Source organism: Pseudomonas sp. E141, from assembly GCF_052659885.1.
Genome location: NZ_CP084024.1, coordinates 2,690,003 through 2,805,345, shown reverse-complemented (window position 1 = coordinate 2,805,345; position 115,343 = coordinate 2,690,003). Strand labels below are relative to the sequence as shown.

At 61.5% G+C, this 115,343-nt stretch carries 96 protein-coding genes and 2 pseudogenes (2 of these 98 running past the window's edge); 45 read left to right on the top strand and 53 right to left on the bottom strand.

The features are described 5' to 3' along the window. From GKKCFE_RS12510 to GKKCFE_RS12450, 13 genes and pseudogenes are all read right to left on the bottom strand, one after another. A protein-coding gene (locus tag GKKCFE_RS12510) for a tetratricopeptide repeat protein (protein ID WP_445577923.1) crosses the window boundary here: on the bottom strand, positions 1-1,307 show its 5' portion. The gene continues 430 nt to the left of window position 1, outside the view; only the first 1,307 of its 1,737 coding nucleotides appear in the window; the start codon lies at positions 1,305-1,307; its stop codon lies beyond the left edge, outside the window. Then, a complete protein-coding gene (locus GKKCFE_RS12505; RefSeq protein WP_076384461.1) occupies positions 1,304-2,383 on the bottom strand; it encodes a vWA domain-containing protein in 1,080 nt (359 codons plus the stop codon). Before GKKCFE_RS12505 ends, GKKCFE_RS12510 begins: the two co-directional genes overlap by 4 nt. After that, complete coding sequence (locus GKKCFE_RS12500) at positions 2,376-2,870, bottom strand: DUF4381 domain-containing protein (RefSeq protein WP_047225797.1); 495 nt, start codon at positions 2,868-2,870, stop codon at positions 2,376-2,378. The genes GKKCFE_RS12505 and GKKCFE_RS12500 overlap by 8 nt, the downstream gene beginning before the upstream one ends. Next, positions 2,867-3,811, bottom strand: coding sequence for a DUF58 domain-containing protein (locus GKKCFE_RS12495; protein ID WP_047225798.1), 945 nt, complete (start codon positions 3,809-3,811; stop codon positions 2,867-2,869). Before GKKCFE_RS12495 ends, GKKCFE_RS12500 begins: the two co-directional genes overlap by 4 nt. A gap of 10 nt (positions 3,812-3,821) precedes the next feature. Then, positions 3,822-4,781, bottom strand: coding sequence for an AAA family ATPase (locus GKKCFE_RS12490; protein ID WP_047225799.1), 960 nt, complete (start codon positions 4,779-4,781; stop codon positions 3,822-3,824). Positions 4,782-4,989: 208 nt separating this feature from the next. Beyond that, the gene (locus GKKCFE_RS12485) at positions 4,990-6,723 is read right to left on the bottom strand and encodes an ATP-binding cassette domain-containing protein (protein WP_445577922.1); all 1,734 of its coding nucleotides are present in this window, start codon (positions 6,721-6,723) and stop codon (positions 4,990-4,992) included. A 35-nt stretch (positions 6,724-6,758) separates the two neighbouring features. Continuing rightward, positions 6,759-7,889: pseudogene (locus GKKCFE_RS12480) on the bottom strand (YcaO-like family protein). A gap of 619 nt (positions 7,890-8,508) precedes the next feature. Continuing rightward, complete coding sequence (locus tag GKKCFE_RS12475; protein WP_047225801.1) at positions 8,509-9,486, bottom strand: 2-hydroxyacid dehydrogenase; 978 nt, start codon at positions 9,484-9,486, stop codon at positions 8,509-8,511. 12 nt (positions 9,487-9,498) lie between these two features. Beyond that, entirely contained in the window at positions 9,499-10,797 is a 1,299-nt protein-coding gene (locus tag GKKCFE_RS12470) for an MFS transporter (protein WP_047225802.1), read from the bottom strand. Positions 10,798-10,853: 56 nt separating this feature from the next. After that, on the bottom strand, positions 10,854-11,864 hold the full coding sequence (locus GKKCFE_RS12465; RefSeq protein ID WP_047225803.1) for a sugar kinase: 1,011 nt from the start codon (positions 11,862-11,864) through the stop codon (positions 10,854-10,856). Continuing rightward, positions 11,857-12,639: an AP endonuclease gene (locus GKKCFE_RS12460; RefSeq protein WP_445577921.1), complete on the bottom strand. Its 783-nt coding sequence runs from the start codon at positions 12,637-12,639 to the stop codon at positions 11,857-11,859. The genes GKKCFE_RS12465 and GKKCFE_RS12460 overlap by 8 nt, the downstream gene beginning before the upstream one ends. Before the next feature lie 150 nt (positions 12,640-12,789). Beyond that, on the bottom strand, positions 12,790-13,815 hold the full coding sequence (locus GKKCFE_RS12455; RefSeq protein WP_339488078.1) for a LacI family DNA-binding transcriptional regulator: 1,026 nt from the start codon (positions 13,813-13,815) through the stop codon (positions 12,790-12,792). 273 nt (positions 13,816-14,088) lie between these two features. After that, complete coding sequence (locus tag GKKCFE_RS12450) at positions 14,089-14,442, bottom strand: hypothetical protein (RefSeq protein WP_107322371.1); 354 nt, start codon at positions 14,440-14,442, stop codon at positions 14,089-14,091. A 467-nt stretch (positions 14,443-14,909) separates the two neighbouring features. Here GKKCFE_RS12450 and GKKCFE_RS12445 point away from each other — a divergent pair, with 467 nt between their 5' ends. Continuing rightward, positions 14,910-19,778, top strand: a complete 4,869-nt coding sequence (locus GKKCFE_RS12445; protein ID WP_445577920.1) for an NAD-glutamate dehydrogenase — start codon at positions 14,910-14,912, stop codon at positions 19,776-19,778. 191 nt (positions 19,779-19,969) lie between these two features. On the opposite strand, the gene GKKCFE_RS12440 is transcribed toward GKKCFE_RS12445, so the two are convergent. From GKKCFE_RS12440 to pdxR, 3 genes are all read right to left on the bottom strand, one after another. Further along, entirely contained in the window at positions 19,970-20,374 is a 405-nt protein-coding gene (locus tag GKKCFE_RS12440; protein ID WP_339488073.1) for a cupin domain-containing protein, read from the bottom strand. A gap of 139 nt (positions 20,375-20,513) precedes the next feature. Continuing rightward, positions 20,514-20,795, bottom strand: a complete 282-nt coding sequence (locus tag GKKCFE_RS12435; RefSeq protein WP_047225809.1) for an antibiotic biosynthesis monooxygenase family protein — start codon at positions 20,793-20,795, stop codon at positions 20,514-20,516. Between the two features lie 123 nt (positions 20,796-20,918). Further along, positions 20,919-22,352, bottom strand: coding sequence for a MocR-like pyridoxine biosynthesis transcription factor PdxR (gene pdxR / locus GKKCFE_RS12430; protein WP_339488070.1), 1,434 nt, complete (start codon positions 22,350-22,352; stop codon positions 20,919-20,921). Positions 22,353-22,557: 205 nt separating this feature from the next. Between pdxR and GKKCFE_RS12425 the strand changes: the two genes are divergently transcribed. After that, entirely contained in the window at positions 22,558-22,998 is a 441-nt protein-coding gene (locus GKKCFE_RS12425; RefSeq protein WP_076384471.1) for a carboxymuconolactone decarboxylase family protein, read from the top strand. 25 nt (positions 22,999-23,023) lie between these two features. Here GKKCFE_RS12425 and GKKCFE_RS12420 read toward each other — a convergent pair whose 3' ends face one another. Beyond that, on the bottom strand, positions 23,024-28,636 hold the full coding sequence (locus tag GKKCFE_RS12420) for a putative Ig domain-containing protein (RefSeq protein ID WP_445577919.1): 5,613 nt from the start codon (positions 28,634-28,636) through the stop codon (positions 23,024-23,026). 393 nt (positions 28,637-29,029) lie between these two features. On the opposite strand from GKKCFE_RS12420, the gene GKKCFE_RS12415 reads away from it, so the two are divergent. The 3 genes from GKKCFE_RS12415 (at position 29,030) to hemN (ending at position 32,334) form a co-directional block, all read left to right on the top strand. Next, complete coding sequence (locus GKKCFE_RS12415; RefSeq protein WP_047225813.1) at positions 29,030-29,473, top strand: CopD family copper resistance protein; 444 nt, start codon at positions 29,030-29,032, stop codon at positions 29,471-29,473. Between the two features lie 96 nt (positions 29,474-29,569). Next, positions 29,570-30,949, top strand: a complete 1,380-nt coding sequence (locus GKKCFE_RS12410) for a coproporphyrinogen III oxidase (protein ID WP_339488064.1) — start codon at positions 29,570-29,572, stop codon at positions 30,947-30,949. Next, the gene (hemN, locus tag GKKCFE_RS12405) at positions 30,946-32,334 is read left to right on the top strand and encodes an oxygen-independent coproporphyrinogen III oxidase (RefSeq protein ID WP_339488061.1); all 1,389 of its coding nucleotides are present in this window, start codon (positions 30,946-30,948) and stop codon (positions 32,332-32,334) included. The genes GKKCFE_RS12410 and hemN overlap by 4 nt, the downstream gene beginning before the upstream one ends. A gap of 75 nt (positions 32,335-32,409) precedes the next feature. Here hemN and GKKCFE_RS12400 read toward each other — a convergent pair whose 3' ends face one another. The 6 genes and pseudogenes from GKKCFE_RS12400 to GKKCFE_RS12375 all read right to left on the bottom strand — a co-directional run bounded on the left by GKKCFE_RS12400 (position 32,410) and on the right by GKKCFE_RS12375 (position 42,419). Then, positions 32,410-35,067: an excinuclease ABC subunit UvrA gene (locus tag GKKCFE_RS12400; protein ID WP_139049985.1), complete on the bottom strand. Its 2,658-nt coding sequence runs from the start codon at positions 35,065-35,067 to the stop codon at positions 32,410-32,412. A 225-nt stretch (positions 35,068-35,292) separates the two neighbouring features. Then, complete coding sequence (locus GKKCFE_RS12395) at positions 35,293-36,279, bottom strand: phosphoribosyltransferase family protein (RefSeq protein ID WP_445577918.1); 987 nt, start codon at positions 36,277-36,279, stop codon at positions 35,293-35,295. 68 nt (positions 36,280-36,347) lie between these two features. Continuing rightward, entirely contained in the window at positions 36,348-37,463 is a 1,116-nt protein-coding gene (locus GKKCFE_RS12390) for a hypothetical protein (protein ID WP_445577917.1), read from the bottom strand. 281 nt (positions 37,464-37,744) lie between these two features. After that, positions 37,745-39,120, bottom strand: a pseudogene (locus GKKCFE_RS12385) (anthrax toxin-like adenylyl cyclase domain-containing protein). A gap of 608 nt (positions 39,121-39,728) precedes the next feature. Continuing rightward, positions 39,729-41,288 carry a GMC family oxidoreductase gene (locus GKKCFE_RS12380; RefSeq protein ID WP_445577916.1) on the bottom strand — a complete coding sequence of 520 codons (1,560 nt, stop codon included), beginning with the start codon at positions 41,286-41,288 and terminating at the stop codon, positions 39,729-39,731. 369 nt (positions 41,289-41,657) lie between these two features. Next, entirely contained in the window at positions 41,658-42,419 is a 762-nt protein-coding gene (locus GKKCFE_RS12375; protein ID WP_047225817.1) for an alpha/beta hydrolase, read from the bottom strand. Positions 42,420-42,729: 310 nt separating this feature from the next. Here GKKCFE_RS12375 and nosR point away from each other — a divergent pair, with 310 nt between their 5' ends. From nosR to GKKCFE_RS12345, 6 genes are read left to right on the top strand one after another with little or no spacing between them, the layout of a single operon-like run. Further along, positions 42,730-44,880, top strand: a complete 2,151-nt coding sequence (gene nosR, locus GKKCFE_RS12370; protein ID WP_445578036.1) for a transcriptional regulator NosR — start codon at positions 42,730-42,732, stop codon at positions 44,878-44,880. A gap of 53 nt (positions 44,881-44,933) precedes the next feature. Then, a complete protein-coding gene (nosZ, locus tag GKKCFE_RS12365; protein WP_047225819.1) occupies positions 44,934-46,853 on the top strand; it encodes a TAT-dependent nitrous-oxide reductase in 1,920 nt (639 codons plus the stop codon). 26 nt (positions 46,854-46,879) lie between these two features. After that, positions 46,880-48,199, top strand: coding sequence for a nitrous oxide reductase family maturation protein NosD (locus GKKCFE_RS12360; protein WP_445577915.1), 1,320 nt, complete (start codon positions 46,880-46,882; stop codon positions 48,197-48,199). After that, positions 48,196-49,113, top strand: coding sequence for an ABC transporter ATP-binding protein (locus tag GKKCFE_RS12355; RefSeq protein ID WP_445577914.1), 918 nt, complete (start codon positions 48,196-48,198; stop codon positions 49,111-49,113). The genes GKKCFE_RS12360 and GKKCFE_RS12355 overlap by 4 nt, the downstream gene beginning before the upstream one ends. Next, the gene (locus tag GKKCFE_RS12350) at positions 49,110-49,940 is read left to right on the top strand and encodes an ABC transporter permease (RefSeq protein ID WP_445577913.1); all 831 of its coding nucleotides are present in this window, start codon (positions 49,110-49,112) and stop codon (positions 49,938-49,940) included. The genes GKKCFE_RS12355 and GKKCFE_RS12350 overlap by 4 nt, the downstream gene beginning before the upstream one ends. A gap of 31 nt (positions 49,941-49,971) precedes the next feature. After that, on the top strand, positions 49,972-50,499 hold the full coding sequence (locus GKKCFE_RS12345; RefSeq protein WP_445577912.1) for a nitrous oxide reductase accessory protein NosL: 528 nt from the start codon (positions 49,972-49,974) through the stop codon (positions 50,497-50,499). 50 nt (positions 50,500-50,549) lie between these two features. Here the strand turns inward: GKKCFE_RS12345 and GKKCFE_RS12340 are convergent, their stop codons facing one another. The 11 genes from GKKCFE_RS12340 to GKKCFE_RS12290 form a co-directional block, all read right to left on the bottom strand. Beyond that, on the bottom strand, positions 50,550-52,043 hold the full coding sequence (locus tag GKKCFE_RS12340; protein ID WP_445577911.1) for a cytochrome D1 domain-containing protein: 1,494 nt from the start codon (positions 52,041-52,043) through the stop codon (positions 50,550-50,552). After that, positions 52,040-52,870 (bottom strand): uroporphyrinogen-III C-methyltransferase, encoded by an 831-nt coding sequence (cobA, locus tag GKKCFE_RS12335; RefSeq protein ID WP_305465914.1) that lies wholly within the window; start codon positions 52,868-52,870, stop codon positions 52,040-52,042. The genes GKKCFE_RS12340 and cobA overlap by 4 nt, the downstream gene beginning before the upstream one ends. Positions 52,871-52,907: 37 nt before the next feature. Then, the gene (nirJ, locus tag GKKCFE_RS12330) at positions 52,908-54,104 is read right to left on the bottom strand and encodes a heme d1 biosynthesis radical SAM protein NirJ (RefSeq protein WP_445577910.1); all 1,197 of its coding nucleotides are present in this window, start codon (positions 54,102-54,104) and stop codon (positions 52,908-52,910) included. A 23-nt stretch (positions 54,105-54,127) separates the two neighbouring features. Then, entirely contained in the window at positions 54,128-54,730 is a 603-nt protein-coding gene (gene ahbB, locus GKKCFE_RS12325; protein WP_445577909.1) for a siroheme decarboxylase subunit beta, read from the bottom strand. Next, positions 54,705-55,148 (bottom strand): Lrp/AsnC family transcriptional regulator, encoded by a 444-nt coding sequence (locus GKKCFE_RS12320; protein WP_047225827.1) that lies wholly within the window; start codon positions 55,146-55,148, stop codon positions 54,705-54,707. The genes ahbB (GKKCFE_RS12325) and GKKCFE_RS12320 overlap by 26 nt, the downstream gene beginning before the upstream one ends. Beyond that, positions 55,141-55,653, bottom strand: coding sequence for a siroheme decarboxylase subunit beta (ahbB, locus tag GKKCFE_RS12315; protein ID WP_076384496.1), 513 nt, complete (start codon positions 55,651-55,653; stop codon positions 55,141-55,143). Before ahbB (GKKCFE_RS12315) ends, GKKCFE_RS12320 begins: the two co-directional genes overlap by 8 nt. Beyond that, positions 55,650-56,108, bottom strand: a complete 459-nt coding sequence (locus GKKCFE_RS12310) for an Lrp/AsnC family transcriptional regulator (RefSeq protein WP_076384498.1) — start codon at positions 56,106-56,108, stop codon at positions 55,650-55,652. Before GKKCFE_RS12310 ends, ahbB (GKKCFE_RS12315) begins: the two co-directional genes overlap by 4 nt. A gap of 2 nt (positions 56,109-56,110) precedes the next feature. After that, positions 56,111-57,289 (bottom strand): cytochrome D1 domain-containing protein, encoded by a 1,179-nt coding sequence (locus GKKCFE_RS12305; protein WP_445577908.1) that lies wholly within the window; start codon positions 57,287-57,289, stop codon positions 56,111-56,113. Beyond that, on the bottom strand, positions 57,286-57,615 hold the full coding sequence (locus GKKCFE_RS12300; protein ID WP_047225831.1) for a c-type cytochrome: 330 nt from the start codon (positions 57,613-57,615) through the stop codon (positions 57,286-57,288). Before GKKCFE_RS12300 ends, GKKCFE_RS12305 begins: the two co-directional genes overlap by 4 nt. A gap of 119 nt (positions 57,616-57,734) precedes the next feature. Next, positions 57,735-58,046, bottom strand: coding sequence for a c-type cytochrome (locus GKKCFE_RS12295; RefSeq protein ID WP_047225832.1), 312 nt, complete (start codon positions 58,044-58,046; stop codon positions 57,735-57,737). 24 nt (positions 58,047-58,070) lie between these two features. Next, positions 58,071-59,750 (bottom strand): cytochrome D1 domain-containing protein, encoded by a 1,680-nt coding sequence (locus GKKCFE_RS12290; RefSeq protein ID WP_445577907.1) that lies wholly within the window; start codon positions 59,748-59,750, stop codon positions 58,071-58,073. A gap of 198 nt (positions 59,751-59,948) precedes the next feature. On the opposite strand from GKKCFE_RS12290, the gene GKKCFE_RS12285 reads away from it, so the two are divergent. The 6 genes from GKKCFE_RS12285 to GKKCFE_RS12260 all read left to right on the top strand — a co-directional run bounded on the left by GKKCFE_RS12285 (position 59,949) and on the right by GKKCFE_RS12260 (position 65,730). Next, positions 59,949-60,752 carry a CbbQ/NirQ/NorQ/GpvN family protein gene (locus tag GKKCFE_RS12285; RefSeq protein WP_445577906.1) on the top strand — a complete coding sequence of 268 codons (804 nt, stop codon included), beginning with the start codon at positions 59,949-59,951 and terminating at the stop codon, positions 60,750-60,752. Then, positions 60,736-61,323, top strand: coding sequence for a cytochrome c oxidase subunit 3 family protein (locus GKKCFE_RS12280; protein ID WP_076384506.1), 588 nt, complete (start codon positions 60,736-60,738; stop codon positions 61,321-61,323). The genes GKKCFE_RS12285 and GKKCFE_RS12280 overlap by 17 nt, the downstream gene beginning before the upstream one ends. A gap of 12 nt (positions 61,324-61,335) precedes the next feature. Next, positions 61,336-61,581 carry a cytochrome C oxidase subunit IV family protein gene (locus GKKCFE_RS12275; RefSeq protein ID WP_047225836.1) on the top strand — a complete coding sequence of 82 codons (246 nt, stop codon included), beginning with the start codon at positions 61,336-61,338 and terminating at the stop codon, positions 61,579-61,581. Positions 61,582-61,858: 277 nt separating this feature from the next. Then, a complete protein-coding gene (locus tag GKKCFE_RS12270) occupies positions 61,859-62,299 on the top strand; it encodes a c-type cytochrome (RefSeq protein WP_047225837.1) in 441 nt (146 codons plus the stop codon). 3 nt (positions 62,300-62,302) lie between these two features. Next, positions 62,303-63,730: a cbb3-type cytochrome c oxidase subunit I gene (locus tag GKKCFE_RS12265; protein ID WP_047225838.1), complete on the top strand. Its 1,428-nt coding sequence runs from the start codon at positions 62,303-62,305 to the stop codon at positions 63,728-63,730. A gap of 161 nt (positions 63,731-63,891) precedes the next feature. Beyond that, positions 63,892-65,730, top strand: a complete 1,839-nt coding sequence (locus tag GKKCFE_RS12260; protein ID WP_445577905.1) for a nitric oxide reductase activation protein NorD — start codon at positions 63,892-63,894, stop codon at positions 65,728-65,730. A 4-nt stretch (positions 65,731-65,734) separates the two neighbouring features. Here GKKCFE_RS12260 and GKKCFE_RS12255 read toward each other — a convergent pair whose 3' ends face one another. Both GKKCFE_RS12255 and GKKCFE_RS12250 read right to left on the bottom strand, forming a co-directional pair. Further along, complete coding sequence (locus GKKCFE_RS12255; RefSeq protein WP_047225840.1) at positions 65,735-65,935, bottom strand: hypothetical protein; 201 nt, start codon at positions 65,933-65,935, stop codon at positions 65,735-65,737. Then, positions 65,932-66,615, bottom strand: a complete 684-nt coding sequence (locus GKKCFE_RS12250) for a Crp/Fnr family transcriptional regulator (protein WP_047225841.1) — start codon at positions 66,613-66,615, stop codon at positions 65,932-65,934. The genes GKKCFE_RS12255 and GKKCFE_RS12250 overlap by 4 nt, the downstream gene beginning before the upstream one ends. A 577-nt stretch (positions 66,616-67,192) precedes the next feature. Between GKKCFE_RS12250 and GKKCFE_RS12245 the strand changes: the two genes are divergently transcribed. Beyond that, a complete protein-coding gene (locus tag GKKCFE_RS12245; protein WP_445577904.1) occupies positions 67,193-68,383 on the top strand; it encodes an NnrS family protein in 1,191 nt (396 codons plus the stop codon). 13 nt (positions 68,384-68,396) lie between these two features. Continuing rightward, complete coding sequence (locus tag GKKCFE_RS12240) at positions 68,397-68,837, top strand: hypothetical protein (RefSeq protein WP_139050001.1); 441 nt, start codon at positions 68,397-68,399, stop codon at positions 68,835-68,837. A 139-nt stretch (positions 68,838-68,976) separates the two neighbouring features. Here GKKCFE_RS12240 and ytfE read toward each other — a convergent pair whose 3' ends face one another. Further along, entirely contained in the window at positions 68,977-69,651 is a 675-nt protein-coding gene (ytfE, locus tag GKKCFE_RS12235) for an iron-sulfur cluster repair protein YtfE (protein WP_047225844.1), read from the bottom strand. Between the two features lie 159 nt (positions 69,652-69,810). On the opposite strand from ytfE, the gene norR reads away from it, so the two are divergent. From norR to GKKCFE_RS12195, 8 genes are all read left to right on the top strand, one after another. Beyond that, positions 69,811-71,343 (top strand): nitric oxide reductase transcriptional regulator NorR, encoded by a 1,533-nt coding sequence (norR, locus tag GKKCFE_RS12230; protein WP_047225845.1) that lies wholly within the window; start codon positions 69,811-69,813, stop codon positions 71,341-71,343. A gap of 205 nt (positions 71,344-71,548) precedes the next feature. Continuing rightward, positions 71,549-72,196 (top strand): pyridoxamine 5'-phosphate oxidase, encoded by a 648-nt coding sequence (gene pdxH / locus GKKCFE_RS12225; RefSeq protein WP_445577903.1) that lies wholly within the window; start codon positions 71,549-71,551, stop codon positions 72,194-72,196. Between the two features lie 88 nt (positions 72,197-72,284). Continuing rightward, on the top strand, positions 72,285-72,839 hold the full coding sequence (gene moaB, locus GKKCFE_RS12220) for a molybdenum cofactor biosynthesis protein B (protein WP_047225846.1): 555 nt from the start codon (positions 72,285-72,287) through the stop codon (positions 72,837-72,839). Continuing rightward, positions 72,836-74,083: a molybdopterin molybdotransferase MoeA gene (locus GKKCFE_RS12215; RefSeq protein ID WP_445577902.1), complete on the top strand. Its 1,248-nt coding sequence runs from the start codon at positions 72,836-72,838 to the stop codon at positions 74,081-74,083. The genes moaB and GKKCFE_RS12215 overlap by 4 nt, the downstream gene beginning before the upstream one ends. Before the next feature lie 81 nt (positions 74,084-74,164). Then, entirely contained in the window at positions 74,165-75,160 is a 996-nt protein-coding gene (ubiU, locus tag GKKCFE_RS12210; protein ID WP_445577901.1) for a ubiquinone anaerobic biosynthesis protein UbiU, read from the top strand. A 10-nt stretch (positions 75,161-75,170) separates the two neighbouring features. Continuing rightward, a complete protein-coding gene (locus GKKCFE_RS12205) occupies positions 75,171-76,061 on the top strand; it encodes a U32 family peptidase (protein ID WP_305465895.1) in 891 nt (296 codons plus the stop codon). Continuing rightward, the gene (gene ubiT / locus GKKCFE_RS12200; RefSeq protein ID WP_047225850.1) at positions 76,055-76,525 is read left to right on the top strand and encodes a ubiquinone anaerobic biosynthesis accessory factor UbiT; all 471 of its coding nucleotides are present in this window, start codon (positions 76,055-76,057) and stop codon (positions 76,523-76,525) included. The genes GKKCFE_RS12205 and ubiT overlap by 7 nt, the downstream gene beginning before the upstream one ends. Further along, a complete protein-coding gene (locus GKKCFE_RS12195) occupies positions 76,525-76,890 on the top strand; it encodes a putative zinc-binding protein (RefSeq protein WP_445577900.1) in 366 nt (121 codons plus the stop codon). The genes ubiT and GKKCFE_RS12195 overlap by 1 nt, the downstream gene beginning before the upstream one ends. 180 nt (positions 76,891-77,070) lie before the next feature. Here GKKCFE_RS12195 and GKKCFE_RS12190 read toward each other — a convergent pair whose 3' ends face one another. The 3 genes from GKKCFE_RS12190 to GKKCFE_RS12180 all read right to left on the bottom strand — a co-directional run bounded on the left by GKKCFE_RS12190 (position 77,071) and on the right by GKKCFE_RS12180 (position 80,544). Then, the gene (locus GKKCFE_RS12190) at positions 77,071-77,748 is read right to left on the bottom strand and encodes a Crp/Fnr family transcriptional regulator (RefSeq protein WP_047225852.1); all 678 of its coding nucleotides are present in this window, start codon (positions 77,746-77,748) and stop codon (positions 77,071-77,073) included. A 352-nt stretch (positions 77,749-78,100) separates the two neighbouring features. Beyond that, entirely contained in the window at positions 78,101-78,748 is a 648-nt protein-coding gene (gene narL, locus GKKCFE_RS12185) for a two-component system response regulator NarL (protein WP_047229176.1), read from the bottom strand. Further along, positions 78,745-80,544, bottom strand: coding sequence for a HAMP domain-containing protein (locus tag GKKCFE_RS12180; protein ID WP_445577899.1), 1,800 nt, complete (start codon positions 80,542-80,544; stop codon positions 78,745-78,747). Before GKKCFE_RS12180 ends, narL begins: the two co-directional genes overlap by 4 nt. A 311-nt stretch (positions 80,545-80,855) precedes the next feature. Here GKKCFE_RS12180 and GKKCFE_RS12175 point away from each other — a divergent pair, with 311 nt between their 5' ends. The 12 genes from GKKCFE_RS12175 to GKKCFE_RS12120 all read left to right on the top strand — a co-directional run bounded on the left by GKKCFE_RS12175 (position 80,856) and on the right by GKKCFE_RS12120 (position 97,335). After that, positions 80,856-82,157, top strand: coding sequence for an MFS transporter (locus GKKCFE_RS12175; protein WP_047229174.1), 1,302 nt, complete (start codon positions 80,856-80,858; stop codon positions 82,155-82,157). Continuing rightward, the gene (locus tag GKKCFE_RS12170; protein ID WP_047229173.1) at positions 82,135-83,532 is read left to right on the top strand and encodes a NarK family nitrate/nitrite MFS transporter; all 1,398 of its coding nucleotides are present in this window, start codon (positions 82,135-82,137) and stop codon (positions 83,530-83,532) included. The genes GKKCFE_RS12175 and GKKCFE_RS12170 overlap by 23 nt, the downstream gene beginning before the upstream one ends. Before the next feature lie 64 nt (positions 83,533-83,596). After that, complete coding sequence (locus GKKCFE_RS12165) at positions 83,597-87,370, top strand: nitrate reductase subunit alpha (protein WP_445577898.1); 3,774 nt, start codon at positions 83,597-83,599, stop codon at positions 87,368-87,370. 1 nt (position 87,371) lies between these two features. Next, entirely contained in the window at positions 87,372-88,910 is a 1,539-nt protein-coding gene (narH, locus tag GKKCFE_RS12160; protein ID WP_076384515.1) for a nitrate reductase subunit beta, read from the top strand. A gap of 2 nt (positions 88,911-88,912) precedes the next feature. Beyond that, positions 88,913-89,668, top strand: coding sequence for a nitrate reductase molybdenum cofactor assembly chaperone (gene narJ / locus GKKCFE_RS12155; protein WP_047229170.1), 756 nt, complete (start codon positions 88,913-88,915; stop codon positions 89,666-89,668). Beyond that, positions 89,661-90,341, top strand: coding sequence for a respiratory nitrate reductase subunit gamma (gene narI / locus GKKCFE_RS12150; RefSeq protein ID WP_047229169.1), 681 nt, complete (start codon positions 89,661-89,663; stop codon positions 90,339-90,341). Before narJ ends, narI begins: the two co-directional genes overlap by 8 nt. A gap of 10 nt (positions 90,342-90,351) precedes the next feature. Continuing rightward, a complete protein-coding gene (locus tag GKKCFE_RS12145) occupies positions 90,352-91,323 on the top strand; it encodes a peptidylprolyl isomerase (RefSeq protein ID WP_076384519.1) in 972 nt (323 codons plus the stop codon). 25 nt (positions 91,324-91,348) lie between these two features. Further along, the gene (gene moaA / locus GKKCFE_RS12140; protein ID WP_160892335.1) at positions 91,349-92,341 is read left to right on the top strand and encodes a GTP 3',8-cyclase MoaA; all 993 of its coding nucleotides are present in this window, start codon (positions 91,349-91,351) and stop codon (positions 92,339-92,341) included. A gap of 347 nt (positions 92,342-92,688) precedes the next feature. After that, positions 92,689-94,704, top strand: coding sequence for a ribonucleoside triphosphate reductase (locus GKKCFE_RS12135; protein ID WP_047229166.1), 2,016 nt, complete (start codon positions 92,689-92,691; stop codon positions 94,702-94,704). Between the two features lie 31 nt (positions 94,705-94,735). Then, positions 94,736-94,897: an anaerobic ribonucleoside-triphosphate reductase gene (gene nrdD, locus GKKCFE_RS12130; protein ID WP_003182303.1), complete on the top strand. Its 162-nt coding sequence runs from the start codon at positions 94,736-94,738 to the stop codon at positions 94,895-94,897. Then, a complete protein-coding gene (locus tag GKKCFE_RS12125; RefSeq protein WP_047229165.1) occupies positions 94,894-95,589 on the top strand; it encodes an anaerobic ribonucleoside-triphosphate reductase activating protein in 696 nt (231 codons plus the stop codon). The genes nrdD and GKKCFE_RS12125 overlap by 4 nt, the downstream gene beginning before the upstream one ends. A gap of 123 nt (positions 95,590-95,712) precedes the next feature. Next, the gene (locus GKKCFE_RS12120; RefSeq protein ID WP_445577897.1) at positions 95,713-97,335 is read left to right on the top strand and encodes a methyl-accepting chemotaxis protein; all 1,623 of its coding nucleotides are present in this window, start codon (positions 95,713-95,715) and stop codon (positions 97,333-97,335) included. Between the two features lie 201 nt (positions 97,336-97,536). On the opposite strand, the gene GKKCFE_RS12115 is transcribed toward GKKCFE_RS12120, so the two are convergent. From GKKCFE_RS12115 to GKKCFE_RS12100, 4 genes are read right to left on the bottom strand one after another with little or no spacing between them, the layout of a single operon-like run. Then, positions 97,537-98,892 carry a 4Fe-4S binding protein gene (locus tag GKKCFE_RS12115; RefSeq protein ID WP_445577896.1) on the bottom strand — a complete coding sequence of 452 codons (1,356 nt, stop codon included), beginning with the start codon at positions 98,890-98,892 and terminating at the stop codon, positions 97,537-97,539. Next, positions 98,880-99,734: an FTR1 family iron permease gene (locus GKKCFE_RS12110; RefSeq protein WP_173406924.1), complete on the bottom strand. Its 855-nt coding sequence runs from the start codon at positions 99,732-99,734 to the stop codon at positions 98,880-98,882. Before GKKCFE_RS12110 ends, GKKCFE_RS12115 begins: the two co-directional genes overlap by 13 nt. A gap of 22 nt (positions 99,735-99,756) precedes the next feature. Further along, positions 99,757-100,107 (bottom strand): cupredoxin domain-containing protein, encoded by a 351-nt coding sequence (locus GKKCFE_RS12105; protein WP_107322434.1) that lies wholly within the window; start codon positions 100,105-100,107, stop codon positions 99,757-99,759. Positions 100,108-100,109: 2 nt separating this feature from the next. Beyond that, the gene (locus GKKCFE_RS12100; RefSeq protein ID WP_076384531.1) at positions 100,110-100,640 is read right to left on the bottom strand and encodes an iron transporter; all 531 of its coding nucleotides are present in this window, start codon (positions 100,638-100,640) and stop codon (positions 100,110-100,112) included. A 201-nt stretch (positions 100,641-100,841) separates the two neighbouring features. Between GKKCFE_RS12100 and GKKCFE_RS12095 the strand changes: the two genes are divergently transcribed. Beyond that, positions 100,842-101,069 (top strand): DUF3079 domain-containing protein, encoded by a 228-nt coding sequence (locus GKKCFE_RS12095; protein ID WP_445577895.1) that lies wholly within the window; start codon positions 100,842-100,844, stop codon positions 101,067-101,069. A gap of 127 nt (positions 101,070-101,196) precedes the next feature. On the opposite strand, the gene GKKCFE_RS12090 is transcribed toward GKKCFE_RS12095, so the two are convergent. From GKKCFE_RS12090 to GKKCFE_RS12080, 3 genes are all read right to left on the bottom strand, one after another. Further along, positions 101,197-102,936, bottom strand: a complete 1,740-nt coding sequence (locus GKKCFE_RS12090; RefSeq protein WP_445577894.1) for a dipeptidase — start codon at positions 102,934-102,936, stop codon at positions 101,197-101,199. Between the two features lie 228 nt (positions 102,937-103,164). After that, positions 103,165-105,165, bottom strand: coding sequence for a peptidase U32 family protein (locus tag GKKCFE_RS12085; RefSeq protein ID WP_076384537.1), 2,001 nt, complete (start codon positions 105,163-105,165; stop codon positions 103,165-103,167). Between the two features lie 117 nt (positions 105,166-105,282). Next, the gene (locus GKKCFE_RS12080) at positions 105,283-106,851 is read right to left on the bottom strand and encodes a sensor domain-containing diguanylate cyclase (protein WP_139050017.1); all 1,569 of its coding nucleotides are present in this window, start codon (positions 106,849-106,851) and stop codon (positions 105,283-105,285) included. Positions 106,852-107,072: 221 nt separating this feature from the next. Here GKKCFE_RS12080 and GKKCFE_RS12075 point away from each other — a divergent pair, with 221 nt between their 5' ends. From GKKCFE_RS12075 to GKKCFE_RS12065, 3 genes are read left to right on the top strand one after another with little or no spacing between them, the layout of a single operon-like run. Next, positions 107,073-107,639, top strand: coding sequence for a chalcone isomerase family protein (locus GKKCFE_RS12075; protein WP_419417042.1), 567 nt, complete (start codon positions 107,073-107,075; stop codon positions 107,637-107,639). Next, positions 107,636-108,175 carry a DUF3833 domain-containing protein gene (locus GKKCFE_RS12070; protein ID WP_445577893.1) on the top strand — a complete coding sequence of 180 codons (540 nt, stop codon included), beginning with the start codon at positions 107,636-107,638 and terminating at the stop codon, positions 108,173-108,175. The genes GKKCFE_RS12075 and GKKCFE_RS12070 overlap by 4 nt, the downstream gene beginning before the upstream one ends. Continuing rightward, positions 108,172-108,477 carry a DUF6482 family protein gene (locus GKKCFE_RS12065; protein WP_047229154.1) on the top strand — a complete coding sequence of 102 codons (306 nt, stop codon included), beginning with the start codon at positions 108,172-108,174 and terminating at the stop codon, positions 108,475-108,477. Before GKKCFE_RS12070 ends, GKKCFE_RS12065 begins: the two co-directional genes overlap by 4 nt. A gap of 28 nt (positions 108,478-108,505) precedes the next feature. Here GKKCFE_RS12065 and GKKCFE_RS12060 read toward each other — a convergent pair whose 3' ends face one another. Genes GKKCFE_RS12060 through GKKCFE_RS12035 form a run of 6 tightly spaced genes read right to left on the bottom strand, consistent with a single transcriptional unit; the run spans position 108,506 to position 113,471 of the window. Further along, the gene (locus tag GKKCFE_RS12060; RefSeq protein WP_047229153.1) at positions 108,506-108,994 is read right to left on the bottom strand and encodes a DUF2878 domain-containing protein; all 489 of its coding nucleotides are present in this window, start codon (positions 108,992-108,994) and stop codon (positions 108,506-108,508) included. Continuing rightward, positions 108,994-110,262: a class I SAM-dependent methyltransferase gene (locus tag GKKCFE_RS12055; RefSeq protein WP_445577892.1), complete on the bottom strand. Its 1,269-nt coding sequence runs from the start codon at positions 110,260-110,262 to the stop codon at positions 108,994-108,996. Before GKKCFE_RS12055 ends, GKKCFE_RS12060 begins: the two co-directional genes overlap by 1 nt. Continuing rightward, on the bottom strand, positions 110,234-111,049 hold the full coding sequence (locus tag GKKCFE_RS12050; RefSeq protein ID WP_339487957.1) for a DUF1365 domain-containing protein: 816 nt from the start codon (positions 111,047-111,049) through the stop codon (positions 110,234-110,236). Before GKKCFE_RS12050 ends, GKKCFE_RS12055 begins: the two co-directional genes overlap by 29 nt. Then, entirely contained in the window at positions 111,046-112,293 is a 1,248-nt protein-coding gene (locus GKKCFE_RS12045) for an NAD(P)/FAD-dependent oxidoreductase (protein ID WP_339487955.1), read from the bottom strand. Before GKKCFE_RS12045 ends, GKKCFE_RS12050 begins: the two co-directional genes overlap by 4 nt. Positions 112,294-112,296: 3 nt before the next feature. Beyond that, positions 112,297-113,052, bottom strand: a complete 756-nt coding sequence (locus tag GKKCFE_RS12040) for an SDR family NAD(P)-dependent oxidoreductase (RefSeq protein ID WP_322833976.1) — start codon at positions 113,050-113,052, stop codon at positions 112,297-112,299. Continuing rightward, positions 113,049-113,471, bottom strand: coding sequence for a nuclear transport factor 2 family protein (locus tag GKKCFE_RS12035; RefSeq protein ID WP_047229149.1), 423 nt, complete (start codon positions 113,469-113,471; stop codon positions 113,049-113,051). Before GKKCFE_RS12035 ends, GKKCFE_RS12040 begins: the two co-directional genes overlap by 4 nt. A gap of 429 nt (positions 113,472-113,900) precedes the next feature. On the opposite strand from GKKCFE_RS12035, the gene GKKCFE_RS12030 reads away from it, so the two are divergent. Together GKKCFE_RS12030 and GKKCFE_RS12025 are read left to right on the top strand one after the other, a co-directional pair. Next, positions 113,901-115,241: a flavin-containing monooxygenase gene (locus GKKCFE_RS12030; RefSeq protein WP_339487949.1), complete on the top strand. Its 1,341-nt coding sequence runs from the start codon at positions 113,901-113,903 to the stop codon at positions 115,239-115,241. After that, on the top strand, positions 115,241-115,343 hold the start of the coding sequence (locus GKKCFE_RS12025; RefSeq protein ID WP_003201555.1) for a RidA family protein. It continues 308 nt past the right edge of the window; 103 of the gene's 411 nt are visible here — the first part of the coding sequence; the start codon lies at positions 115,241-115,243; its stop codon lies beyond the right edge, outside the window. Before GKKCFE_RS12030 ends, GKKCFE_RS12025 begins: the two co-directional genes overlap by 1 nt.

Below are 115,343 nucleotides of genomic sequence, written 5' to 3'. Positions count from 1 at the left end.
AGGTCTGGTTGCAATTCCAGGGCTTGCTCGTACGCATCCAGCGCGGCGTCCAGTTCGCCGCTTTTGGCCAGGGCGTTGCCGCGATTGTAATGGGCGCGGGCGTCATTGCCTTCGGCAAAACGGCGGGCGGCTTCGCTGTAGTCTCCGGCTTCATACAGGGCCACGCCTTGCCATTGGTGGTCCTCGAAGTGGGCGGCAGCTTCGGCCGGACGCTTCTGCTTGAGCAGGTGCTGGCCCTGTTGATCGGGGCGCAGCCACAGGTCCTGGAGTTCGAAGGCATGACCGGTTTGCGGCAACATGAACACCAACGGCAGGCAGAACAGCCAGCCGCGCCGTCCGGCGCAGGCGGCCAGCAACAACAGCGGCAGGAGCAGCCAGTAGCCATGGTCCGCCCAGGTATCCAGGCGCAACGTCTGACCGTCGCTGCGCAAATGGCGAGGGCCGTCCAGCAGCCCCAGGCCACGCAGGTCGCTATCGTCCAGGCGCGCCGGGCGATAGCGGCCGTCCAGCTCATTGAGGAAGGACTTGAGGCTCGGGCTGTCCAGGCGTGGCACCAGAATCGCGCCCTGGGCATCCTTGAGGTAACTGCCATCTTCCTGGGTTACCGGGGCGCCTTCGCGTGTTCCGATGCCCAGCATCAGCAATTGCGTGGCAGATCCATCGAGGATCTGGCGGATATGCTCGCGTTCCTGTTCGTTCAACGATGAACCTATCAGCAGGATCCGACCGTGACCAAGTCCGCTCTGATCCAGCAGGGCCATGGCCTTGTTGATCGCCAGGTCGGCGCGATGGCCGTTCTGGGGCATGATCGAGGGGGTGAGTGCTTCCAGGAGGTTGGCGCTGGTGGACAGGTCGTCGGACAGCGGCACCAGCGTATGGGCACTGCCGGAATAGACGATGATTGCGGTCTGGGCATCGCTGCGGCTATGCAGCAAGTCCAGCACCTTGCGCCGGGCTTGCTCCAGACGTGTGGGCGGGACGTCGGCGGCGAGCATTTGCGGAGTCAGTTCCAGCACCACCACCAGCGGATCGGCAGGTTTTTGGCTGGTCTGTTCGACCCGTGCCCAACTGGGGCCCAGCAGCGCAAGCACCACCAATAGCCAGCCCAAGCCAAGGGCAACCCACGGGAGCTTGCTTTCGCGGCCGTTGCCGCCACTGAGCAGCACGGCATGAAACGCCGGCGGCAGAATCATTTGCCAGCGGCCCACGCGTTTCTGCCGGTGCCACAGGTGCCACAGCAGCCACCCCAACAAAGGCAGCAGCAATAGGAACCAGGGACGCAACCAGTGTGGCCAGAGAGTGATCATCGGCGTTTCCCCAGGCGCATGCGCTTGAGTCGCCGGCGCCACTCGGAATGTTCTGCCGGTTGGAACAATGGCTGGGTGAACAGACGCTGCAGAGGGTTGTCCGGCCAGCGTTCCCGGGCTACCAGCAAGACGCTCAGCAGCAGCGCAACGGCCAGGGGCCATTGGTAAAGTGCCTGGGCGGGGCGCGCCTGGGTCGGCTGTTGGGTCACCGGTTCGAGCTGGTCGAGGGTGGTCTTGATCGCCAACAGTTGTTGGCCGTCCTGGGCGCGGAAATACTGGCCGCCCGTGGTTTGGGCAATTTCCCTGAGTGTCGCTTCGTCGAGGTCCAGGCTCGGGTTGACCCCGACAAACCCTGCTGTGCCACTTTCTTCCGGATCGGCGCCAATGCCGATCGGGTAGATCTTCACGTCTTCTTCGGCGGCCAGCCGGGCGGCGGTCAGCGGGTCGATTTCCCCGCCGTTGTTGGCGCCATCGGTCACCAGGATCAGCACGCGGCTGTTTGCCGGACGTTGACGCAGGCGCTTGAGCGCCAGGCCGATGGCGTCGCCGATAGCGGTGTTCTTGCCGGCGATGCCGATGCGCGCTTCATCCAGCCACAGCCGCACGGTGCGACGGTCGAAGGTCAGCGGTGCCTGGAGGTAGGCCTGGCTGCCGAACAGGATCAGGCCGACCCGATCACCTTCGCGGCTTTCGAGAAAGTCTCCCAGTAGGTGCTGGACCAGCGCGAGGCGACTGATTTCCTCGTCTTGCCAGCGCATATCGGGAAAGTCCATGGACCCCGAGACATCCACCGCCACCAACAGGTCCCGGCCGCTGGCAGCGATGGGCAACGGCTCACCCAACCATTGCGGGCGGGCAGCGGCAATCAGCAACAGCAGCCAGAGCAGGATGAAGGGTGCCTGCTGACGCCAGGTCGGCAGATTGCTTCGGGCCCGGCGCCCCACGAGACCTTCGAGGTCGCCCAGGAAACTGACCCTGAGGGCCGGCTCGCCACTGTCGGCCGCCGGCAGCACCAGGCGCATCAGCCAGGGCAGCGGCAACAGCGCGAAAATCCACGGCCAGGCGAACTCAAACATGTTTGCGAATCCAGATTTCGACGGCTTGGGTCAGGCCGGCAATGGCTTTGTCATCGAGCTTGCATTCGGGTTTGTAGGCGCCTTCCACCAGCACCATCCAGCGGGTCAGGCCTGCCGCCGGGCAGCGGTTATCCAGGAAAGCCAGCCATTTACGTCCGTTGAGGGTGTGACTCTGGCTGTACGGGTAGTGGTTGCGACACAGGCGCTTGAGCAGCCCGTTGAGCTGTTGCAGCCAGGCGCCGGCAGGGGCGCCATCGTAGGGTTTGGGCAGTTGGGCGAGTTCCGCCAGCGCGGCCAGGCGCGCCGGGTCCAGGGGTTGCTCGGCGCGCACGGTGGAGCGCTTGGCGGGAAGGAACCGGCGCAATTGCCACAGTCCAAGCCCCAGCAACGGCAATACCACCAGCAGCAGCCACCAGCCCGGCGCGGGAGGCCAGAAGCCGATGGGTGGCGGCGTGATCAGTGGCTGAAGTTGATCGAGACTGCTCATCGGCTTTTCCCCGACCGCTTGGGGTTCAGGTATTCGCGTAGCTGTTCGACCATGTCGCCCTGGGTGCTCAGGGGCATGAGCAGAATCCGCAGCTTCTGGGCCAGCAATTCCCAGCGCTCCTGGCGCGCCTCGGCCTGGGCGCGATAGGTCTGGCGCAGTTCGAAATTCAGGGTGTCGAGTTCCAACTGCGCGCCGCGCTGGGCGAAACGCAGCAATCCGGCGGCGGGCAGGGCGTGATCCAGCGGATCCGAAAGCGGCAACAGCAACAGGTCGCAATGGCGTGACAACAGGCTTAACTGTTGTTCGGCGCTGTCGGACAGCGCGCGCTCATCGCAAATCACGATCACCAGGCTGCCAGGGCGCAATACTTCCCGGGCCCGGCGCAAGGCGTTGCCGAACGAATCGCGGTCCGCTTCGCCCTCGGTATGCAGCGATTGATTGACCCGCACCAGGCGGTTCAGCAGTTGCAGAAGGCTCTGTTTGCTGCGCCGGGGCTTGACCTCGTAATGGGTGTTATCTCCGAACACCAGCCCGCCGACCCGGTCGTTGTGCCCCAGCGCGGCCCAGCCGATCAGGCTGGCGGCCTGGGCCGCGAGCACCGACTTGAACATCAGCCCCGAGCCGAAGAACAGTCGATGGCTTTGCTCGATCATGATGAAGATCGGCCGCTCCCGCTCCTCATGAAACAGCTTGGTGTGGGGCTCCTGAGTACGAGCGGTCACGCGCCAGTCAATGGTGCGTACGTCGTCGCCGGCCTGATAGACCCGCACCTGATCGAAATCCACGCCGCGCCCGCGCAGTTTGGAGTGGTGCAGGCCGATCAGTGGGCTACGTTGGCCCGGCGTCGAGAACAACTGCACTTCGCGCACGCGATGGCGCATCTCGATCAGCTCCGAAAGGCTGACGCGGATGCCCGGTACGGGCGCCAGTGGGTTATTCATGGCTGGCTACTCAAGCGACGGCGACGACGTCGAGAATCCGCTGCACGACGCGGTCCTGGTCAATACCGGCAGCTTCGGCTTCGAACGACAGGATGATGCGATGGCGCAGCACGTCGAACAGCACGGCCTGGATGTCTTCGGGGCTGACGAAGTCGCGGCCGGCGAGCCAGGCGTGGGCACGGGCGCAGCGGTCCAGGGCAATGGAGCCTCGCGGGCTGGCGCCGTAGGCGATCCATTCGGCCATTTCCGGGTCGAACTTGGCCGGCGTACGGGTGGCCATGACCAGTTGCACCAGGTATTCCTCCACGGCGTCGGCCATGTACAACCCGAGGATCTCCTTGCGTGCGGAGAAAATAGCCTGCTGGCTCACGCGGCGCTCGGGCTTGGTTTCGCCGTGCAGCGCCTCACCTCGGGCCTGCTGCAGAATGCGACGCTCCACCGCGGCATCCGGGAAGCCGATCTTGACGTGCATCAGGAAGCGGTCGAGCTGGGCCTCGGGCAGCGGGTAGGTGCCTTCCTGCTCGATCGGGTTTTGCGTGGCCATCACCAAAAACAGGGGCGACAGCTCGTACGTGCTGCGCCCGACGCTGACCTGGCGCTCGGCCATTGCTTCGAGCAAGGCCGACTGGACCTTGGCCGGGGCACGGTTGATTTCGTCCGCCAGCACCAGGTTGTGGAAGATCGGCCCCTGCTGGAACACGAAACTGCCGGTTTCCGGGCGGTAGATTTCCGTGCCGGTAATGTCGGCGGGCAGCAGGTCGGGGGTGAACTGAATACGATGGAACTGCGCTTCAATGCCCTCGGCCAGCTCTTTGATGGCCTTGGTCTTGGCCAGCCCCGGCGCGCCTTCCACCAGCATGTGGCCGTCAGCGAGCAGGGCGATGAGCAGACGCTCGATGAGTTTTTCCTGGCCGAGGATCTGCGTTGAAAGAAAGGTTCGCAGCGCCAGCAGCGCTTCACGATGTTCCATCGGTGACTGTTCCTGGAAAGGGTGGCCCAGGCGTTCGGATAACGTCGGGGCTGGGGGCGTTACTTTAATGCATGGCGGGGGGTGGCGACTAACGGGATTTTGTTTGGTGTGCGGATTTGTGATCGGTTTGGATTCATTGTGGGATCTGAGGTGAACACCGACTCTATGAACACCCCTGATCGGCTCCCGCAGGGACTGGCGTTTAGATCTATTCCTGTATGCCTGCTAGTGCCGTGTCCTGAAAGTCATTGAGCAACAATTTGATTGCCGGTCTGTCGGCCAGCGCCTGCCAACACCCGTCGTCAACAATCGCGCCGTCGCGCAGGACGATGACCCGATCAAAGCGCTGTAGATGTTCGAAATCATGAGTGACACAAATTAGCCCGCGTTCTGCGAAGGTATCGAACAGCAAGTCCCATAGGGAGTCGGTCAACCCGGGCTCGATTGATGCACTGGGTTCATCGAACAAATTGAATCGCCCAGGCCTGTTGATCAGACGCAGCAGTGACAGACGCTTGGCTTCACCGCCAGAAATATTCGATGCGTGTTCACTGATGCTCCGTTCACAGACAATGTCCTGTAGCTGCAGTCGTCGTATTGCCTGGTCGAGGTGAGGCGACGCTTTAACGCCAAACAGAACGGACCTTTCAAAGAGACCTTCGAGAAAACAGGGCTGCTGAGGGCAGTACCTCAATGCACTCAAGTGGGCGCGAGGATTCAGTTGCGAAACGGGAGTTGCGTCGATGCTCAACTGATTTCGCGTTTCTTGATCAAGACCAGCGAGAACTTCCAACAAGGTGGATTTGCCCGCACCGCTCTGGCCGATGATCGCCACGGATTGACCTTGAGTAAATCTCAGGCTTTGCGTGATCGACAAGCGAACGTCGCCATTTTCGGTCAGTACGCACGGATCCAGAATCAGTGTCGATGCCCCTCGAAAATTGACTTCCGATTGCCGATTGCCATGGTCAAAATTTGGGAGCAAAAGCAGGCTTTGAAGTCGACGCTGATCGGCAAGAAACTGATCCAGCACACGATAGCCCTCCGTTAACGCGGCGATATTGAGTAAGTAACTGCCGGCGATGGAAAAAATGGCCACCAGTTGTCCGACACTGATACTGGGCTGGTTCGACAGTTGATCAACAACCCCCCATCCCAGTAATCCGCCCGTGGAGAGGCTGACGAACAGAATCTTGGCAGCGCTCAAGAAACCACCCGAGGTTGCCGCGGTCACCGCAGTATTGGCATAGCATTTGAAGGCCTCATTCAACGGCTGTGTGGCGGTAGACTCGGCGTTTTCCAGCTTTATTGCTTTGCCTGCATTGAGCGTGTTGTATAGGTGGGCGCTCAATTCATCTTCCTGCTCGTTGACAGCGTCAATGTGCTTCCTGCGCCATCTGATAATTTTGTGGCTGACAATCAGGTAGATAAATCCTAGACCCGTCATGCTCACAAAAGCTTCAATGCCACCCATGTAAAAAAAAGCGCCGCCAACGATCAAGAACTCCAGGCACAGCGGCAGTCCGACGGTAACAAAAAACGTCAATAGTTGTTCGTGAGCGGTAATTCCACGCTCGACCGACTTTATGAAGTGACCGATTCGCCATGAATTGAACCGGGCAAATTCCTTACGCATAAGGTTTGCCAGCCATTCAATAGATGCGGCCATGATAATTTGCTGGACAAGCTTGGATAGGAAATGGATCTGTAGCGGGCTGATAATTGCCTGCACGCACCCAGCGAGCACAAGGCCTGCCGTAAGAGTGAGCATTAGGTTGACGGTTGCATGTTTCTCGCCGTACAGGGTGTCGACGATTGCCCCCAGGAGCAAAGGTGGGGCGAGTGCGATGAGCTTGAGCACCAGGATTGTTGCAATGGTGGATGCCAGAAGAGTCGTATGTTTTTTGCAGGCAGTTCTAATGAGCGTTTGCATAGGATGCATACGACCGTCCGTTATTGTTTTATGGGTGGCTGGTTTCAACTGCTGAGTAATACATGCTGAGGTACAACGAGTTGCCCATTTCTAATGATGTTGAAGCGTTCAAGTCCAGGGATGTAAGCCTGGGTAACGATGCTGTTGTTTGGGAAGCGCGCTACAGTTCTATAAAATATTTTTTTGTCGGACTTCGATGTGGCTTTGTGCAGCGTGTCTAATTGTGTCGGGACAGTTTCATTGTAGTCGTGTGGTGGGCATTCAAGCTCAGGAAGGTTCAGGTCCCTAACAGGGGCCAAGTCGATTAAATTTTTAAGGATTTTTGAGTGCGACAATAACTTGACAGTTTTTCTGTCCATGGAATCTTCAAAGACATCATATAGACTCTCGGATTGGAATTGTTCAGTCACCGCTCTCTGAATGGCGGTGCAAATGTCCATCGAACAGCCTGAGCCAATAGCTGAGAGAGGCTGGTCTCCAGGGCCGGCTTTGGGAAAGGCAACGGCAAAGTAAACAGATAAGACATCTTTGATAATGATGATCTGCAGTTTATTGGCGGGTTCTAAGGCGGAAGGGTCGTTGAGGAGCGCCTTGTTAAGCAAGCTCGTCGACGGTTTTTATAGGTCCATCTTGGGGCCGATTCCGCATATCGCCATGAAAAAAAGAGATAAGACATGTCGTTCGATTATTTCCTGAATGCCATGCAATAAAGCTTCATTTTCGGTGCAGCCAAAAGCAATGCCTGAGTTGGATGAGTAACGTGCCAAGAATTGCATGGTAGAACGCGTGTCGTTGGAGTTGCTTCGGGCAGCAGCAGGGCAGAGTAGGGCGCTTGGAGCAATCAGGTGTTCTTTTTTATCCAGCGATGTGAGAGTGAAGCAGTCTATTGGTTCGTCGCTGTATGGCAGGCGGGTGAAGAAACCGTCGTATTTAGCTGCTTTCTGACTGGCAATACTGTCGGTGCTGTGCCATGTCGACTCATGATTAGGGGCTAGAAAAGAGCTGGCATGCTCGATGGTTTCTGCCAGCGCACCTATAAGTGCGTCCGGCCCTTTACCCGCACCTGACTCAATAAAATGATTGTCACTATCAAAAAGCTCCGCGGTTGCCACTAGCCTGGAGGGTGTCGTATAGCGGGCCTCGGCCCTAAAACCGAGCGTGTGCAGGGTGGACATGATATTGACTAGAGCTTCGGTAGATGTTAGTTCGCGTTCTGGCATAGAAACCTCTAGATTTAGGCGCCGAAAGGTGGAAACCTTTCGGCGCCTGTTCACAGGCACTTAATCGATCAATGATTTCAGTTGATCAGAGATGCAAAAAAGTTGGCTTCGGTTGTCAGAAGCCCTTTGGAAAAGCCCATTGCCTGCGGCAGAGCATCAAAGGTGTTGATTTCAGAACGCTTCCTACCCATATCATATACTCCTTTATTGATTATTCAGTGTCGCTTAGCGATCACCTAACTTGCGCGTTTTTGTGCAAGTGCATAATTAATAACACTGGGCTTTTGGATGGGCTAGGATGCAACTTCCGATGCTGGTGTAGGCCTGTTCTTGGCGATCGGTAGGACGTGCCTGAGGGAAGGTGGTTTTTTGTTGAAGTTTGCTTTTCTGGGCTATCTACTCAATGGGTTGAGTAGTTTATTCATCCCGGGATGAAGTGCCGCTAGAGTCATTGAGCAAGATTCAAAGGAGGGGTGTTGCCAGTCGGCTATCCAGTACTGGCAGAGCCGGTGGCGAGGGGAGAGATTCCCTCGCCAAAAAGCTGCGCTTGGCTTCATTCTCGTGGACGAACGAATCAACCCTCCCACGCCTCCGGATTCACCAGATTCACCGGTCGCTCTCCCGCCAACGCCATCAGGAGATTATCCACCGCACAGCGCGCCATTGCCTCCCGTGTCTCGTGGGTGGCCGAACCCATGTGCGGCGTTGCCACTACGTTATCCATTTGTAATAACGGTGAGTCCGCACTCAGGGGTTCGCGCTCGAACACATCCAGCCCCGCGCCACGGATCTGTCCGTTGCGCAGGGCGTCGATCAGAGCGGCTTCGTCCACCACCTTGCCTCGGGAGATATTGATGAAGATGCTTTCGGGACGCATCTGCGCGAACGCTTGTGCGCCGATCAGCCCTTGGGTTTCTGCCGTCAGAGGCAAAGTCAGACAAATGAAATCCGCCTGTCGCAACAGCGTCTCGAGGTTGCAATAACGGGCCCCGAAACGTTGCTCGACCGCGGGCTTGGGCGAATGGCTGTGGTAGAGCACCGGCATGCCGAAACCGAAATGCCCGCGCTGGGCCAAGGCTTCGCCGATGCGGCCCATGCCTATGATGCCGAGGGTCTTGCCATGGACATCGGTGCCGAAATGTTTGGAGCCGATGCTCTGTTGCCACTGGCCTGAGCGGATCAGGTTGGCCAACTCCACCACGCGCCGAGCCGTTGCCAGGATCAGTGCAAAACCGGTGTCCGCGGTGGTTTCGGTCAGCACGTCCGGGGTATTGGTGAGCAGGATGCGGCGTTCGGTCAGATAGTCGATGTCGTAGTTGTCGACCCCCACCGAGACGCTGGCGATGGCTTGCAGGTTCGGCGCTGAGTCCAGTAGTGGCGCATCCAGTTTCAGGCTGGCCCCCAACAGGCCATGGGCGCCAGGCAAGGCGTCGCGCAATTGGGCCAGGCCTGGCGCATCGAGGTGCTCGATGAGGGTGACCTGGGCCTGAGCTTGCAGACGGTCCATCAGTTGCGCCGAGAGCGCTTTGTACAACACTACGTGCTTTTTCATGGAGGGCTCGATTCAGGACTGTGCGGACGCCGGGTGTGGCGTCGCGGTTTGAGACACGGCGCGGTCGCTGGCGCCGGGCTTGAGGGCCAGGGTCAGTACCACCGACAACAGCAAGGCGCCACTCATTAGTAGAAAGGACATACCGGGAGAGCCGGTGGTGCCGTTGAGATAGCCCACCAGGTACGAGCCGCCGAACGAACCCAACGCGCCCATGCTGTTGATCAGTGCCATGGCACCGCCGGCGACGTTGGCCGGCAGGATCTCTGGAACGATGGCAAAAAACGGCCCGTACGGCGCGTACATGCAAGCCCCGGCAACCACCAACAAACTGTAGGACCACCAGAAATGCTCAGGCCCCAGCAAATAGGAGGCGTAAAACGCGACGGACGCGATCAGCAGCGGCGGCCAGACGAAACGTTTGCGCTTCTGCGCCTTGTCCGACGCCCAGGACACGACCAGCATGGCGACTACTGCCGCCAGGTATGGCAACGACGACAGCCAACCGGCCTCGACAATGCTCATTTGCAGGCCAGCCTTGAGGATTGACGGCAGCCACAGCACGAACCCGTAGACCCCAATGCTCCAGCAGAAAAATTGCAGTGCCAGGATGATGACTTTGGGTGAGCGGAAGGCTTCGGCATAGTTTTTCACGGCCTTGATACCGACCTGTTCAGCCGCCAGTGCGCTTTCCAGGTCTTGTTTTTCCTGGTTGCTGAGCCACTTGGCCTGGGACGGACGATCATCAGCCAGGCGCCACCAGATAAAGGCCCAGAGCACCGCCGGCAGACCTTCGATGATGAACATCCAGCGCCAGTCGAATTGTTGCACCAGATAGCCGGACACCACGGACATCCACAGCATGGTGACCGGGTTACCAAGGATCAGGAAGGTGTTGGCACGTGAGCGTTCGGCCCGGGTGAACCAGTGGCAGAGATACACCAGCATGGCCGGCATGACCGCAGCTTCGACCACGCCGAGCATGAAGCGGATCACGATTAGCCAGTAAGCATTGGAGACCACGCCCGTCAGGGTCGCCAGCGAGCCCCAGAGGATCAGGCTGACAAAAATCAGCTTCTTCACACTGTGTCTCTGCGCGTAGATCGCCCCCGGTACCTGGAAGAAAAAGTAACCAAGGAAAAACAGTGCGCCCAGCAATGAGGACAGCCCCGGGGTGATCATCAGATCCTCGGCCATGCCCGAGGCGGCGGCGAAGCCGTAGTTGGCCCGGTCCAGGTAAGCCAGGCTGTAGGTGATGAAGACGATGGGCATGATGTACCACCAGCGGCGGGTGGCGAGGTTGAGCGTTTGCATGTCGTTGACTCCTGAGCTTGTTGTTTTTGTTGCAGCAGGTGTGTTTTGTGGTGGGTCTAATCGCGAGCAGGCTCGCTCCCGCATGAGGATGCGTCGACCCTGTGGGAGCGAGCCTGCTGGCGATTGGCATCATTAAATTCAGCCAGTAACTCAATGCGCGTCGGCAATCCCTCCATGTCTCCACGGCTCTGCACTGCGCGGCTACCAATCCAGTTGGCGCGCTGTACGGCTTCGGTGATGGCGCGGCCTTCGAGTAACGCACTGATCAGGCCGACCGCGAAGCCATCGCCGGCGCCCACGGTGTCCACCACCTGGGCCACCGGCACGCCGGCAACTACGCCCTGGCCTAGCTGAGTGCGGAAATAGGCGCCATCCGCGCCGAGCTTGATCACGACGATTTCGGCACCCAGGTCCAGATAGAACGCGGCGATGTCGGCCGGGTCGTCGAAACCAGTCAGCAAGCGACCTTCGCCGAGCCCCGGCATGACCCAGTGGGCGAGGGCGGCGAGGCGATTGATTTCGTGAATCATCATCGACTCGCTAGCCCACAGGCTCGGCCGCAGGTTGGGATCGAAGGACAGGCTGCGGCCGGCCTCGCGCATCCGCATCATTAATTCAGAGGACATCTCACGGGCCGTGACCGACAAGGCCGGGACGATGCCGGTGGCGTGCAAGTGGCGGGCTTCGAGCTGCGAGGGGGCGATGGTGTCGATCGACAGATGACTGGCCGCCGAGCCGCGACGGAAATATTCGACTTGTGGGTCGCTGCCATCGTCGCTACGGGATTTGAACTGGAACCCGGTGGGGTGGGCTGGATCGACCGTCACGTGGCGACAATCCAGGCCTTCGTTTTCCAGCGTCTGCACCACGAAGCGTCCTAGGGAGTCAGCACCCACCCGGCTCAGCCACGCCACTTTGAAGCCCAGTCGCGACAGACCGATGGCCACGTTACTGTCGGCCCCGGCGACGCGCTTGTGGAACTGCTCGACATTGGCCAGGTCACCGCGCTGGTCGGCCACCAGCATCGCCATGGTTTCGCCGAAAGACAACACATCGAACTCAGGCATGGGCTGGCTCCCGGCATGATTGGCCTAGGCGGGCAAGGGTGGCGACATGTCCCGCAGTCAACTGCAGCAAATCATCGTCTTGCAGCGGATATTCGGCGGCGCGCATTACACCAGCGGGCATGTGTTTGAACAGTTGTTCCCACAGATGCAGGTCTGTCATCTCCGGAGGCACCGCGACCAGTTTGCCGTCGGCGCGCCGGGCTACGGCCTTGCAATGCACATAAGCCACATACCGCCCAAGCTGTCGGGCGGCCACAGCGGCCGATTGGTCCTGCCATTGCCAGTTGCCAATGTCGAAGGTCATACCGATGGGCAGCGCTTGCTCCTCTGTCGCAGCAAAAAAACGCTGTAATGGTTCGATCCGCCCGCCTTGCAGGGTCTGGTCGTTTTCCACCAGCAATCGCACCGGGCTGGCGGCCAGCGCATCCGCCAGGGCTGGCAGATCATGGGAGTCGGTGAAATAGCCGAGAGAGACTTTCAGCCATGCCGAGCCAAACGCCTCGGCACGTCGCAAGGCAAGTGACAGGGCGGGATTGGGCTTGGGCTGGCCGGCGAGCCACAGTTCAAGTGGAGAGGAAAAAATACTTTGCAGTCCTTTGGCCAAGGCACCGGCGGCCAGTTTAGCGGGCTGTTCAGTGGTGAGCAGTTCTTCGCGCCATTCGATCCGTGAAGCGCCAGCGGCAGCCAGCAGATCGATAAAACTGCCTTGGCCCTGTTGCCGTACCAGATCGGCACCGTAGCTGGAAAGGCTGATGGAGACGGGTGGGTTGTGCATTGTTTTTATACCTCTGAAACCGGTTTCAGTTTTGTGCAAAAAAAAGGTTGTGCTTGAGAGGGCCCTATCGCGAGCAGGCTCGCTCCCACAGGGGACTCCAGTGCGATGCAGATCCAGTGTGGGAGCGAGCCTGCTCGCGGTAGGGCTTCATCACCGACCATTTCCCCGCGTGGACCCACGCTCGATCAACCGCGCCGCAAAATCCAGGGTTCGCACCGGCCCGTTATCGCCACGCAAGCGCTTGAGCAAACATTCGAACGCGCTGGCGCCGATCTCGGCCGTCGGTTGGGCCAGGGCGGTGATGCCGCTGCCCACCAGCGGGTACCAATCCAGATCATCGAGGGCGATCAGGCCTACATCGTCGAACAAGTGGCAACCCAGTTCGCGCAGCACCGTCGTGGCGGCCAGGGCGGCAATGCCATTGGCGCAGAACAATGCTTTGGGGCTATGTCCCGGCGGGGCAAGAAAGTTCTTGATGCGCATGGTCAACTGATCACAGGTTTCCACAACGGTGCCGGCCAGGGCAGGCCGTCGTTGAATGCCGGCCTTGAAACTCTCGACCCGTTCGATCCGCGAGCTGGTGCCGTCGAATGGTTCGGTCACCAGCAACAGATCGCGGTAGCCCCGCTGTTCGAGATGATCGAGCGCCATCTCGACGGCCGCCGGATTGTCCAGGCCCACCAGGTCGCTTTCCAGTCGATCGACCTTGCGATCGACCAGCACCAGGGGCATTTCACTGCGCAGTTCCAACAATTCATCACGGTGGTGGCCGAGGGTGTTAACAATCAGCCCCTCGATGTTATAGGCGCGCAACAAGGCCAGATGCTGGCGTTCCTGCTCATCGTCGCGGTCGGTGTTACACACCACCAGGCTGTAGCCGTGGCGACGGCAGGCTGTTTCCACGCCGTGCATCACGGCAATTGAATAAGGGTTGCGGATATCGGCCACCAGCATGCCGATCAGGCGTGTGCGTCCGCGCTTGAGGCCGCGGGCCATCTGATTCGGACGGTAGCCCAGTTCGCTGATCGCTTGCTCGATGCGTTGAGCGATGGCCTCGGAAAGCAGGGCGCGATCCTCGCCAATGAAGCGCGAGACGCTGGCCTTGGAGACCCCGGCGCGTTCGGCGACATCAAGCATGGTCACGCGGCTGCGCTGGGCGGCGGAGAAAGGGTTCATCAATTGAAACCTGCTTATTTTTGTTAGTGGCTTTGAAACCGGTTTCAGAAGACCTCAGAACCCAGCGGGTCGTCAAGAGCGACGCGACATAAGAACGACCGACGGTGGTTTACCTCAGCCCAGGAAAGCGCAGGTATCGTGTCCTGACGAGTATCTGGTTCATGACGCGGACGGCAATCTTGTGCCGGCGCAGGAATAAGTTAGGCGGGGTGCCTCCAAGTTCCGTGTGGCGAGCAAGCATGCTCGTCGCAGGGAGTCAGTCGCGCTTCAGGTTCAGAGCTGGCTGATATAGGTGCCCGTCCCCTTGAGGATGTTCTGCAACGTCAATTCCACCTCCGCCAAATCCGCCGCATCGGTGTCGTGGGTAATCTCCAGCACATCATCCCCGTTCAGCACATCGGCGTCCGACGCGGCAATTTCGATTTTCAGCAGGGTCGGGCTGAGGGTCACCTTGACGCCTTCCAGTGTCGAAGGCTCACCCTCCAGGGCGATTTCCAGTTCGTCTTCGTCGGGGTAGCGGGTCATCAGGAACATTTCGCCCTGGGTGCTGTGGCAGCACAGCATGGCCATGTTGTCTTCTTCCTCGTCGCACGGGTTGGCGATCAGAAGGGCGGTGGTCATTTGCATGGTGATGGCTCCTGGCTCGATGAGCCTTGCTGGGCGCAAATAGAGTGGATTTTGCCAGCCCGAACAACTTTCTGCTGGATTACTGCAGTCACACGCAGAATATGCGCGCAATTTCACAGCGCCAGGTGCCGCTTTGCTCGCCGGGCTGCTACGGTTGTTCGATGCAAACCGGCTGTTTAGCTTGCCGTTGACCGAATATGTCGCAGCGCTGCAAGCAGGCACATTGTCGCACTCGTTAAGCTGCACGGCGGATGTACACCTGCAAAGGGCACCACGAGGGCTTTTTGCAGGTGTCCATTACATGGAAATTACATGGAAAAGGATGTGACCTGCCGGTCTTGTCCAGCTTCACCCACCTGTCGTCCTGTTTCCTCTGCCCGAGAATCAGGAACAGGATGGCCGACAGCCCTGAAAAAGGGCTGCACGCGACGCTTCCATCAATAACAAGCCCAAGCGGAGTACCACAGATGGCGTTCTTCACCGCAGCCAGCAAAGCCGACTTCCAGCACCAACTGCAAGCGGCACTGGCGCAGCACATCAGTGAACAGGCACTGCCACAAGTGGCGCTGTTCGCTGAACAATTCTTCGGCATCATTTCCCTCGATGAACTTACCCAGCGCCGGTTGTCCGACCTCGCCGGCTGCACCCTGTCTGCCTGGCGCCTGCTTGAGCGCTTCGATCATGCGCAGCCGCAGGTCCGCGTCTACAACCCGGATTACGAACGCCACGGCTGGCAGTCGACCCATACGGCAGTGGAAGTGTTGCACCACGACCTGCCATTTCTGGTGGATTCGGTCCGCACCGAACTGAACCGTCGCGGTTACAGCATCCATACCCTGCAAACCACCGTGTTGAGCGTGCGTCGCGGCAACAAGGGCGAGTTGCTGGAGATCCTGCCCAAAGGCACCCAGGGCGATGGCATCCTCCAAGAATCCCTGATGTATCTTGAAATCGACCGCTGCGCCAACGCCGCCGAACTCAACGTCCTGAGCAAGGAACTTGAGCAAGTGCTGGGCGAAGTGCGCGTGGCGGTGGCTGATTTCGAACCGATGAAAGCCAAGGTCCAGGATATTCTGTCCAGCCTGGACAACAGCGCCTATGCCATCGATGCCGACGAAAAAGGTGAAATCAAGAGTTTCCTGGAATGGCTGGTGGGTAACCACTTCACCTTCCTTGGCTACGAAGAGTTCGTGGTTCGTGATGACGCCGATGGCGGCCATATCGAATACGACGCCGATTCGTTCCTCGGCCTGACCAAACTGTTGCGTGCCGGCCTCACGGTCGATGACCTGCGCATTGAAGACTACGCCGTCAATTACCTGCGTGAACCGACCCCGCTGTCGTTCGCCAAGGCCGCACACCCGAGCCGTGTACACCGTCCGGCTTACCCGGACTATGTCTCGATCCGTGAGATCGATGCCGATGGCAAGGTCATCAAGGAATGCCGCTTCATGGGCCTGTACACCTCCTCGGTGTATGGCGAAAGCGTGCGCGTCATCCCTTACATCCGTCGCAAGGTCGAGGAAATCGAACGTCGCTCGGGCTTCCAGGCCAAGGCGCACCTGGGCAAGGAACTGGCCCAGGTGGTCGAAGTGCTGCCCCGCGACGATCTGTTCCAGACCCCGGTGGACGAGCTGTTCAGCACCGTGATGTCCATCGTGCAGATCCAGGAACGCAACAAGATCCGCGTATTCCTGCGCAAAGACCCGTATGGCCGTTTCTGCTACTGCCTGGCCTACGTGCCGCGCGACATCTATTCCACCGAAGTGCGCCAGAAGATCCAGCAAGTGTTGATGGAGCGTCTGAAAGCCTCGGACTGCGAGTTCTGGACCTTCTTCTCCGAATCCGTGCTGGCCCGTGTACAGCTGATCCTGCGGGTAGACCCGAAGAACCGTCTCGACATCGACCCGGTCTTGCTGGAAAAAGAAGTGGTGCAGGCCTGCCGCAGCTGGAAGGACGACTACGCCAGTCTGGTGATCGAAAGCTTCGGCGAAGCCCATGGCACCAACGTGCTGTCCGATTTCCCGAAAGGCTTCCCGGCCGGCTACCGCGAGCGTTTTGCCGCGCACTCGGCCGTGGTCGACATGCAGCACCTGCTGAGCCTGAACGAAAAAAATCCGCTGGTCATGAGCTTCTACCAGCCGCTGGGCCAGGTGTCCGGCCAGCGCGAGCTGCACTGCAAGCTGTATCACGCCGACACGCCGCTGGCGCTGTCCGACGTGCTGCCGATCCTGGAAAACCTCGGCCTGCGCGTGCTGGGCGAGTTCCCGTACCGCCTGCGCCACACCAATGGCCGCGAGTTCTGGATTCATGATTTCGCGTTCACCGCCGCCGAAGGCCTGGACCTGGACATCCAACAGCTCAACGACACCTTGCAGGACGCCTTCGTCCACATCGTGCGTGGCGATGCCGAGAACGATGCATTCAACCGCCTGGTGCTGACCGCCGGCCTGCCATGGCGCGACGTGGCGCTGCTGCGTGCCTACGCCCGTTACCTGAAGCAGATCCGCCTGGGCTTCGACCTGGGTTACATCGCCAGTACCCTGAACAACCACACCGACATCGCTCGTGAACTGACCCGGTTGTTCAAGACCCGCTTCTACCTGGCGCGCAAACTCAGCGGCGATGACCTGGAAGACAAGCAGTTGCGTCTGGAACAGGCGATCCTCACGGCACTGGACAACGTTCAGGTGCTCAACGAAGACCGCATCCTGCGTCGCTACCTGGACCTGATCAAGGCCACCCTGCGGACCAACTTCTACCAGACCGACGCCAACGGCCAGAACAAGTCCTATTTCAGCTTCAAGTTCAACCCGCACCTGATCCCGGAACTACCGAAACCGGTGCCCAAGTTCGAGATCTTCGTGTATTCGCCTCGGGTCGAAGGCGTGCACCTGCGCTTCGGTAACGTTGCTCGCGGTGGCCTGCGCTGGTCCGACCGTGAAGAAGACTACCGCACCGAAGTGCTGGGTCTGGTCAAGGCCCAGCAAGTGAAAAACTCGGTGATCGTGCCAGTCGGCGCCAAAGGTGGTTTCCTGCCGCGACGCCTGCCGCTGGGCGGTGGCCGGGACGAGATCGCCGCCGAAGGCGTGGCGTGCTATCGCATCTTCATTTCCGGTCTGTTGGACATCACCGACAACCTCAAGGAAGGCGCACTGGTTCCGCCGACCAATGTCGTGCGTCATGACGACGATGACCCGTACCTGGTAGTGGCTGCGGACAAGGGCACTGCAACCTTCTCCGACATCGCCAACGGCATCGCCATCGACTACGGCTTCTGGCTCGGCGATGCGTTCGCTTCCGGCGGTTCTGCCGGCTACGACCACAAGAAAATGGGCATCACCGCCAAAGGCGCGTGGGTCGGCGTACAGCGTCACTTCCGTGAACGCGGTATCAATGTCCAGGAAGACAGCATCACCGTGGTGGGCGTCGGCGACATGGCCGGCGACGTGTTCGGTAACGGCCTGTTGATGTCTGACAAGTTGCAACTGGTGGCAGCCTTCAACCACCTGCACATCTTCATCGACCCGAACCCGGAGCCTGCCAGCAGCTTCGCCGAGCGCCAGCGTCTGTTCGACCTGCCGCGTTCGGCCTGGACCGACTACGACACCAGCATCATGTCCGAAGGCGGCGGTATCTTCTCGCGTAGCGCCAAGAGCATCGCCATCTCGCCACAGATGAAAGAACGCTTCGACATCAAGGCCGACAAACTGACCCCGACCGAGCTGCTCAACGCCTTGCTCAAGGCGCCGGTGGATCTGTTGTGGAACGGCGGTATCGGTACTTACGTCAAGGCCAGCAGCGAAAGCCACGCCGATGTGGGCGACAAGGCCAACGATGCGCTGCGCGTGAACGGCAACGAACTGCGCTGCAAAGTGGTGGGCGAGGGTGGCAACCTGGGCATGACTCAACTGGGTCGTGTCGAGTTCGGCCTGCATGGCGGTGCCACCAACACCGACTTCATCGACAACGCCGGTGGTGTGGACTGCTCCGACCACGAAGTGAACATCAAGATCCTGCTCAACGAAGTGGTGCAGGCCGGCGACATGACCGAGAAGCAACGTAACCAGTTGCTTGGCAGCATGACCGACGAAGTCGGTGGCCTGGTGTTGGGCAACAACTACAAGCAGACCCAGGCCCTGTCCCTGGCGGCACGCCGCGCATTCGTGCGCATTGCCGAATACAAGCGCCTGATGAACGATCTGGAGGCACGAGGCAAGCTGGATCGCGCCATCGAGTTCCTGCCGGCCGAAGAGCAACTGGCTGAACGCGTCGCGGCGGGCCAAGGCCTGACCCGTGCCGAACTGTCGGTGCTGATCTCCTACAGCAAGATCGACCTCAAGGAAGCGCTGCTCAACTCCCAGGTGCCGGATGACGACTACCTGACCCGTGACATGGAGACCGCGTTCCCGCCGACTCTGGTGAGCAAGTTCTCCGAAGCCATGCGTCGCCATCGCCTCAAGCGTGAGATCGTCAGCACCCAGATCGCCAACGACCTGGTCAACCACATGGGCATCACCTTCGTTCAACGGCTCAAAGAGTCCACCGGCATGAGCCCGGCGAACGTGGCTGGCGCTTACGTGATCGTGCGGGACATCTTCCATCTCCCGCACTGGTTCCGTCAGATTGAAGCCCTGGATCACCAGGTGTCGGCTGACGTGCAACTGGAGCTGATGGACGAGCTGATGCGCCTGGGTCGTCGTGCGACGCGCTGGTTCCTGCGCAGCCGCCGCAACGAGCAGAACGCTGCCCGTGACGTTGCTCACTTCGGTCCGCACCTGGCAGCGCTGGGCCTCAAGCTCGACGAACTGCTGGAAGGCCCGACCCGCGAAGGCTGGCAGACCCGCTACCAGGCCTACGTAGCAGCCGGCGTGCCGGAACTGCTGGCACGCATGGTTGCAGGCACTACGCACCTGTACACCTTGCTGCCGATCATCGAGGCGTCCGATGTCACCGGCCAGAACGCCGCCGATGTGGCCAAGGCCTATTTCGCTGTGGGCAGTGCCCTGGACATCACCTGGTACTTGCAACAGATCAGCGCGCTGCCGGTGGAAAACAACTGGCAGGCCCTGGCCCGTGAAGCGTTCCGTGATGACGTCGACTGGCAGCAACGGGCGATCACCATTTCGGTCCTGCAGCAGGGCGACGGCACCCAGGAGGTGGAAACACGCCTGGCGCTGTGGCTGGAGCAGCATCACGACATGGTCGAGCGCTGGCGCGCCATGCTGGTGGACATCCGTGCCGCCAGTGGCACGGACTACGCCATGTACGCGGTCGCCAACCGCGAACTGCTGGACCTGGCGTTGAGTGGTCAACCGGTCCTGCCGACCAACTGATCCGGCGTTGAATGAAAAAGCCCCGCATTGAGAGATGCGGGGCTTTTTTGCGTTTGTAATACGCGATTGGTTGGAGCGCAGAGCCCCTGTGGGAGCGAGCCTGCTCGCGATGGTGTTTGACCCGCGACATTGATGTTGACTGACACCCAGCTATCGCGAGCAGGCTCGCTCCCACAGGGGGCTCAAAGGTGTTAGTTCTTCAGCGGAATCAACACCGCCTCATCTTCGCCCATCACCATGAACACCAACAGTTTCGCCGGCTCGGTCGAGCTGGCGTTTTTCGAAACCAGGTGCTCGGAACCCGCGGCTTCGTACCAGAACTCCCCGGCCTTGTAGGTGGTCGCCGGCTCGCCTTTGACCTGGGAGGTGATGGCGCCTTCCAGCACATAGGCCATGGCCGTTCCTTCATGTTTGTGGGCGGCGGACGACTGGCCGGGAGCGTAGTCGACGGTCAGCATCATGGCTTTTTTTCCAGGCAGGTTCTTCAGCATCTTCTCCTGCAGCACGTTGACCTTTTCCGAGGGGGCGGTTTCGTGGGCATAGACCGGGGCCAGAGGCAGCAGGCTGAGGGTGGCGATCAGGCAGAGGGTTTTCATGGCAATGACCTTCGTGGGTTTGAGTGAGTTCGCGCTGTGGCAGCGATGGATTCACCCTAAGCCCCACGGAGGGGCAAACAAACGTCCAATCTTTCGGAAGGCGGGTAGACCAATGCCGCGATCCACCCCAAGACAAAGGTCAGCGGTTGAAGTCCACGCTTCGAGCCAGACGGTTGTCGATCAGGCCGATGAACCCTTGCACTTCAGGGCAGTTGAAATGGGCTTGCATCGCCGCTTCCGATTGCCAGCGGGCGCTGACGGTCCAGCGGTCACCGTCGTCCGGGCAACGGTCGACCATGTAGGCATCGCACCCCGGTTGTGCACGCAGGGTTTCGACGATTTGCTGCAACTGGCGGCCCAGTTCTTCCGAGCGCCCGGCGGCGGCTTGGACCTGTACGGTATTGATCACCTGGCGAGTCATGGTTCTGGCTCCTGAATCAAGTCGGACGGGATTGGCTCGACAATCAACGAGACCCCTGCAGGATAGGCCCGTATTTACGAGGCTAAAACAGCCAATGGGCGGATAAATGTCCAGTCCAATGGCTCAGGCGACCTGCTGCAAAATGTCCCGCAAGCGGTCCAGCGCGGTGTCGATGTCGAGGATTTCGATGGCGCCAAAACCGAAGAACAGACCCGGTCGCACCGGGGCGGCGTTGAAAAAACCATCGAGGCGGTACAGCCCGACTTCGGCTTTTTTCGCCAGTTCGATCACCAGTGCCAGATCGATGGGCACCTTGCACAGCACGGCCAGGTGGAAGCCTGCGGTGGTGGGAACCGCCTCGAACCAGGGCGACAGGTCCCCGGCCATGCGCGCCAGGATTCGCTCGCGGCGGCCGGCATACAGCGTGTGGCAGCGGCGGATGTGCTTGAGCAGGCAGCCCTCGGCGATGAACTTGGCCAGTGCCCACTGGGGCAGGGTGGAGGTGTGTTGATCGGTGAGGCGCTTGGCCAGGATCACCGCTTCGAGGATCGCCGGTGGCAGGATCGCGTAACCGAGGCGCAGCTCCGGCAACAGCGTTTTCGAGAAGGTGCCGACGTAGGCCACGATCCCGCGGTCGTCCATGCTTTGCAGTGAGTCGGCCGGCCGGCCTTCGTAACGAAATTCGCTGTCGTAATCATCCTCGATGATGATTGCCCCCAACTCGTAGGCCCGCGCCAGCAAGGCCTCGCGGCGGGCCTGGCTCATGGGCATGCCCAAGGGAAACTGGTGGGACGGCGTCACATAAATCAGGCTTGTGCCGTCGGGAATGAGGTCTACCCGCATGCCCTGGTCATCTACCGGTATCCCGGCCACCGTGGCGCCGTGGGAGCCAAACAGCAGGCGTGCCGGCGGATAGCCCGGATCCTCCATGGCCACCAGGCTGCCCGACCGGGTCAAGACCCGCGAGATCAGATCCAGGGCCTGTTGTGCGCCGTTGCACACCACCACGTCATCGTCCTGACAATTGACCCCGCGGGAAAACGCAATATGCCGGGCAATGGCATTGCGCAGCGCCGGCAAACCCTCGGGCTGGCTGTAGAAGCCCTTGGCGCTGGCGATCTGGCGTAAGGCGTGGGCGGTACAACGTCGCCAGTCGTCCAGGGGAAACTGGCCTTTGCCGGTGGCGCCGCCGATGAAGTCATAACGCAGCGCACCTTCAAGGGTGGGATGGCGCATCAGGTCCGGCATGTTGCGCCAGGTCTCGACGACATCGGCGCCGGCCAGCTCGCGGTGGCTTTGTTTGCGCACGATTGGGGCCGGGCGCGCATTGACATAGGTGCCCTTGCCAATGATGCCGGTGAGAAAGTTTTCGTAGGTCAGTTGGGCGTAGGTGTCGGACACGGTCTTGCGCGAGACGCCCAGTTGTTCAGCGAGCAAGCGGCTGGGCGGCAGTTGCGTGCCGGCGGCCAGGCGACCACTTTCGATGGCACTGCGCAGTTGTTGATACAACTGGCCCGCCAGGTCTTTGCGGCCGTTGATGACAACATGAAGTTCCATACCCGCGCGCTCCTGGGCGATTGTGTGGCGCTAGCCCGCAAAGGCGCAAGATTAACCGCATTGTGCGTATGCATAGAAGTTGCGTGGAGAAAATCGCGCTGATTGGCCTGCTATGAACTGGTCCGGTTTTTTTCGACACATTGGATCTGTCGCGCAGCGTGCTCACGGCCTACCGTGGAGATACCGATCAGCACGGAATTGCGCCATGAGCCAGCGTCTGGATTACTACAGTGCGTCCCCAGGGGCGATGAAAGCCATGATTGGCCTTGAGGCGCTAAGCAGTCGCCTGAGTATAGAACCGGGATTGCTGCATCTGATCAAGATCCGTGCCTCGCAGCTTAACGGCTGTGCGTTTTGCACCGACATGCATTCGGTGGATGCGCGTCGCCTGGGTGAGAGCGAGCGGCGCCTGTTCGCCGTGGCGGTGTGGCGCGACAGTGGCTTTTTCACCCCCCGCGAACGCGCCGCCCTGGCCTGGACCGAGGCGGTAACGCTGTTGGCCGAAAGCCAGGTGCCGGATGAGGTCTTTGCCCAGGCCCGCGCCGTGTTCAGCGAGGAGGAACTGGTCGACCTCACGCTGGCGATCAGCACCATCAACAGCTGGAACCGGCTGGCGGTGAGTTTCCGCCAGAGTCCCGGTTCCTGATGGTTGATCGATCTGCCTGCTCCCGTCAGGCCGTGAAGTCGCTGGCATGCAGCTCCTTGACCCCCACCAGTTCGAATTCGAACTCGGCGCTGGCGTCGGCATTTACACTGCCGTAGAGGATGCCATCGGCAAAGCGCAGTTGACCGGTGGCATCGGCGCTAAAGGCATTGCTGCCAATGAATGTGAAGGTGTCGATCTCGGCGGTCAGCGGATTGGCGTCCAACCCGGTGAAGTCCAGTTGGTCGAACTCGGTGCTCTTGAAGCCGCTGATGACATCGCGTAACGCCCCGACGCCCATGTCCGACAGTGCTTCGAATGCGTATGTGTCTGCACCCGTACCGCCGCTCAGGCTGTCAGTGCCTGCGCCGCCGATCAACCGGTCATCGCCCGAGCCACCCACCAGCGTATCGTTGCCCGCCCCACCGTTGAGCACGTTGGCGCCGCTGTTACCCGTCAGGTTGTCGGCGTAGGCACTGCCGGTCAGGTTCTCGACATACTTGAAGGTGTCAAGGCCCGAACCCACGGTGTTCTGTTGCGCGGAGGTGGACAGGGTGGCCGTGACACCGGCCATGGCCCGTTCGAACGAGACCGTGTCATTGCCATCACGGCCGTCCAGTACGTTGTTGCCGGCCCCGGCAAACAGTATGTTGTCCAACGCATTACCGGTGCCATTGGCGGCGTCGGGGGTATCGATGTACAGGTTTTCGACGTTGTTGTTGAGGGTATAGGCCGTCAAGCTGCTGTGCACGCTGTCGATCCCGCCAGACACCGGGTTGCTGTTGGTCTCGATCACGGTATCGCCGGTGTTGTCGACATAGTAAGTGTCGTTGCCATCGCCCCCGCTCATGCTGTCGCCCCCGGCGGCGCCATCAAGCACGTTGTTGGCGGCGTTCCCGGTGATGAAATTGCGCCGTTCATTGCCGGTGCCGTTGATGTCCGATACGCCGGTGAGCACCAGATTCTCCAGGTTATCGCCTAACGTCCAACTGACCGAGGCCTGCACCGTGTCGATCTGTGCGGTCGAGGTGTTGCTTTCCACCACGCTGTCGAACGCGTTGTCGACCACATAGATGTCGTTGCCGTCGCCGCCGGTCAAGCTGTCGGCGCCCAGGTCTCCGTCCAGGGTGTCGTTGCCCGAGCTGCCCACCAGCGTATCTGCCTGGTCGGTACCGGAAATCATCCCGCCTTCGTTCTGGGCATCGTCGAATATGTCCTGCACGCTGTTGTTGTCATCAGGATTGCCCTGGAAACCCAGGTCATCGGCGATGTAATCGGCCAGGCGCTGGCCGACGATTTCCGCCGATTCCTCGTGCAAGTGCCAGACGTCGTCGGGATACACCAGTGGGTCGACTTCGTAGCGCAAGGGCAGATCGGTGTAGTCCACGGCCAGTTTCACGTCCGCGCGCTCGGCGGCGATGGCCTCCTGGGTGGCGCGGACATAACCGACACCTTCGACAATGTCGGCGATCTTTTCTTCTGAATAGCCACGGGCACGCGCCGCGTCCTGTTGGTAGTGCCCGGTCTCCATAAGGTAGACGTTGAAACTGCCGAACTGGGCGTGCAGGTAATCAAATACGGCCAGCGTTGCGGTCTTGTAGGCCGCCGCCGCAGCTTCCTTGTCGGAGGCGCGGGCGATTTCCTGGGCCGCTTCCTCGCCTTGGCCCCAAACAATGCCCATGGTGACGTTGTCGATGGCCCTGAGCTCGGCAAGCTGATCCTGCAACAACGCCACGGCGCGCAACAGCGCAGGCCCCGGTTGGTTGGTGTCGGTCAGCCACCAGCACAACTTGAGCTCCTCGGCGCCCAGGGTCGACAGGCCATTGACCGTACTGCCACCCACCGCGATGTCGATGCCATTGCCGTCGGCATCCTCGAACTGACTGCGTACGTCATAAGAGGTGTACCTGTTCAGGTCATTGACCAGCATCGACGTACCGGACTGATCATCGTCCTCAGTCATGCGCAGCAGGCGCGCATTGGACTGGCCGAGGGTTGGCAGGTAGAGGATGTCCTGCTGGGCGCGCTCGCCGAACACGAAGTCATCGGCGGTCAGGGTGTTGAGGTAGTTACCGCTGAGGGCGATTTCGAAGCGATTGCCGTCGGCATCCGCTTCGCTGGATTTGACATAGGTCTTGTCGCCGGCCGAGTTGAGGGTCATGTACAGCGTGCCGTTGCTGCCATTGCCGAGGCCGAGATAGCCCAGGCCGGAGACGTCTATCTTGTCGACGCCCACGGTGAAGTCATAGATCGTGTCCGTGGCCGTGACCCCGCCGGTGTCGTAGTCGCGGTAGCTGTCGAGCACGTTGGTGTAGCGGAAGGTGTCGGCACCGTCGCCACCGTACAACGCGTCGCGACCGGCGCCACCATCGACAATGTCCGCGCCAGTGCCGGCCCTGATCGTGTCGTTGCCGCCCAGGCCGAGGATCAAGTCCGCGCCCGCGGTGCCAGTGAGGGATTCGGCGTTGTTGGTTCCGGTGATGGTATTGGCCGGCGCATCGGCCACTGCCAGGGCGAAGCTGTCGCTCACCGAGGCACCTGACGGATCGGTGGCCTTGACCAGTACGTTGTAGTTGCCTGCTGCCGTGCTGGTGGGTGTGCCAGCGAAAGTCAGATTGCTGGCATTGAAGCTCAGCCAGGCGGGCAGGGCACTGCCATCGGCCAAGGTGGCGGTGTAGGTCAGCACATCCTGATTGGCGTCGCTGAAGCTGTCGGAGGTCACGGTGTAGGTGAACGGCGTACTTTCGGTAGCGTTCTGGTCGAGCAGGGGGATAACCACCACGGGCGCCACATTGCTGGGGGTGTTCTCGTCGGCGAAGACGAAATGACTGGCGGTCAGGCTGCTGACCAGGTTACCCGCCAGCGACACTTCGAAACGGTTGCCGTTGGCATCGACCGTGAGGTCTTTGAGGTAGGTGCGGTTGGTCGAGCTGCTGTAGGTCACCAGCAGCGTGCCGCCCTGGCCATTGCCCAGACCGGTATAGCCGAGGGCCGACAGATCGATCTTGTCGGCGGCCACGTCGAAATCGAGGATCTGGTCACTGGCGCTGGTGGAACTGGTGCGGTAGCTGTCGAGTTTGGAGGTATAGCGAAACACGTCGGCACCCGCGCCGCCGGTGAGTTTGTCCACGCCAGTGCCGCCCACCAGAATGTCGTTGCCAGCCCCGCCATTGAGGGTGTCGTTACCGGCGCCGCCATACAGTTGTTCGTTGGCCGCGGTACCGGTCAACGTGTCGTTGTTCGGCGTGCCATTGATCACGATGGGCGCGGCGGGCACGTCCTGCACCGCCAGGGTGAAGCTGTCGCTAACGGTGGCGTTGCTGCCGTCGGTCGCCGTGACCTGTATGGAATACGTGCCTGATGCTGTATCGCTTGGCGTGCCGCTGAATGTGCGGCTGGCGGCATCGAACACCAGCCAGCCGGGCAGGGCGCTGCCGTTGGCGAGGGTGGCGGTATAGCTGAGGCTGTCGTTGTCCGGGTCGGTAAAACTGGTGGCCGGCACCACGTAGCTGAACGGAGTGTTTTCGGTCGCATTCTGATCCAGCAACGGCGTGGCCAACACCGGTGCCTGATTGGTGGGCGAGGCGGTGGCGAAGACAAAATTGGCGCTGGTCAATGTGTCGAGGTAGTTACCCTCCAGCGCCACTTCGAAGCGGTTGCCATTGGCGTCGGCGGTCAGGGATTTGATGTAGGTCTTGGTCCCGGCGCTGTTGAGTACCACGTACACGGTGTCGTTCTTGCCGTCACCAAGGCCGGTGAAGCCCATGGCCGACAGATCGATCTTGTCGGCGCTGACATCGAAATCGGTGATCACATCGCCCAGGTTGACGCCGCCGGTGTTGTAGTTGCGGTAGCTGTCCAGACGGTTGGAAAACACAAAGGTATCGGCCCCGGTGCCACCGGTGAGGGTGTCCATGCCGGCACCGCCGTCGAGCTTGTCGTCGCCCGCGCCACCACTGAGGCTGTCGTTGCCCGCCAGACCCAGCAGGGTGTCGGCCGAGTCACTGCCGATCAGCGAGTCACTGCCACTGGTGCCGGTGACCACCCGATTGAAGATGAAGTTGCTGGCGGTCAGGGTACTGGTCAGGTTGCCCGACAGAATCAGCTCGAAGCGATTGCCGCTGGCGTCGGCATCGTAATCCTTGATGTAGGTGCGGTCGCTGCTGGCGCTGTAGCTGATCTGCAATGTGCCGCCACGGCCATTGCCCAGGCCGGTGAAGCCCAGGCCCGCGAGGTCGATCTTGTCCTGGGTAACGTCGAAATCAGTGATGGTGTCGTCGAAGCTGGTGGTGGCGTTGCGGTAACTGTCGGACTGGCTGGCGAAGCGGAACGTATCGGCGCCGGTGCCGCCAGTCAGTCTGTCGATGCCCGCGCCACCCACCAGGATGTCGTCTCCCGCGCCGCCATTGATGGTGTCATTGCCGGCACCGCCGTAGAAAATCTCGTTGGCGGCGCTGCCCAGCAAGGTGTCGTTGCCGGCGGTACCTTGCACGGTGGTCACCGGTACCGTGGCGCTGACATAGCTGCCGTCGCCATAGACCAGCGTCGCGCCCTTGCTGGTGTGACTGATGGTGTTGGCGATGATCGCATTGCGGTCGGTGCCGTCTTCGTTGCGTTCGGCAACGCCGTAGGTCGACAGGTCGCTGCCACTGATGATGTTGCCCTGGATCAGGTTGTCGCTGCCGTTGAAGTAGCGACCGGACACGCCCAGGGTGTCGTCGTAGGACTGGATGATGATTTCCGGTACCGGATTGCCCAGGGAGTTGTTGTTGAGGGTGTTGTCGATGACTTCAACGTGGTTGCTGCCGTAGATGCGGATCCCGGCGCTGGCGTTGTCGTGGATGTCGACGCCGCTGACGGTGACGTCGCTGGACAGCTTGATCAGCACGCCTTCGCCGCCGTTGCCATACACCTCGCCGCCGGTGATGGTGATGTTGCTGGGGGAGGGGATGTCCTCGCTGCCGCGCTGCACCACGATACCGTTGCCGCCGTTGTTGTAGGCAACGTTATTGGTGAGCGTGAAGTCGTGGGTGCTGGTGACGACGTTGAAACCGTGGCGGTCATTGTCGTAGGCGACGTTGTTTTCAAAGGTGCTGTCGCTGAGGAAGTCAGCAACAAAACCGTCCAGGCCGTTGCCGTGGGACACGCTGTTCTTGATGACCATGTTGACGGTCTGCTCGTGGGGGTCGAAGCCGTACCCGGAGCAATCCTTGATCTCGACGCTGTCGAGGGTGACGTTGGAGTCGTAGCCTTCTTCGCCGGGAATGTAGCCGTTGAACCAGCCGTCTATCTTGCCTGTGGTGTTGTCGCGATTGCCGTCGATGGTGAGATGGCTGACGCCGAAATCGTGGGTTTCTTCACCGTAGGCCGAGCGGATGATTCCGGTGATCTTGGTGTCGGAGCCGTCGGCCACCTTGACGGTGGTTTCGCCCATGCCGTCGCCGTACAAATAGACGTTGCTCTTGAGCATCAGGCAACCGTCGGAGGGTTCCTCGCCGGCCGAAACGATGTAAGTCCCGGTCGGCATGTACACCTGCCCGCCGCCTGCGGCAGCCGCCGCATCAATGGCACTTTGTATTGCCGCCGTGTCGTCGGTGATGCCATCTCCTTTGGCGCCAAAATTTTGTACGTTGAAAATCATGAGCTTATCTCCGTATCGGGCTGGAACCACGGTAGAAGCCAATATTCCATCGGCGGCCACCGTGTTATGACCCGCAGGAGCGCAAAAGTTGTGACCGCATATCGGCAAAGCGTCAAAAAAACGAACGGGCTGATCAACGGTCGGAACGACTTCAGCAAAAGATAACGTTCTGTTGACGCTTTTGGGTTCACACAACCCTTGTGGGAGCGAGCCTGCTCGCGATAGCGGTGTGTCAGTCGATGGGATGCAAGCCGAACCGACGCTATCGCGAGCAGGCTCGCTCCCACAGGTGCTGTATCGGGTTTCCTTGATTGGCATCAACCCCCAATCCGAAGCCGCGGGATAACCTCGACTAAACCATCGCCCGATGATTCAGGGGCGACCGAGGAGCCCATGAGCTATCCGCTGTTTCTGACATTGCACCTGTTTGCCGCGCTGGTTTTCATTGGCACGGTGTTCTTCGAGGTGCTGTTCCTGGAGAGCATCCGCAAACAGCTGCCCGCCAAAGTCATGGTGCTGCTGGAACAGGGCATCAGCCGGCGTGCCCGGCAGTTGATGCCCTGGGTGTTGCTGACGCTGTTCGGTGCCGGCGCTGCCATGGTCTGGCTGCGGTACTGGCCGACGCTTTCCGCGCCATGGGAGTCTTCTTTCGGGTTGCTGCTGGGCCTGAAAATAGCCTTGGCGGGCAGCGTACTCGGGCATTTCCTCTGGGCCATGTGGCTGTTCAGAAGCGCCCGCATGAACGCCCGTTACGTGCAGATCATCCATACCAGCGTGTTCATTCATCTGCTGGCAATCGTGCTGTTGGCCAAGGGGATGTTTTACCTGACCTGGTGAGCGGTTGTGGGGCGTATGCAGGGCGCTTGATACAGGTCAAGGCGACCCATCGGGACAAGTCCGACACTGTGCCTGCGCAGCCATTCGGAGATTGTCATGTTCGACCTGTTCCACACCCCCGGTGATCGAGCCCCGCGCCGTACCCCGGCGGTGGCTGATGTCGATTGCCCGGTCGGTACGCGCAAATTCCATACGGGGGTTGGCTCGCTCGATCTGCTTCGGGAGTTGCGCGACAGCCGCCATAAACGACGGCCGCTGTCCCTGGCGGTGCATCTGCCTTCGCGCTTGCGTTTGTCATCGTGTTCGCCCCTGGCGAGCGTGTGCCGATGTGGCGAGATCGAGGGCTATCTGCAACACCTGAGCTATGAAATCGGATTGGTCGGTTGTCACTTGGGCGCAGGGCGTCGGGTCGAGGCGTTCTGCCTGACTGGCGGTACGCCGGTGATCGCCCATTTGCAGCGGCTGATGGATGACCTGCGCAAACGTTTCGAGTTCTGTGAATACGACAGCGCCGAACACAGCATCGAGGTCGACCTGCATCACACCGACTGGTCCACCATGGGGCTGATTCGCGACCAGGGATTCACCCACGTCAGCATCGGTGTACCGGACATTGGCCTGGACAGCGATTTGTCCGTGGATTGCTATCAGAACCCGGCACCGATTCATTCGCTGATCGATGCCGCGCGAACCTTCGGTTTCCGTTCCATCAACATCGATCTCGGTTATGGCCATGCCTGGCAAACGCCCCACAGCTTCGCGCGCAAACTGGCCACGCTGATCGAACTGGAGCCAGATCGGCTGCATGTGTTCGACTACGCCCATGCGCCGTATCGCTATCGTTCGAAAAAACACCAAGCGGCGGATGCCTTCAGCAGCCAGGCCGATACAGACACCATGCGCCAAATCTGCTGCGAGCAACTGACCGGGGCGGGGTATCACTACATCGGGCTGGGGCAGTTCGTCAGGGCGGACGATGACCTGGCCGTCGCCCAAGAGCACGGGCGCCTGCATCGCAATTGCCAGGGTTTCACCCGACGCGGTTGCTGTGACCACCTGGGTTTCGGCCTGTCGGCCATCACCCAGATCGAACACTTGTACGTGCAGAACACCGATGACCTGCTGGAGTACTGCCAGCAGCTGGACGCCGGGCAGTTGCCTGTGTGTCGCGGTTGGCGCTGTGAAGCGCAGGACCTGCTCAGGGCCGCGGTGACCGAGCAACTTGCCTGCGACCTGGAGCTGGATATCCCGGCCATGGAAGCGCGTTTCGGCGTGGTGTTGCGCGATTATTTCGCGTCCATCTGGCCGCAGCTGGAGGTATTGCGCAGCCAGGGTTTGATCGAATTGACCAGCCGTTTTATCGGCATCTTGCCCGCCGGGCGCCTGAGTGTGGATGCGATCTGCAATCTGTTCGATCCAGTTCCCGACGACGCAGGCACTTTGACCGGCCCCTTTGACAGGTTGACCCCATCATGAATGCTGTATCCGCTTTCAATCGCGCCCTGGTCGAGAAGTACGACCGTCCGGGGCCGCGCTACACCTCCTATCCGACGGCCCCGCAGTTCCATCAGGCCTTTGCCATGGATGAGTACCGCCAGGCCGCCGAGCTGAGCAACCAGGCCCCGGTGCCCAAACCCTTGTCGGTCTACATCCATATTCCGTTCTGCCAGAGCCTTTGCTACTACTGCGCGTGCAACAAAATCATTACTCGCAAGACTCATCGCGCCGCTGAATACCTGACTTACCTCAAGCGTGAGATCGGCCTGCAGGCGGCGTTGTTCGACCGTTCGCGCAAACTGACGCAACTGCACCTGGGCGGTGGCACGCCGACCTATCTGACCCATGAGCAACTGGCCGATCTGATGGAGTGCCTGCACCAGGCGTTCGACATGGATGACAGTGACGCCCATGAGTTTTCCATCGAGGTTGATCCGCGGACCATCGATGCGCAACAGATCCAGGGGTTGCGCCAGCTGGGGTTCAATCGCCTGAGCTTCGGCGTCCAGGATTTCGATGCCCAGGTGCAAGCCGCGGTCAATCGGGTGCAGAGCGAGGCCCAGGTCGTCGAGTTGGTGGAGGCGGCCCGGCTGGCGCGTTTCAAGTCCGTCAGTGTCGATCTGATCTACGGCTTGCCGCTGCAAACCATCGCCAGTTTCGATGTGACCCTGAGCAAGATCATCGCCCTGCGTCCTGACCGGATCGCCGCCTACAGCTATGCGCATCTGCCGCAACGGGTGCGGGCGCAACGGATGATCCGACCCGAAGACATGCCGCCGCCGGAGCGCAAGCTGGAGTTGCTGGAACTGACCATCAATCGTCTGACCGAAGCCGGTTATGTCTACATCGGCATGGACCATTTCGCCTTGCCGGACGACGAGTTGGTGCGCGCTCAGGTCCAGGGCACGCTGCAACGCAACTTCCAGGGGTATTCCACCCATGCCGATTGCGATTTGATCGGCCTGGGTGTGTCTTCGATCGGTAAGGTCGGTGACAGCTATGGTCAGAACGTCAAGGAGCTTTCCCAGTACTACGCTCGCCTGGATCAAGGCCTGCTGCCGGTGCAGCGCGGCTATCGCCTGAGCGACGATGACCGGTTGCGCCGCGAGGTCATCAGCGAGTTGATGTGCCATGGACGGATCGATTTCACCCGGGTCCAGATCAGTCACGGTGTGGGTTTCAACGAGTACTTTGCCGATGCCCTGGTTCGGCTTCAGGAACTGGTGCGCGACGGACTGCTGGAGATCCACCCCGACTCGCTGGTGCTGCTGCCCCAGGGCCAATTGATGATGCGCAACGTGGCCATGGCGTTCGACGCGTACTTGGGCGTGGACCAGACGGTCCAGTATTCGCGTACGGTTTGACGAGCGCTCCCGCTGGCTGCGCAGCCAGCGGGGATAACCCCCTCGCCGCAGGGCGTGCGCCAGGCAGGTTGCCCTTCAACCCCCAGGTTGCAGCACCCTGCCCAGAAAGGCCGCCGTTCGACTTTCCTGACATTCGGCGACCTTCGTCGGAGTCCCGCATGCCACGACTTTTCCGCCCTGGTTCCCAGCGCCCGGGCCGATGTCGATGACCCAATCACTCTGCGCCACCACGCGCATGTCATGCTCCACCACAACCACGCTGTGGCCTTCATCCACCAGGCGATTCAACTGCACCAGCAAGCGATCCACGTCCTGGGGATGCAAGCCGTTGGTTGGCTCATCCAGCACGTACAAAGTGGTGCCCCGGGCTTTGCGCTGCAGCTCGGTGGCCAGTTTGATGCGCTGGGCCTCGCCGCCGGACAGTTCCGTGGCCGGTTGACCCAGGCGCAGATAACCCAGCCCGATATCCTGCAGCACTTGCAGTGAGCGCTTCGCCGACGCCTGCTCGGCAAACACCTCAAGCGCCTGGTTCACGGTCAGTTGCAACACCTGAGCGATATTCAGCCCCTGCCAATTCACTTCAAGGGTCTGGGGGTTGTAGCGATCCCCGTGGCACGTGGGGCAGGGTGCATACACGCTGGGCATGAACAACAGCTCGACGCTGACGAAACCCTCGCCCTCGCAGGTTTCGCAACGGCCTTTGGCGACATTGAAGGAGAATTGTCCGGCATCGAAACCCAGTTCCTGCGCCTGAGGCGTAGCGGCGAACAATTTACGTACGTGATCGAACAGCCCGGTGTAGGTAGCGAGGTTGGAGCGCGGAGTGCGGCCGATGGGTTTCTGGTCCACCTGGACCAGCCGCTTGACCGACTCGAGTCCGGCGGTGACGTGGCCACCGCTGGTTTGCAGCGGTTCATCTTCCAGGCTTTGTTCGTCGGCTTCGGCGTTGTGGCTGGCCTGGCCCAGATGGCCACCCACCAGGTCCAGCAGGGCCTGGCTGACGAGGCTGGATTTACCCGAGCCGGAAATGCCGGTCACGGCGCTGAAGCAACCCAAGGGAAAGGCGGCGCTGAGGTTATCCAGATTGTTGCGGGTGATGCCTTCCAGGCGTAGCCAATCCTTGGGTGTTCGAGGCGTACGCCCCGCAGCGCTGTCCTGGGCAAACAGGTAGGCGCGGGTGCGTGACTCCGGCACCTGCCGCAGGCCCGCGGGCGGGCCGCTGTAGAGGATTTTTCCGCCTTGTTCCCCCGCGTCGGGGCCGACATCGATGAGCCAGTCGGCGCGGCGCATGGTGTCCAGGTCGTGTTCGACCACAAACACTGAATTACCCGAGGCCTTGAGGCGTTGCAGGGCCTGGAACAGCGCTTCGCTGTCGGCCGGGTGCAGGCCGGCGGAGGGTTCGTCCAACACGTAGATCACGCCGAACAACTGGGAGTTGAGCTGGGTTGCCAGGCGCAGGCGTTGCAGCTCGCCGGAAGACAGCGTCGGTGTGCTGCGCTCCAGGGCCAGGTAGCCGAGGCCCAGGTCGATCAAGGTGACGATGCGCTCCAGCAATTCAGTGGCGATGCGTTGGGCGGCCAGGCGTTTTTCCAGGGACAGATTGTGGGTGTGGCGTGCATCAGGCCCACCGGCGTGGGGATTCTCACCCCGGGCGGCGCGTTGCTCGCGGGCCTCGCGGGTTTGCTGGTGGGTGAGGGTTGTTCCCGGTTCCTCGGCTTGTGCCAGATAATCGGGGGCGGCAACGCCCTTGAGCACCTCGGCCAGTTCCAGCAACGGCAGGTGGGACAGTTCGGCGATGTCCAGGCCGGCAAAGGTCACCGTCAGTGCCTGGCGCTTGAGGCGTTTACCTTCGCACACCGGGCAAGGGCTGGCGCGCATGTATTGCGCCACGCGTTTGCGCATCTGGGCGCTTTGGGAGTGCATGAACGTGTGCAGCAGGTAGCGTCGGGCGCCGCTGAACGTGCCTTGATAGCTGGGCTCGAGTTTGCGCTTGAGGGCTGCGCGGGTCTGGGCCGGGGTGAGCCCGGCGTACACCGGGACAGTGGGGGTTTCTTCGGTGAAGAGAATCCAGTCACGCTGCTTTTTGGGCAGGTCGCGCCAAGGAACGTCGACGTCATAACCCAGGGTCACCAGGATGTCTCGCAGGTTCTGGCCCTGCCAGGCCATGGGCCAGGCCGCCACGGCGCGCTCGCGGATGGTCAACGAAGGGTCCGGCACCATGGACGCTTCGGTCACTTCATAGACCCGGCCCAGGCCGTGGCACTGCTGGCAGGCGCCCTGGGGCGTGTTGGGCGAGAAATCCTCGGCGTACAGCATCGGTTGGTCGGCCGGGTAGCTACCCGCTCGGGAGTAGAGCATGCGGATCAGGCTCGACAAGGTGGTGACGCTGCCCACCGAGGATCGCGCGCTGGGCGTGCCGCGCTGCTGTTGCAAGGCCACCGCTGGCGGCAGACCTTCGATACTGTCCACGTCCGGCACGCCCACCTGGTCGATCAGGCGCCGGGCATAAGGCGCGACTGACTCGAAATAACGGCGCTGGGCTTCGGCATAAAGCGTGGAAAAGGCCAGCGACGACTTGCCCGACCCCGACACGCCAGTGAATACCACCAGGGCATCGCGAGGGATGTCGACGTCGACATTCTTGAGGTTGTGCTCGCGGGCGCCACGCACCCGGACGAAACCGGTGTCTTCAGGCAATGGCGAAGCGGAGGCGGGACCGGAGCGTGGGGGCATGGAGCGTTCCTTGTTTGCGTCTGTTCAACGCGTGGAGGCTTTCTGGCGAACGGCGTCACTCGGAGAGTGGAACCTGAGTCACAGCACTGATATTTATGCGACCGGGTTCGTCGATTCTCGTGCAATAAAAATTTTCTCCGAAGCGAAGAGATGATAAAAGCTGCTGTGGATGATAACCAGCGTGGCCCGCAGTGATAACCAGCGGCGTGTTCGCCATTTTCGCGTTCAGGATGGCGCCCCAGGCGCACCGTGTTTCCAATCTGCCGCGCCGATCAATCTTCCCCGGCCGCACCCGGCATCCCACCAGATGACCCGCAGCAAAGGCGCTTGCTGCGCGATCAGGATCGCTTGTGTCGGGTCGCTTTCAACGAAGTGCGTGCACCCCAACTGTACGCATGCCCGGGCTTTGTAGAGGGCAACCTGTTCTGGGCTGTCGTTGCTCGAGCGGGTATCTCTCATGATCAGCGGTGTCCCGCCATGGCCGTGCTGGCTTAGCCAGGCTTGAGTACGAACGCGATCCATCTCCGGGCGCCCGGTGATAATCGCCTTCACCCGCCCCAGAGGTGGCAGTTGCTTGAAGGGCTCGAGGCGGTCGCGTTCGCCAAGCGCCGCACTCAAGTCCGCCGCATAACGTTGGAGCGGGATATCTGGAAGCAGTATTCCGTCGAGGTCGATGGCGTACACGTCGTAATCATGGTCATGGGCCATACTGCCGGTACGCCCGCCACCGGTGTCGATCCAGCGATCGCGATAGGCGCAGGTAAGGGCTTGGCGCTCCCAAGGGAACTGCAAGAAATACCCTCGCCCGTCCAGCCCGTAATCGGGGCGTATACCGCTTAGGTCGTCAAAGCCGACAGTGAAAACCCTCACGATCAATCCCCTGCGCTGCAAGAATGCCAGGCAGTCCTTCAGGGTGTGCCCGGTGCCAGCGATGTCTTCACAGAGCAACACCTTGCTGCCTGGAGGAGGAAGGGGGATCGACGAGTCCCAAATCACGCTCCGATCGACCCGGTAATAGCGCAAAAAGGCCGGTTCAACGCCCGTGGCATGCGAGACCATCAGCGCTAAGGGGCCTCCACCTCGCAATATACCGATGATACTACTGAACGCCTCTTCGAGAAGCGTAGGCTGTATCGACGCGACCAAGCGATCCATCTGCTCATACGAGATAGGCAGCACGGGTTTGAGCACGTGCGATTTCTGGACAGACACTGTTTTATCCGGTGATGAAAGCGAGTCGTTCGGTGGGTGCTTGATGGCCCTACGGAGCCGTGACAGGGCTATGGGGTTGGCACAGGGTTCGATGTCCAGTCGTTTGACTCACCACCGTCGGCGTCTATTAAGGAAAGTCTGAAGGACAGATCGCGATACTCGCCCAGGGAGTGTCGCGCTTCCTCGGAGAGATCCGAGAACGCCGCTTCGCCATGCTTGTCGACCAGCTCCAAAATCGCGTCGAGCGCCGCACGGGTCTTTGGGCTGAGCGCTTGATAAGCCTCGGCACCGGCCTTGATCGCTGGATCATCGGGTTCGCCGGGTTCGACGCGACTCAGTCTGGTATCGGAAGCCCGGTTGACTGTTTCCAATGACATGTCGGTCAGCGCCAACGAATCCAGGCTGCTTCGCTTAAGGCGCGAAGCGCCGATTCCAGCGGTCCGCTGCGGCGGTAATGCGTCGAGTTTGCGCCGGGTATCTTGTTCCTGCTGATCGACTTTTTCTTGTTTGGACTTAAGGGCTTTACGTGCCATGCCGATAGGGGTGTAAAGCGCACTCAAGGCGGCCATTGCTTTCGCCTCCAGTGGACCTTTGCCCTGACGAAGGGCCATCTGATGGCGCGCGGATAGGGCAGAACGTTCTAAAAAATTGGCATCATTTATCGCGCTTCTCCATAGCTCAGGTTCTGATTTTTTTCCCGCGGCAGGCAATTGCTGGTTTTCCTGCACGAGACGTTGGTATTGCTTGCGAACGTCTTGTTTATCCAGTTTTCGACCAACGAACTGTTCATCGATTTTCTCAATCTGCTCTCGAGCATATTCGCTCAGCCTGGGCAGGTCCTGTCTACGGGATTCAACACCCGGCTTCGACAAAAGAAGGTTGAGTTTTTTTGATTTTTCCTTTGCCGCATGATGAGGTTCAGTCGAACGGTTGGCTTCTTTCGACCGTTCCATGAGCACGACAGTTTCGGTGGGACCCGATGCGTAGGATTTATGTTTGAGTTCAAAAATGTCGTAGCGCTGTTGCTCATTCTTTCTTGCATGCACGAGCAATTCACCCGGACTGGTATTGCCTTGACGTAGCAATAGCTTGAATGTTGCCTCGTTGTGCTCAGTTGAGTAGAGGTTCAGCGTCCCATCGGCAATGGCGTTGGCAGCCATATGGGTAATGGCCGACTGAATCATGTCCGGGGAGGTCTCCTTAAAAGCATCAAGGGTCTTTTTACTCAAATGTGCGGGTGAAAGTTTATCGACGTGCTCGGTTTGAGCCGAAGTTTTGGCAGACTCGATGGCTTGCCCATGCCGCAAGCGACCAGGGAACACGGGAGAGCTGCTTGCACCCGGTATCATTTGCTTTCTCTCCTCATGCGCTTATGCAAATTGGTTCGGTCAAATGAGTGGCCAATAGTGTTATGCCGGTTCCCACGTCAGCTGGATAAATTTGCACCGTATAAGTCGGCGAGGATTTACCCGGTCAATCCACCGGACTGAATTCGCCGCCGCTCGGCAACCACTTTCAATAAATCCAGATCAGACTGGGAAATATGACTGCCACGCCGGCTGCCTTGGCCGGACGCTATACCCCCGCGACGAGTCTCAGGGGGCGAAAGAGTCGACGACTGACTACTGAGCTTGCGCTCGATTTCTTGACTGCGGTTGGCGACGTTGGTCTTTAATTCGTCATCAAACCAACGCCTGTTTCCGACCAGCACATAGCCTGTATGACCGCTTGCGTGAGCATCACGCGCCTCCTCCAGGAAATCGTTTAACTTGACCTTGTCCGGTATGACTGCAATGGCGCCAAATTCGCCCAGTGCTTGCGGAGCAATGACGGTAGCTGGAAGGTTACTGTGCATGTTTGTACTTGGGTTGCCTTCGTCCGAGCCATGATGAACCAGGTTCCAGTCTGATGGATCATCAACATTCAGATGTGTTTTCAACTCGCCGCGTAATGAGTGGTTGATGTCGTCAATGACTCGTTCCTCGAGGCGGGTGACATAATCAACAGTCGGGGCGGCACCCGCCGTCTCTTTGACGGCGACATTTTCATATTTCGATCGAATGTGGGCGATGCCAAGATCGGTGGGCTGCTCGTTTGGCGCAGCTGGTTTTGCCGAGCCTCGTCGTTGACTCTGTTGCGGGACGTCATCCCACTGCGGCATCAAAAACAGCAAGTCGTAGTCGGCGGTGAAGGGAAGAGCAGGCTTGCCGTGAGGTTGAACGTTCGGTGCCAGCACTTCAACAGCCTGACCGTCTATGGCTATTCGATAGGTGCCGTTTGCGGTTTTATCAGCAGTGAAGTTAAACGTGGTCCCATCCTCCCTGGTACTTGCGAACGCAGGCGGAACAAGCGGTCTTATCAAATTGTGTTGCTTCAGGTAGTCCATGCGTGCTGCTGGCAGTTCCAAAGGCACCTTAACCGCGTGGCCGCTCTCCACGCACCGCTCGATTTGCAGATTCGCTTTTTCCATATCGGCCGGTGTCGTGCTGCCTTTTCCACTGAGCTGCTGATTTGCCGGAATAAAACCGAACAGCGGGCCGACCATGGAACTCTTCCTTTTATATTCAGCCCCTTGGTTGGATAGCCCATCCCTATCAGCTGTGCGTTGTGTGGATCAACAGGGCGGAAAGCGATAATGCATCGATGCTTCCGAGCGATGTCATGGAGCTGGAGCAAGTGCTGCGCACAGATGCCTGTTTGCTGGCTGACTTTATCGATATCGTCGCGGACGACCTCAGTCAACGGGCGGGCAGAAACTGCTGTGGTATGCCCGGCCTCAGGTGCTTTATCGGCGTTAAAGCTGAACGTTTGGTGCCATTGCACCGGGCCTAAGCTACTCATTCCATCCGCTTCCAGAATTTTAGTTCTCGAGTAGGTGGCGATTTCAGGCATGTCGGTTCCGCACGCCTCGGGCATTTGCTCCTGGAGGTTAGGGCCGGCCGAGTGGAGTACCGCCTAACGCACATCTGCTTGTCGCCTTCATAGTTATGCGGCGTCATGGTTCTGGTCCCGGAAACCGTGGGTGATGGCACCGAAAAAAACGCGCCCCGAAGGCGCGCGTTAAAAATTGGCTGGATGCGGCCAACCAAAGGAGCTGATGACTGGACTTGCGCGGCTGTTTGATCGGCAGGTCAATGCAATCGCACGCGTGCACCATAAATCTCTGGTGTTCAGAAACGTGATATTCGCCCTTTGCTTTCAACCAACGGCAGCAGGGAACGGACGGCATCGCTGCGCAGGTAAAGCGAAGCCCAGGCCCCAATGCCCAATCCAGTGCGCGACGCTGGTTTTTTCTGCATATCATGAAATCATGATTAGGACCGTGGTAAAACTCATTGGGTGGGTTGACGTACAGGCGTTAATTCAACAAGGCCCGGTTCTCCCGCAGGGTTCGGCGCAGCCCTCGGCGAGTGGCCGGCTCGAACACAGTCACCGGCGCCTGCTGACGCTCAAAGCTCGTAAGCGGACCGTATAGCCTCAACGGCCCGCTCGCCGATCACGACGCACGGGGCCATCGTATTGCCGCTCGTGATATGCGGCATGATGGAGGCATCGGCAATGCGCAGGCCCTGGACGCCGTAGACGCGCAGTTGACTATCGACCACGGACATCGCGTCCTGGCCCATTTTTGCCGTACCGCATTGGTGCCAGTAAGTAACGGCAGCGTTGCGAGCGTAATGTTCGAGCGATTGGGTGTTGAGTTTTCCAGGCAGGCTTTCACGTTTGACCAAGCCCTTGAAGGGCGCCTGCGCGCCCAGCTCCTGGACAAATCGGATGTTTTCCAGCGCGTTGCGCCGATCGGTGGGATGCGACAGCGTGTTGGGTTCAATGATGGGGGCATCAGTCACATTCGGGCCGCTGAGCTTGACCCGGCCGCGACTTTCCGGATGGGCAAGGCCTGCGAACATAGTCCAGCCATGTGCGGGAACGCCGAGTGAGGCGTTCTCTGCGCTGGGCACTGGAAATTCAACTTGGCAGTGGAACATATCGGGGAGATGCAAAGCGCTTTCGCTGCTCCAGTAGAGCGTCGCCTCCGAGCCGCCGTAACCCACCGGTTGTGGAGCCGCGTATTCGAAAATAACGGCAAAGGACACGTGGTCCTGATGATTGGCGCCAACGCCGGGGAGATGCTGGACGAACGGAATACCATGGCGCTGCAGTTCCTCCTCCGGCCCCACGCCTGATTGCATCAGGACCTTGGGCGTGTTGACCGCCCCCAACGAAAGAATGACTTCGTGATCGGCGTAAAAGCACTCGATCTGCCCATCTTTTATGGTTTCTACGCCGATGGCGCGTTGGTCCCTGAAGAGCACGCGACTGACAAGCGTATCAGTCAGGACCGTGAGGTTGGGCTGACCACAGCGTGGAGCGACGTAGGCGCGGTAAATGGAATTACGCCGGCCGTCCTTGACGATGAGGTCGTTCAAGGCTGCACCTCCGCGGCCTTCCATCATGGCGCCGTTCGGGTTCTCGAAAGCCGGTATACCCATGCCGGCAGCCGCACTGATCATGGCGTTGGCAATCGGTTGAGCGTCTCGCACAGGCGCGACATGAACCGGTCCGCCCTTGCCGCGACGCACCGGATCGTAGGTGCCCTGATAGTCTTCCACGCGTTGATAAATTTTCAGGACCGACGCGTAGTTCCACGCCGGGTTGCCACTGAGTGCGGCGAAGTCTTCCCAGTCGTTTTTATGGCCGCGGGCCCACAGCATGACATTGACGCTGGACCCGCCCCCCAAGCCGCGGCCCATATTCAATGGGATTTTCCGGTCGTTGAGATGAGGGTTCGCGGCGCCCACGAAGTTCCAGTCGCGCTCGGTGCCCAGGTTCAGCGGCCAGTTCCCCGGTTCCAGCACGTGGGGGTGGTCATCGCTGCCTCCCGCCTCGATGAGCAACACTTCCACCTCGGGATTCTCGGCCAGTCGTCCGGCCACGACGGAGCCGGCGGTTCCCGCGCCACAGACGATGAAATCGAAATGGTGTTTATTCCGCGCGCAATTCATAGGCATGAGCGAGGTTCCTTGGTCGGGGTGGTATCGCTCGCCAGGTTCAAGCGTAGATCGAGGTGCAAAATCATTGCTGGGGAGAACATGCGGTGAATCTCGCTAGGGTATTGATAGGGGAAGCCGGGCACGATGACGGGTCCATCGACTGCCGTTTTGTTTGCTGGGCAATGAGTGACTGCAGGGGGGCAAAAGGTACCAACGGATGTTTGCCGTCGGCTGGGTAGCAGGAGGCGAAGCTCAATCTCGCCAGATGTGACGACCGTTGCGAGGGAAGTGCGTTGCGTCCGAGCTTCCGCCAACTTGTCCTGAGACCGGTGGCAATCCATCCTGACGCAGCACTTCCCTCGATCCCGGCGCAGAAGAGGCCTGAAATTATTGGCTCTTCTGAACAGCCTGGATGATGACTTTTGCAACATCTGCCGGGCGTGACTGTTGCGGCACGTGGCTGGCGTCGATTTCGGTGACCTTGGCACCGATCTTCTTGGCGAAAGCTCGCTGCAGATCAGGCTGGATCATCCGGTCTTCCTTGGCCACGACGTACCAGGATGGCTTGCCTTTCCAGGCGGCGGCGCTGGTTTTGTCATCGAATGCCGAGGCGCGGATCGGCCCTTGCGTCGCGGCCATTACCGCGGTTTGCTCTGCGGAAAGATCCTGGGCAAAACCGGTGGCCATGCCCTCGGCGGTCATGTACAAGAAACCGTTTTTGTCGGCGGCGATGTCTTTCACGCCGGACGGGGCAGGGTAGTCCTTGCCCAGGTCTTTACTGGCTTGACCGGCATCCGGAGCGAACGCGGCGACGTACACCAGGCTGCGTACTTTCTTGTCGGTGCCAGCCTCGCTGATGACGGTACCGCCCCAGGAGTGGCCGACCAATACGACATCGTTCTCCTGGTTGTTCAGCACACGCTGCGTGGCGGCGACATCGTCAGCCAGCGAGGTCAGCGGGTTTTGTACCACGGTGACCTTGATGCCTTCCGCCTGCAGCAGCGGGACGACCTTGCCCCAATCGGATCCGTCGGCGAAAGCGCCATGGACGATGACTACAGAAGGTTGCTGCGCCGCGGCATGGACCGCGCCGCCGAACAATGAACAGGTCATGGCGAGTGTGAGGGCAAGGGCCTTGGGTTTGAACATGATGCGATCTCCTGTGTGGGGTGAGCGCAGTTTCAGCAATACTCGGCGGCTGAGGTATCGGTCATTTATCCGAGGCGGTGAATAATGTTCAATCGAATGCCCGGAGGAAACGACATGTCGGCAGGTGGCGCGGCTGCGCGGGGACCGGTGGCTCACTTGGACCAGCCGCCTGATTGCGTCGAGCCCGGCACTCTGAGGAGTTCATGTCCTCAACTTGATTTCAATCAAGGGCCGCGCAGGGGAGTGGGTCCTACCATGATGGCCAAGATCCTGTCCTTAAGCCCTGGCGTCCATGACCCCTCCCTTTGTGATGCTGCACCCATCCCGCTTCTGGCTCCATGGGATGTTCGTTCTCCTGCTGTTGATCGCAAGCCTCGCCCAGGCCAAGGACTACGGTGATATCCAGCAACAGCGCATCCACCAGGTCCTGAGCCCGGTCGATTCGATCTCCGAGCCCGACGGCCCCTTCAAGGTTCGCAAACTGTCCGCTGCCGGCAAGGTCGTCGGCTATGTGTTCCAGAGCTTGGATGTGGTGGACATTCCCGCTTATTCAGGCAAGCCCATCAACGTCCAGGTGATCCTCGATCCGGCCGGTGTGATCCTCGATGCTTTTGTGCTTGAGCACCACGAACCGATCCTGCTGATCGGCATTGCCGAAGAAAAACTCCACGCGTTCAGTGCCCGCTACAGCGGCATCAAGGTCAATCAACGGGTGGTGGTGGGGCATTCCAGCGACCCGAACGCGGTGACGGTGGATGCAATTGCCGGCGCCACCGTGACGGCGATGGTGGTCAATGAAGTGATCATGCGCGCTGCTCACGATGTCGCGGTTTCCCTGGAGCTGGTCAAGGGGGACGCGGGGTTGGCGGTGGCGCCGGCACGCGTGCGCGATGACCTCTACGAACCCGCCGACTGGAAAACCTTGACCGGCAACGGCGCGGTGCGTCGCCTGCACCTGACGCGCGGCCAGGCCGATGCTTCCTTCAAGGGGACCGAGGCCGAGGGTGTTGAAGCCGCCAGCGCCGAGCAAGCAGACGACACCTTCATCGACCTGTATGTCACCCACCTGAACCCGCCCACCATCGGTCGCAACCTGCTGGGCGAGGCGCAATACCGCACGTTGATGGCCGAACTCAAACCCGGCGAGCAGGCCATCGCCGTGATGGGCAGCGGTCGCTATTCCTTCAAGGGCTCGGGGTATGTGCGCGGCGGCATTTTCGATCGGGTACAGGTGCGTCAGTTCGGCGACGCCATCAGCTTTCGCGACCTGGACTTCCAGCGTCTGGACGACGTGGCGCCGACGGACATGCCGGAGTTCGACGAAATGGCGATTTTCATCGTCCGCGCCTCCCACCGTTTCGACCCGGGTTCGCCCTGGAGCCTGGAGCTGCTGGTGCGTCGTCAGACCGGACCTGTCAGTGGCATCTTCAGCAGCTTTGAACTGGCTTATCAATTGCCCGAGCCCTATCTGGAAAGGCCATTGCCAACGGCTGAGCAACTGGCAGCGGCCGAAGAAGCCAGCCGACCGATGTGGTTGACCCTCTGGTACCAGAAAAGCCTCGAGATCAGCGTACTGGGCGTGGCCCTGGTGGTGCTCACGGCGATCCTGTTCCTGCAGGATGCGCTGGCCCGGCGCCCGAAGCTGTTGCACTGGCTGCGTCGCGGCTACCTGATGTTCACCGTGGTGTTTCTCGGTGGTTATGCATTGGCCCAGCTGTCGGTGGTCAATGTGCTGACCTTCGTTCATGCCCTGTTCGAAGGCTTTCGCTGGGAACTGTTCCTCACTGATCCGCTGATTTTCATCCTTTGGGTGTTCACCGCCGCCAGCATTCTGTTGTGGGGGCGCGGGGTGTTCTGCGGATGGCTGTGTCCGTTCGGTGCGTTGCAAGAGTTGCTCAACGAGCTGGCGCGCAAGTTGAAAGTGCCGCAGTACGAGCTGCCGTTCGCCGTCCACGAGCGACTCTGGGCAATCAAATACATCATTTTGCTGGTGCTGTTCGGCGTCTCGCTGGAGTCGATGTCCAGCGCCGAACGGTTGGCCGAAGTGGAGCCCTTCAAGACCGCCATCACTCTCAGGTTCGACCGTCAGTGGTGGTTCGTGGCGTATGCGCTGGGTCTGCTGGTGGTCAACCTGTTCACCCGCAAAGTCTATTGCCGCTACATCTGCCCGTTGGGGGCCGCCCTGGCGATGCCGACCCGGCTGCGGCTGTTCGACTGGCTCAAGCGCCGCAAGGAATGTGGCAACCCCTGCCAGCTGTGCGCCAAGGAATGCGAGATCCAGGCGATTCACCCCGATGGCCGGATCAACGCCAACGAATGTCACTACTGCCTCGATTGCCAGATGACCTGGCACAACGAAAACAAATGCCCGCCACTGATCAACAAGCGCAAAAAGCGCAGCAAGGCGAGCGCGACCGAGACGCAACTGATTCCCGTGGTGCAGGTGACCCCGGCGCCTTAAGACACCCGAATGTCCTGTCCCTTGACCCTTTCATTCTTCATGGAGCACACAGCATGAGCGATAAAAAAACCGAAACCAGCGGCGCGGTCGAAGAACCCAGGGGCGTCAGCCGTCGAGGATTTCTAGGGACCAGTGCGGTGACCGGCGCCGTACTGGCCGGCGCCACGGCGCTGGGCGGCGCGGTGTTCACCCGTGAGTCCTGGGCTGCGGCGGCCAAGGAAGCCAAGTCCAAAGTCCACGTCGGCCCCGGCGAGCTGGACGACTATTACGGTTTCTGGAGCGGTGGCCATCAGGGCGAGGTGAGGGTGTTGGGCGTACCGTCCATGCGCGAGCTGATGCGTATCCCGGTGTTCAACGTCGACTCGGCCACCGGTTGGGGGCTGACCAACGAAAGCAAGCGCATCCTGGGTGACAGCGCCAAGTACCAGAACGGCGACTGCCATCACCCACACATCTCCATGACCGATGGCAAATACGACGGCAAATACCTGTTCATCAACGATAAGGCCAATTCCCGGGTCGCGCGCATTCGCCTGGATATCATGAAGTGCGACAAGATTCTCACCGTGCCCAACGTCCAGGCGATCCATGGCCTGCGCCTGCAAAAGGTGCCGTACACCAAGTACGTGTTCGCCAACGCCGAATTCGTCATCCCGCACCCCAATGACGGTCGCACGTTCGACCTGCAAGACAAGAACAGCTACACGATGTTCAACGCCATCGACGCCGAAAAAATGGAAATGGCCTTCCAGGTGATCGTCGACGGCAACCTGGACAACTCCGACGCCGACTACACCGGCAAGTACGCCGCTAGCACCTGCTACAACTCCGAGAAGGCCTACGACCTGGGCGGCATGATGCGCAACGAGCGTGACTGGGTGGTGGTATTCAACATCCCGCGCATCGAAGCGGCGATCAAGGCCGGCAAGTTCATCACTCTGGACGGCTCCAAGGTGCCGGTGGTCGATGGTCGTAAAACCGATGGCAAGGACAGCGCGTTCACCCGCTACATCCCGGTGCCGAAGAATCCCCACGGGCTCAATACCTCGTCCGACGGCAAATACTTCATCGCCAACGGCAAGCTGTCGCCCACCGTCTCGATGATCGCCATCGACCGGCTGGATGATCTATTCGACGACCGCTACAAAGACCCGCGCGAGGTGATCGTCGCTGAGCCGGAACTGGGCCTGGGGCCGTTGCATACCACCTTCGACGGGCGCGGCAATGCCTACACCACCTTGTTCATCGACAGTCAGGTGGTGAAGTGGAACATGGACGAGGCCATCCGTGCCTACAAGGGCGAGAAGGTCAACTACATCAAGCAAAAGCTCGATGTGCAGTACCAACCCGGCCACAACCACGCGTCCCTGACCGAAACCAGCGAGGCGGACGGCAAATGGCTGGTGGTCTTGTGCAAGTTCTCCAAGGATCGCTTCCTGCCCACCGGTCCGCTGCACCCGGAAAACGACCAGTTGATCGACATTTCCGGCGAAGAGATGAAGCTGGTACACGATGGCCCGGCCTTTGCCGAACCCCATGACTGCATCCTCGCCCGGCGTGACCAGATCAAGACCCAGAAGATCTGGAGCCGCACCGATCCGTTCTTCGCCGAAACCGTGGCCTTGGCCAAGAAGGATGGCATCAACCTGGAGACCGACAACAAGGTCATCCGTGACGGTAACAAGGTGCGGGTCTACATGACTTCGATGGCGCCGGCCTATGGCCTGACGGAGTTCACCGTCAAGCAAGGCAACGAGGTGACGGTGACGATCACCAACATCGACCAGATCGAAGACGTCTCCCACGGCTTTGTCATGACCAACCACGGCGTGAGCATGGAGATCAGTCCGCAACAGACCTCGTCCATCACCTTCATCGCCGACAAGGCCGGGTTGCATTGGTACTACTGCAGCTGGTTCTGCCACGCCCTGCACATGGAAATGGTCGGGCGCATGCTGGTTGAAAAGGCCTGAGCAGGTTCAACGAGGAGACGGGTTCAATGACCGGTAACCAGCAACAGCCTGCGGGCTACGCTCGCGCACCGGTCATTGCCCTGGTGCTCCTGCTACTGTCGGGCGGCGCGCTTGCCGCGCCGCAGCCGATCACCGACTTGCCATTGCAGGCCGACGGTGAACGGCAATGGCGCCTGCCTGCGGGGCAATACCGCGGCTCGTTCAGCATCGACCAACCCATGACCCTCACGTGCACGCCGGATGCGGTATTCCAGGGGCAGGGTGAGGGCAATGGGTTGATCATTCGCGCCCCGAACGTCCAGGTCCAGGGCTGTACCTTCCTGGACTGGGGCCACGACCTCACGGCCATGAATGCCGCGGTGTTCATCCAGCCTGTCGCCCAGGGGGCGGTGGTCCGTGCCAACCGCATGCAGGGCCAGGGTTTCGGTATCTGGGTCGATGGCGCGCGGGATGTCAGCCTGATCGACAACCGCATCCAGGGCGATCCCGGGCTGCGCTCCCAGGACCGGGGGAACGGCATTCACTTGTACGCGGTACACGGTGCCCGGGTTATCGGCAACCACGTACGCGAAACTCGCGACGGCATCTATATCGACACCTCCAACGGCAACCTGCTCGAGGGCAACATCCTCGAGGACCTGCGCTACGGCGTGCATTACATGTTCGCCAACGATAACCGTCTGTTGGGCAACATCACCCGGCGCACCCGCACCGGTTATGCCTTGATGCAAAGCCGTCAACTGACGGTCATCGGCAACCGCTCTGAACAGGACCAGAACTACGGGATCCTGATGAACTACATCACCTATTCCACCTTGCGCGACAACGTGGTCACCGATGTTCGCGACGGGTCCACCGGCGACACCATGATCACCGGCGCCGAGGGCAAGGCCCTGTTCATTTACAACTCATTGTTCAACCGCATCGAAGGCAATCATTTCGAGCGCAGCGCGGTGGGCATCCACCTGACCGCCGGTTCGGAGGACAACCGCATCGCCGGCAACGTGTTCGCCGGCAACCAGCGCCAGGTCAAATACGTGGCCACGCGGTTGCAGGAGTGGTCGGTGGACGGGCGCGGCAATTACTGGAGTGATTACCTGGGTTGGGATCGCAACGGCGACGGACTGGGGGACGTGGCCTATGAACCCAACGACAACGTCGATCGCCTGCTGTGGCTGTACCCCCAGGTACGGCTGTTGATGAACAGTCCGGGTATCGAGCTGCTGCGCTGGGTCCAGCGGGCGTTCCCGGTCATGAAATCCCCCGGGGTGATGGACAGCCATCCATTGATGCACGCGCCGCTCCAGCCCCCGCCACGCAACAGTGCTCAGGAGGACGCGTCTTGAACGTCGTCGAGATCGAAGGCGTCAGTCAGCGCTACGGCAATGCCGCTGTGCTGCGCGGGCTGAACCTGAACCTGGCCCAGGGCGAAGTGCTCGGCCTGTTTGGGCACAACGGTGCGGGCAAGACCACGACCATGAAACTGATACTCGGTCTGCTGCGCGCCAGTGAGGGTCAGGTGCGGGTATTTGGCCGCGAGCCGAGTGATCCGGGCGTGCGCAGAATGCTCGGTTACCTGCCGGAGAACGTGATGTTCTATCCGCAGTTGAGCGGGCTGGAAACCTTGCGCCATTTCGCCCGCCTCAAGGGCGCGGCGCCAGACCAGGTCGAGCGCTTGCTGGAGGAGGTCGGGTTGGCGCAAGCGGCCCGGCGGCGTGTGCGCACGTACTCCAAGGGCATGCGCCAACGCCTGGGGCTGGCCCAGGCCTTGCTCGGCCAGCCGCGGCTGCTGTTGCTGGACGAACCCACCGTCGGCCTGGACCCCATCGCCACCCAGGACCTCTATCAACTGCTCGATCGGCTGCGCTGGCAGGGCACCAGCATCATTCTTTGTTCGCACGTCTTGCCTGGCGTGGAAGTTCACATCAACCGCGCCGCGATTCTCACCCAAGGTCGTCTGTTGGCCCTGGGCAGCCTGGACCGGTTGCGCGAGGACGCGGGGCTGCCGACGCTGATCCGCGCCTCGGGCCTGTCGCGGGCCGATTGGCTTCGCCAGCATTGGCGCAGCGAAGGACACCTCACCCAAGGGTGGGGCGCGCAAGGGCTGCAGGTGTCCGCGCCGGATGGCAGCAAACTCAAGTTGCTGCGCCAGTTACTGGCCCAGGATGACCCGACGGATGTCGAGATCAAACCGCCGTCCCTGGAAGATTTGTACCGTCATTACATGGTTCGCGCGGCGACCGAGGAGGCCGGCTCATGAACCCGATCTGGAACATGGCCCGCAAGGAATTCAGTGACGGCTTGCGCAACCGCTGGTTGTTGGCGATCAGTCTGTTGTTCGCCGTGCTGGCCATCGGCATCGCCTGGCTTGGCGCGGCGGCGTCCGGCCAGTTGGGGTTTACCTCGGTGCCGGCAACGGTGGCGAGCCTGGCCAGCCTGGCAACGTTCCTGATGCCGTTGATCGCCTTGTTGCTGGCCTATGACGCGATCGTCGGCGAGGACGAGAGCGGCACCTTGCTGCTGTTGCTGACGTATCCGTTGGGGCGCGGGCAGTTGCTGCTGGGCAAGTTTGTCGGTCACGGCCTGATCCTGGCGCTGGCGACCCTGATCGGCTTTGGTTGCGCGATGTTCGCCATAGCCCTGCTGGTGAACGATATCGAGCTGAGCCTGCTGCTCTGGGCCTTTGGCCGCTTCATCGTCTCCAGCACGCTGTTGGGTTGGGTTTTTTTGGGGCTGGCCTATGTGCTGAGCAGCCTGTCGGCGGAGAAATCCACCGCCGCCGGGCTGGCGCTGGGGGTGTGGTTTTTCTTCGTGCTGGTGTTTGACCTGGCGTTGCTGGCACTGCTGGTGCTGAGCGAGGGCAGGTTCAGTCCGGACCTGCTGCCGTGGCTGTTGCTGTTCAACCCCACCGATGTGTATCGGCTGATCAACCTGTCGGGGTTCGACGCCGGTTCCAGCGGCGCGGCAGTGCTGACCTTGGGCAGCGACCTGCCGGTGCCCGGGCCTTGGCTCTGGCTGTGCCTGTGGTTGTGGATGGCTGTGCCGTTGTGGCTGGCCTATCGATTGTTCAACCGTCGGTGTCCGTGATTTCTGATCTTGATAGAGGGAGCATGTAACGATGAACAGGGTGTATTCGAGGACGGGCCGAGTCCTGGCCGGAGTGTTGGTGTGCCTGGTGCTGGTGGCATGCGGCAAGCCTGAGTCGACACCGGCCTCAAAGGCGGCGCTGGCGTTCCATCCCAGTGACGAGTGCCATGTCTGCGGCATGGTTATCACGGATTTTCCCGGACCCAAGGGCGCCGCAGCGACCGCCAGCGGCGTGAAGAAGTTCTGCTCGCCGGCCGAGATGCTCGGTTGGTGGTTGCAGCCGGAGAACCATCGGGCTGACGTCCAGTTGTACGTCCACGACATGGGGCGCAGCCACTGGAACACCCCGGATGATGAGCACCTGATCGATGCCCGGACCGCCTATTTCGTCGTCGGCTCCAAGCTCAAGGGCGCCATGGGCGTCGTCCTGGCCACGTTCGCCGACGCCCAGGCGGCGGAAAAACTCGCCCGCGAGACCGGCGGCCGGGTGCTGCGTCTGCAAGACATCGATCAGAAGCTGCTGGGACAGGCCACCGCTATGTCGCCGATGAATCATTGAACAAGCAACCTGCTCCCGCTGAGGTGAGCAGGTTTGCCCTGATCGCCCGTTCAGTGAGACGTACCTTCGGCAAATTCGATCTTGTTGCCCACGTTGTATTTGCCCGACGGTTTGTTCATGGGCAGGCGTTTGATTTCCTTGAGGGTGTGGCTGTCGTAGACGATCAGCGCGCCGTCGGTGTCCCAGATGCTCAACAGCAGGTAGCGGCCGTCGTGGGTAAATTCGACGTGGGCGGCGGTTTTGCCGGGCATGGGGCGCAAGGTGTGGGCGATTTCCAGGGTCTGTTTGTCGATCAGGTGGATGGCATCGTTGCCGGCGGCGAAGAACACGTCAGTCCAGGCATAGCGGGAGTTGGCATGGCTGCGCAGGAAGAAACCCGGCCCGAGGGTAGGGATCTGCCTGATGACTTTCCAGGTGTTGATGTCGATCACCGACACCAGTCCTTTGCTGATGTTGGGGGTCGCGAACACCCAGCGGCCATCGCGCTTCCAATAGGTGCCCGAGCCCAGGTGCGGCATGCCCGGCAGGCTGATGTCGCTGACCACCTGGCCACTGTCGAGGTCGATCACCTGTCCACCCTGGGCCTTGCGCGAGGTGGCGAGCAACTGGCGATAGTCGGGTGAGAAGGAAAAGTCATCCAGATGATCCTGGACCTCGATGCGCCTGGGCACGAAGTCCGGGTTCGGACCGGTGGGCAGTTCCCAAACCTCGTTCACATCCTTCAGTGCGACGATGAAGCTGTTGCGCGGCGCAGCGGTGTAGACCGCGCTGACCCGCGAAGCCTGGCCATCACTGCCCAGCGTCGTGATCGTCTTGACCAGGGACAAGTCCCGGGCATCCAGCACCGCCAGGTTGCCGGGCAGCGAGTTGCCCACCAGCACCCAGCGACCGTCCCTGCTCACCGCCAGGTTACGAGTATTGAGCCCGGCCCGAACTTCGGCGATCAGCTTGAGGTTGTGCAGGTCATACAGACTGATCCAGCCGTCGCGCGACGCCAGGTAGACAAAACGCCCGTCCGGGGAAAACTTCGGTCCGCCATGCACTGCAAAGTGCGAGGCGAAGCGCGCGAGCACCTCGAACCGATCCCCGTCGACCACCGCGACGTGATGATTGCCGGCTTCCACCACCACGAACAGGTTCAGCGGGTCGGCCCGGTGTTGCGGCTGGTCGGGCAATGTGGCGACGTCCACCAGCACCCGATGACTTTGGCGAATATCCTCTTCATTCCAGTTGGGCGCGACGCTGGGCGGACGCTGGAGATAAAGCGCCAGGGCGTCGATTTGTGCAGGCTCCAGCAGCGCACCGAAGGCCGCCATCTGACTGGCGGGGCGGCCATTTTCGATCACCTGGCGAATTTCGCCGGGCTTGATCCGGCCCAGGCTCTGGGGCAGTAACGCCGGCCCGGCGCCGCCGATGCGGTTTACGCCGTGGCATTGTTGGCAGAGCTGCTGGTAATTGCGCTCGGCCTGTTCCAGGTCGGCGCCGGTGGTAACGGCGCCATGGCTCGTACCGATCCACAGCATCGCAAGCCCGATGCGCTTCATAGCGCCACCTTCAAAGCCTGGGGGATGGGATGAACGCGCGCCGGATGCTGCATCGGCTGCTGGGCAAACAAGCCGACCACCTTACCGATCACCGTCAATGTCGGCAGCCCTTCAACGCAATCTCGTGCCATGGCCGGCAGTTGTTGCAGGGTGCCACGTAGCACCTGCTGGTCGGGACGAGTGCCGTTGCTGATCAATGCCGCCGGAGTCTCGGCGGCCAGGCCTGCGGCCATCAACCGTGCGGCAATGCTGCCCAGGTTCGACAAGCCCATGTAGAACACCAGGGTCTGGCTGTCATCCGCCAGGCTTTGCCACGGCAGGTTCAAATCGCCTTCGCGCTGCAAGTGGCCGGTGATGAAACGGCAGGAATTGACCAGGTCACGATGGGTCAGCGGAATGCCGGCGTAGGCGCTGCAACCGGATGCGGCAGTGATACCGGGCACCACCTGACAATCGATACCACGGGCCAGCAAGTATTCCAGCTCTTCGGCACCGCGACCGAAGATGAACGGGTCGCCGCCCTTGAGCCGGACCACCCGCTGGCCCTGATCTGCGAGGTCGGCCAGCAATTGGTTGATCTGGGCCTGGGGCAGACTGTGGCAGCCGGCGGCCTTGCCGACGTAATGCCGGGCGCACGTCAGCGGGATCAAACCCAGCAGTTGCGCACTGATCAGGCGGTCGTAGACCACCGCGTCGGCCTGCATCAACAGGCTCCAGGCGCGTAACGTCAGCAAACCAGGGTCACCGGGACCGGCGCCGACCAGCGCGACTTCCCCCGGTCTGAAGGACGATTGCAGGGCAGCGGGCAGAACGATAGAGGCAGACATGGGACTTCCTTGGTTCATCATCAGGTTCGCCGTCGGGTTATCGGGCGCAGGGCAGTGCAACGCTGGGAATCAAAGCGCTGGGAAGCGTGTGCAAGCCGATTTCGTCATCGCTGAGGTGGCAGCCGGGGTCCTGGCCCCACAGGTCGCCGTCGGCCCAGGCGCGCGTGCGGGTGTTGCCGTTGCAGATGGCCAGCCAACGACACTGTCCGCAGCGGCCACCCACGGTGCGCGGATGCTCGCGCAGTTTTTGCAGCAGAGCGTCGGGACGTTCCAGCCAGAGTGTGCGAAAGGGCGTCCGGCGCACGTTACCCACCGAGTGCTGCCACCAGTAAGTGTCGGGGTGTACCTCACCGGTGTTGTCGATATTGGCAATGCCGCTGCCCGAGGCGTTACCGCCCCAAGCCTTGAGCATGCGTTCCAGTTCGGCGTAGTGATGGGGCAGGCGTGAGGCTACCCATTGCAGCAACAGCACCGCATCGGCGTCGTTGTTGCCGCTGACGAAGTCCGTGTCGCGTCCGTGCAGGATGTCGCTCCAGGCCCGCTCGAAGATCAGGAGCATGGCCTCGCGGCTCATCTGTTGCCGGGCGTCGAGCTGGCGACTGCGCTTGCCGCGACCGCTGTAGTTGAGGTGCGACAGGTAGAATTTCTGCACGTCGTATTCGGTCATCAGATCCAGCAGTTGCGGTAGCTGGGTGTGGTTCTGCTGGGTCAGGGTGGTGCGCAATCCGACCCGAATCCCGCGTTCGCGACACAACCTGATGGCCGCCATGGAACTGGCGAAACTGCCTTTGAGCTGGCGGAAGGTGTCGTGCGTCGCTTCCAGGCCATCGATGCTGATGCCCACGTAATCGAAGTTCGCCGCCTCGATCTGCTCGATGTTGCTCGGGTCGATCAGCGTACCGTTGGTGGAAAGCGCCAGGAAGAATCCCTTGCGCCGGGCATAGGCACTGAGCTGGAACAGATCCTCGCGCAGCAGCGGCTCGCCACCGGACAGGATCAAGACCCGTACGCCCGCGTCATGCAAATCGTCGATGACCTTGAGCGCCGCGGCCGTGTCCAGCTCATCGCGAAACACGCTGTCGGCCGAGGTGGCGTAGCAGTGTTTGCAAGTCAGGTTGCAGCGCCTGAGCAGATTCCAGATCACCACCGGCGCTCGTGTACTGCCCGGTGGTGCAACACGCGGCGCGGGACATTGACCGGCCAGGGCACGCAGGTAATGGCTGATCCTCAACATAAGTCACTCCCTCCTTGTGGGGGCTAGGTTTGCCCGCCCTGAAGCCGATACGGTCCCTCAGAAACCGACGCGGCTGTTTCGCGAGCAAGCTTTGCTCCCACCGGCGACAGGCGCAGGCCGGTTTTTTTCAGGATGCGGCTGCTCACCAGCATGTCGTCGGCGCTACAGGCCTCACCCAGCAGATAGCGCAGGTGCTCGCGGTAGCTGTCGATTTCCTCGCGGCTGCGGCCATGGACCATGGCAAACAGGTTGTAGCGCCAACCGGCCCGGCGCGGGCGGCGGTAGCAGTGGCTGACAAAAGGCTGTGCACCCAGCAGCGCGCCCAGGCGCGGCACATCGGCGTCGGCGACATCCCAGACAGTCATGCCGTTGTGGCGATAACCCAGGCGATAGTGATTGGGCACCGCGGCGATGCGGCGGATCGCGCCTTCGGCCTGCAAACGCTTGAGCAGGTCGAGGGTCGATTCCACGCTCAGCCCCAGTTGCTCGGCCAGCCAGGCCCAGGGATCTTCGAGCAAGGGCAGGCCGTCCTGGGTCAGCTCCACCAGCCGCAGGGCCAGTGGCGTTTCATCCAGGCAAGGCAGTGTCTGCGGCAACGGCTCAGACCGGGAAATACAGGCCGACATGGTAGGTCTCCTCCTTGGGCAGGTTCAGCGGCTCCAGGCCGGTCAGGCGTTCGATACGCAACAAGGTGTCGCTGATCGCCTGTTCACTGGGGCAGGCAAGCACGAACCACATGTTCCAGGCGTGCTCGCGACGGTAGTTGTGGGCCACTTCGGGCATGGCCGCGAGCAGCTCGGCGATGGTGTCGAAACGCGGTTCGGGCACCGCCAGCGCCGCCAGGGTGAACGCGCCGCCCAGGCGGTCGATGTCGAACATCGGGCCGAAGCGGGTAAGCACGCCGTCGTTGAGCAACTCGTGCAGCCGGTCGAGCAGTTCGGTACTGCTGCTGTCCAGTTCATCGGCCAAGGCTTGCCAGGGCTGGCGTACCAGCGGCAAACCCAGTTGCAGGCGATTGATCAGGCGTCGGTCCAGGTCATCCATCGATCGCCACTCCGGCCGGTGTTGCGTAGCGTCCGCCACACTGCTTGAACAGGTGGGTGCTGAACAGCAACTGGTGCGGCAGATCACTCAACCAGTGCTCCTCCAACAGTGCCTGGACCTGGGCCTCGACACGGTCGCGCTGGCGACCGTGGATCATGCAGAACAGGTTGTATTGCCACTGGGGCAAGCGTCGTGGTCGTTGATAGCAAAGGCTGATGCCCGGCGCCTGGCCAAGGCGGCGACCGACTTCATCGACCAATGCATCTGGCACGTCCAGCACCAGCATGGCGTTGGCGGCAAAGCCCAATGCGCGGTGATTGACCACCAGGCCGACGCGGCGGAACAAGCCCTGTTCCTGCCAGTGCCGCACCTGGTCAAGAACCTGTTGTTCGCTGGCGTCGATCTGCTCGGCCAGGGCCTGGAAGGGCCGAGATGTCAGGGGCAGACCGGTCTCCAGCAGACGGCGCAGTTGCAGTGACTGGTGGTCACTCAGGGTCGTGTTCATGGGGTAACCTCCAGGGCAAAGCCCAGGTCGATGCGGTAAGCGGTCAGCATGGGTAGGTCCAGCGGCGTGAGGCCGGTGTCGTTTTCCAGTTCCTGGAGAATGTTGTCCAGGTGGGCACGATCAGGCCCGGTCAGCACAAACCAGAGGTTGTAGCGATGTTCGCGGGCGTAGTTGTGATTGACTTCCGGGTACTGACTGACGCGCGCTGCGACCTGGTGCAATCGGTCCACGGGCACCGCCAGGGCGGCAAGGGTGCTGGCCCCGGCTCGGCTGTGTTCGAACACCGGGCCGACCCGTGACAGGGTGCCCGCCAGTTGCAGGTGCTGCAGACAATCGAGCACCTGGGCTTCGCTGCAACCCAGGGCATCGGCCATTGCCCGATAGGGTTCGGCGCACAACGGCAGGCCATGCTGGAACTGATCGATCAGGCGGCGGGCGAGTGGGCTTGGTGTCATGGTCAGTACCCCGGTTTGTGCGCACGGCTGCTGAAGAAGATGCCGCTGGGGCTCAGGGCAGGCAGGCTGCTCAGGCGTTCGAGCCGATACGGATCCCAGACCTGCACCTCACCGCCATCGCGAGCGGACAGCCACAACTGGTCGCCCCGAGCGGTGAATTCCATGTGCAGCACCCCAGGCCCTGGTCGCAGGTCGGCAATGATGGCGTGAGTCTGGGTATCGATGACTTGCACCCGGTCGTTGTCCGGGTAGGCGAAGTTGACCCACAGCTGTCGGCCATCGGGACGCGCAGTGACAAACACCGGTTGGCCGGCCACGGCGATGGCGTCGACCGGTTGCCAGGTGCGGGCGTCCAGCACCAGCACCTGATGATGGCCAACGGCGGGCACAAAGGCTTGTTGATCGGCCAGGGCCCAGCCTTCCAGGTGGGGCATCTTGTATACCGGGAGCCGCGCCTCGCCGCGCCCGTACTGGTCCAGCACCCGTTTCACGCCGCGCTCCGGGTGCCAGAGGTCAAGTTGCGCCATGCCGTCCTCACCAAACAGTCCGGCCATGTAATAACGCCCGTCCGGCGTAATCAGTGCGTCATAGGGTTGCCGACCGATGGCGGTGAAGCGTTCGATGCGTGGTGTCTGGCCCTGGCTGAAGTCGGCGGTCCAGATTTCGCCGGTGTCGAACAGGCTGAATACGAAGCGCTGCCCCGGCGCGTCCACCAGGCCGACCACCCGCGAACGTTTTTGGCCGTCGGGCAATGGTGTGGCTGGAATGTCCGCGACCGGTTCCAGTGTCTGCGCGTCGAATACCTTGACGCCGCCGGGCTCGTAGTTGGAGACGGCGATCAGCTTGCCGTCCTGGCTGATCGCGCCGCCGATGCTGTTGCCGCCCTGAATGATGCGACGGTCGATGCGTGCGCTCAGCAAGTCGACCTTGCTTAAGCCGCCATCGCGGCCAAATACATAGGCATAACGCTGGTCGCGGGAAAACACCACCGAGGCGTGCGACAAATCCCCCAGCCCTTCGACGCGGGCGAGGGCGGTGCGGGTGGCACTTTCGATGATTTGCAGGCTGCCGGTGGCGCGCTCCACCACCACGCCCAAGTCGCCGGTGCCGCGCAGCGGTGGCTGGGCACAAGCCGAGAGCAACAGCACGCAGGCGGTGAGAGACAGCAGAGATCGGATCATGGGGCGGGAGTTCCTTGAAGGAGCCGGTCCACCAACCAGCGAATATCGTCGGGACCGAGCAATGGCTCCCAACCGGGCATGGCGCTGCCGGGCCGTCCCTGGGTGACGGTGGCGATGAGGCTGTCGCGGTTTTTTCCGGCCAGGGCATCACGGGTCAGAGGTGGGCCGAGGCCTCCGGTCAGGTGCAGGCCGTGGCAGGCGCCGCAGTCCTGGACCAGCAGGTGTTGCAGTTGGGCCTGGCGCTGGTGGTCGGGAGCGGCCAGCACCGGGGTACAGAAGACGAAGAGGAGGGTGGTCATCCGGGTTGCATAGCGGTGTCGGTCCATGACGTACTCCTGTTTGAGAAATAAAGCCGAGCGCGGCCCCTGTGATGGGAGATTTATGTGGGAGCAAGCCTTGCTCCCACATAAATCCCCTCGCCACAGGGAGATGCTCTTGATCAACGTTACTTAAGGGTCAAGACCCACGCCGCGAGGATCTTGGCTTCTTCATCGGTCACCGGATTGGCCGGCATCGGCATTGGTCCCCAGTTTCCTTGCGTACCTTCCTTGATGTGCTTGGCCAACAGCTCTTGTGCTCCGGCGACGCCGGCATTTTTTGCCGCCACCTCCTTGAGCGCCGGCCCTACCAACTTGGTGTCAATGGAGTGGCAGGCGCCACAGGGTTTGCTCTTGAACAGTGTCGGGCCGTCCTGGGCCAGTGCCGGTTGCAGGCTGAATGCGGCACTCAAGGTCAGGGCAAGCAGAATAGGCTTCATGGTTTTTCCTCTTATTGATGGGGCTCAATAGATGTCGTGTTGGGTGTTGTAAACGTTGAATTTTCCGGTAGGGGTGATGAGGCGTTTGTCCTTGATCACGCTCTTGAGCTTGAGGGTCTTGTCATCGATCACCACCAGCGCCGACTCGTCTTCCTGACCGCTCCAGACCGAGAACCAGACTTCATCGCCGGCCTTGTTGTATTCCGGTTGCACCACGCGCATCGCACCTTTCTTGATACCGGCGTACTCGGCAATCGGCAGCACGGTGTAGCCGGCGTCGAGTTTGTCGATATCGAACACCGCCACTGATTGGCTGAGCTTGGTGTCGGGGCTCAGGGTGGTGTCGACGTACAGGTGACGGGACTTGGGATGGGTCTTGATGAACAGCGAACCGCCACCCTGACCTTGGAGCGAGCCCACCTGTTTCCAGGCATATTGCGGATGCTTGACCGGGTCGGTGCCGATCAGTGAGACGCCGGCATCACCCAGGTGGCTGGTAGCCCAGACCGGGCCGTAGAGCGGATGGTTGAAGTTGGCGCCGCGTCCCGGGTGCGGGGTTTTACCGACATCCACCAGGGCGGTGAGCTTGCGCTCCTTGGAGTCGATGACTGCCACCTGGTTGGAGTTGTTCGCCGCCGTCATGAAATAGCGATGGCTGCTGTCCCAGCCACCGTCATGCAGGAACGGTGCGGCGTCGATGCTGGTGATGGTGAGGTTCTTGATGTCCTGGTAGTTGACCAGCATCACCTTGCCGGTTTCCTTGACGTTGACGATGAACTCCGGCCACTCATGTGACGCGATGATCGCCGCCACCCGCGGCTCGGGGTGATATTGCTGGGTATCGACGGTCATGCCGCGCGTCGAGACGATCTGTCTGGGCTCCAGGGTCTCGCCGTCCATGATGGTGAACTGCGGCGGCCAATACGAGCCGGCAATGGTGTACTTGTCTTCGTAGCCCTTGAACTTGGAGGTTTCCACCGAGCGGGCCTCGATCCCGACTTTGATCTCGGCCACCTTGGTCGGCTCTTGCGGCCACAGGTCGATCATATCGATCTTGGCGTCCCGGCCGATCACCAGCAGGTAACGCCCGGACGCCGAGATACGCGAAATGTGCACCGCGTAACCGGTGTCGATCAGCTTGACGATCTTTTTGCTGTCGCCGTCGACCAGGGCAATCTTGCCGTCATCGCGCAGGGTGACTGAAAACAGGTTCTGCAGGTTGAGTGAATTGAGTTGCCGGGTGGGCCGGTCTTCAGGTTTGACCAGCACCTTCCAGGTCTTGAGGGTTTCGGCCATGCCCCATTCCGGTGGGGTAGGCGGGGTGTGCTGGATGAACTTGGCCATCACCGTGATCTGGTCTTTGGTCAGGGCGTTGGAGGTGCCCCAGTTGGGCATGCCGGCGGCTGAGCCGTAGGTAATCAGTGCCTCCAGGTAGGCTTGGCCGCGGCTCTGGGTGATGTCGGGTGTCAGCGGTTTACCGGTGGCGCCCTTGCGCAGCACACCATGGCAGCCGGCGCAGCGCTGGAAGTAGATTTGCTTGGCCGCGTCGAAGTCGGCCTGGCTCAGGTCCGGCGCGCCTTCGGTCTTGACCATGCGGGCGTCTTGCGGCGCAGCGGGTGGGTTGGCGAAGGCATTGAGTGCAGCCAGCGCCGTACACAGCGCCCCGACCCCCATGACCCACGATTTTTTGTGGCTGATCAGCATTCCATTTCTCCTCAGGCATGACCCGCGCGGCCCTGCAATTGACGTTCGGCGCGCAGATTCTTGGTGCGCTGCAAGGCTATGCCCAGGCCGGTGGTTACCCGCTTGACGGCGATCAAGTTTGCCGGCCACAGCCCTTGCCAGGTTGTCGCAGGGGCCCGTAGCGTGGCTGGCAATCGTGTTATCTGATCAGGTCATGCCATGAACGCTATCCACACCCTTGAACACCCGGCCGAACCTTTCTACCAACCCCAGGACAACGAGCTGGCGTTATTCGAACAGGCCTGGCGGCACGGCATGCCGGTGCTGGTCAAAGGCCCCACCGGTTGCGGCAAGACCCGTTTTGTCCAGCACATGGCTCACCGTCTGAAATTGCCGCTGTACACCGTGGCCTGCCACGATGACCTGAGCGCAGCCGACTTGGTGGGTCGTCACCTGATCGGCGCCCAGGGCACCTGGTGGCAGGATGGGCCTCTGACCCGAGCGGTGCGCGAGGGGGGCATCTGTTATCTGGACGAGGTGGTGGAAGCACGCCAGGACACCGCAGTGGTGTTGCACCCCTTGGCCGATGATCGCCGGCAGCTGTATCTGGAACGCACCGGTGAGGTTCTCCAGGCACCGCCGGCGTTCATGCTGGTGGTGTCGTACAACCCCGGTTACCAGAATTTGCTCAAGGGCATGAAACCCAGCACCCGCCAGCGTTTCGTGGCGATGCGCTTTGGCTATCCTACGGTTGCCGATGAAGAGCGCATCGTTGCCCGCGAGGCCGGGGTGGATATGGCTCTGGCGGCCCAGGTGGTGCGGTTGGGGCAGGCGCTGCGTCGGCTCGATCAGCATGATCTGGAGGAGGTGGCCTCCACGCGTCTGCTGATTTTCGCCGCGCGCATGATCGGAGCCGGCATGGACCCGCGCCAAGCCTGTCTGGCCTGTCTGGCCGAGCCGTTGAGCGACGATCCGCAAACCGTTGCCGCATTGATGGATGTGGTCGATGTCCACTTCGGCTGAAGCCGCTGCGCTGTCCACCCGGCGATTGCCAGGGGATCTGGCAATGTGGTTTTTCATCCTCGCCGAACTGACGGTGTTTGCCTTGCTGATCCTGGCATTCGCCGTCGCCCAGGCATTGAACCCGCCGTTGTTCAGCGAAGGCCGGCAGTTGCTGGATCGCTCCACCGGCCTGGCGATGACCCTCAGCCTGCTGAGCGCCGGGTTGTTCGCAGCCTTGGCCCAGGAGCAAGTCCGACAGGACCGGCCACGCCAGGCGGCGCTGCTGTTGTGGCTGGCCTTGTTGGTTGCCGGCGGCTACGTGGCGCTCAAGCTCATCGAGTACGCCCACTTGTTGGCCAACGGTCTCGGCCTGGAGCACAACACCTTCTTCACCTTGTACTGGATCCTCACGGCGTTTCACTTTCTCCATGTGTTGCTGGGCATGGTGATCCTTGCCTGGCTGGCCGAGGGTTGCCGGCGGCGGCGTTACGGGGCGCAGCAGTGCAGCGGGCTGGAATCCGGCGTGCTGTATTGGCACATGGTGGACCTGGTCTGGGTGTTGCTGTTTCCGGTTGTCTACATTCTCGGTTGAGCGGAGGTGCTCATGTCGGTTTCCCGTGTCTTGATCGTCTGCTGGATGACACTGGCCGTGCTGAGCATCGGCACCGTTGCCCTGGGCCAGGTCGCTGCCACCGGGCTGGTGTCCATCGCCATCCTCGCGGTGGCGGTGACCAAGGCCTGGTTGATCGCCGACGGCTTCATGGAGCTGCGCCATGCGCCGCGATTGTGGCGCTGGCTGGTGTTGAGCTGGGCGGCGCTGCTCGCGATTGTGATTTCGTTCGCGCTCTGAATCCCGACGTACTCCCTGTGGCGAGGGAGCTTGCTCCCGCTGGGCTGCGCAGCAGCCCCTACAGCAACAACTCAATCCATCTGACACTCCGCGTCAGCAGGTTTTAGGGTCGCTTCGCAACCCAGCGGGAGCAAGCTCCCTCGCCACAACAGCTCACCTGGCTTCCTGGCTGTGCTGGAACAACCCACTAAAACCATCGGAGATTCTTGATCGCCATCAAGCGGGTTCTGGACCCTCGCTTCCTAGAATGGACACGCCAAGCAATGAGGAAGTGACCATGTCAGATACCTTTACCAAAGGCATGGCCAGGAATATTTATTTCGGGGGAAGCGTGTTCTTTTTCCTGATATTCCTGGCCCTGACCTACCACTCGGAACAGACCTTTCCAGAGCGCAGCAACCAGGCGCAATTGAGCGAATCGGTGATACGCGGCAAGGGCGTCTGGGAGCGCAACAACTGCATCGGCTGCCATACGCTGCTGGGCGAGGGCGCGTATTTCGCGCCGGAGCTGGGCAATGTGGTCAACCGGCGCGGTGGCGAGGAAGCCTTCACGCCGTTCCTGCAGGCCTGGATGAAAATGCAGCCGCTGAACGTTCCCGGCCGTCGCGCCATGCCGCAGTTCAACCTCAGCGAACAGGAAGTCGACGACATCGCCGAGTTCCTCAAGTGGAGTTCGAAAATCAATACCAATGGCTGGCCGCCAAACAAGGAGGGCTGAGAGATGAGCATGGCTAATCCGCATCTGAAATTCGCCTCGCAGGCCGTCGCCAAACCTTACTTCGTGTTTGCCCTGATGCTGTTCCTGGGGCAGGTGCTGTTCGGTTTGATCATGGGGCTGCAATACGTGGTCGGCGACTTCCTGTTCCCGCTGATTCCCTTCAACGTGGCCCGCATGGTCCACACCAACCTGCTGATCGTCTGGCTGCTGTTTGGCTTCATGGGCGCGGCGTACTACCTGATACCCGAGGAAGCCGATCGGGAGCTGCACAGTCCGAAGCTGGCGATCGTGCTGTTCTGGGTGTTCGCCGCCGCCGGGGTACTGACGATCCTGGGCTACCTCTCGGTGCCCTATGCCACGCTGGCGAAAGTTACCGGCAACGATTTGCTGCCGACCATGGGCCGTGAGTTCCTGGAGCAACCGACGATCACCAAGATGGGCATCGTGGTGGTCTGCCTGGGTTTCCTCTACAACATCGGCATGACCATGCTCAAGGGCCGCAAGACCACGGTCAGCATGGTGATGATGACCGGCCTGATCGGCCTGGCGGTGTTCTTCCTGTTCTCCTTCTACAACCCGGAAAACCTCGTCCGCGACAAGTATTACTGGTGGTGGGTGGTGCATCTTTGGGTTGAAGGCGTCTGGGAACTGATCATGGGTTCGATGCTCGCCTTTGTGCTGATCAAGGTCACTGGCGTGGACCGCGAAGTGGTCGAGAAGTGGCTCTACGTGATCATCGCCATGGCCCTGATTACCGGGATCATCGGCACCGGTCACCACTTCTTCTGGATCGGCGCACCCGAGGTCTGGTTGTGGGTCGGATCGATCTTCTCCGCGCTGGAACCGCTGCCGTTCCTGGCGATGGTGATCTTCGCCTTCAGCATGGTGAAGAACCGTCGCCGGCAACACCCCAACCGCGCCGCCACCTTGTGGGCCAAAGGCACCACGGTCACCGCGTTCTTCGGCGCCGGCGTCTGGGGGTTCCTGCACACCTTGGCACCGGTGAACTTCTACACCCACGGTTCGCAACTGACTGCGGCCCACGGTCACCTGGCTTTCTACGGTGCCTACGCGATGATCGTCATGACGCTGATCAGCTACGCCATGCCGCGTCTGCGCGGGTTGGGTGAAGCGGCGGATGAACGTTCGCAGCGCCTGGAGATCTGGGGCTTCTGGCTGATGACGCTGTCGATGGTGATGATCACCTTGTTCCTCACCGCCGCCGGTGTCGTCCAGGTGTGGCTGCAACGCTGGATGGCGGACGGCAGTGCCTTGCCGTTCATGGCGACGATGGACCATTTGAAGCCGCTGTTCTGGGCGCGTCTGGTCAGCGGCGTCGGGTTCCTGGCTGGTTTGCTCTGCTACCTGTTCAGCTTCCGCCAACGTGGCCGCGCCGCTTTGCGCGCACCGGCGGCGGTGGTGCCGTCTTGAAAGGCCACCACTGAAGCCGTGGCGAGGGAGCTTGCTCCCGCTGGGCTGCGCAGCAGACCCTTTTTGATGGGCGCTTCGCACCCAAGCGGGAGCAAGCTCCCTCGCCACAAAAGCGATGCGAGCCAGTCCCTCCACCGCAACGCGTCGATAGGAGAATAACCATGGCATTCACCCTTGAACTGGAAGAGTGGGTCGGCAGCGTCTGGCACCGTTTCATCACCCGACGAGCCAGTGTGGATTTTCCCGAAGCGCGGGTGGAGTTGATCCCCCGGCAACGCGCTCTGCATGTACTGTTGCGCGCCACCGGTGGTGCTTCTCACCTGGGTGTGGAGGCCGTCAGCGACCGCGACCTGCTGCTGCGCCGCAACCTGTTGCAGCAGATCGCCGGCACCTGCAAGCAAGTGCCATTGGCCTGGTGCGATGGCGACAACCTGCGTTTGCCGGCGAGCCTGGCGGCGTTTCCCGATGCCGGGTTGAACGAAGAACTGTACCGCTGGCTGGCGTTGCTGGCCGCGCAAGCGGGGCCGATGAAACATTGGGGACGGGACAACCAACGCTGGACCCAGGCACTGCTGGGGCGTTACCCGGCGCTGCGTGGCCGATATCGGCGGCTGGTGGATGCGCATCTGTCGTTGCGTCCCGACCCACAATCATTGCCCCCGGCCGAGGCGGCCCTGGAGCGCGCGCTGTGTCAGGCCTTGCGCGAACCGGGCAGCGTCGAGCATTTTCCGCGCACTGAGCGGGCCGCCTGGCCGCTGCCGCTGTGGCTGTATCCGCCCCAGCATCTGGGCAATCCCCAGGCGGCCAACCTCGAGGAGTCCGAGCAATACCTGGCGACGCCGCCGGGTGAGCAGCAGGGCGGTCGCAAGCGCGCCGAGCGCATCGACGACACCACCCGGGACGGTGGGTTGCTGATCGTGCGCCTGGAGAACCTGTTCAGTTGGACCGAACACGTGGACCTGGATCGCTGGGCGGACGACAGCGAAGACCCGGACGCGGCGCGAGTCGCTGAGGACCTGGACCAATTGACCCTGTCGCGCACCCGCTTGCGCAAGGGCGGCGGTTTGAAGTTGCACCTGGACTTGCCGCCGGCCGATGTGGATGACATTCCCCTGGGCGCGGGCATCCTGTTGCCGGAATGGGACTACCGCAAGCAACGCCTCCAGGACGATTTCGTCAGTGTGCAGACTTTCATTCCTCGGGACTGCGAACCTCAGCCGCTGCCGAACCGCCTGCGCGCCTCGGCCCAGCGTTTGCGACGCCAGTTCGAGCACCTGCGCAACGATCGACAATGGCTGCGCCAGCAAACCCAGGGTTCGGAGCTGGACCTGCAGGCCTGGTTGGACTTCCACGTCGAGCGTCAGCACGGCCAATGCAGCGAACGCGGCTTGTTCATGGAACAACGCCAGACCCGCCGCGACCTGGCTTGCCTGCTGTTGGCCGATCTGTCGATGTCCACCGATGCCCACCTCAACGACGAACACCGGGTGATCGACGTGATCCGCGACAGCTTGCTGCTGTTCGGTGAAACCCTGTCGGTGCTGGGGGATGATTTTGCCTTGTACGGGTTCTCTTCACTGCGCCGACAACAGGTGCGGATGCACGAGATCAAGGCGTTCAACCAAGGCTATGACGACCACACCCGCGGTCGGATCCAGGGCCTCAGGCCCGGTTACTACACGCGCATGGGCGCCGCCATTCGCCAGGCCACCCAACGGCTGGAAGGGTGCAAGCGGCGACGCAAGTTGTTGTTGCTGGTGAGCGATGGCAAACCCAACGATCTGGATCTCTATGAAGGGCGCTATGGCGTGGAGGACACCCGCCAGGCGGTGCTGGAGGCTCGGCGCCAGGGGCTGACGCCGTTTTGCATCACCATCGATCGTGAAGCCGGGGATTACCTGCCGTACATGTTCGGCGCCAACGGCTACACCTTGATCCGTCAGCCGGAGCAACTGCCGCTGCGTTTGCCGCAGTTGTACCGGCAGTTGACTCAGGATTGAGGGTTCAGGCGATGTCGCGGGGTAACCAGAAAAACATGACGACGCAGAATATCGTCAGACCGATACAGAACCAGGTGAAGCGTCGCAGGCGACGCTCGCCAGCCAGCGCCGCCTCGGCCGGCAGCGGCATGCCGCACTGGCGACATTCGCTTTGATTGGCGGGGTTGGTGTGTTGGCAATACAGGCAGGTGGGTTGTGCGCTCATTCGAAATGTTCCAGGCGCAGGCGATCGAGAATGGCGATCTGGCGACCGTCCTGGGTGATGATTTTTTCATCGATCAGCCGGCGGATGATCCGCGAGAAGGTTTCTGGCTGGATCGACAGGTGCCCGGCGATCAGTTGCTTGGCCATGGGCAGCTCGAACTGGCTGTCCACGGTTTGCAAGCGCACCAGTTGTGTCAGCAGGTAGCGCACCACGCGGTGGGTGGCGTTTTTCAGCGACAGGGTTTCAATCTCGTTGACCCGTTGGTGCAGGCGCACACAGAGCTTGCCGAGCAGGGCGAAGGTCAACCGGCTGTTACTTTGCAAAAGACGCATGTACGTGGCATTGGACAGGCGATACAGCTGGGTTGGCCCAACGGCCTCTGCGCAAGCGACGTAGTTCGGCGTGTCCATCAGCATCATGGCTTCAGCGAAGGTCTGGCGCTCGCCGATCACCTCGAAGACTTTTTCCTGACCGTCCGGCGTCAGTCGGTAGATTTTCACCGCGCCGGAGATCACGAAGTAAAACGCCTGCGCCGGCTCGCCTTGGCGGAACAGCGGTTCGCCCCTGTCGACATTCAGCAATTGGCTGGTACTCATCAGTTCGTCGAGCTGTTCTTCGTTCAACGGTTCGAACAGGTGATGACTGCGCAGAATCTGGTGATGAACACGGTGAAGCACCATGGCATGAGTCCTTGTATGGCAGGGAAATGAATCGGATTCAGACGAGGCTCAGGGACAGGCCGCTGGCCAGACCCACGACGCAAGAGAGCAGGACGAACCAGGCGAGCGGCAGCGCGACGTATTTCATGGATAACCCCGGCAAAAAAAGTCTGTGCCCTGCCAGAGCAAGAGACGGGCCATGCCCGCAACCGTTGATTTGCGGGGCCGTACGGTGGGACGGGTATAAATGACCCTGTACTGTTAGGGTGATAATCACCATGACAGGGTTATATTTACCCGGTTGATGGCCATTTGTGGGAGCGAGCCTGCTCACGATGGCGGCTTGACAGTCAGCGGAGATATCGAGCTGACCGGCCTCATCGCCAGCAGGCTCGCCCCTTCAGGGGATAAACAGACGGTTTATTGAGTGGGGCGGTGCACCCTCGAACAGTTTCGGCAAGCCCCTTGCAAGTACCTGGGTGAGGCAGGCTGGCTTGATCTGAGACAAGGCCCGCCGGTGCCGATAGCTGATCATTCGAACCCTGATTGTTGACCCCTCACCGCTGGCCCGTCCCGCGCTGAGGTAAAGGAGTGGTGTATGCAAGTGCTTGACCGTCGCAAGGCCATGGCCATCCTGCCGTTGTGGCGGCTGGCGTTTCGGCCGTTTTTCCTGGCCGGGTGTGTGCTTGCATTGTTGGCCATACCGTTGTGGCTGGCGGCGTTTACTGGAAGGCTGTCGGCCTGGCAACCGGCCGGCGGCTGGTTGGCCTGGCACCGTCATGAACTGCTGTTCGGCTTCGGCCTGGCAATCATCGCCGGGTTCTTGTTGACGGCCGTGCAGACCTGGACAGGTACTCCGGGGCTTAGTGGCAAACGTCTGGCGGCGCTGGCGCTGTTATGGCTGGGCGCGCGACTGGCCTGGCTGGCAGATGCGCCCTGGCCATTGCTGACGGTGCTGGAGCTGGGTTTCGCCCTGGCGGTTGCGGCGTTGATGGGCATTACGTTGTGGCGCGTACGGCAGAAGCGCAATTACCCGATTGTGTTGGTCTTGCTGCTGTTGGCCGCCGCTGATGGGTTGTCCGTGTACGGTCTGGTGCAACATGACGAAGGTTTGCAGCGCCAAAGTGTGCTCACGGGCCTGTGGCTGGTGGCGGCGATGATGGGGCTGATCGGCGGGCGGGTGATTCCTTTCTTCACCCAGCGCGGTCTGGGCCGGGTAGAAGGCGTTGCCCCCTGGCCGTGGCTCGATCGTCTGTTACTGGCGGGGTCGGCACTGGTGGCGCTGCTGTATGCCTTCGGCCCGGCGCTGTCGACCAGCCTCTGGGTCGGCCTGTTGTTCGCCGCGCTGGCGGTGGGGCACGGGGTGCGGCTGGTGCGTTGGCATGATCTGGATTTGTGGCGGGTGCCGCTGCTGTGGTCGCTGCACCTGGCCTACGCCTGGCTGGCGCTGGCTTGCCTGGGCATGGCCCTGTGGCATTTCGGCGTCGCGCTGAACCCGAGCCTGGCGGTGCACAGCTTGTCCATCGGCGCCATGGCCGGGTTGATCCTGGCGATGATCGCCCGCGTCAGCCTGGGCCATACCGGGCGAGCCCTGGAACCGCCGGCCGGCATGACCCTGGCGTTCGTCCTGCTGAACCTGGCATGCCTGAGCCGAGTGCTGCTGGTGCTGCTGTTCCCGTTGGCCGCGCTGTGGCTGGCGGGGCTGTGGTGGACCCTGGCATTCGGACTCTACGCCTGGCGTTATGGGCCGATGCTGTTGCAGGCCCGCGTGGATGGGCATCCAGGATGAGCCGAGGGGATCGATGATGTATGGGGTTTTGCTGGTCACTCATCTATTGGCGGCTATCGCTTTTATCGGCACGTTGTTTTTCGAGGTTTTTATCTGGCATGCCGCCCGCCGGCCTTTGGCCCAAGGCGTCAGGGACGCCGCCGACCCTGCGATCGCCAAGCGTTCGCGGCAGGTGTTGCACGGGGTGGTGCTGGTGCTTTACAGCGCCGGCATCGCGCTGGCCTGGCAGCATCGCGGTGCATTGAGCCAACCGTTGAGCAACAGCTTCGGCCTGTTGCTGAGCCTGAAGATCCTCCTGGCCTTGAGCATCATCGGCCATTATTTGTGGCTGGCGTACTGGCTCAAGAGCGGGCGGCTGACCCCGGACCGCGCCTGCTGGCTGCGTCGCAGTATCCTGGGACACATGGTGCTGATTGTGGTGTTGGCCAAGGCGATGTTCTATTGGCAGTTTTGAGCAGGAATGAGAGCCACAAACGGCTGTGGGAGCAAAGCTTGCTCGCGATGGCGCAATGTCAGTCGGTATCAATGTTGACTGATCCAGCGCTATCGCGAGCAAGCTTTGCTCCCACAGGGGTAAGGGCAATGTTTGAGAGTCAGCGAACGGGTTTCATCGCATTGACGAACAACACATTGTTTTCCAGATGGATGTGCTGCATCAGGTCATCACGAAACTCCACCAGCCCGCGATACAGGGCGCGCCAGGTGTTGCAGGCATCAGAGGGCGGGGTGATCTGGTCGGTCAGGGCAAGCATGGTTTCCAGCGCTTCACCGTGCTGGTCGTGTTCGTAGCGCAGTACCTGGATGGGGGCCGAGGCCCGATCACCCAGGCCCTGTTGCAGCATTGGGAACAGCACCTGCTCCTCCTTGAGCATGTGGCCTTCGAGTTCCTGATACATGTCCTGCAAGTGATCGGCCAGGCCGACAGGGCAACTGGCCCGGGCGCCATGGACCATCTCGACGCGGCGAGCCAGACGGATCAATTCCGGCAGCTGTTCGCGGTGACGGGCGTGGTAGCGTTCCAGGATGTGGGCGATCAACAGCGCCTGGGGTTCGTCGCGCCAGTCATGGCCCAGTTCCCCAGCGGCCTGCAGGGTGCGCAGGGCATCGGCGATCAGCAGTGGGTTCAGGCCCTTGCCCAGCGCTGCTTCGCGCAAGGATTTTTGCCCGCCACAACAGAAGTCGAGGTTGTAGTGATGAAAGGTACGGGTGGCACCGGGAATGTCGCAGGCCAATTGGCCGAGGCTTTGTTCCAGCAGATCGAGGCTCATCATGTTTCCTTGGGTTGAATCCCGGGAGGGACAGATGAGCGAACTTTGCAGCCGACGTGCCAGAATTAACTGTCTGAAAATTAACGGATAAATATTTACCAGGGTGATTCTCACCCTGGCTGCAAGGGGTCAAACGAACCCTGGAGGGTAATCACTACCATGCTGCGTGAAAGCCTGGCCGCCGACCTGATCGTCGAGTTGCCCAATGCCGTTCGATTGCAACGCCTGGTACAGACCCTGCGCGAATACTTCAACAGTGGCGCCGTAGGCTTGTTGCGCCTGGACGATGACAGCCTCAGGCCTGTCGCCACCGTAGGCCTGGTGCATGAGGCGCTCGGCCGTCGGTTCGTGATCGCCCAGCATCCGCGCCTGGCGGCGATCATGGCGTCGCGCGAACCCACCTGGTTCGAGCCCGACAGCCGCTTGCCCGACCCTTATGACGGCTTGCTCGATAACCACGTCGGCGAACCGCTGCCGGTGCACGACTGCATGGGCGTGAGCCTGTACGTGGAAGGGCGGCTCTGGGGCGCGATCACCCTGGATGCGCTGCATGCTGGCACCTTCGACAGCCGCGCAAGGGAAGAACTCAAACGGTGCACCTTGCAGATCGAAGCGGCGGTGCGGGTGACCCGGCTCGAGCAGGAAAACCGCAGCCTGCGCGCCTCGCGCAGTGATCTGCCGGATGTCCGTCGGCCGGCCGAGGAGGGCGAGATCCTTGGGCGCAGCGAGGTGCTGGATCAACTGCTCAACGAGCTGGACGTATTGGCCGACTCCGAACTGCCGGTGCTGTTGCTGGGAGAAACCGGTGTCGGCAAGGAGTTGTTTGCGCGTCGTTTGCATCGCTTGTCCCGGCGCAGTCACAAGCCGCTGGTGCAGGTCAATTGCGCAGCCTTGCCCGAGTCCCTGGCCGAAAGCGAACTGTTCGGCCACGTCAAAGGGGCATTCTCCGGCGCTACGACCGACCGCGCCGGGCGTTTCGACGCGGCCAATGGCGGCACGCTGTTTCTCGACGAGGTGGGTGAATTGCCGTTGAGTGTGCAGGCCAAGTTGCTGCGCACCCTGCAAAACGGCGAGATCCAGCGCCTGGGTGCTGACAAGCCGCTGCACGTCGATGTGCGGATCATCGCCGCCACCAACCGCCACCTGCCGGACAGCATTCGCGATGGGCTATTTCGCGCCGACCTGTATCACCGGCTCTCAGTCTACCCGGTGCCGATCCCGCCGTTGCGCGAACGCGGTAGCGATGTGCTGATGCTCGCCGGGCATTTCCTCGAGTTGAACCGCACGCGCCTGGGCTTGCGCGGCTTGCGCCTGTCACCGGCCGCTGAACAGGCGCTGCTGGCGTACTCCTGGCCGGGCAATGTGCGGGAGCTGGAGCACGTGATCAGTCGCGCGGCGTTGAAGCAACTCAGCCGCGGGGCCAGTCGCAGCCTGATCATGACCCTGGAGCCGCAGGTGCTGGACCTGGACGTCAGTGCCAGCGGATCCACGACCCACGCGACACTTGAACAGTCTCCAGAGGTCGCCGATGTACCATTCCAGCCGCTGAATGAAGCTGTCGACACTTGCCAGCGCCAGGCGATCCTCAAGGCCCTGGAGCATTGCGGGCAGAACTGGGCCGGTGCGGCGCGGCTGCTGGAGGTCGACCCGAGCAACCTGCATAAACTGGCGCGGCGGTTGGGGCTCAAGTAGCGGTCTGTCTGTCACGACCGAGCCGCCTTCATCGCGAGCAAGCTCGCTCCCACATTCGTCCTGTGGCGTTCACAAAACCCTGTGGGAGCGAGCTTGCTCGCGATGAAGGCGGTAAATTCAACACAGGAATCAGCATTGACAACGATCAAGGTCGGCTCAGGCGGCCAGGCGCAGACTGGGCCAAACCTATCGGGAGATCACCGCCATGCCCCTTTCCCTGGCCAAAATGCGCCGCCAGTACACCCTCGATGGCCTGGATGAAACCCATGTCCCGGACGATCCGATGGTTCTGTTCGGGTTATGGATGCAACAAGCCCGCGACACCGAAAGCCCGCCGGTGGAAGCCAACAGCATGACCCTGGCGACCGTGGACGAGCAGGGCCGGCCGCACTGTCGGGTGCTGCTGCTCAAGGGGTTCAGCGATGAAGGTTTCACATTTTTCGGCAATTACGACAGTGGCAAGGGGCGGGACCTAACGATCAATCCGTGGGCGGCCATGACCTTTTTCTGGCCGGGACTGGAGCGGCAAGTGCGGGTTGAAGGGCAGGTTCACAAGCTCGATTCCGGGCTATCGGATGCCTATTTCATTTCCCGCCCCCTGGCCAGTCGTCTTGGTGCCTGGGCCTCGCCGCAAAGCCGTGAGCTGGAGGATCGGGCCGCCCTTGAGGCGTTGCTGACGCAGACCGAACGACGGTTTATCAATCAGCCAGTGCCGCGTCCCGAACACTGGGGCGGCTACTGCCTGAGGCCTGAACGGCTGGAGTTCTGGCAAGGCCGCGCCGACCGTCTGCACGATCGCCTCGACTACCGCCTGCAAGAAGGCGTCTGGCAGCGTAGCCGCCTGGCACCGTAAACGCCGAGGGAGGTACCTCTATCGGGGAATAGGCCCGGCCCCGATTGCGGTTCAGGCTGGGCCATCTTTTTTTAAAGGACGGCTGACCATGGCCCATCTGACGCAACGCCACTTTCAACCGCTGAATATTGCGGTGCTGACCATCAGCGATACCCGTAGCTTCGAAACCGATACCTCCGGGCAGACCCTCGCCGATCTGCTGCAAACCGCCGGGCATGTGCTGATCGACCGTGGGCTGGTGAAGGACGATATCTACCAGATCCGCGCCCAGGTCTCGCAGTGGATCGCCGCCCCTGAAGTGCAAGTGGTGCTGATGACCGGCGGCACCGGTTTTACCCCCCGCGATAACACCCCCCAGGCGGTGCTGCCGCTGCTGGACAAGCAGGTGGACGGGTTCGGCGAACTGTTCCGGCAGGTGTCACTGGCAGAGATCGGCATGTCCAGCCTGCAATCACGGGCATTGGCGGGTATGAGCAACGGCGTATTGGTGTGCTGCCTGCCGGGTTCGCCGGGCGCGTGTCGCACCGGTTGGGAACAGATCCTGGTCGGTCAACTGGACAGCCGCACCGGCCCGTGCAACTTCACTCCCCACCTCAAGCCGCAGCCCGGCGTTGTCGTTGAGCCTTGCGGGACGCGCTCATGAGCAGCGGCGCGTGTGGCAGCGTCTGTGAGAGCGGCGCGCTGATGCCGGTGGATGAAGCCATCCGCTACCTGCTGGATCAGGCACCGCTGCCGCCTCCGGTGCAACGGGTGGCGCTGGACCAGGCCTTGGGCCGGGTGCTGGCGACAGACATCCGCAGCCCCATGAACTTGCCTGCGTGGGACAACAGCGCCATGGACGGTTATGCCCTGCGGGCCGCTGACCTGCCAGCCGCCGGAGGTTATCTGACCCTGGCCGGACGCATTGCCGCCGGACAGGCATCCAATAATCCGCTGCAGCCCGGGCAGGCGGTACGGATTTTCACGGGCGCGCCGCTGCCGCCGGGGGCAGACACCGTGGTGCCCCAGGAAAGCTGTCGGGTAGCAGGTGAGCGGGTCTGGTTGCCACCGGTCAATGACGGCGACCATGTGCGCAAGGAAGGCGAGGAAGTGCGCCGAGGAGACCTGTTGCTTCGTGCCGGCAAGCGCTTGCGGGCCCAGGAGCTGGGGTTGCTGGCCGGTGCCGGGATTGCGCGAATGGAGGTCTATCGGCCGTTGCAGGTCGGTCTGCTCAGCAGCGGCGATGAACTGCGCGAACCGGGCGAAGCGTTGGCGCCGGGGCAGATCTACAACAGCAATCGCCATAGCCTCGCGGCACTGCTGCGCGGCTGGGGCATGGAGGTGCATGACTACGGCGCCATGCCCGACAAGCTGCTCGCCAGTCGCCAGGCCTTGAGCCTGGCGGCGGCCGAGTGTGACGTGCTGCTGACCTCCGGCGGCGTTTCGGTGGGCGAGGAGGATCACCTCAAACAAGCCATCGAAGCGCTGGGCAGCGTCGACCTGTGGCGCCTGGCAATCCAGCCGGGCAAACCGCTGGCCTTTGGCGAAGTCGCCGGCAAACCCTGGATCGGTTTGCCAGGTAACCCATCGGCGGCGCTGATTACCGCATTGATTGTCGTGCGCCCGTTCCTGTTCCGAGCCCAAGGCATGGACGAAGTATTGCCGGTCCCGTTGCAGTTGCCCGCCGGCTTTGACTGGCCCAAGCCCAACCGGCGGCGGCAGTACCTGCGGGCGAAACTGGTCCCCGGTGCCGATGGTTCGCTGTGTGTCGAGCTGCATCCCCAGCAAAGTTCGGCCATGTTGGCTGCCGCATGCTGGGCCGACGGTCTGGCCGTGGTCGAGTGCCAGGCGCACGTGCGCATGCACGACAAGGTGATGTACTTGCCGTTCGCGAGCCTGATGCATTAACGGCAATTGATTGTCGTCAAGGTCGCCGCCGATGAGCTGACTAGACTGGCGGCGCTCCGAGTTTTCTCATGAGGATGCCCCATGCAACTGGTTTGCCCGGCAGGGAATCTGCCTGCCCTCAAAGCGGCGGTGCGCCAAGGCGCCGATGCCGTCTATGTCGGCTTTCGCGATGACACCAACGCCCGGCATTTCGCCGGGCTGAACATGGACGACAAACAGTTCGACGCGGCGGTCGCGCACATCCGCCAGCACCAACGCAAACTCTATGTGGCGGTCAACACCTACCCACAACCCAAGGGCTGGGAGCGTTGGCAGCGCGCGGTGGATCGCGCCGCCGATCTGGGCGTCGACGCCCTGATCGCCGCCGACCCCGGGGTGCTCGGCTACGCCAGCCAGCGCCACCCACAACTGGCCCTGCATCTTTCGGTACAAGGTTCGGCGACCCATGCCGCGGCGCTGGCTTTTTACGCCGAGCGCTACGGCATTCGGCGTGCGGTGCTGCCACGGGTGCTGTCCCTGGCCCAGGTGCGGCAGGTAGTAGCAGCGAGCCCAGTGCCGATCGAAGTCTTCGGTTTCGGCAGCCTGTGCATCATGGCCGAGGGCCGTTGTCACTTGTCCTCTTACATCACCGGTGAGTCGCCGAACCTGTGCGGCGTGTGCTCACCGGCCAAGGCAGTGCGCTGGAGCGAAGACGCCGACGGCCTGAGCGCACGCTTGAGCGAGGTGCTGATCGATCGCTACACCCCTGACGAGCCGGCCGGTTACCCGACCCTGTGCAAGGGCCGCTTCCTGGTCGGCGGCAAGCGCTTCCATGCCCTGGAAGAACCCACCAGCCTCGACACCCTGGACCTGCTGCCGGAGCTGGCGGCCATCGGCGTCGAGGCAGTGAAGATTGAGGGCCGCCAGCGCAGCCCGGCCTACGTTGAACAAGTGACCCGGGTCTGGCGCGCCGCACTGGATGCCCACCGGGCTGCGCCGCAACGATTCCGGGTGCGGGAAGAATGGCGCCAGGTGTTGGCCGGTTTGTCGGAAGGCAGCCAGACCACCCTGGGCGCTTACCATCGATCATGGCAATGAGGGAGGCCAGATGAAACTCAGCCTGGGACCGGTCCTGTTTTACTGGGACAAAGCGCAACTGGGGAATTTCTACGCCGAGATGTCGGCCTTGCCGCTGGATGTGATTTACCTGGGGGAAACCGTGTGCTCAAAGCGCCGGGCATTCTCCCTGGATCAATGGCTGGGCCTGGGGCGCGAACTGCAAGCGTGCAGCCAGGCACAGATTGTGTTGTCGAGCCTGACGCTGATCGAAGCGGCCTCGGAGCTGTCATCCTTGCGTCGGCTGTGTGACAACGGCCAATTGTTGGTGGAAGCCAATGACATGGGCGCGGTGCAGTTTCTCGCTGAACGCAAGTTGCCTTTCGTGGGCGGCCCGGCGTTGAACCTGTACAACGGCCATGCGCTGGGGCAATTGCTCGACAGCGGCATGATTCGCTGGGTGCCACCTGTGGAATGCTCGGCGGCGCTGATCGGCGATGTGCTGGAGCAGGTGCGGGAAATGGAACGCGAGGTCCCCGAGGTGGAGATTTTTGCCTACGGCCACTTGCCCCTGGCTTATTCGGCACGCTGCTTCACCGCCCGGGCCGAAAACCGGCCCAAGGACGACTGTCAGTTCTGTTGCATCAACTATCCCGACGGCCTGGCGTTGAGCAGTCAGGAGGGCCAGCAACTGTTCACCCTCAATGGCATTCAGACGATGTCCGGTGAGGTGACCAATCTGTTGGCCGATTACCCCGCGCTGATGGCCAGTGGCGCCGACGTGCTGCGTCTGAGCCCGCGCGCCCAGGGCATGGCCGAGGTGGTCAGGGCCTTCGACAACGTTCGCCAGGGCGAGGCACCACCGCTGTTTGTGGCCGGTTGCAACGGCTATTGGCACGGTCATGCCGGTATGTTGAAAGTTGAGGAGGCGGGCCTGTGCTGAGTCGAAAAAAATGGTTGCTCAAAGGCGCTGACCGGGTGCTCCCGCTGGTGGGCAAGGTGCCCTTTGTCGTACAGCGCCTGGCGTTGCAGCAGGCGCTCAACCGTTGCCTGGCCGAGCCGCTGCGCGATGGCGGGTTCGAGGTGTTGCGCGGGCGTTGGCTATGCCTGCGGGTACCGGACCTGAAGTTGTGCTGGTACCTGACGCTGTCGCGGGACGGACTGCGCATTGCCGAACAAGCCGAAGCCCAGGTCAGCATCAGCGGTAACTGGCGTGAATTTCTCTTGCTCGCCAGTCGGCAGGAAGATCCCGACACGTTGTTCTTCCGGCGACGCCTGGTGATTGAGGGCGACACCGAATTGGGGCTGGCGCTGAAGAACCTGATCGACAGCCTCGACCCGGAGGTCTTGCCGCCCTGGTTATGGCGCAATCTGGAACGGGCGGGCAAGGGATTGGCGGCGGCCTGATGAAAGCTCCAGGCTCACTGCCCCTGGTGTACTCCTGTTCCGGTTGTTCCAACGTGGCGCAACTGGCCAACACCGTCGCCCTGCGCCTGGACCGCGCCGGCCTGGCCGAGATGTCCTGCATCGTCGGGGTCGGCGGGCATGTGCCGGCACTGGTCAACAAAGCGCGCTCGGGGCGGCGGATCATCGCGCTGGACGGTTGTCCGTTGCAGTGCGTTCAGGCGTGTTTGCAGCAGCATGATCTGGAAGCGGATGTGCATGTGATTTTGAGCCAGTTGGGCTGGCGCAAGCGTTTCGGCGTCGATTGCACGCAAGAGGAGGGGGACGCGTTGTTTGAGCGGTTGTTACCGATGATGGGTGTCGATTAAAGACGCTGGCGCAAACACCCACCCTGTGGCGAGGGAGCTTGCTCCCGCTGGGGGCGAAGCCCCCCCAAGGATTGTCACTGCGGTGGGTCAGGTTGATTGCATTCGGTTTCTTTGGGGCTGCTGCGCAACCCAGCGGGAGCAAGCTCCCTCGCCACAGGGGCTTGTTAGCACTTCGCTGCATTATTGCTGATAAGCGTCCAGCTCATCTTCGGCCAGGATGCGAATGTTGCGCCGCTCCATGGCAATCAGGCCACCGTCTACCAGGCGATGGAGAATGCGCGAAAAAGTCTCTGGCTGGATTCCCAGCTTGGAGGCCACCAGGCGTTTGGACACCTGTAGCACCACCTGACCGTCGCGCGGGTCGCGTTCCTGAAGCAGAAAATTGATGACCCGCCGGCTGGCGCTGGCCAGGGTCAGGTTGTCGATGTCCTTGAGGCGCTGGTGCAAATGGATACTCATGCTCGCCAGGATCGCCAGGCAGACCTTCGGCTGGTCTTCCAGGGCCTTGCGGTAATGAGTGCCTTCGATACTCACCAGTACGCTGTCCTTGAGCGCCGACGCACTGACCGGGTAGCACCGGGCCTGGCTGAACAGCAGAGCCTCGGCGAAGGTCTGCCCAGGCTGGATGATTTCCACCAGGTTTTCCTGGCCTTCACCGGTGACCCGGAACAGCTTGATCTGACCGCTGACCAGCAGGAAAAACCGCTTGGCCGGGTCGCCCTGGTGCATGAGCGTGCTGTTGCACTCCAGGCGTTTGAGCACGGCCAGGTTGCACACGTCTTCGAAGACCCGCTCCGGTAACTGGCTGAACAGGTGATGACGACGCAACAGTAAAACGATGGAAGGATGAGTCAGCATGGCGTACCTCCGCGTGCCGTCATGGTAGAACCCCACGCGCCCCCGGCCTATGCCTCCGCAGGCCTACCTCGGAAGAGGGAGGTGCGTCCCCGCTCAAACACAAACCCTGTGGGAGCGAGCCTCCTCGCGATAGCGGAGGGTCAGCTTGCAGGGATGTTGAATGTGCCGCCGTCATCGCGAGCAGGCTCGCTCCCACAGTTTTTTCGAGTCGTGCGCAGGCGCTGTATTCGCCTGAAACACCCTGTGGAAGCAAAGCTTGCTCGCGGTAGCGGAGGGTCAGCTTGCAGGGATGTTGAATGTGCCGCCGTCATCGCGAGCAAGCTCGCTCCCACAGGAGGTGTGGTTTGCCGGGCTAGCCCACTCCGCGCAGATGCTCCATGGCCCACACGGCGGCTTCGACCCGTGAGCGCAACCCCAGTTTGTGCAGCAGGTTCTTCACATGGACCTTGACCGTGCCTTCGGTGATGCCCAGCTTGTGGCCGATGACTTTGTTGCTGCAGCCGCCGGCGATGGTCTTGAGCACCTGGCGTTCGCGTTCGGTCAGTTCCACGTCGGCCTGGCGGGGAGGGGAGCGCAAGGCCTGGGCCATGACGCGGGTCAGGCCGGGGCTGATCACCAGCGCGCCGTTGAGGGCATCGCGGATGTACTGCACCAGCAACTCCGGCTCCATGTCCTTGAGCAGGTAACCGTTGGCATCCAGGCGCAGGGCATCGCGAATGTCGTCCTCGGCGTCGGATACGGTGAACAGCAATACCTTGCCGGTGTAATGCATGGCCCGCAGCCGGCGCAGGGTTTCGATGCCGTTCATTTGCGGCATGTTGTTGTCCAGCAGGACCAGGTCAGGTTTGAGCGGTTCGATCAGGGTCAGGGCTTCTTCGCCGTGGCTGGCTTCGCCGACGATGTGCAAGTCGTCTTCGAGTTCGAGCATTTGGCGGATCCCTCGACGCATCATTGGATGGTCGTCGACCAGCAGGAGGGTGTGACGCAGGGGGGCGTTCATGTTGCGAGACCTTCGCTGTGTTGGCCCAGGAATTCCGGTTGGAAGTGCACCTGGATACGGGTGCCCTGGGGCGTTCGGGAGATAATTTGCAGTTGGCCGCGCAAGCTGCGGGCCCGTTCGTTCATGATGTTCAGGCCGTGGTGTTCGCGCTGGTCCACTTCGCCACTGAAGCCCCGGCCATCGTCTTCGACCGACAGTCGCACGGTTTCGCCTTCCTGGCGCAGTTCGAGCCAGGCGTTCTCTGCGTGGGCATGGCGCAGGCAGTTGGAGAGCGCCTCGCGGGTGATCTGCAGGATATGGATCTGCTCACTGGCCGACAGCTCGAAGGCCAGGGTGTCGACGAACAGATGCACCCGGAAATCGCCCCGGCGGGAGAATTCTTCAGCGGTGTCCTTGAGTTCCTGGACCAGCCCGTCGTCGTGGATCTGCAAGCGGAACGTGGTGAGCAGCTCGCGCAACTGCCGGTAGGCATTGTTCAGGCCTTCGCGCAGTTCGGCGGTGACGGTTTCCAGGGTTTGCACCGGTTCGCCGCGACGCATCAGGGTTTGCATGCGGCTGACTTGCAGCTTCATGTACGACAAGGCCTGGGCCAGGGAGTCATGCAGTTCGCGGGCGATGATCGTGCGCTCATCGAGCAACAGCAGGCGATGGTCCTGTTCGCGCTGGCGCTTGAGAGACAGCGAGGTGCCGATCAGGTTTGCCAGGGCCTGGATCAGTGCGGTTTCCCAGGGTTGCGCCGCGTGACCGTCGACAAAATGCGCCTTGAGTTCACCCAGTTCCGCGCCCTGGTTACTGATGCTGAACGTCTGCGGCCGGGCGCTGTGGTGTTTCTGGCAGGTGGCGCAATCGCTGCTGGCGCAGACCTCGCGGCTGTTGGCCCCATGCAGCGACAGCAGTTGCCGGGCGGGCGCCTGCAACTGGCCTTGCAGACACAGCGACAGGCGCAGGCCCGGCAGTCGCTGCTGGAACCGGCTGATCAGTTCATCCAGCCCTTCGGCATTGGCCTGCCGCGTGGCCAGGCTGCGGCTGCTCTGGTACAGCAGCTCCAGGGCGGCATTGGCCTGTTGCAGGTTCAGGGTCTTTTGCTGGACCTGATTCTCCAGGGTGCGATGGGATTGCTCGATGGTCTCGGCCATGGTGTTGAAGCTGGTCGCCAGTTGGCCCAGTTCATCCTCTGACTGATGGTTGACCCGCACCTGGAATTCGCCACGGCGAAAGCGCTGGGTGGCGTCCACCAGTTCCTGCAAGGGCGTGACCACGCCGTACTGCAATTCATACAGACCGATCAGCAGGATGATCATGGTGGTGAACAGCGCCATGCCCTGGATCGTCTGTTGCCAGGCTTGCTTGTGCTCGCTCTGGCGTTGCAACAGGGTGACGAACTGGTCCAGTTGCGCAACGAAGGAAGCGGCACTGGCCTGGAAGAACGCCGAATCGCCGCGTTCGATCGCCGGGCGCAAGGTCTGGTTCCAACGCTGCATGAGGCTCTGATAACTCTGATGCAGGGAGGTCGCCGGTCCGTCTTCCAGCACGGCGCGCAAGGACGGGCTTTCGAGACGTCGTTGCAGGCTGTCGATGATCGCCGGGACATCGTCGCTGGCCCCGGCTGCCAGTTTCCAGCTCAGGTGATAGGTCTCCATACGCACCGAACCGGCGGTGTTGATGGCGGCCGCGTCGCCCTGGCTGAACCAGGCAATCAGACCTGCGCTCAAGGAACTGGCCAGGGCGAGGATGGCGATCAGGATCACCGCCAGCCCGGCGCGAGCGGGCAGGGAACTGCGCAGCCACCGCATCATCGAGACTGGCCCTGGAGGAAATTCTGCAAACCGAACATGGGGACGCCCTGGCGTTGGGGGGGTATAGCAGCCGATCCCGGGCGCACTACCTCTAAAGAGTTGTCGGCCGCTACGTTTCGATAAAAGCCACGGCCGAAATGTTCAAAGCCTTGATAAATAAAGGTTCTTATCAACTTCAGGCTCTACCCCCTAAGAGGTAGACGGGCCCAGCATAGGCCAGTACCGCCGGGACGCACGTTGACCCAGGTCAAGTTTTTACGGGGTACGCATCACTAGGCTGCGCTCATCGAACTGACGGGGAGTGCATCGAGATGCGAGCGCAAGTGCAACAAGGGTTGGTACTGGGGATGAGTACCCTGGCCTTCACCGTGTGCTTCATGGTCTGGATGATGTTTGCCGTGCTCGGTGTTCCGATCAAGGAAATGCTGGCGCTCAACGAAACCCAATTCGGTCTGCTGGCCGCCACGCCGGTGCTGACCGGTTCCCTGGTGCGCTTGCCCCTGGGCCTGCTGACCGACCGCTTCGGCGGGCGCATCGTGTTCTTCCTGCTGATGCTCTCCTGTGTGCTGCCGTTGTACCTGATCACCCTGGCCACGGCTTTCTGGCAGTTCCTGGTGCTGGGCCTGTTTGTCGGGCTGGCCGGTGGATCGTTCTCGGTGGGCATCGCTTATGTGGCCAAGTGGTTCGACAAGCAGAATCAAGGCTTCGCCATGGGTGTGTTCGGCGCGGGCAACGCCGGCGCCGCGCTGACCAAATTCCTCGCTCCGGCCTTGATCGCCTTCGGTTCCTGGCACCTGGTGCCGAAGGTGTTCAGCGCCATTCTGTTCATCACCGCGCTGCTGTTCTGGTTTCTCACAACCGAGAAGAAGGAGCACAGCGGCACCGGCGGCGCCACGTTGCGCGAGCAACTGAAAACCCTGAAAGAACCAGCGGTGTGGCGCTACTGCCAGTACTACTCGATCGTGTTCGGCGGCTATGTAGCCCTGGCCCTGTGGATGACCAAGTACTACGTGCAGGAATACGGCTTCAGCCTGCAAAGCGCGGCGCTGCTGGCGGCCTGCTTCTCCCTGCCCGGTGGCGTATTGCGGGCCGTCGGTGGCTGGATGTCCGACCGCTGGGGCGCCCAGAGCGTGACCTGGTGGGTGTTGTGGGTCAGCTGGATCTGCCTGTTCCTGCTCTCGTACCCACAGACCCAACTGCAAGTGCAGACCGTCAACGGCACCGTGGATTTTCACATCGGCCTCAACGCCACGCTGTTCACCGTGCTGCTGTTCGTGATGGGCATCGCCTTCGCGTTCGGCAAGGCCTCGGTCTTCAAGTACATCGCCAACGACTACCCGAAAAACATGGGCGCGGTGTCCGGCATCGTCGGCCTGGCCGGCGGCCTGGGCGGGTTCGTGTTGCCGATCATGTTCGGCGCCCTGGTGGACCTCACCGGCGTGCGCTCGTCCTGCTTCATGTTGATGTACGGCGTGGTCTGGGTCTCCCTGACCTGGATGTACTTCAGCGAAGTTCGCAAGCGCCCGCTGCTGGGTAAACAGCCGCCGGCCAGCCAATCCCCGTTTTCCAGCATTGCCCAAGGAGAAGAACATGTCCGTTCTGCAAACGCCTGAAAAGGGCCCGGTCATTCATGACTGGCGTCCGGAAGACCCCGCGTTCTGGGGCAAGAGTGGCAAACAGACTGCCCGGCGTAACCTGTGGATTTCCATCCCGGCGCTGCTGTTGGCCTTCGCGGTGTGGATGGTCTGGAGCACGGTGATCGTGCGCCTGAACGCCATCGGTTTCAGTTTCAGCACCGATCAGTTGTTCTGGCTCGCGGCGTTGCCGGGCCTGTCGGGCGCGACCTTGCGCATCTTCTATTCGTTCATGGTGCCGATCTTCGGCGGTCGTCGCTGGACGGCCCTGAGCACTGCGTCGCTGCTGTTGCCGGCGCTGTGGATGGGCTTTGCCGTGCAGGATCCGGCCACGCCTTACAGCGTGTTCGTGCTGATCGCGCTGCTCTGCGGCTTTGGCGGCGGTAACTTCGCCTCGAGCATGTCCAACATCAGCTTCTTTTACCCCAAGTCCCAGCAGGGCACGGCCCTGGGCCTGAACGCCGGGCTGGGCAACCTGGGCGTGTCGGTGATGCAGTTCAGCGTGCCGCTGGTGATTTCCTTCGGCGTGTTCGGCTTCATGGGCGGCCAGCCGCAGGTACTGGCTGACGGCAGCTCGCTGTGGCTGCAAAACGCCGGTTTTATCTGGGTGCCGTTCATCCTCGCCGTGACCGTGATTGCCTGGTTCGGCATGAACGACCTGTCCAGCGCCCGCGCTTCGTTCAGTGAGCAGGCAGTGATTTTCAAGCGCAAGCACAACTGGCTGATGTGCTGGTTGTACCTGGCGACCTTCGGCTCGTTCATCGGCTTCTCCGCCGCGTTTCCGCTGCTGATCAAAACCTCGTTCCCGGAAGTCATCGCCCTGAAATTCGCTTTCCTCGGTCCGCTGGTCGGTGCCCTGGTGCGGCCACTGGGTGGCTGGCTGGCGGACAAGCTCGGCGGCGCGAAGGTTACGTTGTGGAACTTCGTGCTGATGATCGCGATGGTGTTCGGGGTCCTTCATTTCCTGCCCCAAGGCGGCCAGGGCGGCAGCTTCTACGGCTTCCTGGGGATGTTCATGTTGCTGTTCGTCACCACTGGCGTGGGCAACGGTTCGACCTTCCGCATGATCCCGGTGATCTTCCGCACCCTGCATGAAAAAGCCAGCCGCGGCCAAAAGCCCGAGCTACGCGAACAAGCACTCAAGAACGCCGGCAAGGAATCGGCCGCAGTGCTGGGTTTCAGCTCGGCCATGGGCGCCTTCGGCGCGTTCTTCATCCCCAAATCATTCGGCACTTCGATGGCCCTGACCGGCGGCCCGGAGATGGCCTTCTACATGTTCGTCGGCTTTTACCTGAGCTGCATCGTGGTGACCTGGTGGTGGTATGCCCGCAAGGGCGCCGCAACACCGTGCTAAGCCGAACCTAAACCTGCGTGGGCGGGGCGCAGACCCCGCGGAGCAAGCCTGAGAGGAACACACTGTGAGTCATTTACTGGATCAACTGCGGTTTTTCAACCGCAAGCAAGGCGAGTTTTCCGAGGGGCACGGCGAGACCCGCAAGGAGTCCCGCGACTGGGAGAACGTCTACCGCAACCGCTGGCAGTACGACAAGATCGTGCGCTCCACCCATGGGGTGAACTGCACCGGCTCGTGCTCGTGGAAAATCTACGTCAAGAACGGCCTGATCACCTGGGAAACCCAGCAGACCGACTACCCGCGCACCCGTAACGACCTGCCCAACCACGAGCCGCGTGGCTGCCCTCGTGGCGCCAGCTACAGCTGGTACATCTACAGCGCCAACCGGCTCAAGTATCCGAAGATCCGCAAGCCATTGCTCAAGCTGTGGCGCGAAGCCCGGTTGACCCTGCCGCCCGTGGAAGCGTGGGCCAGCATCGTCGAAAACAAGGCCAAGGCCGACTCGTATAAAAGCAAGCGCGGCATGGGCGGTTTCATCCGTTCCAACTGGGAAGAAGTCAACGAGATCATCGCCGCCGCCAACGTCTACACCGTCAAGCAATACGGCCCGGATCGGGTGGTTGGCTTCTCGCCGATCCCGGCGATGTCGATGGTCAGCTACGCCGCGGGTTCGCGTTACCTGTCGCTGATCGGTGGCGTGTGCCTGAGCTTCTACGACTGGTACTGCGACCTGCCGCCAGCCTCACCGATGGTCTGGGGCGAGCAGACCGACGTGCCGGAATCGGCCGACTGGTACAACTCCAACTACATCATTGCCTGGGGCTCCAACGTCCCGCAGACCCGTACCCCCGACGCGCACTTTTTCACCGAGGTGCGTTACAAGGGCACCAAGACCGTGGCGATCACCCCGGACTATTCGGAAGTCGCCAAACTCACCGACCTGTGGCTCAACCCCAAGCAGGGCACCGACGCGGCACTGGCCCAGGCTTTCAACCATGTGATCTTCAAAGAGTTTCACCTGGACAAGCCCAGCGCCTACTTCACCGAGTACGCCAAGCGCTACACCGACCTGCCGGTGCTGGTGATGCTCAAGCCGATGCTCGGCGTGGCGCCGGGCTCCGGCTACCAGCCTGATCGCTTCCTGCGCGCCAGCGACCTGACCAACAACCTCGGCCAGGACAATAACCCAGAGTGGAAAACCATCGCCCTGGATGCCAGCGGTGAACTGGTTTCTCCCCAAGGCTCCATAGGCTATCGCTGGGGCGAAGAGGGCAAATGGAACATCCTGGCCCGTGAAGGCGGCGAGGGCCGTGAGATCGACCTCAAGCTCAGCCTGATTGGCGATGACGTAGCTGAAGTGGCCTTCCCGTATTTTGCCGGTGAAGCCCAGGAGTACTTCCAGCATGTGGCCGGTGACGCGGTGCAGTACCGCCGGGTGCCGGTGCACAACGTGGTGCTGGCCGACGGCAGCGTGGTGAAAGTCGCCACGGTGTTTGACCTGTCGGCGGCCAACCTGGCCATCGACCGTGGCCTGGGCGGCGCCAACGTCGCCAAGGACTACGACGACGCCTCGGTGCCCGGCACCCCGGCCTGGCAGGAGCAGATCACCGGTGTGAGCCGCGAGAAAGCGATCCAGATCGCCCGCGAATTCGCCGACAACGCCGACAAGACCCGTGGCCGTTCGATGATCATCGTCGGCGCGGCGATGAACCACTGGTACCACATGGACATGAACTACCGTGGGCTGATCAACATGCTCATGCTGTGTGGTTGTGTCGGCCAGACCGGCGGCGGTTGGGCCCACTATGTCGGCCAGGAAAAACTCCGTCCGCAATGTGGCTGGCTGCCCCTGGCCTTCGGCCTGGACTGGAACCGTCCGCCACGGCAGATGAACGGCACCAGCTTCTTCTACGGCCACAGCTCGCAATGGCGCCACGAGAAGATGAGCATGCACGACGTGCTGTCGCCTCTGGCGGATAAGTCGCAGTTCCCTGAGCATGCCCTGGACTACAACATCCGCGCCGAACGCGCCGGCTGGTTGCCCAGCGCGCCACAATTGAACACCAACCCGCTGAACATTTGCCGCGATGCTGCCGCCGCCGGCATGGACCCGAAAGACTACGTGGTCAAGTCCTGGCAGGACGGCAGCCTGCGGTTTGCCTGCGAACAACCCGACAGCCCGGAAAACTTCCCGCGCAACATGTTCATCTGGCGCTCCAACCTGCTGGGCTCCTCGGGCAAAGGCCACGAGTACATGCTCAAGTACCTGCTGGGCACCAAGAACGGCGTGATGAACGAAGACATCGGCTTTGGTGGCGAATCCAAGCCGACCGAGGCTGAATGGGTCGACAACGGTGCCATCGGCAAACTGGACCTGGTGACCACCCTGGACTTCCGCATGTCCTCGACCTGCGTGTATTCCGACATCGTCTTGCCGACCGCGACCTGGTACGAAAAAGACGACATGAACACCTCGGACATGCACCCGTTCATTCACCCGCTGTCAGCGGCTATCGACCCGGCCTGGGAATCGCGTTCGGACTGGGAAATCTACAAGGGCATCGCCAAGGCGTTCTCCGTCATGTCGGTCGGGCACCTGGGTGTCGAGAAAGACCTGGTCACCGTGCCGTTGATGCATGACAGCGTCGGTGAACTGGCCCAGCCGTTTGGCGGCACTGACTGGAAAAGCGCCGGCGTGGCGCCGCAACCGGGCAAGAACGCACCGAACCTGCAAGTGGTGGAGCGCGATTACCCCAACATCTACAAGCAGTTCACCTCCCTGGGCCCGATGCTGGAGAAGCTCGGCAATGGCGGCAAGGGCATCAACTGGAACACCGACGATGAAGTGAAATTCCTCGGTGAGCTCAATCACCATGAAGTCGACGCCGGTATCAGCCAGGGTCGGCCGAAGATCGACAGCGCCATTGACGCGGCCGAAGTGATTCTGTCCCTGGCCCCGGAAACCAACGGCCAGGTGGCCGTCAAGGCCTGGGCGGCCCTGTCGAAATTCACCGGCATCGATCACAGCCACCTGGCGCTGTCCAAGGCCCACGAGGCGATTCGCTTCCGCGACATCCAGGCGCAGCCGCGCAAGATCATTTCCAGCCCGACCTGGTCTGGCCTGGAAGACGATCACGTCAGCTACAACGCCGGCTACACCAACGTTCACGAAGCGATTCCATGGCGCACCATCACCGGCCGCCAGCAGTTTTACCAGGATCACCCGTGGATGCAGGCGTTCGGCGAGCAACTGATGAGTTATCGGCCGCCGGTCAACACCCGCACCATCGAAGGCGTGAAGGGCAAGCGCAGCAATGGCGAGACCGAAATCGTCCTGAACTGGATCACCCCGCACCAGAAGTGGGGCATCCACAGCACCTACAGCGACAACTTGCTGATGCTCACCTTGAGCCGCGGCGGGCCGATCGTCTGGCTCTCGGAAATCGACGCCAAGCGCGCCGGTATCGAGGACAACGACTGGATTGAATGCTTCAACGTCAACGGTGCGCTGACCGCCCGTGCGGTGGTCAGCCAGCGGGTCAAGGAAGGCATGGTGATGATGTACCACGCCCAGGAACGGATCGTGAACGTGCCCGGCTCGGAAACCACCAAGACCCGTGGCGGCCACCACAACTCGGTGACCCGCGTGGTGCTCAAGCCCACTCACATGATCGGTGGCTACGCGCAACAGGCCTACGGTTTCAACTATTACGGCACGGTCGGTTGCAACCGCGACGAGTTCGTCGTGGTGCGCAAGATGTCCAAGGTCGATTGGCTCGACGGTTCCAGTGGCGATGATCTGCCGCGTCCACTGCCAACCGATATCGAGGAGAACTGAGATGAAAATTCGCTCACAAATCGGCATGGTCCTGAACCTGGACAAATGCATCGGCTGTCACACCTGCTCGATTACCTGCAAGAACGTCTGGACCAGCCGCGAAGGCATGGAATACGCCTGGTTCAACAACGTCGAATCCAAGCCTGGCATCGGTTACCCCAAAGAGTGGGAAAACCAGGACAAGTGGAAGGGCGGCTGGATCCGTAACGCCGACGGTTCGATCAACCCACGCATCGGCGGCAAGTTCCGCGTGCTGGCGAACATCTTCGCCAACCCGGACTTGCCGAGCCTGGACGATTACTACGAACCGTTCGACTTCGACTACCAGCACCTGCACACCGCGCCTTTGGGCGAGCATCAGCCCACCGCACGGCCGCGCTCTCTGGTGTCCGGCAAGCGCATGGAGAAAATCGAGTGGGGCCCGAACTGGGAGGAGATCCTTGGCACCGAGTTTGCCAAGCGGCGCAAGGACAAGAACTTCGACCAGATCCAGGCGGACATTTACGGCGAGTACGAAAACACCTTCATGATGTACCTGCCGCGCCTGTGCGAGCACTGCCTGAACCCGGCGTGCGCGGCGTCCTGCCCGAGCGGGGCGATCTACAAGCGCGAGGAGGACGGCATCGTCCTGATTGACCAGGAGAAATGCCGCGGCTGGCGCATGTGCATCAGCGGCTGCCCGTACAAGAAAATCTATTTCAACTGGAAGAGCGGCAAATCGGAGAAATGCATTTTCTGCTACCCGCGCATCGAAGCCGGGATGCCGACGGTTTGCGCTGAAACCTGCGTCGGCCGCATCCGCTACCTCGGAGTGTTGCTATATGACGCCGACCGCATCAGCGAAGTGGCGAGCACCGCCAACGAGCACGATCTGTATGAGAAACAACTGGAGATCTTCCTCGACCCGAACGACCCGGCGGTGATTCGCCAGGCCCTGGCCGACGGCGTGCCGCAGTCGGTGATCGACTCGGCGCAACGCTCGCCGGTCTACAAAATGGCCGTGGACTGGAAACTCGCGCTGCCGTTGCACCCGGAATACCGCACCTTGCCAATGGTCTGGTACGTGCCGCCACTGTCGCCGATCCAGAACGCTGCGGCGGCCGGCACCGTGGGCATGAACGGGGTGATCCCGGACGTCGACAGCCTGCGCATTCCGCTGCGCTACCTGGCCAACATGCTCACCGCTGGCGATGAAAAACCGGTCAAGCGCGCCCTCAAGCGCCTGCTGGCGATGCGTGCCTACAAGCGTTCCGAACAGGTGGACGGCGTGCAGGATCTGCAAGTGCTGGCCGATGTCGGCCTGAGCGTGAACCAGGTGGAAGAGATGTACCGCTACCTGGCCATCGCCAACTACGAAGACCGTTTTGTCGTACCAAGCGCCCACCGCGAAGACGCCATGAGCGATGCGTTCGCCGAACGCTCCGGTTGTGGTTTCAGTTTCGGCAGCGGTTGCAGCGGCAGTTCCGACACAAACATGTTCGGCGCCAAGAAGGCCAACCGCCGCGACGTCATCAAAACCGTGCAGTTGTGGGAGGAATGAACATGCGCATTCTCAAGGTGATTTCGTTGCTGCTCGATTATCCGACCGAAACCCTGGTGGCCGGTCGCGACGAGCTGGAGCAAGCGATTGTGCAGGCACGGGAAATCAGCCCGAAGCAGCGCGCTGCGCTGTTCGAGTTGCTGGAACTGATCTGTGGCCAGGACCTGATGGACGGCCAGGAGCACTACGGCGCGCTGTTCGGCCGTGGGCGCTCGTTGTCGCTGCTGCTGTTCGAACACGTCCATGGCGAGTCCCGCGACCGGGGCCAGGCCATGGTGGACATGATGGCCCAGTACGAAGAGGCCGGTTTTGCCATCGGCGTGAAGGAACTGCCCGATTACATCCCGCTGTACCTGGAGTTTCTCTCCACCCGCGAAGACATCGAGGCCCGCGAAGGACTGGCCGATGTGGCGCATCTGCTGGCCTTGCTGGCTGCGCGCCTGGAAGAGCGCGAGAGTGCCTACGCCAGTTGTTTCCGGGCCTTGCTGCAAATCGCCGGGGCCGAGCCCCAGGTGGCGGTGGCCGAGTTGCGTGAGCAGGTCAAGGCCGAGCCACGCGACGACTCCCTCGAAGCCCTGGACAGGATCTGGGAAGAGGAAGCGGTGGATTTCATGAAGGCCGAGCAGCAGGACCGTTGCAGTTCGCTGCCGAGTGCGCCGGGCAAGGCCCGGGACGAAAGCGCGGTGCCGTTGCATTGGGTGGATTTTCAGCATGAAGGACGGGCCGCTGCGCCCGCCGGGGAGGTGGGCAATGTCTAAATGGGATCTGTTGATGTTCGGGGTCTACCCCTATGTCGCCTTGGCGATTTGCCTGATCGGCAGTTGGGCGCGGTTTGACCTGTCCCAGTACACCTGGAAGGCCGGCTCCAGCCAGATGCTGAGCAACCGTGGCATGCGCGTGGCGAGCAACCTGTTCCATGTCGGTGTGTTGTTCGTCCTGGCCGGCCACTTTGTCGGCCTGCTGACGCCGGCGGCGATCTATCACCATGTGTTGAGCACTGAGAACAAACAGTTGCTGGCGATGGTGTCCGGCGGGTTCTTTGGGGTGCTGGGTCTGATCGGTCTGGTGATGCTGCTCAACCGGCGGCTGAGCGACCCGCGAGTGCGCGCCACGTCCAGCACGTCGGACATCCTGGTGTTGGTGGTGCTGCTGGTGCAACTGGTGCTGGGGTTGATGACCATTGTGGCATCCACCGCCCATATGGACGGTTCGGTGATGGTGATGCTGGCCGACTGGGCACAGAACACTGTGCTGTTGCGTCCGGTGGAGGCGGCCGCGGCCATTGCGCCGGTGGGCTTGGTCTACAAGCTTCATGTGGTACTGGGCCTGACCCTGTTCGTGCTGTTCCCGTTCACCCGTCTCGTCCATATCGTCAGTGCGCCGGTCTGGTACCTGGGGCGTCGTTATCAAATCGTGCGGCAGAAGTTCTAAGGAGACGATCATGGCTAGTGGATGCGGATGTGGCGGCGGTAACGGGGGCAGCGGCGGCTGCGGTTCTTCAGCGAAAGCAGCGCCAGTGACCCCGCCGCTCAGCGATATCGAGCCGGCGGGCGCGGTGCAGTTCGAACCGGCCCAGGCCGGGCCGGTGGCCGGTGAGGAAGCCCCGGCACAATTGATTGCCAGCAGTGAGCAGGAGTGGCCGATCATCAGCGTCAACGGGGTGTCGATCACACCCCAGGCGATGGCCCAGGAGCTGCAGTATCACCCGGCTGAGAGCCGCGAGGATGCGGTCTACCAGGCGGCCCGGGCGTTGGTGATCCGGGAGTTGCTTCAGCAACGCATCGCCGAGCTGGGGCTGGCGTTGCAGGTGGGCGCCGGTGAAAACGAAGAGGAGGCGGCCACGCGGCTGTTGCTCGAGCGTGAGGTGCAGGTGCCGCAATGTGATGAGGCGACCTGCCTGCGCTACTACGAAAGCAATCGGGCGCGCTTTCACAGCGCCCCCTTGCTGGCGGTGCGGCACATTCTGCTCGAATGCGCACCGGACGACGCCGAAGCGCGCGACCAGGCTCACGGCCAGGCCGAAACCCTGCTGCAACGCCTGGACGAGTTCCCCGGTAGCTTTGCCGAACTGGCGTTGAACCACTCAGCCTGCCCGTCCAAGGCTCAGGGCGGCTCGCTGGGGCAGATCAGTAAGGGCCAGACCGTGCCCGAACTGGAGCGCCAGTTGTTTGCCTTGCCGGCGGGCCTGGTGGGCAAACCGCTGGAAAGCCGCTACGGCTGGCATGTGATCAGCATCGATCAGCGTGTCGAAGGCCAACCGTTGCCTTATGAGGCGGTGGCGACGGCGATTCGCACCCAGCTGCAACAAGGCGTGTGGCAGAAGGCGCTGGTGCAGTACCTGCAAACCCTGATCGGTGCGGCGGACATTCGCGGCATTCATCTTCAGGGCGCCGACTCGCCGCTGGTGCAGTGAGCACCGGCTCAATCAGGGGACAGACATGAACGCCGTGTTGCAGGACGGATTTGGGCGCCAGATCGACTATCTGCGGATGTCGGTGACCGATCGTTGTGATTTTCGCTGCGTGTATTGCATGGCGAAAAACATGACCTTCCTGCCGCGCCAGCAGGTGTTGACCCTGGAGGAACTGCACCGATTGGCGCGGTTGTTCGTGGGGCTGGGGGTCAAGAAAATCCGCCTGACCGGTGGCGAACCGCTGATCCGTCCGGGCATCGTCGGGTTGTGTCGCGACATCGCGGCATTGCCCGGCCTGCGGGAACTGGTGATGACCAGCAACGGTTCGCAGCTGGGGCGACTGGCCCGGCCGCTGGTCGATGCCGGGGTCAAGCGCATGAACATCAGCCTGGACAGCCTGGATGGCGAGCGTTTTCGGGCGATCACCCGCAACGGCGATCTGGATCAGGTGCTGGCGGGCATTGAAGCGGCGAAGGGCGCAGGGTTCGAGCGGATCAAGCTCAACTGCGTGGTGATGAAAGGGCGCAACTTCGATGAAGTCCCGGCGCTGGTGCAGTACGCCATCGAGCAACGCATCGACATCAGCTTCATCGAGGAAATGCCCTTGGGTGAGGTCGGGCGTTCCCGGGGCGAGTCGTTCTGCTCCAGCGATGAGGTCCGGGCGGTCATTGCCAATCATCACCGGTTGCTCGACAGCACCGAAAACAGCGGCGGCCCGGCGCGTTATGTGCGCCTGGAGCAGCACGCGCAGACCCGGATCGGTTTCATTTCCCCCAATACCCACAACTTTTGCGCCAGTTGCAACCGGGTGCGCATGACCGTTGAAGGGCGGTTGCTGCTGTGCCTGGGACAGGAAGATTCTCTGGACCTGCGCAGTTTGTTGCGGCGCTATCCGCTGGACGATCAACCGCTGATCCAGGCGGTACAACAGGCGCTGCGCGGCAAACCCCTGCGTCACGACTTCAACCCTGGCGGGGAAGTGCAGATTGTGCGGTTCATGAACATGAGTGGTGGGTAGGCACAGGTTCCACAGGGAAGCTTTGGTGGATACAAATCTCACACTCACCCCGAAACCAGTGTGGGAGCGAGCTTGCTCGCGATGACGGCGGCACATCCAGCATCGATGCCAACTGATCCACCGCTATCGCGAGCAAGCTCGCTCCCACGGGGGATTTGCGGCGGTTTCGCATCCTGTGATCAACACAAAACCAATGTGGGGCTGAAACAATGACTTTTCGAACCTGAATCTTGGTCCCTCCCGATTCTTGATATCGATCAATTGCAACCCTGACTTTTCGCCGTACTCTCCACTGCATATTGTGTTTGAAGCTTGTTAATTATCTATATGTAGTGTCTGGAGCCAAAATGCAGAGCACGTTGATCTCAGTAGGCTGTAACCGCTTGCACAAGCGCGATGGCAGTGTGGTTGCCTTCGACGCGGACAAGATCCGCCAGGCGCTGATCGCCGCCGGCAAGGCCACCGGCGAATACGCTGAGGGGGAGGCTGAAGGGTTGCTGGAAGCGGTGCTGACGCGATTGGAAGGACAGACGCGCTTGAGCGTCGAGCAGATCCAGGACCGTGTCGAGCGAGTACTGATGGACGCCGGTTTCTTTCTGGCCATGCGTGCCTATATCGTCTACCGCGAGCAACATGGGCGCCTGCGCCGGGATCGTCGCACCTTGGTGGAAGTCGCCACCTCGATGAACGAATACCTGGACCGCGAAGACTGGCGCGTACAGGCCAATGCCAACCAGGGTTACTCCCTCGGTGGGCTGATCCTCAACGTATCGGGCAAGGTCACCGCCAACTATTGGCTCGACGAGGTCTACAGCCAGGCCATCGGCCAAGCGCACCGCGAGGCCGACCTGCATATCCACGACCTCGACATGCTCGCCGGTTACTGCGCCGGCTGGTCGCTGCGCACGCTGTTGCACGAAGGCCTCAATGGGGTGCCGGGACGGGTCGAAGCCGGGCCGCCCAAACATTTGAGCAGCGCCTTGGGGCAGATGGTGAATTTCCTCGGCACGCTGCAAAACGAATGGGCCGGTGCCCAGGCGTTCAGCTCGTTCGACACCTACCTGGCGCCGTATGTGCGCAAGGACAGACTCAGCTATGACGAGGTCCGCCAGTCGTTGCAGGAGTTCATCTACAACCTCAACGTCCCGTCACGCTGGGGCACGCAAACACCTTTTACCAACCTTACGTTCGACTGGGTCTGCCCGGAGGATCTGCGCGAACAGATTCCGGTGATCGGTGGCGAGGAGATGCCGTTCGCTTACGGTGATCTGCAAGTGGAAATGGAATTGATCAATCGCGCCTACATCGAGGTGATGCAGGCCGGTGATGCAAAGGGCCGGGTGTTCACTTTCCCGATCCCGACCTACAACATCACCCATGACTTCCCGTGGGACAGCGAGAACGCCGACCGCTTGTTCGAGATGACTGCCCGCTACGGTCTGCCGTATTTCCAGAACTTCCTCAACTCGGACATGCAACCCAACCAGGTGCGCTCGATGTGCTGCCGCCTGCAACTGGATGTGCGCGAGTTGCTCAAGCGCGGAGGAGGCCTGTTCGGCTCGGCGGAACAGACCGGCTCACTAGGTGTGGTGACGATCAACTGCGCACGCCTGGGCTACCTGTACAAAGGCGATACCAGCGCATTGCTGCAACGCATCGATACGCTGATGGAACTGGCGAAGGAGAGCCTGGAGGTCAAGCGCAAGGTCATCCAGCACCACATGGACGCCGGGCTGTACCCGTACACCAAGCGCTACCTGGGCACCCTGCGTAATCACTTCTCCACCATCGGCGTTAACGGCCTGCACGAAATGCTGCGCAATTTCACCGATGACCAGCAAGGCCTGCATACCGAGCAAGGCCGGGCATTCGCCCTGAAACTGCTGGATCACGTGCGCGCCACGCTGCTGCGGTTCCAGGAAGAAACCGGCCACCTCTACAACCTGGAAGCCACCCCTGCCGAGGGCACCACCTACCGTTTCGCCAAGGAAGACCTCAAGCGTTACCCCGATATCTTGCAGGCCGGCAGCCCGATCGCCCCGTATTACACCAACTCGTCGCAGTTGCCGGTGGGCTTCACCGACGATCCGTTCGAAGCCCTGGAGCTGCAAGACGAACTGCAATGCAAATACACCGGCGGCACCGTGCTGCACCTGTACATGGCCGAGCAGATTTCCTCCACACAGGCCTGCAAGCAGCTGGTGCGCAAGGCCCTGGGACGCTTTCGGCTGCCGTACCTGACCATCACGCCGACGTTTTCCATCTGCCCGGTCCACGGCTACCTGGCCGGGGAACATGAGTTTTGCCCCAAATGCGACGAGGCCTTGCTGTTGCAACAGCAGTTGGCAGGCAGCGTTCACTGATCCGATCCATCGACCGCAAGGAGCTTCATCCATGAACGCATCACAATCTCTTCCGCAGGCACAGCGTCAACGTTGCGAAGTCTGGACCCGCGTGATGGGTTATCACCGTCCGGTGGCGGCCTTCAACCCAGGCAAACAGTCCGAGCATCGCGAACGGGTTCACTTCACTGAAAGCGCGGCCGGGCGTCCATGAGTCGAGCGCTACGGGTTGGGGGCATGGTGCCCCTGACCACCCTCGATTACCCGGGCCAACTGGCTTGCGTACTGTTTTGCCAGGGCTGCGCCTGGCGTTGTCGTTATTGCCACAACCCGCAACTGATCCCGCCGCGCGGCAGCGAAGAGGTGGATTGGTGTCGGGTGTTGGCATTTTTGCAACGTCGCCAGGATCTGCTTGACGCCGTGGTGTTCAGCGGTGGTGAGCCGACCCTGCAGGACGGCCTGGCGCCAGCCATGGAGCAAGTGCGGCAGATGGGTTTTCGCATCGGCCTGCACAGCGCCGGCATCAAACCGGCGGCCTTCGCCAAAGTGGTCGGGCAAGCCGACTGGGTTGGCTTCGACATCAAGGCCTTGCCCGAAGACGCCCTGGACGTGACTCGGGTTCATGGCAGCGGTGCCGCCAACTGGCGCAGCCTCGACTATCTGCTGGCCAGCGGCGTGGATTATGAATGCCGGACCACCGTGCATTGGCATTTGTTCGATCCCGAACGGTTGTTGACCCTGGCTCGTCGCCTGAGCGAGCAGGGCGTCACGCGTTTCGCTGTGCAACTGGTGCGCACGGCCCGGATGCTCGACCCCCATCTTTCCAGTGTTTCGGCACAGGCCTTGCAGCCGGAGTTGTGGGCCGCCATGCGCGAGTTGTTTCCCTCGTTCGTTTTACGCAGTTGACCGTCCCCGGGGATGAACGACCGACAGCGGTTCGGGATCGCCGGGCCGCTCTTTTTTATGGCTTTTTTTATGGTTTTCAAATGCGCTGCCAATTGGCAGGTAGTTGAACAGGGAGCATTTGATATGACCAGACTCACCACTGCCCACCGTATCGTGATCGGTTTTGCCATCGCGCCACTGGCGTTGATCGCCCTGGCGTTATACGCCTTGAACGACCTGGCCACGCTACGCGACCAGGCGGTGCAAATCGTCAGACAGGATTGGCCGAAGATCGACCCGATCATGGTGATCGCCACGGGTGTGCGCGATAACGCCAGGAACACCCGGGACCTGTTGATCGACAAGAACAACGCGCAGGTCCAGCAATCGATCGACATGACCCGGCAACGTATTACCCAGGCCTTTACCACGCTGGAGCCGCTGTTCGACCAGCCGGAAGGCAAAGCGGCGTATGCGGCACTGAAGAAGCACCGTGAGGCGTATGTGGCCGCGTTCGTTCAGGTGCAGGCGTTGATTCGCCAGGGAGCCACGGACGACGCGATGACGCAACTCAAGCAGGGCGTGATGCCGGCCGAGCTTGAGGTCTACAAAAGCCTGGAAGGGCTGATGGCGATGCAGGGCCGGTTGTTTGTCGAGCGTGAACAGCTGGCCCAGGCGCGCTACAGCGACGCGCGGCGCAACATGCTGACACTGGTGCTGGCCTGCCTGGCCCTGGTCAGTACCGTTGCGGTCCTGGTGACCCGCAGCGTGACCCGTCCGCTGGGTGGCGAGCCCGATGATGCGGCGCGGGTGCTGAGCCAGATTGCCCAAGGCGACTTGACGATCCGCGTGCCGCTGGACGCCGGGAGTGCAAACGACAGCGTAATGAGCAACATGCATGACATGCAGCAGAGCCTCAACAGCATGGTCCGGCACATTGCGGCTTCGGTGGATCGGGTGGCCAGTTCCTCCGAAGAGCTGAGTGCGGTGAGCAGTCAGACCAACAGCACCCTGGAACTGCAAGGCCAGGAAATCGAACAGGCCGCGGCGGCCGTGAACCAGATGACGGCGGCGGTGGACGAAGTGGCGCGCAATGCGGTGAGTACCAGCGAAGCCTCGCGGATATCCGAGCAAACCGCCCAGCGCGGTCGTGAGCAGGTTCAGGAGACCGTTGCTTCGATCAGCGCATTGGCGCTGGGGGTGACGGACTCCTCGGGACGCATCCAGCAGTTGGCAGGCAGGGTCGAGCACATCAGTTCGGTGCTGGACGTGATCCGCGGCATTGCCGATCAAACCAATCTGCTGGCCTTGAACGCCGCCATTGAAGCAGCCCGCGCTGGCGATGCCGGGCGTGGTTTTGCCGTGGTGGCCGACGAAGTCCGGGCACTGGCCCATCGCACCCAGGATTCGACTCGGGAAATCGAGGAGATGATCGGCAACATCCGCCGGGACAGCGAGCACGCCGTGACCGCCATGCAAAGCAACAGCGAACTGGTGCAGACCACTTTGCAAGTGGCCCGCCGCTCCGGCGATGCCCTGGATGAAATCGCCCGTTCGATCTCGCAGATCAACGAGCGCAATCTGATGATCGCCAGCGCCACCGAAGAACAGGCGCTGGTAGCCCGAGAAGTGGACCGTAACCTGGTGGGTATTCGCAACCTGTCCGAACAGGTATTGCTCGGGGCCCGGCATACTGATACTGCCGGTCAGGACCTGGCGCAGATGGCCGGCTCACTGCATGAGACCGTTGCGCGGTTCAAGGTCTAGGCCAGCCCCGCGTCAGATGTTGTGAACCACACAAATCCACCGTGGGAGCAACGCTTGCTCGCGAGGCGTCTGCACAGCCAACACCGCTCAAACTGACCCACCGCGATCGCGAGCAAGCTTTGCTCCCACAGGGTTTTGCGTCGTTCCAAGGTATCGTGAACGTTAGCGATCCGCTGTGGGAGCAACGCTTGCACTGCGTGCTCACCATCCCCAGAACTGCAGCCACCAGCCATAACCCACCAGGCCATTGGCCAATACCAGGCAGGCCATTGCGAGGGGCCTGCGGGCTGCATGTTCCAGGCGCTTGTAGCCCAGCCACAGACTCCAGGCGATTGCCGCGACCAGCAGCGCGGCCCGAGCCGGTTGTACCCAGTCGAGCAACAACCCTTCATAGCGCAGCAGTTTGACGGTGGTGGCCGACAAGCCGAGGAACAACCCTGCACCGCCGAGGGGCGTCAGGGTGATGGCCAAGGGCCAATACTGTGCAGGATCGCCCGAGAGTCTTGCCGCCAGGCGCATCAACAGCAGCAGCGACGTGCCCAACAGCAAGGCACTCATGCCCAGATAAGCGACGATGCAAAAGCCATCGAGCCAACTGAAGCTGTCATTGAGCTGCGGATAGTGGGTCAGCAACCACCAAGGGGCGTTGTCTTGCAATGGCCAGAACAGCTCATGGGCGACCAGCCATTGGGCCAGGCTCTGCTTCATGGCAATGAACCAGGGGCTGACGGTCCACTGAAAAGCCCCCATGGCCAGGCCAATGACGCCGAACAACAACAAGCGCGCGTCCCAAGGCGAAAGGGTGGTTGCGCTCGAGTGAAGGATTTCCTCGTTACTGGAACGGGCTATCAGGCGTACCGCATCGCGCTGGCCGCTGCAGCGACCGCAGGCGTGGCAATCGGCGGCACCGCGCATCCGGCGAATGTCCAGCAATGGCGCGCAGTTGGGAGGCGGTCGGCGCGGCGCGGGGTTTTCCAGCCAGCGTTGCTCGTCCACCTGGAAGTGCACCGGTGCCAGGCGAGCAAGCAGGGCGAAGACGCCACTGACTGGACACAGGAAGCGGCACCACACTCGCTTGCCTCGGGCGAACAGCAGGCCAACGATCACCGCTGCGACCGTCGAGCCCCCCAGGATCAACAGCGCCGCCTGGGCATAGTCATAGACGCTGATCAACTGCCCATAGATCGTGGTCAGGCAGAACGCCAGGGTCGGCCAGCCGGCCCAGCGCACCCCGCGTGGCACGCCCAGGCCTTTGCCATACTGGCTGGCCCATTCACTCAAGGCACCTTCAGGACACAGCACGCCACACCAGAGTCGACCGAACAGCACAATCGACAGCAACACGAAAGGCCACCAGATGCCCCAGAACAGAAACTGCGCCAGCAGCGTGAGGTTGTCCAACAGCCGAGCCTGGCTGCTGGGCAATGGCAACAGCGCCGGCACCACCAGCAGCACCGCATAGAACAGCACCACCGCCCATTGCACGGCGCGAATGGTTGCGCCGTGGCGCCGCATGCCGTCGCCCAGACGTTGCAGCCAGAGGTTCAAGTCGGACATGGCAGCGTTTGCGCTTTGCGTGGCCGCAGCCAGCCGGCAACCCCCAGCCAGTAGCCGAGCCACACCAACAAGGTCATGGCGCTGGGACTGGCTCGATAGCCGGTGAAATCCGCCAGGAAACCGCCCAGGCCATGGCCGTCATCCAATATCGCGCTGCTGTCCCAGAGCGCGTCGCCGATGCCTTGGTAGACCACTTCGGGCCAGTCCATCGCCAGCAACTGACCGCTGATCCGCTCAATGCCGCTGACCAGCAGCGCTGCCCCCAATAACAACAGAATGGTTTCGCTGATGGCAAAGAAACGCGGCCATGAGATGAACCGTCGACTGCCGTGCAGCAAGACGATGGTCAGCAGCGCCAGCAGCAGGCCGGCCACCGCGCCCACGGCGAACAAGCCCAGTGGCGCCCCTTGCAGACGTGCCCCGGCGCCATACAGGAAGACCACGGTTTCACTGCCTTCGCGGCTGACGGCCAGCAGCGCCAACACCATCAGCCCCCATCCACCCTGGCGGCTGAAACGATGGTCGGCGTGACGCGTCAGATCCTGTTTCAACGTCCCGGCGTTTCGGTGCATCCAACCGACCATTTGCACGATCAGCAGACTGGCGACCAGCGCCAACGCCGCCTGGAACCATTCATTGGCCGCGCCGCTCATGGCTTCGCCGGCCAACAGAATCAGACCGGCCAAGATGCCCGACAACAGCAAACCCAGCGCCACGCCAGCCCACACGAACTGCAACAAGCGACCGGCCTGTTGCTGCCGGCTGACCCAGGCCTGGAGTATGCCGATTACCAACAGCGCCTCGACGCTTTCGCGCCAGACAATAAACATGGATTGAGTCATGCAAACACCTCCTGTTCGCCGACTACTGGGCGAGGATGCCGCCCTCGGGCAGTTGCGGGTTGAATTCATCGAAAAACGGATAGTGCCCGGGGCGCAGCGGGTGAATGACGACAAACGTGGTAACGCCGGGCGACAGGACCTTTTCCACCCGCAGGGGCGTGCTCTCGAATTCCGCCGGACCCTGGCCGACGTTTTTCAGCACGATCTTGAAGCGCTGCCCGGCCGGTACTTCCAGCAGCGGCGGGGTGAAATGGCCGTCGCGCATGCTCAACTCGTAAGTAAGCAGTTGGGCATGGGCGATTGAAGGCAACAGCAAGCCGGCCAGCACCCACCCGGCCAGCTGTCGCGCTGTTCGGCTCGTTGAACGACGCATCTTCAATACCCGCCTTTTTTGCCAATCCCGGCGTAGACGAATTCGTAATGCAGTTCACAGCGCTCGAACCACGGTGCCACGCCGGTTTCCTTGTCGGTATGACGGCCGAGGGAGCCATGGCCGCCGGGCGGCAGGACGGTGAAGGTCAATTGGTATTTGCCGGGGCCCAGCAGCTTGACGTTGTCGCCATAGTGCGGCCCGTCATTGGCCACCATGGCGTGGAAGTCGCCCTTGAGCGGGGTGTCGTTGCCTTGTTTTTTCAGTTGGAACGACACGTTGAGGTAGGGCACGAAGCTGCCTTCCTGGAAACCTTGCTGGTTGTCGGCCGTGGCCCTGATATCGGCCTCCAGGTGAACGTCAGACTCGGCGGTTGGGCGCATCATGCCGGCCGGGGCCATTTCGATCGGTTGCAGATACACCGCGCCGACCTCCAGGCCCGGGCACATTTGCGGTTCGCCAATGGGGTATTCCTTGGCCTGGGACAGAGGGGCGAGAAACAGCAGGGCGAGAGGCAGCGGAGCGAGGGTACGCATGGGAAGACTTCCTGAGGACTAAGGGATGGCCGAGTCTAGGAAGCTTTGCTGCAAATAATAATGATTCTTGTCAATTTTCGGGGCATTTAACCCGCCAGGAACGCCGATACCGTCATGCCGGTGGTTCTTGATCGATATCAAGGGCACTTCGGCCCTGACACGCTAGGGTACAGGCACACCCATCGGCTATACGGGGGCGTCATGGCAAAGCCTTTTCCAATCAGTCCGAAACATCCCGAGCGCATTTGCTGGGGCTGCGACCGCTATTGCCCGGCCAGTGCCCTGGCGTGTGGCAACGGCGCGGATCGAAGCATGCACCCGGCCGAAATGATCGGGGAGGATTGGTACCTGCATGGTGATTGGGGGGTGGAGTTGGTGGACATTAGCGCCAAGGTCATCGATCCAAGCGCCACTCACCCGAAGGAATGAAGTGAACCTGTGGCGAGGGAGCTTGCTCCCGCTCGGTAGCGCAGCAACCTCAAAATCTTGGGGCCGCTGCGCAGCCCAGCGGGAGCAAGCTCCCTCGCCACAGTGAATAAAATACGCCTCACAGGTTTTACAGCTTCGGCAACTGCCCGATCCGCCCCATCATCTCGGTCACGATCTGCAGGTCCAGAAGAAACTGCTCGACCGTCTTGAACTCGTTGTCGTTATGCCCGGTGTACTTGACGTCGGGCATGGCCAGGCCGAACTGCACGCCGTTGGGCAAGTCATGAACCGAGGTGGCGCCAGCGGAGGTGCCGTACTTGTGCTCCATGCCGAGGTTTTCGCTGGCCACGGCCAACAGTGCCTTGACCCATTCACCGTCCGGGTTGCGATACATCGGCTCATCGATTGAATAATCGAACGCCACGGCGACCTCCGTCTTCTTGCTCCAGGCGGCCAGTTTGTCGGTGATTTCAGCCTTGATCGCTTCCGTCGGCTTGCCCACCGGCACGCGCAGATTGACGGCCAGCTTGAAGGCTTTGTCATCCATGCCGACATACGTCAGGGAAGCGGTCAGCGGCCCCATGAAGGCGTCGGAAAAGCCAATCCCCAGTTTGCTTCCCAGGTAGTCCAGGCCCCAGTTGTCGGCGGCATAGCGGGCGGCATCGGTGATGTGGTTGTGCTTGAGCGCAACCTTGCCCTCGAGGCTGTTGATGAAGTCCAGCATCCTCGCCACCGGGTTGACCCCGGACTCTGGTTCTGAGGAATGGGCGGAGACGCCTGTGAAGGTCAGTTTGACGTCCTTACCGACGACCGCGGTGGTCACCTGGAAGTCGCCGCCATTGCCCTTGGCATACGCGGAAGCGGCTTTTTGCAGCGTCGCGGCCAGTTCAGCAGGCTGATCGCCCACGAAGGTAGCGACCGATGTGGACGGAATCTGATTGGTGGCCAGGCCACCGGTCATCGCCGTGATCTCAGCGCCTTTGCCCTGGGCCGCACGCCGGGCGAAGTTGGCCATGACGGTGCCATAGCCTTTTTCGGCAATCACCACCGGGTAGCCGCCATCCAGCGCCAGGTTGTAGTTGGGGGTTGGGTTGCGCTCGAAGTAATAGGGGATGGCGTCGCCGGTGGTTTCCTCGGTGGTGTCTACCAGCAGTTTGAAATTCCTCGCCAGCGGCAGGTTTTCTTCCTTGATGATCTTCATGGCGTACAGCGCCACGACAATGCCGTTCTTATCATCTTCGGTGCCCCGCCCGTACATGCGGTCGCCCACCAGGGTGACCTTGAACGGATCCAGACGAGTGCCGTCTTTCAATACCCAGTTTTCCGGGGTCACCGGCACGACGTCGGCATGGGCGTGAATGCCCACGACTTCGTCGCCACTGCCATGCAGTGAAATCTCGTAGACGCGGTTGTCGATGTTGCGAAAGTCCAGGTTGAAGGCTAGGGCAAGGCGCTTGATCTTGTCCGCGATCTTGAGGAACTCGGGGTTCTCATGCTGGGCAACACCGTCCTTGCGAAAGGTCGGGATCGCCACCAGTTCGCGCAGGGTTTCGGTAGCGGCGTTGCCGTATTTCACCCGTGCATAGAGGCCGAGCAGACGATGAATTTCGTTCTGCTGCTCAGCCGTAAGGGGTTTGTTGTCGAGGAACGTGCTGATGGCCGGGCCAAGCTTGGCGGTTTCGGCCAACTCGCTTCTGGCCACGTTTCCCAGGAACTGCCTGAAGTCGGTGACGGAGGTGTCAGCGAGGGTTTTGACGAGGGCTGAACTCTGTTGCGCAGTGATGTTGGCCAAGGCGGGTGGGGTGATCGACGCCAGGCTGGACAGCAGCAGGGTGCTCACGGCCAGGTGCTTGAGGGATAAGTTCATTGGTAGAGGCATTCCTTTGCAGACGGTGGGAAAGAAGTGACTGATTGATGGAACACTCACTTACAACCTAGCACCGAGAAGGACCTGCCGGGAGTTTTGTAATCAACATTAATGCATGCCGATCCATTGCTATCGCGAGCAGGCTCGCTCCCACAAGGGATTAGGGGTGGTCACACGATCTTGTGTCCACTTTGCAATCCCTGTGGGAGCGAGCCTGCTCGCGATAGCTTAATGCGGCGCGCGAGGGATCGTCTTGAGCAGGTCTTCCGGGCTGATGTGACCGACGATGGGCTCCGCGCTGCTGCCCGGCAGCGGCAGGTCGAGGATGTGCCCCTTGATCTTGCCGACCACATGCATCTCGCAGGGTTTGCAGTCGAACTTCAGCGTCAGCACCTCGTCACCATGGATCAACTGCATCGGCGCAACCTTGGTGCGCACGCCGGTGACGCCCTTGGCCTGCTTGGGACAGAGGTTGAACGAGAAACGCAGACAGTGCTTGGTGATCATCACCGGTACTTCACCGGTTTCTTCGTGGGCTTCGAACGCCGCATCGATCAGTTTCACACCGTGGCGATGATAAAAATCCCGGGCCTTCTGGTTGTAGACGTTGGCCAGGAACGACAGGTGCGACTCCGGGTACACCGGCGGTGGATTGGTCTCGGCCTTGCGCCCCCCTCGGGGATGGGCCTCGACACGGGCGGTGGTCAGGGCTTCGATGACTTCGCGGCGCACTGCCTTGAGCTGCGAGTTGGGAATGAAATACGCCTGGGGCGCATCCAGCTCGATGGCGGTGGCGTGGTACTCGGTGGTGCCCAGTTGGCCGAGCAGGTCGTGCAGTTGCTCCAGCGCCTGCTCCGGCTTGTTCGCCAGGCCGAATGGCCCGTCCAGGCTGACGCTGGCGCTGACGCCTTCCTCGCTGGTAGCAGTCAGCTCCAGGCGCTCTTCACGCAGGCGTGCGACCCAGGCAACGCCCACCCGGCGCTCGGCGGAGGTCTTGAGCAGCGCTTGCTGCCAGTTGTGGTCCAGGTTACGACTCAGCGGGTGGTTGGGGCGTAATGTGTGCAACCCTGCCGGCATTTCATTGGGCTCGACGCGGTAGCGGTAACGCTTCTGGCCGTCTTCCTCGAATTCGCCCTTGGGCTCGGCGATGTTGGCGCGAAAACCCACCACTTCACGCTTGACCAGCACGTTGAGGCCATCGCCGTTGGACAGCGGATCAAAGGTCACGACTTGCAGGTCACGCTTGCCGACTTTCTCCACCACGCCCACCGGCACGCCGGTAAAGGTCGGGGAATCGAAGGCGCCGATGTCGATCTTGCGCTCGCTGACGAAGTAGTCGGTGCTGCCGCGGTGGAACGTCTTCTCCGGGTCGGGCAGGAAGAAGTGCGCGGTGCGACCGCTGGAGGCGCGGGCCAGGTCCGGACGGTCTTCGAGGACATCGTCCAGGCGCTGGCGGTAGTAGGCGGTGATGTTCTTCACATAGCCCATGTCCTTGTAGCGTCCTTCGATCTTGAACGAACGCACACCGGCTTCGACGAGGGCGCGGATGTTGGCGCTCTGGTTGTTGTCCTTCATCGACAGCAGGTGCTTCTCATAGGCAACCACCCGGCCCTGATCATCCTTGAGGGTGTAGGGCAGGCGACAGGCCTGGGAGCAATCGCCACGGTTGGCGCTGCGGCCGTTCTGGGCGTGGGAGATATTGCACTGGCCGGAAAACGCCACGCACAGCGCGCCGTGGATAAAGAACTCGATGGCCGCGTCGGTTTCGTCGGCGATGGCGCGGATTTCCTGCAGGTTCAACTCCCGTGCCAGTACCAGTTGGGAGAAACCGGCCTGATCAAGGAACTTTGCCCGTGCCAGGGTACGGATGTCGGTCTGGGTGCTGGCGTGCAGTTCGATCGGCGGGATGTCCAGCTCCATCACCCCTAAATCCTGGACGATCAACGCATCGACACCCGCATCGTACAACTGGTGGATCAACTGGCGGGCCGGCTCCAGTTCGTTGTCATGCAGGATGGTGTTGATCGTGGTGAACACCCGGGCGTGGTAGCGATGGGCGAACTCCACCAACCGGGCGATATCACTCACCTCGTTACAGGCGTTGTGACGCGCGCCGAAACTCGGGCCACCGATGTACACGGCGTCAGCGCCATGCAGGATGGCCTCGCGGGCGATGGTCACGTCGCGGGCGGGGCTGAGCAATTCCAGATGATGTTTGGGCAAGGACATTTGTTTTTAGTCAGGCTGATCACGGTCGAAGCGCGCATTGTAGCCGCCAGGCGCCCGGCCGGCACCTGTGGACTTGGATTTGCGCGATATGACCGATATGCGGCTTCGCCCCGTGGGTCATCCCGGCGAAGCATCAGGGCTGCACCAGCGGTTTCTCCCGGTGTTTTTTGCCAGATACAAGAACGCATCAGCGGCCTTGATCAGCATGGCCGGGGTCACGTCCTCGGTGCTTGGCCGGCAGGTGGTGATGCCCGCGCTGGCGGTGACCAGGCCCAAGGGATGGTCGCCGTGTTCGATGTTCAGCGCCCTGATGGACTCCAGAATCTCTTGTGCGATCGTGGCGGCCCCCGCGCTGTGGGTGTCGGGCAGCAAAATGGTGAATTCTTCACCCCCGTAGCGCACCGCCAGGTCGCCGGGCCGTTTGATCGCTTGCTGGATCGCCCCCGCGATCGCGCGCAGACAGTCGTCCCCGGCAGCATGGCCGTATTTGTCGTTGTAGCGTTTGAAGTAATCGACATCAAGCATGATCAAGGCCAAGGAGGCGTGCTGACGCCTGGCCCGGCGAATCTCATCGGCCAATGCAATGTCCAGCCGTCTGCGGTTGCCCAAACCGGTCAGGCTGTCGGTCAGTGCCATGTCCCGCATGGTTTGGTGGGCGCTGCGAATCTGTTTCTCCATGGTCATTCTGTAGCGCAACTGGCTCAACACAATCAGCCCGAAGCCGACGAGTATCACGATCAGGAATATCAGTACGAAGCCGGTCTTGAGCAGATCGTGACGCCAGGGGGTGATGATCGATTCGCGAGACAATCCGGCCTCGACCACCAGCGGATAAGTGGTCAAGGCTCGGTAGCCATAAATGCGTTCAGTGCCGTCGACGACGGCCCTGGCCTCGGCGACGCCCTGATTGGAGTTGGGCAAGTGGTCACGGAAGATCACGCTATTGACCAGGCTCTTGCCGACCACCGAGGCGACGAAGGGCCGCCGGACCAGAATCGTGCCATCTCGAAGGGCCAGGACCAGGGCTCCCTTGTCGTCGATCTTGAAGTCGCCGTAGTAGTCCACGAAATAGCTGACCTTGACCGTTCCCAGCAACACACCGGCGAACGAGCCGTCAGGATTGTTCAAGCGGCGGGAGATGGGGATGATCAGGTCATTGGTGGATCGGCTCCTGATCACTTCGCCGATCCGCACGCTTCGGTCCTCGTGGGTGCGGTGATACTGGAAGTAGTCGCGGTCGGCATTGTTTGCCGAGTCTGGCGTTGTTTGCTTGTCTGTCACTATCCACTGCCCGTCGGGGCCGTAGATAAACAAACCGTGCAACTGCGGCATGATGGCCGACTGTTGCACCAGCAGTTTATGGATGCGCGGGATGTCGATGTTCTGCAGGCCATCGCCTTCCACTCGCTCGCTGAGTGCTGCGGTCACCACGTCCACTTGCCGGATGGTGTCTTCGGCGTGCTGGGCCGTCGCTCGCGCCAGGTTTGTCACCGAATCGCGGGCCGAGGCAAAGGCAGAGCGATAGTCACGCCATGTTCTCCAGCCTTCAACGGCCAGGAACACCATCACCACCACCAGCATGAAAGTGATGGTGAGCCGCAGGGCAGCTCCGGCCCGCGCTACCTGAGGGGGAAAGGATTCGTCAGCACTTTCTTTCTTTAGCTGCGGCCGTTCACGTCCGAGCATTAACATTTCCTTCTACAGCATCGCGACTGCGCATTATTAGGGCGCAGGCTACCTTATCCGATAACAGCACGTTAGCTGAAGGATTCGAGGCAGGCACAGATCGCCAAAGCACGGGTGGATATAAAAGGCCATAACTCGCGGATCCACTCAAAAAAGCTGTACAAATCATACTTCATGTACAACTATTGAGCGACCTTCGGCAATCCAGTGATGTTTTTTCAATGGCAAGGTCGTTTGCGTTCAAGAAAAGCCTGAGCCGGTTCATGGCCTGCGTTTTGGTGCTTTACGCCAGCCAGGCTCTGTGCGACTGGCGCACGGTACTGCCTGACGCCCGTCTGGTGGGGCAAGCCGATTATTCCTGGTACGGGTTCGATCTCTACCAGGCCAGGTTATGGAGTGCGACCTCGCAACCCAGCCTGGAAACGCCGCTGGCACTTGAGCTGAATTACCGCCGCACGATCAGCAAGCAAACCTTGGTGCAAGCGAGCATCGAGGAGATGCGCCGAATCGCGGGTAAATCCCTGGACCCAGTACAGCTCGACAGCTGGAGCGATGACATGCGGCGGTCCTTCGTCGACGTCAGGCCAGGCAGTCAAATCACCGGGCTTTACCTGCCCGGCAAGGGTTGCCGCTTTTATGTCGACGGGCGCTTGACCCATGAAGTCGCCGACTCATCGTTCGCTCGAAGTTTCTTCGCCATCTGGCTCGATCCCCGCACCCGGCATCCGGAGTTGCGGCAACAGCTGCTGGGGCTCAATAACGCGCGCGTAGGGGGGCAAACACCATGACTCGGCTAATGGTTGGACTGCTTTTAATGATGAGTTTGACCAGTTGCGGGAACGTGAATGTCGATCGTTATGCCGACCAGCAACCGCAGCTGGATCTGGTGCGCTTCTTCAGTCAGCCAATCAAGGCCTGGGGCATCTATCAAAAACGTTCCGGCGAGGTCATCAAGCGTTTCGAGGTTGAGATATTGAGTCACCGTGAAGGTGAACGGCTGATTCTCGATGAGCGCTTTCTCTACAGTGATGGCAGCCGACAACGGCGCGTATGGACGCTGACCCCCGATGGCCCGGGGCTCTGGCGCGGTCGCGCCGACGATGTGATCGGCGAGGCGCGGGGAGAGGTGGCCGGCAACGCGCTGCGCTGGCGCTATCGATTGAACCTGCCAGTAGACGGATCGACTTACGAAGTGACTTTTGACGACTGGATGTACTTGATGGACGAAGACACGATGATCAACCGCTCGAGCATGAGCAAGTTTGGCGTCGAGTTGGGCCAGGTCACGCTGTTTTTCCGTCGTCAGGGCGGGGGCGCGCCATGAACCTGCAAACCCTGATCGAGCTGGCCATCGAAGGCCGGGTACACGAGCTGGAGTTATGGTCGCTGGAGGGCGGTATCTACGTGTTGCGTGCGCGACTGGACCGCGGGTTTCGTACGTTGCTCGACGACTCCGGACGAACATTGCATTTGCGATCCACCACCCATTTGCGTGAGTTGCTGCGTGACGCGCCGCGGTTACCCTGCATGTTGGTACAGCATGTCGTTCACGACGAAATGTGTGGCCAGCGCGAGGGGCCGATAGAGCCTTTGCGTGTGCCACTTTTTCTGGATGAACCTTGGTAATAATGTTCGCCTGGCGCGGGTTCTGACCTCAGTGGGGATCAGCCAGGCGCAACGCCAACGGCAGCCAGAGTGCCCACAGGGGCGCCAACACCAGAGCGGTTCCCACGATGCCAAGCGGCAGCGCAACGCCGGCCAGTGGAGCGCCTGCGCAATAGGCCAGCGGACCGCCGACCATGCCCACCAACGCACCGCGCCAAACAGGCTGTACGGCCCAGGCCAGGCTGTGCCGCAAGCTTGTGGCAAACACCAGCCAGAGCAGCGCAAGCCAGAGGGGCAGGGCGGTCTGAGCGAATCCGAACAGACCCAGCACACCCAGGCTCCAGTCCAGCACCATGCCGCACAGCCCCACGCGCATCACTGCACGCAACTCGGCCCGGGGCTGTGGACAGAAGCTCAGGTGAGCCAGCAATCCTGCCGCCACAGCCAGGAGCCACCAGGCATTCTGTGCGCCCAGTACACAACCCCACCAGCCCAACTGGACCCAGAGTGCGTTGACGATCAGGCCCGCGCGACTCATCAAGGCTCCCGCCGCTCCAGCAAAGAGAGCTGACGCGCCCCGGGAGCGGCAAAGAGCAGTTGCGCGACGCCGATGGCACGCTCCTGGAATCCGCCTTCGCAGTAACACAGGTAGAACTCCCACAGGCGTTGGAAGGTTTCGTCGTAACCCAGCTCCAGCAGCGCTTGGCGTGATTGCCGGAAGTTCTCGTGCCAGTGCTTCAGCGTGCGGGCGTAGTGCGCGCCGAAGTCTTCCAGGTGCAGCAGGTTGAGCGGTGTTTGACGGCTGGCGGTGTTTAGCAGAACGGACAACGATGGCAGCGCGCCGCCGGGAAAAATATGCCGCTGGATGAAGTCCACCGAGCGGCGTGCCTGCTCATAACGCTGGTCGCGAATGGTGATGGCTTGCAGCAACATCAGGCCGTCATCCTTGAGCAGAGCGCAGCAGCGTCGGAAGTATTCGGGTAAATAGCGATGACCGACAGCTTCGATCATTTCGATCGAGACCAGCTTGTCGTAGCGCCCCTCCAGATCGCGATAGTCCTTGCACAGCACCTCAATGCGCTGCTGCAGACCCAGTGCCTCGACGCGCCGGCAGGTATGGGCGTACTGCTCGTGCGACAACGTTGTGGTGGTCACCTTGCAGCCATATTGGCTGGCAGCATAAATCGCCAGGCTGCCCCAGCCGGTGCCGATTTCCAGCAGGTGGTCGCCAGGCCGCAGGTCGAGCTTGCGACAGATGCGTTCGAGCTTGTTGAGCTGGGCTTCTTCCAGGCTTTGTTCGGGGCTTTCGAACATGGCGGCCGAGTACATCATGGTGGGATCGAGCAAACGCTCGAACAAGTCATTGCCCAAGTCGTAATGGGCAATGATGTTGCGCCGAGAGCCGCGCCGGCTGTTACGGTTGAGCCAGTGCAGCCAACGCAGCACCGGGCGGCCGAGGCGAGCCAGACCACTGTCCATCGCATCGAGCACGTCCAGGTTGGCGACGAACACGCGGGTCACCGCCGTCAGGTCGTTGCTGCGCCAGTACCCCTGGATATAGGCCTCACCGGCGCCGATCGAACCGTTACTGGCGAGCATGCCCCAGACGGCGTCGTCAAGAATTTCGACTTCGGCCTGCAGAGCACTGGCCGGATCGCCGAAGTTTAGCGATTCCCCATCGAGCAGCAGGCGCAAGTGGCCTTGGCGCAGGTGTCGTAATTGGCCGAGAACGACTTGCTTGAAGACGCCGCCGTTGAACAGGCGAAAGCTGCCGGCCTTAGTAACGCTCAGGGTGGGTTCGGGCATGGTCGGGGTCCTTGTGGGCGGTTTCGCCGACGCTCAGGCCGTTTTGGCTGGCCTGATGGTCGTGCAGGGGCGTGCGTTTGAAGAGCAGGCGCAGGGCCTGCCAGTAAATGGCGCTCAAGGTGCGCAGGCTCATCCACGGGAAGGCCAGGAAGTGACGACGCACAGCCGCGGCATCGAGAGGTTGGCGCTTGAGCGCAAGGTCGGCCTCGAACACCTTGCTGCCATCGCGCCAGTTCTCCATATGCACCCGGATATGTGAGTCCGCGATCAGAAAGCGCATGCGGTAGTCCATGTCCCGAGGCAGGAACGGTGATACATGGAACGCCTTGGCCACCCGGAACGCATGGGGTTCACCGGGGCTTACCGGCAACACATAGTGATAGCGCTCGCGCCATGGGGTGTTGCGGACCTCACAGAGAATGGCCGCCAGACGCCCATCGGTTTCGTGGCAGAAATAGAAACTCACCGGATTGAAGGACAGCCCCCAACTGCGCGGTTGGGTCAGCAGCTGGATTGCGCCTTCGGGCGCGGTGCCCAGGGCCTGGGCAAGCAATTCGCGCACCGCGTCGACCAAGGGGACGCCCAGACGTGTGCGAGCGGGCAGGTAATCGCGCTCGCGCCAGCACAGCGGTGCCAAGGGCCACCCTCGCAGCAGGCGGGACAGGCCCAGCACCTGGCTTTGTTCGGCGAGGTCCAGATAAAGCATGCCGATGGGGTATCGGAATCCATGGGCGCGGGGTGAATAGCGGCGATGGTCGATCCAGCCGCGGCACAGGCTGCTGTTCAAAGGTATTCTCCAAAATGCCCGGCCACATCCAGCGCACTGACCACACCGTCTTCGTGGAAACCATTGGCCCAATAGGCGCCGCAGAAATAACTGTGCTGACGCCCTTGCAGATCACCCTGGCGAGCCTGGGCGGCGACGCCGGCGAGGCTGTATTGCGGATGGGCATACTCGAAGCGAGCCAGGACCTTGGTCGGATCCACCACGTCACTCTGATTGAGGCTCACGCAGAAGGTCACCGGGGCGTCCAGACCTTGGAGGATGTTCATGTTGTAGGTCAGCGCAGCAGGCGCTCGCACCGAACCACCCAGTCGGTAATTCCAACTCGCCCAGGCCTGGCGGCGCTGCGGCAAGACACCGGTGTCGGTATGCAGCAGTACTTCGTTGCTGGCGTAGGCCAGGGCACCGAGCACCTCACGTTCCGCTTTGCTTGGCGTTTCAAGCAGCGCCAGGGCCTGGTCGCTGTGGCAGGCAAACACCACTTTGTCGAAACGCTCAAGTCCCGCCGCGCTGAGTATGTTCACCCCTGTCGCGTCGCGGCTCACGCGCTGCACCGGGCAGTTGAGCCGGATATGCTGGCGAAAGTGCGCGCATAACGGGTCGATATAACCCCGCGAGCCGCCCTCGATCACTCGCCATTGTGGCCGTCGGTTGACCGATAGCAGGCCGTGGTTATGGCAGAAGCGCACGAAGAACTGCAGCGGAAACTCCAGCATTCTGGCAGGCGACATCGACCAGATCGCCGAGCCCATGGGCACGATGTAGTGGTCGATGAACCGTTGTCCATAATTGTGGACATACAGGTAATCGCCCAGCCGGGTGGTGCTGTCGATGCGCTGCGCCTTCAAGTCGGCCGTGGCCTGCCGGTTGAATCTGAGGATGTCCTGCAACATGCCCCAGAAGCTCGGCGACAGCAGGTTGCGTCGTCGGGCGAAAAGGCTGCGCAGGGTATGCCCCTTGTACTCCTGGCCGGTGGCCGGGTCATGCACCGAAAAGCTCATTTCAGTGGCATGGGAAGTCACGCCCAGTTGGTCCAGCAAGCGGATGAAGTTCGGATAGGTCCAGTCGTTGTAGACAATGAAGCCGGTGTCTACGCCATAACGCTGGCCTTGCCATTCCACGTCCACGGTGTGGGTGTGGCCGCCGATCCGGTCGTCGGCTTCGAACAGGGTGATCTGGTGCTGGCGAGCCAGCAGGTACGCGCATGTCAGCCCGGATATGCCGCTGCCAATGATTGCGATGCGCATGTTTCAAGACTCCTGGGAAGAGCGTGCCAGGCGCCGGCCAAGGGCCAGGCGCCAACGGGCGGGCAAGCGTCCGAGCAGGCGTAGGACGAAGGTGAAGGACCATGGGAAAGCGATGTCCAGCGGTCGCGCGGGCAGGCGCTGGGCGATATGCTGCGCCGCGCGTTGTGCCGACCAGCGCATGGGCATCGGAAAGTCATTGCGACGGGTCAGCGGAGTGTCGACGAAACCGGGGCTTACCAAGGTGACATCGATGCCCTCGGCGGCCAGATCGATGCGCAACGATTCGAACAAATAGCGCAACGCCGCCTTGGACGCGCCATACGCGCCGGCACGCGGCAAGGCCAGCCAGGTCACCGCGCTGCACACCCCCACCAGGTGCGGGCGCTGGCCTCGGCGCAGCAAGGGCAGGGCGGCTTCCAGGCAGTGGCTGGTACCCAGCAGGTTGGTGGTCAGTACCCGTTCGACCAGTCGCGTGTCGAAGTGCCCCGGCTCCAGGTATTCGCAGGTTCCGGCATTGAGAATCACCAGGTCCAGCGCCCCCCATCGAGCGTCGATGGTACGGCAGATATCGGCCACTTGCGCTGGATCGGTCAGGTCTCCCGGCAGCACCAGGACCTGATCCTCATAGCGAGTCGCTAACGCTTGAAGGGGTGCGACCTGGCGCGCACTCAGCGCCAGACGGTGTCCTTGCTCAAGAAGCTGCGAGGCCAATGCTGCACCGATACCGCTACTGGCGCCGGTCAACCAGATGCGACTCATGCCAGCCTCCGCTTCAGCCAGCCGATCACCGAGCCAAACAGTGGAAGGTGCTCGTAGAGCAGGGCACCGGCGTCGAAGAAGTCCTGGTGTAGGTAGACCCGTTCGTTCCAGCGCAAATAACTGCAGCCTTGCAGGGAGATGAGTGCGCCTCCGGCCAGACGTGGGTGGCTGTAATGCAGCGTCCAGCGTAGATAGCCCTCGCCGGGGCCGACCTCATCAAAACCATGAAAGTCGTAGCGCACCTGATCGACGTTGGCATACATCTGCGCGAAGTAGTTGCGCAGGGCAGGCAGGCCTTCGATCCGATGCAATGGGTCCTGGAACTTAATGTCAGCGCTGTAGAGGGTATCGAGCTCGGCCAGGTGACTGGCGTCCAGCTCGGCGAAGGCGCGGGCAAAACGCTGGAGGTAGGCAGACATGTCAGGCTCCGAATTATTGTACAGGTAGTTATTCCTGTACAAGTTTTCGAAGCCTACTGCACGACTTGTACGTTTTAAAGTGTTTTGTATAGGTATTTGTAAATTTGTATAACTTTGCTGCTGAACGAGCCCGGTCATGATCGGGCTCGGCTGGTTCAGTGCAACGGCTGAATGTCAGTCAAGTGCGTTGCAGAAACCACGAATCGCTTCGCAGGCCTGGCGCAAAGACGCATCGTCCAGGGCGTAGGCGATACAGCAGTTTTTTCCTTGCCTGCAACGATAAAAACCCTCGTTTCGCAAATTCCCGCCTGCCGACAGAATCGCTTCGACACCTCTTGTCGATCGTCGCAAACGCAGAACTACAAAAAATCCAAACCCGAGGCGGCGTCATGCCGGCCTGAACCATCCCACTGCCGGAAGTGCACAGACATGCCCGTTGAGACCCTACAGATAGATACGCTTGTTATAGGCGCCGGCCAGGCCGGCGTGGCCATGAGTGAACATTTGAGCCGCCAGGGAGTGCCTCATCTTGTGGTGGAGCGCAACCGCATTGCCGAGGCCTGGCGCACCGCGCGTTGGGATTCGCTGGTGGCTAACGGCCCGGCTTGGCATGACCGCTTCCCGGGGCTGCAATTCCAGGGGCTCGACCCTGATGCCTTCGCCACCAAGGATCAAGTGGCCGATTACTTCCAAACCTATGCCAATACATTCAACGCACCGATCCGCACCGGTGTGGAGGTCAGGAAGGTACAGCGTAATGTCGGCCGCCCAGGCTTCAGCATTGAAACCAGCGAGGGCCCGATCGAGGCCATCCACGTGGTGGTCGCCACCGGGCCCTTCCAACGGCCGGTGATTCCACCTATCGCCGCGGATATGGCGCAAGTCACCCAGATGCACTCCGCCCAATACCGCAATCCCCGGCAACTCGCCGAGGGCGCTGTGCTGGTGGTCGGGGCGGGCTCGTCGGGGGTACAGATCGCCGATGAGTTACAGCGCGCCGGCAAGCAGGTGTACCTCTCGGTGGGCGCCCATGATCGCCCGCCACGGGCCTATCGCAACCGGGATTTCTGCTGGTGGCTGGGTGTGCTCGGCGAGTGGGATGCGGAGGCCGTCCAGCCGGGCAGGGAGCATGTGACCATCGCCGTGAGCGGTGCCCGCGGAGGCCATACGGTGGACTTTCGCAGGCTGGCCCATGAGGGCATCACCCTGGTGGGCCTGACGAAGTCGTTCAACGGTAGCGTCGTGACGTTTGAACCCAACCTTGCCGAAAATATTGCCCGTGGCGATGAAAACTATCTGGCGCTGCTGGATGCCGCCGATGCCTACATTGCCCGCAACGGCCTGGACCTGCCGCCGGAGCCAGAAGCCCGCCGGCTGTTGCCTGACCCGCACTGCCTGACCCATCCGATCCTGGAACTGGATCTGGTGGACACTGGGGTGACCACCATGATCTGGGCCACCGGCTACTCGGTGGATTACAGCTGGCTGAAGGTCGACGCGCTGGACGCCAACGGCAAGCCACGGCACCAGCGGGGTGTTTCCAGCGAACCGGGTGTGTATTTCGTCGGCCTGCCCTGGCTGTCACGGCGCGGGTCGGCGTTCATCTGGGGCGTGTGGCATGACGCCCGGCATATCGCTGACCACATCGTGAAACAGCATACCTATCTCAACTATCGAGACGCTTCGCAGCGCCAGAACGACGACGTTCAAGCCCCGGCGCTCGATAGCGATTCGAACAGTTCGAAAACCAGCCTCATGGGAGTCCGTTGATGCCTACCCACACTCGCATCCGCATGTTCAACACCAAAGACACCTATCCCAACCAGACGCTGGACAACGACTTGTGCCAGGCCGTGCGCGCCGGCAATACCG

Excerpts from the sequence above, each read along its gene's own strand:
- GKKCFE_RS12040 (WP_322833976.1), bottom strand. The coding sequence starts at position 113,052 with ATGAGTCGCATCTGGTTGACCGGCGCCAGTAGCGGTATCGGTGCAGCA.
- GKKCFE_RS12425 (WP_076384471.1), top strand. The coding sequence starts at position 22,558 with ATGAGCCAGCGTCTGGATTACTACAGTGCGTCCCCAGGGGCGATGAAA.
- GKKCFE_RS12390 (WP_445577917.1), bottom strand. The coding sequence starts at position 37,463 with ATGATTCAGTCGGCCATTACCCATATGGCTGCCAACGCCATTGCCGAT.
- GKKCFE_RS12180 (WP_445577899.1), bottom strand. The coding sequence starts at position 80,544 with ATGATGCGGTGGCTGCGCAGTTCCCTGCCCGCTCGCGCCGGGCTGGCG.
- GKKCFE_RS12340 (WP_445577911.1), bottom strand. The coding sequence starts at position 52,043 with ATGAAGCGCATCGGGCTTGCGATGCTGTGGATCGGTACGAGCCATGGC.
- hemN (WP_339488061.1), top strand. The coding sequence starts at position 30,946 with ATGAATGCTGTATCCGCTTTCAATCGCGCCCTGGTCGAGAAGTACGAC.
- GKKCFE_RS12110 (WP_173406924.1), bottom strand. The coding sequence starts at position 99,734 with ATGACTCAATCCATGTTTATTGTCTGGCGCGAAAGCGTCGAGGCGCTG.
- moaA (WP_160892335.1), top strand. The coding sequence starts at position 91,349 with ATGAACGCCGTGTTGCAGGACGGATTTGGGCGCCAGATCGACTATCTG.
- GKKCFE_RS12495 (WP_047225798.1), bottom strand. The coding sequence starts at position 3,811 with ATGAATAACCCACTGGCGCCCGTACCGGGCATCCGCGTCAGCCTTTCG.
- nosZ (WP_047225819.1), top strand. The coding sequence starts at position 44,934 with ATGAGCGATAAAAAAACCGAAACCAGCGGCGCGGTCGAAGAACCCAGG.
- GKKCFE_RS12175 (WP_047229174.1), top strand. The coding sequence starts at position 80,856 with ATGCGAGCGCAAGTGCAACAAGGGTTGGTACTGGGGATGAGTACCCTG.
- GKKCFE_RS12415 (WP_047225813.1), top strand. The coding sequence starts at position 29,030 with ATGAGCTATCCGCTGTTTCTGACATTGCACCTGTTTGCCGCGCTGGTT.
- narH (WP_076384515.1), top strand. The coding sequence starts at position 87,372 with ATGAAAATTCGCTCACAAATCGGCATGGTCCTGAACCTGGACAAATGC.
- GKKCFE_RS12475 (WP_047225801.1), bottom strand. The coding sequence starts at position 9,486 with ATGAAAAAGCACGTAGTGTTGTACAAAGCGCTCTCGGCGCAACTGATG.
- GKKCFE_RS12100 (WP_076384531.1), bottom strand. The coding sequence starts at position 100,640 with ATGCGTACCCTCGCTCCGCTGCCTCTCGCCCTGCTGTTTCTCGCCCCT.
- GKKCFE_RS12305 (WP_445577908.1), bottom strand. The coding sequence starts at position 57,289 with ATGATCCGATCTCTGCTGTCTCTCACCGCCTGCGTGCTGTTGCTCTCG.
- moaB (WP_047225846.1), top strand. The coding sequence starts at position 72,285 with ATGGCCCATCTGACGCAACGCCACTTTCAACCGCTGAATATTGCGGTG.
- GKKCFE_RS12450 (WP_107322371.1), bottom strand. The coding sequence starts at position 14,442 with ATGCAAATGACCACCGCCCTTCTGATCGCCAACCCGTGCGACGAGGAA.
- GKKCFE_RS12435 (WP_047225809.1), bottom strand. The coding sequence starts at position 20,795 with ATGACTCGCCAGGTGATCAATACCGTACAGGTCCAAGCCGCCGCCGGG.
- GKKCFE_RS12440 (WP_339488073.1), bottom strand. The coding sequence starts at position 20,374 with ATGAAAACCCTCTGCCTGATCGCCACCCTCAGCCTGCTGCCTCTGGCC.
- nirJ (WP_445577910.1), bottom strand. The coding sequence starts at position 54,104 with ATGTTGAGGATCAGCCATTACCTGCGTGCCCTGGCCGGTCAATGTCCC.
- ytfE (WP_047225844.1), bottom strand. The coding sequence starts at position 69,651 with ATGAGCCTCGATCTGCTGGAACAAAGCCTCGGCCAATTGGCCTGCGAC.
- GKKCFE_RS12145 (WP_076384519.1), top strand. The coding sequence starts at position 90,352 with ATGGCTAGTGGATGCGGATGTGGCGGCGGTAACGGGGGCAGCGGCGGC.
- GKKCFE_RS12275 (WP_047225836.1), top strand. The coding sequence starts at position 61,336 with ATGTCGGTTTCCCGTGTCTTGATCGTCTGCTGGATGACACTGGCCGTG.
- GKKCFE_RS12085 (WP_076384537.1), bottom strand. The coding sequence starts at position 105,165 with ATGTCCTTGCCCAAACATCATCTGGAATTGCTCAGCCCCGCCCGCGAC.
- nrdD (WP_003182303.1), top strand. The coding sequence starts at position 94,736 with ATGAACGCATCACAATCTCTTCCGCAGGCACAGCGTCAACGTTGCGAA.
- GKKCFE_RS12465 (WP_047225803.1), bottom strand. The coding sequence starts at position 11,864 with ATGCCTGAGTTCGATGTGTTGTCTTTCGGCGAAACCATGGCGATGCTG.
- ubiU (WP_445577901.1), top strand. The coding sequence starts at position 74,165 with ATGCAACTGGTTTGCCCGGCAGGGAATCTGCCTGCCCTCAAAGCGGCG.
- GKKCFE_RS12380 (WP_445577916.1), bottom strand. The coding sequence starts at position 41,288 with ATGCCTATGAATTGCGCGCGGAATAAACACCATTTCGATTTCATCGTC.
- ahbB (WP_076384496.1), bottom strand. The coding sequence starts at position 55,653 with ATGAACACGACCCTGAGTGACCACCAGTCACTGCAACTGCGCCGTCTG.
- GKKCFE_RS12055 (WP_445577892.1), bottom strand. The coding sequence starts at position 110,262 with ATGCCCGAACCCACCCTGAGCGTTACTAAGGCCGGCAGCTTTCGCCTG.
- GKKCFE_RS12360 (WP_445577915.1), top strand. The coding sequence starts at position 46,880 with ATGACCGGTAACCAGCAACAGCCTGCGGGCTACGCTCGCGCACCGGTC.
- GKKCFE_RS12265 (WP_047225838.1), top strand. The coding sequence starts at position 62,303 with ATGAGCATGGCTAATCCGCATCTGAAATTCGCCTCGCAGGCCGTCGCC.
- GKKCFE_RS12375 (WP_047225817.1), bottom strand. The coding sequence starts at position 42,419 with ATGTTCAAACCCAAGGCCCTTGCCCTCACACTCGCCATGACCTGTTCA.
- GKKCFE_RS12255 (WP_047225840.1), bottom strand. The coding sequence starts at position 65,935 with ATGAGCGCACAACCCACCTGCCTGTATTGCCAACACACCAACCCCGCC.
- GKKCFE_RS12350 (WP_445577913.1), top strand. The coding sequence starts at position 49,110 with ATGAACCCGATCTGGAACATGGCCCGCAAGGAATTCAGTGACGGCTTG.
- GKKCFE_RS12260 (WP_445577905.1), top strand. The coding sequence starts at position 63,892 with ATGGCATTCACCCTTGAACTGGAAGAGTGGGTCGGCAGCGTCTGGCAC.
- narL (WP_047229176.1), bottom strand. The coding sequence starts at position 78,748 with ATGAACGCCCCCCTGCGTCACACCCTCCTGCTGGTCGACGACCATCCA.
- GKKCFE_RS12135 (WP_047229166.1), top strand. The coding sequence starts at position 92,689 with ATGCAGAGCACGTTGATCTCAGTAGGCTGTAACCGCTTGCACAAGCGC.
- GKKCFE_RS12190 (WP_047225852.1), bottom strand. The coding sequence starts at position 77,748 with ATGCTGACTCATCCTTCCATCGTTTTACTGTTGCGTCGTCATCACCTG.
- GKKCFE_RS12445 (WP_445577920.1), top strand. The coding sequence starts at position 14,910 with ATGGCGTTCTTCACCGCAGCCAGCAAAGCCGACTTCCAGCACCAACTG.
- GKKCFE_RS12045 (WP_339487955.1), bottom strand. The coding sequence starts at position 112,293 with ATGCGCATCGCAATCATTGGCAGCGGCATATCCGGGCTGACATGCGCG.
- GKKCFE_RS12030 (WP_339487949.1), top strand. The coding sequence starts at position 113,901 with ATGCCCGTTGAGACCCTACAGATAGATACGCTTGTTATAGGCGCCGGC.
- GKKCFE_RS12120 (WP_445577897.1), top strand. The coding sequence starts at position 95,713 with ATGACCAGACTCACCACTGCCCACCGTATCGTGATCGGTTTTGCCATC.
- narI (WP_047229169.1), top strand. The coding sequence starts at position 89,661 with ATGTCTAAATGGGATCTGTTGATGTTCGGGGTCTACCCCTATGTCGCC.
- GKKCFE_RS12095 (WP_445577895.1), top strand. The coding sequence starts at position 100,842 with ATGGCAAAGCCTTTTCCAATCAGTCCGAAACATCCCGAGCGCATTTGC.
- pdxR (WP_339488070.1), bottom strand. The coding sequence starts at position 22,352 with ATGGAACTTCATGTTGTCATCAACGGCCGCAAAGACCTGGCGGGCCAG.
- GKKCFE_RS12075 (WP_419417042.1), top strand. The coding sequence starts at position 107,073 with ATGGCAAGGTCGTTTGCGTTCAAGAAAAGCCTGAGCCGGTTCATGGCC.
- GKKCFE_RS12285 (WP_445577906.1), top strand. The coding sequence starts at position 59,949 with ATGAACGCTATCCACACCCTTGAACACCCGGCCGAACCTTTCTACCAA.
- GKKCFE_RS12205 (WP_305465895.1), top strand. The coding sequence starts at position 75,171 with ATGAAACTCAGCCTGGGACCGGTCCTGTTTTACTGGGACAAAGCGCAA.
- cobA (WP_305465914.1), bottom strand. The coding sequence starts at position 52,870 with ATGTCTGCCTCTATCGTTCTGCCCGCTGCCCTGCAATCGTCCTTCAGA.
- GKKCFE_RS12125 (WP_047229165.1), top strand. The coding sequence starts at position 94,894 with ATGAGTCGAGCGCTACGGGTTGGGGGCATGGTGCCCCTGACCACCCTC.
- GKKCFE_RS12455 (WP_339488078.1), bottom strand. The coding sequence starts at position 13,815 with ATGAACCCTTTCTCCGCCGCCCAGCGCAGCCGCGTGACCATGCTTGAT.
- GKKCFE_RS12470 (WP_047225802.1), bottom strand. The coding sequence starts at position 10,797 with ATGCAAACGCTCAACCTCGCCACCCGCCGCTGGTGGTACATCATGCCC.
- GKKCFE_RS12250 (WP_047225841.1), bottom strand. The coding sequence starts at position 66,615 with ATGGTGCTTCACCGTGTTCATCACCAGATTCTGCGCAGTCATCACCTG.
- norR (WP_047225845.1), top strand. The coding sequence starts at position 69,811 with ATGCTGCGTGAAAGCCTGGCCGCCGACCTGATCGTCGAGTTGCCCAAT.
- GKKCFE_RS12420 (WP_445577919.1), bottom strand. The coding sequence starts at position 28,636 with ATGATTTTCAACGTACAAAATTTTGGCGCCAAAGGAGATGGCATCACC.
- GKKCFE_RS12400 (WP_139049985.1), bottom strand. The coding sequence starts at position 35,067 with ATGCCCCCACGCTCCGGTCCCGCCTCCGCTTCGCCATTGCCTGAAGAC.
- GKKCFE_RS12070 (WP_445577893.1), top strand. The coding sequence starts at position 107,636 with ATGACTCGGCTAATGGTTGGACTGCTTTTAATGATGAGTTTGACCAGT.
- GKKCFE_RS12060 (WP_047229153.1), bottom strand. The coding sequence starts at position 108,994 with ATGAGTCGCGCGGGCCTGATCGTCAACGCACTCTGGGTCCAGTTGGGC.
- GKKCFE_RS12345 (WP_445577912.1), top strand. The coding sequence starts at position 49,972 with ATGAACAGGGTGTATTCGAGGACGGGCCGAGTCCTGGCCGGAGTGTTG.
- GKKCFE_RS12505 (WP_076384461.1), bottom strand. The coding sequence starts at position 2,383 with ATGTTTGAGTTCGCCTGGCCGTGGATTTTCGCGCTGTTGCCGCTGCCC.
- GKKCFE_RS12280 (WP_076384506.1), top strand. The coding sequence starts at position 60,736 with ATGTCCACTTCGGCTGAAGCCGCTGCGCTGTCCACCCGGCGATTGCCA.
- GKKCFE_RS12090 (WP_445577894.1), bottom strand. The coding sequence starts at position 102,936 with ATGAACTTATCCCTCAAGCACCTGGCCGTGAGCACCCTGCTGCTGTCC.
- GKKCFE_RS12105 (WP_107322434.1), bottom strand. The coding sequence starts at position 100,107 with ATGCGTCGTTCAACGAGCCGAACAGCGCGACAGCTGGCCGGGTGGGTG.
- GKKCFE_RS12115 (WP_445577896.1), bottom strand. The coding sequence starts at position 98,892 with ATGTCCGACTTGAACCTCTGGCTGCAACGTCTGGGCGACGGCATGCGG.
- GKKCFE_RS12295 (WP_047225832.1), bottom strand. The coding sequence starts at position 58,046 with ATGAAGCCTATTCTGCTTGCCCTGACCTTGAGTGCCGCATTCAGCCTG.
- GKKCFE_RS12215 (WP_445577902.1), top strand. The coding sequence starts at position 72,836 with ATGAGCAGCGGCGCGTGTGGCAGCGTCTGTGAGAGCGGCGCGCTGATG.
- narJ (WP_047229170.1), top strand. The coding sequence starts at position 88,913 with ATGCGCATTCTCAAGGTGATTTCGTTGCTGCTCGATTATCCGACCGAA.
- GKKCFE_RS12270 (WP_047225837.1), top strand. The coding sequence starts at position 61,859 with ATGTCAGATACCTTTACCAAAGGCATGGCCAGGAATATTTATTTCGGG.
- GKKCFE_RS12460 (WP_445577921.1), bottom strand. The coding sequence starts at position 12,639 with ATGCACAACCCACCCGTCTCCATCAGCCTTTCCAGCTACGGTGCCGAT.
- GKKCFE_RS12485 (WP_445577922.1), bottom strand. The coding sequence starts at position 6,723 with ATGCATCCTATGCAAACGCTCATTAGAACTGCCTGCAAAAAACATACG.
- GKKCFE_RS12035 (WP_047229149.1), bottom strand. The coding sequence starts at position 113,471 with ATGTCTGCCTACCTCCAGCGTTTTGCCCGCGCCTTCGCCGAGCTGGAC.
- GKKCFE_RS12245 (WP_445577904.1), top strand. The coding sequence starts at position 67,193 with ATGCAAGTGCTTGACCGTCGCAAGGCCATGGCCATCCTGCCGTTGTGG.
- GKKCFE_RS12290 (WP_445577907.1), bottom strand. The coding sequence starts at position 59,750 with ATGCTGATCAGCCACAAAAAATCGTGGGTCATGGGGGTCGGGGCGCTG.
- GKKCFE_RS12490 (WP_047225799.1), bottom strand. The coding sequence starts at position 4,781 with ATGGAACATCGTGAAGCGCTGCTGGCGCTGCGAACCTTTCTTTCAACG.
- GKKCFE_RS12300 (WP_047225831.1), bottom strand. The coding sequence starts at position 57,615 with ATGGACCGACACCGCTATGCAACCCGGATGACCACCCTCCTCTTCGTC.
- GKKCFE_RS12240 (WP_139050001.1), top strand. The coding sequence starts at position 68,397 with ATGATGTATGGGGTTTTGCTGGTCACTCATCTATTGGCGGCTATCGCT.
- pdxH (WP_445577903.1), top strand. The coding sequence starts at position 71,549 with ATGCCCCTTTCCCTGGCCAAAATGCGCCGCCAGTACACCCTCGATGGC.
- GKKCFE_RS12410 (WP_339488064.1), top strand. The coding sequence starts at position 29,570 with ATGTTCGACCTGTTCCACACCCCCGGTGATCGAGCCCCGCGCCGTACC.
- GKKCFE_RS12170 (WP_047229173.1), top strand. The coding sequence starts at position 82,135 with ATGTCCGTTCTGCAAACGCCTGAAAAGGGCCCGGTCATTCATGACTGG.
- GKKCFE_RS12195 (WP_445577900.1), top strand. The coding sequence starts at position 76,525 with ATGAAAGCTCCAGGCTCACTGCCCCTGGTGTACTCCTGTTCCGGTTGT.
- GKKCFE_RS12500 (WP_047225797.1), bottom strand. The coding sequence starts at position 2,870 with ATGAGCAGTCTCGATCAACTTCAGCCACTGATCACGCCGCCACCCATC.
- ahbB (WP_445577909.1), bottom strand. The coding sequence starts at position 54,730 with ATGTCGGCCTGTATTTCCCGGTCTGAGCCGTTGCCGCAGACACTGCCT.
- nosR (WP_445578036.1), top strand. The coding sequence starts at position 42,730 with ATGCTGCACCCATCCCGCTTCTGGCTCCATGGGATGTTCGTTCTCCTG.
- GKKCFE_RS12310 (WP_076384498.1), bottom strand. The coding sequence starts at position 56,108 with ATGACACCAAGCCCACTCGCCCGCCGCCTGATCGATCAGTTCCAGCAT.
- GKKCFE_RS12065 (WP_047229154.1), top strand. The coding sequence starts at position 108,172 with ATGAACCTGCAAACCCTGATCGAGCTGGCCATCGAAGGCCGGGTACAC.
- GKKCFE_RS12080 (WP_139050017.1), bottom strand. The coding sequence starts at position 106,851 with ATGCTCGGACGTGAACGGCCGCAGCTAAAGAAAGAAAGTGCTGACGAA.
- GKKCFE_RS12320 (WP_047225827.1), bottom strand. The coding sequence starts at position 55,148 with ATGGATGACCTGGACCGACGCCTGATCAATCGCCTGCAACTGGGTTTG.